Source organism: Pseudomonas sp. Irchel 3F6, from assembly GCF_900187595.1.
Taxonomy (GTDB): Bacteria; Pseudomonadota; Gammaproteobacteria; order Pseudomonadales; family Pseudomonadaceae; genus Aquipseudomonas; species Aquipseudomonas siliginis.
Window position 1 is genome coordinate 1 of sequence record NZ_FYDP01000006.1, and the last position, 112,745, is coordinate 112,745.

The 112,745-nt window shown below is 60.3% G+C and carries 106 protein-coding genes, 2 tRNA genes, 1 other RNA gene, 3 pseudogenes and 1 riboswitch (1 of these 113 running past the window's edge); of the genes and pseudogenes, 57 read left to right on the forward strand and 55 right to left on the reverse strand.

Annotated elements, in window-relative coordinates; translation table 11 throughout:
- The first annotated feature begins 229 nt into the window (after positions 1–229).
- The 3 genes from CKW30_RS19355 to CKW30_RS19365 are packed head-to-tail and all read left to right on the forward strand — an operon-like array spanning position 230 to position 3,795.
- Entirely contained in the window at positions 230–889 is a 660-nt protein-coding gene (locus CKW30_RS19355) for a paraquat-inducible protein A (RefSeq protein ID WP_024014315.1), read from the forward strand.
- A complete protein-coding gene (locus CKW30_RS19360) occupies positions 876–1,499 on the forward strand; it encodes a paraquat-inducible protein A (protein ID WP_095181639.1) in 624 nt (207 codons plus the stop codon). The genes CKW30_RS19355 and CKW30_RS19360 overlap by 14 nt, the downstream gene beginning before the upstream one ends.
- Positions 1,492–3,795, forward strand: a complete 2,304-nt coding sequence (locus tag CKW30_RS19365; protein ID WP_095181640.1) for an intermembrane transport protein PqiB — start codon at positions 1,492–1,494, stop codon at positions 3,793–3,795. Before CKW30_RS19360 ends, CKW30_RS19365 begins: the two co-directional genes overlap by 8 nt.
- 176 nt (positions 3,796–3,971) lie before the next feature.
- On the opposite strand, the gene mksF is transcribed toward CKW30_RS19365, so the two are convergent.
- Genes mksF through mksB form a run of 3 tightly spaced genes read right to left on the reverse strand, consistent with a single transcriptional unit; the run spans position 3,972 to position 8,780 of the window.
- Positions 3,972–6,812, reverse strand: coding sequence for an Mks condensin complex protein MksF (mksF, locus tag CKW30_RS19370; protein WP_041480021.1), 2,841 nt, complete (start codon positions 6,810–6,812; stop codon positions 3,972–3,974).
- The gene (mksE, locus tag CKW30_RS19375) at positions 6,809–7,510 is read right to left on the reverse strand and encodes an Mks condensin complex protein MksE (RefSeq protein ID WP_016773189.1); all 702 of its coding nucleotides are present in this window, start codon (positions 7,508–7,510) and stop codon (positions 6,809–6,811) included. The genes mksF and mksE overlap by 4 nt, the downstream gene beginning before the upstream one ends.
- Positions 7,500–8,780 (reverse strand): Mks condensin complex protein MksB, encoded by a 1,281-nt coding sequence (gene mksB / locus CKW30_RS19380; RefSeq protein ID WP_177434226.1) that lies wholly within the window; start codon positions 8,778–8,780, stop codon positions 7,500–7,502. Before mksB ends, mksE begins: the two co-directional genes overlap by 11 nt.
- 242 nt (positions 8,781–9,022) lie before the next feature.
- On the opposite strand from mksB, the gene CKW30_RS19385 reads away from it, so the two are divergent.
- A complete protein-coding gene (locus CKW30_RS19385; RefSeq protein WP_095181642.1) occupies positions 9,023–9,769 on the forward strand; it encodes an energy transducer TonB in 747 nt (248 codons plus the stop codon).
- Positions 9,762–10,214, forward strand: coding sequence for a ribosomal protein S18-alanine N-acetyltransferase (gene rimI, locus CKW30_RS19390; RefSeq protein ID WP_039761243.1), 453 nt, complete (start codon positions 9,762–9,764; stop codon positions 10,212–10,214). The genes CKW30_RS19385 and rimI overlap by 8 nt, the downstream gene beginning before the upstream one ends.
- 121 nt (positions 10,215–10,335) lie before the next feature.
- Here the strand turns inward: rimI and CKW30_RS19395 are convergent, their stop codons facing one another.
- Positions 10,336–10,740: a serine kinase/phosphatase gene (locus tag CKW30_RS19395; protein WP_095181643.1), complete on the reverse strand. Its 405-nt coding sequence runs from the start codon at positions 10,738–10,740 to the stop codon at positions 10,336–10,338.
- Between the two features lie 140 nt (positions 10,741–10,880).
- Here CKW30_RS19395 and can point away from each other — a divergent pair, with 140 nt between their 5' ends.
- A complete protein-coding gene (can, locus tag CKW30_RS19400) occupies positions 10,881–11,525 on the forward strand; it encodes a carbonate dehydratase (protein WP_039761245.1) in 645 nt (214 codons plus the stop codon).
- A gap of 9 nt (positions 11,526–11,534) precedes the next feature.
- On the opposite strand, the gene CKW30_RS19405 is transcribed toward can, so the two are convergent.
- Together CKW30_RS19405 and CKW30_RS19410 are read right to left on the reverse strand one after the other, a co-directional pair.
- The gene (locus CKW30_RS19405; protein ID WP_095181644.1) at positions 11,535–12,059 is read right to left on the reverse strand and encodes an SET domain-containing protein-lysine N-methyltransferase; all 525 of its coding nucleotides are present in this window, start codon (positions 12,057–12,059) and stop codon (positions 11,535–11,537) included.
- Between the two features lie 174 nt (positions 12,060–12,233).
- Positions 12,234–13,406 carry a hypothetical protein gene (locus CKW30_RS19410; RefSeq protein WP_095181645.1) on the reverse strand — a complete coding sequence of 391 codons (1,173 nt, stop codon included), beginning with the start codon at positions 13,404–13,406 and terminating at the stop codon, positions 12,234–12,236.
- Between the two features lie 217 nt (positions 13,407–13,623).
- On the opposite strand from CKW30_RS19410, the gene CKW30_RS19415 reads away from it, so the two are divergent.
- Positions 13,624–13,914 (forward strand): nucleotidyltransferase family protein, encoded by a 291-nt coding sequence (locus CKW30_RS19415; protein WP_042609686.1) that lies wholly within the window; start codon positions 13,624–13,626, stop codon positions 13,912–13,914.
- A gap of 60 nt (positions 13,915–13,974) precedes the next feature.
- Here the strand turns inward: CKW30_RS19415 and CKW30_RS19420 are convergent, their stop codons facing one another.
- A complete protein-coding gene (locus CKW30_RS19420; protein WP_016773194.1) occupies positions 13,975–15,393 on the reverse strand; it encodes a short-chain fatty acid transporter in 1,419 nt (472 codons plus the stop codon).
- Positions 15,394–15,735: 342 nt separating this feature from the next.
- Here CKW30_RS19420 and CKW30_RS19425 point away from each other — a divergent pair, with 342 nt between their 5' ends.
- The 4 genes and pseudogenes from CKW30_RS19425 to CKW30_RS19435 all read left to right on the forward strand — a co-directional run bounded on the left by CKW30_RS19425 (position 15,736) and on the right by CKW30_RS19435 (position 19,297).
- A complete protein-coding gene (locus tag CKW30_RS19425) occupies positions 15,736–17,049 on the forward strand; it encodes an MFS transporter (protein WP_056790330.1) in 1,314 nt (437 codons plus the stop codon).
- Positions 17,050–17,253: 204 nt separating this feature from the next.
- A pseudogene (locus CKW30_RS27955) lies at positions 17,254–17,940 on the forward strand (PAS domain-containing protein); the annotation flags it as partial.
- Between the two features lie 102 nt (positions 17,941–18,042).
- A pseudogene (locus tag CKW30_RS27960) lies at positions 18,043–18,480 on the forward strand (methyl-accepting chemotaxis protein); the annotation flags it as partial.
- A 217-nt stretch (positions 18,481–18,697) separates the two neighbouring features.
- Positions 18,698–19,297 carry a flavin reductase family protein gene (locus CKW30_RS19435; protein WP_095181647.1) on the forward strand — a complete coding sequence of 200 codons (600 nt, stop codon included), beginning with the start codon at positions 18,698–18,700 and terminating at the stop codon, positions 19,295–19,297.
- 53 nt (positions 19,298–19,350) lie between these two features.
- Here CKW30_RS19435 and ggt read toward each other — a convergent pair whose 3' ends face one another.
- The 6 genes from ggt to CKW30_RS19465 form a co-directional block, all read right to left on the reverse strand.
- Positions 19,351–21,183 carry a gamma-glutamyltransferase gene (ggt, locus tag CKW30_RS19440; protein WP_095181648.1) on the reverse strand — a complete coding sequence of 611 codons (1,833 nt, stop codon included), beginning with the start codon at positions 21,181–21,183 and terminating at the stop codon, positions 19,351–19,353.
- Positions 21,184–21,399: 216 nt separating this feature from the next.
- Complete coding sequence (locus CKW30_RS19445) at positions 21,400–21,648, reverse strand: bacteriocin immunity protein (protein ID WP_056790321.1); 249 nt, start codon at positions 21,646–21,648, stop codon at positions 21,400–21,402.
- A 50-nt stretch (positions 21,649–21,698) separates the two neighbouring features.
- Positions 21,699–21,968 (reverse strand): bacteriocin immunity protein, encoded by a 270-nt coding sequence (locus CKW30_RS19450; RefSeq protein ID WP_095181649.1) that lies wholly within the window; start codon positions 21,966–21,968, stop codon positions 21,699–21,701.
- Positions 21,969–21,977: 9 nt separating this feature from the next.
- A complete protein-coding gene (locus CKW30_RS19455) occupies positions 21,978–23,225 on the reverse strand; it encodes an S-type pyocin domain-containing protein (protein ID WP_095181650.1) in 1,248 nt (415 codons plus the stop codon).
- Positions 23,226–23,451: 226 nt separating this feature from the next.
- Positions 23,452–23,528 (reverse strand) — tRNA-Met (locus CKW30_RS19460).
- Between the two features lie 115 nt (positions 23,529–23,643).
- On the reverse strand, positions 23,644–25,701 hold the full coding sequence (locus CKW30_RS19465; protein WP_095181651.1) for a methyl-accepting chemotaxis protein: 2,058 nt from the start codon (positions 25,699–25,701) through the stop codon (positions 23,644–23,646).
- A 432-nt stretch (positions 25,702–26,133) separates the two neighbouring features.
- Between CKW30_RS19465 and CKW30_RS19470 the strand changes: the two genes are divergently transcribed.
- Positions 26,134–27,351, forward strand: coding sequence for an MFS transporter (locus CKW30_RS19470; RefSeq protein ID WP_056790311.1), 1,218 nt, complete (start codon positions 26,134–26,136; stop codon positions 27,349–27,351).
- A gap of 144 nt (positions 27,352–27,495) precedes the next feature.
- On the opposite strand, the gene ychF is transcribed toward CKW30_RS19470, so the two are convergent.
- The 8 genes from ychF to CKW30_RS19510 form a co-directional block, all read right to left on the reverse strand.
- A complete protein-coding gene (gene ychF / locus CKW30_RS19475; protein WP_016773202.1) occupies positions 27,496–28,596 on the reverse strand; it encodes a redox-regulated ATPase YchF in 1,101 nt (366 codons plus the stop codon).
- Positions 28,597–28,618: 22 nt separating this feature from the next.
- Positions 28,619–29,203 (reverse strand): aminoacyl-tRNA hydrolase, encoded by a 585-nt coding sequence (pth, locus tag CKW30_RS19480; protein ID WP_016773203.1) that lies wholly within the window; start codon positions 29,201–29,203, stop codon positions 28,619–28,621.
- 171 nt (positions 29,204–29,374) lie between these two features.
- Complete coding sequence (locus tag CKW30_RS19485; RefSeq protein WP_056790308.1) at positions 29,375–29,977, reverse strand: 50S ribosomal protein L25/general stress protein Ctc; 603 nt, start codon at positions 29,975–29,977, stop codon at positions 29,375–29,377.
- Positions 29,978–30,118: 141 nt separating this feature from the next.
- On the reverse strand, positions 30,119–31,060 hold the full coding sequence (locus CKW30_RS19490) for a ribose-phosphate pyrophosphokinase (protein ID WP_003171603.1): 942 nt from the start codon (positions 31,058–31,060) through the stop codon (positions 30,119–30,121).
- A gap of 45 nt (positions 31,061–31,105) precedes the next feature.
- Positions 31,106–31,180 (reverse strand) — tRNA-Gln (locus CKW30_RS19495).
- Between the two features lie 37 nt (positions 31,181–31,217).
- Positions 31,218–32,069, reverse strand: a complete 852-nt coding sequence (gene ispE, locus CKW30_RS19500; protein WP_041480006.1) for a 4-(cytidine 5'-diphospho)-2-C-methyl-D-erythritol kinase — start codon at positions 32,067–32,069, stop codon at positions 31,218–31,220.
- Between the two features lie 3 nt (positions 32,070–32,072).
- Entirely contained in the window at positions 32,073–32,690 is a 618-nt protein-coding gene (gene lolB, locus CKW30_RS19505; protein ID WP_016773207.1) for a lipoprotein insertase outer membrane protein LolB, read from the reverse strand.
- Between the two features lie 3 nt (positions 32,691–32,693).
- Positions 32,694–34,418 (reverse strand): tetratricopeptide repeat protein, encoded by a 1,725-nt coding sequence (locus CKW30_RS19510; protein ID WP_056790302.1) that lies wholly within the window; start codon positions 34,416–34,418, stop codon positions 32,694–32,696.
- Between the two features lie 182 nt (positions 34,419–34,600).
- Here CKW30_RS19510 and hemA point away from each other — a divergent pair, with 182 nt between their 5' ends.
- The 6 genes from hemA (at position 34,601) to CKW30_RS19540 (ending at position 39,960) form a co-directional block, all read left to right on the forward strand.
- On the forward strand, positions 34,601–35,887 hold the full coding sequence (gene hemA / locus CKW30_RS19515) for a glutamyl-tRNA reductase (protein ID WP_016773209.1): 1,287 nt from the start codon (positions 34,601–34,603) through the stop codon (positions 35,885–35,887).
- Entirely contained in the window at positions 35,884–36,966 is a 1,083-nt protein-coding gene (gene prfA, locus CKW30_RS19520) for a peptide chain release factor 1 (RefSeq protein ID WP_016773210.1), read from the forward strand. The genes hemA and prfA overlap by 4 nt, the downstream gene beginning before the upstream one ends.
- Positions 36,967–37,797 carry a peptide chain release factor N(5)-glutamine methyltransferase gene (prmC, locus tag CKW30_RS19525; protein ID WP_095181652.1) on the forward strand — a complete coding sequence of 277 codons (831 nt, stop codon included), beginning with the start codon at positions 36,967–36,969 and terminating at the stop codon, positions 37,795–37,797.
- Positions 37,791–38,546 carry a molybdopterin-synthase adenylyltransferase MoeB gene (locus tag CKW30_RS19530; RefSeq protein ID WP_095181653.1) on the forward strand — a complete coding sequence of 252 codons (756 nt, stop codon included), beginning with the start codon at positions 37,791–37,793 and terminating at the stop codon, positions 38,544–38,546. Before prmC ends, CKW30_RS19530 begins: the two co-directional genes overlap by 7 nt.
- A complete protein-coding gene (gene murI / locus CKW30_RS19535) occupies positions 38,539–39,330 on the forward strand; it encodes a glutamate racemase (RefSeq protein WP_095181654.1) in 792 nt (263 codons plus the stop codon). The genes CKW30_RS19530 and murI overlap by 8 nt, the downstream gene beginning before the upstream one ends.
- 111 nt (positions 39,331–39,441) lie before the next feature.
- Positions 39,442–39,960 carry an acyloxyacyl hydrolase gene (locus CKW30_RS19540; protein ID WP_041480001.1) on the forward strand — a complete coding sequence of 173 codons (519 nt, stop codon included), beginning with the start codon at positions 39,442–39,444 and terminating at the stop codon, positions 39,958–39,960.
- A 133-nt stretch (positions 39,961–40,093) separates the two neighbouring features.
- Here CKW30_RS19540 and CKW30_RS19545 read toward each other — a convergent pair whose 3' ends face one another.
- The 12 genes from CKW30_RS19545 to CKW30_RS19600 all read right to left on the reverse strand — a co-directional run bounded on the left by CKW30_RS19545 (position 40,094) and on the right by CKW30_RS19600 (position 50,216).
- A complete protein-coding gene (locus tag CKW30_RS19545) occupies positions 40,094–40,399 on the reverse strand; it encodes a YkgJ family cysteine cluster protein (protein ID WP_024014290.1) in 306 nt (101 codons plus the stop codon).
- A gap of 52 nt (positions 40,400–40,451) precedes the next feature.
- On the reverse strand, positions 40,452–40,943 hold the full coding sequence (locus tag CKW30_RS19550) for a DUF2878 domain-containing protein (RefSeq protein ID WP_095181655.1): 492 nt from the start codon (positions 40,941–40,943) through the stop codon (positions 40,452–40,454).
- A complete protein-coding gene (locus CKW30_RS19555) occupies positions 40,936–42,201 on the reverse strand; it encodes a cyclopropane-fatty-acyl-phospholipid synthase family protein (protein WP_095181656.1) in 1,266 nt (421 codons plus the stop codon). The genes CKW30_RS19550 and CKW30_RS19555 overlap by 8 nt, the downstream gene beginning before the upstream one ends.
- A complete protein-coding gene (locus tag CKW30_RS19560) occupies positions 42,188–43,003 on the reverse strand; it encodes a DUF1365 domain-containing protein (RefSeq protein WP_095181657.1) in 816 nt (271 codons plus the stop codon). Before CKW30_RS19560 ends, CKW30_RS19555 begins: the two co-directional genes overlap by 14 nt.
- On the reverse strand, positions 43,000–44,247 hold the full coding sequence (locus tag CKW30_RS19565; protein ID WP_095181658.1) for an NAD(P)/FAD-dependent oxidoreductase: 1,248 nt from the start codon (positions 44,245–44,247) through the stop codon (positions 43,000–43,002). Before CKW30_RS19565 ends, CKW30_RS19560 begins: the two co-directional genes overlap by 4 nt.
- Positions 44,244–45,026: an SDR family oxidoreductase gene (locus CKW30_RS19570; protein ID WP_041479996.1), complete on the reverse strand. Its 783-nt coding sequence runs from the start codon at positions 45,024–45,026 to the stop codon at positions 44,244–44,246. The genes CKW30_RS19565 and CKW30_RS19570 overlap by 4 nt, the downstream gene beginning before the upstream one ends.
- Positions 45,023–45,445, reverse strand: a complete 423-nt coding sequence (locus tag CKW30_RS19575) for a nuclear transport factor 2 family protein (protein WP_071173575.1) — start codon at positions 45,443–45,445, stop codon at positions 45,023–45,025. Before CKW30_RS19575 ends, CKW30_RS19570 begins: the two co-directional genes overlap by 4 nt.
- Positions 45,438–46,883 (reverse strand): deoxyribodipyrimidine photo-lyase, encoded by a 1,446-nt coding sequence (gene phrB / locus CKW30_RS19580; protein ID WP_095181659.1) that lies wholly within the window; start codon positions 46,881–46,883, stop codon positions 45,438–45,440. The genes CKW30_RS19575 and phrB overlap by 8 nt, the downstream gene beginning before the upstream one ends.
- Positions 46,884–46,899: 16 nt before the next feature.
- On the reverse strand, positions 46,900–47,841 hold the full coding sequence (locus CKW30_RS19585; protein WP_056790272.1) for a MerR family transcriptional regulator: 942 nt from the start codon (positions 47,839–47,841) through the stop codon (positions 46,900–46,902).
- The gene (locus tag CKW30_RS19590) at positions 47,841–48,803 is read right to left on the reverse strand and encodes a DUF523 and DUF1722 domain-containing protein (RefSeq protein ID WP_095181660.1); all 963 of its coding nucleotides are present in this window, start codon (positions 48,801–48,803) and stop codon (positions 47,841–47,843) included. The genes CKW30_RS19585 and CKW30_RS19590 overlap by 1 nt, the downstream gene beginning before the upstream one ends.
- A 214-nt stretch (positions 48,804–49,017) precedes the next feature.
- A complete protein-coding gene (locus CKW30_RS19595) occupies positions 49,018–49,233 on the reverse strand; it encodes a TIGR02450 family Trp-rich protein (RefSeq protein WP_076564097.1) in 216 nt (71 codons plus the stop codon).
- Positions 49,230–50,216, reverse strand: coding sequence for an NAD(P)/FAD-dependent oxidoreductase (locus CKW30_RS19600; RefSeq protein WP_095181661.1), 987 nt, complete (start codon positions 50,214–50,216; stop codon positions 49,230–49,232). The genes CKW30_RS19595 and CKW30_RS19600 overlap by 4 nt, the downstream gene beginning before the upstream one ends.
- A gap of 197 nt (positions 50,217–50,413) precedes the next feature.
- Between CKW30_RS19600 and CKW30_RS19605 the strand changes: the two genes are divergently transcribed.
- A complete protein-coding gene (locus CKW30_RS19605) occupies positions 50,414–51,316 on the forward strand; it encodes a TIGR01777 family oxidoreductase (protein WP_056790263.1) in 903 nt (300 codons plus the stop codon).
- 13 nt (positions 51,317–51,329) lie between these two features.
- Positions 51,330–52,355 (forward strand): ferrochelatase, encoded by a 1,026-nt coding sequence (gene hemH, locus CKW30_RS19610; protein WP_095181662.1) that lies wholly within the window; start codon positions 51,330–51,332, stop codon positions 52,353–52,355.
- Positions 52,356–52,461: 106 nt separating this feature from the next.
- Here the strand turns inward: hemH and CKW30_RS19615 are convergent, their stop codons facing one another.
- Entirely contained in the window at positions 52,462–53,736 is a 1,275-nt protein-coding gene (locus CKW30_RS19615) for a uracil-xanthine permease family protein (protein WP_071173568.1), read from the reverse strand.
- Positions 53,737–53,738: 2 nt separating this feature from the next.
- A complete protein-coding gene (gene upp, locus CKW30_RS19620) occupies positions 53,739–54,377 on the reverse strand; it encodes a uracil phosphoribosyltransferase (protein WP_024014279.1) in 639 nt (212 codons plus the stop codon).
- Positions 54,378–54,541: 164 nt separating this feature from the next.
- On the opposite strand from upp, the gene CKW30_RS19625 reads away from it, so the two are divergent.
- The 3 genes from CKW30_RS19625 to CKW30_RS19635 all read left to right on the forward strand — a co-directional run bounded on the left by CKW30_RS19625 (position 54,542) and on the right by CKW30_RS19635 (position 56,110).
- Positions 54,542–55,099 carry a hypoxanthine-guanine phosphoribosyltransferase gene (locus CKW30_RS19625; RefSeq protein WP_016773231.1) on the forward strand — a complete coding sequence of 186 codons (558 nt, stop codon included), beginning with the start codon at positions 54,542–54,544 and terminating at the stop codon, positions 55,097–55,099.
- A 180-nt stretch (positions 55,100–55,279) separates the two neighbouring features.
- On the forward strand, positions 55,280–55,759 hold the full coding sequence (locus tag CKW30_RS19630) for a hypothetical protein (protein WP_056790257.1): 480 nt from the start codon (positions 55,280–55,282) through the stop codon (positions 55,757–55,759).
- A gap of 63 nt (positions 55,760–55,822) precedes the next feature.
- On the forward strand, positions 55,823–56,110 hold the full coding sequence (locus tag CKW30_RS19635) for a PA4642 family protein (RefSeq protein WP_041479985.1): 288 nt from the start codon (positions 55,823–55,825) through the stop codon (positions 56,108–56,110).
- A gap of 139 nt (positions 56,111–56,249) precedes the next feature.
- On the opposite strand, the gene mqo is transcribed toward CKW30_RS19635, so the two are convergent.
- On the reverse strand, positions 56,250–57,758 hold the full coding sequence (gene mqo, locus CKW30_RS19640; protein WP_095181663.1) for a malate dehydrogenase (quinone): 1,509 nt from the start codon (positions 57,756–57,758) through the stop codon (positions 56,250–56,252).
- 703 nt (positions 57,759–58,461) lie between these two features.
- A complete protein-coding gene (locus CKW30_RS19645) occupies positions 58,462–58,695 on the reverse strand; it encodes a hypothetical protein (RefSeq protein ID WP_095181664.1) in 234 nt (77 codons plus the stop codon).
- Between the two features lie 205 nt (positions 58,696–58,900).
- Here CKW30_RS19645 and CKW30_RS19650 point away from each other — a divergent pair, with 205 nt between their 5' ends.
- Positions 58,901–59,485 carry a YajG family lipoprotein gene (locus tag CKW30_RS19650; RefSeq protein WP_039761315.1) on the forward strand — a complete coding sequence of 195 codons (585 nt, stop codon included), beginning with the start codon at positions 58,901–58,903 and terminating at the stop codon, positions 59,483–59,485.
- A 348-nt stretch (positions 59,486–59,833) separates the two neighbouring features.
- Here the strand turns inward: CKW30_RS19650 and CKW30_RS19655 are convergent, their stop codons facing one another.
- Positions 59,834–60,040, reverse strand: a complete 207-nt coding sequence (locus CKW30_RS19655) for a hypothetical protein (RefSeq protein ID WP_095181665.1) — start codon at positions 60,038–60,040, stop codon at positions 59,834–59,836.
- 193 nt (positions 60,041–60,233) lie between these two features.
- On the opposite strand from CKW30_RS19655, the gene CKW30_RS19660 reads away from it, so the two are divergent.
- Positions 60,234–60,512: a hypothetical protein gene (locus CKW30_RS19660; RefSeq protein ID WP_016770663.1), complete on the forward strand. Its 279-nt coding sequence runs from the start codon at positions 60,234–60,236 to the stop codon at positions 60,510–60,512.
- A 132-nt stretch (positions 60,513–60,644) separates the two neighbouring features.
- Here CKW30_RS19660 and CKW30_RS19665 read toward each other — a convergent pair whose 3' ends face one another.
- The gene (locus tag CKW30_RS19665) at positions 60,645–61,811 is read right to left on the reverse strand and encodes a 1-acyl-sn-glycerol-3-phosphate acyltransferase (protein ID WP_041479984.1); all 1,167 of its coding nucleotides are present in this window, start codon (positions 61,809–61,811) and stop codon (positions 60,645–60,647) included.
- Positions 61,812–61,949: 138 nt separating this feature from the next.
- On the opposite strand from CKW30_RS19665, the gene CKW30_RS19670 reads away from it, so the two are divergent.
- Genes CKW30_RS19670 through CKW30_RS19680 form a run of 3 tightly spaced genes read left to right on the forward strand, consistent with a single transcriptional unit; the run spans position 61,950 to position 63,061 of the window.
- The gene (locus tag CKW30_RS19670; protein WP_041479983.1) at positions 61,950–62,132 is read left to right on the forward strand and encodes a CPXCG motif-containing cysteine-rich protein; all 183 of its coding nucleotides are present in this window, start codon (positions 61,950–61,952) and stop codon (positions 62,130–62,132) included.
- A 9-nt stretch (positions 62,133–62,141) separates the two neighbouring features.
- Complete coding sequence (locus CKW30_RS19675) at positions 62,142–62,402, forward strand: putative signal transducing protein (RefSeq protein WP_041479982.1); 261 nt, start codon at positions 62,142–62,144, stop codon at positions 62,400–62,402.
- A 35-nt stretch (positions 62,403–62,437) separates the two neighbouring features.
- A complete protein-coding gene (locus tag CKW30_RS19680) occupies positions 62,438–63,061 on the forward strand; it encodes an SOS response-associated peptidase (RefSeq protein ID WP_095181666.1) in 624 nt (207 codons plus the stop codon).
- Positions 63,062–63,266: 205 nt separating this feature from the next.
- Here the strand turns inward: CKW30_RS19680 and CKW30_RS27965 are convergent, their stop codons facing one another.
- Both CKW30_RS27965 and CKW30_RS27970 read right to left on the reverse strand, forming a co-directional pair.
- Entirely contained in the window at positions 63,267–64,109 is an 843-nt protein-coding gene (locus CKW30_RS27965; RefSeq protein ID WP_370593580.1) for a methyl-accepting chemotaxis protein, read from the reverse strand.
- Between the two features lie 12 nt (positions 64,110–64,121).
- Positions 64,122–65,408 (reverse strand): annotated as a pseudogene (locus CKW30_RS27970) (HAMP domain-containing protein); the annotation flags it as partial.
- A 251-nt stretch (positions 65,409–65,659) separates the two neighbouring features.
- Between CKW30_RS27970 and CKW30_RS19690 the strand changes: the two are divergent.
- Entirely contained in the window at positions 65,660–66,478 is an 819-nt protein-coding gene (locus tag CKW30_RS19690) for a M48 family metallopeptidase (protein ID WP_016773242.1), read from the forward strand.
- A gap of 157 nt (positions 66,479–66,635) precedes the next feature.
- Here CKW30_RS19690 and CKW30_RS19695 read toward each other — a convergent pair whose 3' ends face one another.
- From CKW30_RS19695 to CKW30_RS19705, 3 genes are all read right to left on the reverse strand, one after another.
- A complete protein-coding gene (locus CKW30_RS19695) occupies positions 66,636–67,220 on the reverse strand; it encodes a TMEM165/GDT1 family protein (protein WP_016773243.1) in 585 nt (194 codons plus the stop codon).
- A gap of 89 nt (positions 67,221–67,309) precedes the next feature.
- A riboswitch (yybP-ykoY riboswitch) is annotated at positions 67,310–67,432 on the reverse strand.
- Between the two features lie 40 nt (positions 67,433–67,472).
- The gene (locus CKW30_RS19700; protein ID WP_056790248.1) at positions 67,473–68,471 is read right to left on the reverse strand and encodes a class I SAM-dependent methyltransferase; all 999 of its coding nucleotides are present in this window, start codon (positions 68,469–68,471) and stop codon (positions 67,473–67,475) included.
- A 32-nt stretch (positions 68,472–68,503) separates the two neighbouring features.
- Positions 68,504–69,469, reverse strand: a complete 966-nt coding sequence (locus CKW30_RS19705) for a 2-hydroxyacid dehydrogenase (protein ID WP_095181668.1) — start codon at positions 69,467–69,469, stop codon at positions 68,504–68,506.
- Positions 69,470–69,709: 240 nt separating this feature from the next.
- On the opposite strand from CKW30_RS19705, the gene CKW30_RS19710 reads away from it, so the two are divergent.
- From CKW30_RS19710 to CKW30_RS19740, 7 genes are all read left to right on the forward strand, one after another.
- Positions 69,710–70,339 (forward strand): LysE family translocator, encoded by a 630-nt coding sequence (locus CKW30_RS19710; protein WP_095181669.1) that lies wholly within the window; start codon positions 69,710–69,712, stop codon positions 70,337–70,339.
- Between the two features lie 268 nt (positions 70,340–70,607).
- Positions 70,608–72,290 carry a fatty acid--CoA ligase gene (locus CKW30_RS19715; protein ID WP_095181670.1) on the forward strand — a complete coding sequence of 561 codons (1,683 nt, stop codon included), beginning with the start codon at positions 70,608–70,610 and terminating at the stop codon, positions 72,288–72,290.
- Between the two features lie 337 nt (positions 72,291–72,627).
- Positions 72,628–74,517, forward strand: a complete 1,890-nt coding sequence (locus CKW30_RS19720) for a DUF1302 domain-containing protein (protein ID WP_056790239.1) — start codon at positions 72,628–72,630, stop codon at positions 74,515–74,517.
- A 27-nt stretch (positions 74,518–74,544) separates the two neighbouring features.
- Entirely contained in the window at positions 74,545–75,909 is a 1,365-nt protein-coding gene (locus tag CKW30_RS19725) for a DUF1329 domain-containing protein (RefSeq protein WP_024014265.1), read from the forward strand.
- A gap of 344 nt (positions 75,910–76,253) precedes the next feature.
- Entirely contained in the window at positions 76,254–78,989 is a 2,736-nt protein-coding gene (locus CKW30_RS19730; protein WP_095181671.1) for a LuxR C-terminal-related transcriptional regulator, read from the forward strand.
- A gap of 60 nt (positions 78,990–79,049) precedes the next feature.
- Complete coding sequence (locus CKW30_RS19735; protein WP_095181672.1) at positions 79,050–79,694, forward strand: MBL fold metallo-hydrolase; 645 nt, start codon at positions 79,050–79,052, stop codon at positions 79,692–79,694.
- 120 nt (positions 79,695–79,814) lie between these two features.
- Positions 79,815–80,549, forward strand: a complete 735-nt coding sequence (locus CKW30_RS19740; RefSeq protein WP_041479972.1) for an OmpA family protein — start codon at positions 79,815–79,817, stop codon at positions 80,547–80,549.
- Positions 80,550–80,775: 226 nt separating this feature from the next.
- On the opposite strand, the gene CKW30_RS19745 is transcribed toward CKW30_RS19740, so the two are convergent.
- Positions 80,776–81,210 carry a YhcB family protein gene (locus CKW30_RS19745; protein ID WP_016773251.1) on the reverse strand — a complete coding sequence of 145 codons (435 nt, stop codon included), beginning with the start codon at positions 81,208–81,210 and terminating at the stop codon, positions 80,776–80,778.
- Between the two features lie 144 nt (positions 81,211–81,354).
- On the opposite strand from CKW30_RS19745, the gene CKW30_RS19750 reads away from it, so the two are divergent.
- The 3 genes from CKW30_RS19750 to zapE all read left to right on the forward strand — a co-directional run bounded on the left by CKW30_RS19750 (position 81,355) and on the right by zapE (position 84,549).
- Entirely contained in the window at positions 81,355–81,984 is a 630-nt protein-coding gene (locus CKW30_RS19750; RefSeq protein ID WP_095181804.1) for an alpha/beta hydrolase, read from the forward strand.
- Positions 81,985–82,008: 24 nt separating this feature from the next.
- Positions 82,009–83,364, forward strand: a complete 1,356-nt coding sequence (locus CKW30_RS19755) for a tryptophan--tRNA ligase (RefSeq protein ID WP_095181673.1) — start codon at positions 82,009–82,011, stop codon at positions 83,362–83,364.
- A 90-nt stretch (positions 83,365–83,454) separates the two neighbouring features.
- Positions 83,455–84,549, forward strand: coding sequence for a cell division protein ZapE (gene zapE, locus CKW30_RS19760; RefSeq protein WP_016773254.1), 1,095 nt, complete (start codon positions 83,455–83,457; stop codon positions 84,547–84,549).
- 47 nt (positions 84,550–84,596) lie between these two features.
- Here the strand turns inward: zapE and CKW30_RS19765 are convergent, their stop codons facing one another.
- The 5 genes from CKW30_RS19765 to CKW30_RS19785 all read right to left on the reverse strand — a co-directional run bounded on the left by CKW30_RS19765 (position 84,597) and on the right by CKW30_RS19785 (position 90,966).
- On the reverse strand, positions 84,597–85,583 hold the full coding sequence (locus CKW30_RS19765) for an asparaginase (protein ID WP_095181674.1): 987 nt from the start codon (positions 85,581–85,583) through the stop codon (positions 84,597–84,599).
- Positions 85,584–85,652: 69 nt separating this feature from the next.
- On the reverse strand, positions 85,653–86,810 hold the full coding sequence (locus CKW30_RS19770; RefSeq protein WP_256584374.1) for a hypothetical protein: 1,158 nt from the start codon (positions 86,808–86,810) through the stop codon (positions 85,653–85,655).
- Between the two features lie 62 nt (positions 86,811–86,872).
- Positions 86,873–87,760 carry a nitrilase family protein gene (locus tag CKW30_RS19775; RefSeq protein ID WP_095181676.1) on the reverse strand — a complete coding sequence of 296 codons (888 nt, stop codon included), beginning with the start codon at positions 87,758–87,760 and terminating at the stop codon, positions 86,873–86,875.
- Between the two features lie 176 nt (positions 87,761–87,936).
- Positions 87,937–89,886, reverse strand: a complete 1,950-nt coding sequence (locus CKW30_RS19780) for an FAD-dependent oxidoreductase (protein ID WP_095181677.1) — start codon at positions 89,884–89,886, stop codon at positions 87,937–87,939.
- Between the two features lie 183 nt (positions 89,887–90,069).
- On the reverse strand, positions 90,070–90,966 hold the full coding sequence (locus tag CKW30_RS19785) for a GlxA family transcriptional regulator (RefSeq protein WP_163012735.1): 897 nt from the start codon (positions 90,964–90,966) through the stop codon (positions 90,070–90,072).
- 250 nt (positions 90,967–91,216) lie between these two features.
- Between CKW30_RS19785 and CKW30_RS19790 the strand changes: the two genes are divergently transcribed.
- Positions 91,217–92,353: an acyl-CoA dehydrogenase family protein gene (locus CKW30_RS19790; protein ID WP_095181678.1), complete on the forward strand. Its 1,137-nt coding sequence runs from the start codon at positions 91,217–91,219 to the stop codon at positions 92,351–92,353.
- 156 nt (positions 92,354–92,509) lie between these two features.
- Here the strand turns inward: CKW30_RS19790 and CKW30_RS19795 are convergent, their stop codons facing one another.
- On the reverse strand, positions 92,510–93,550 hold the full coding sequence (locus CKW30_RS19795) for an NADP(H)-dependent aldo-keto reductase (RefSeq protein WP_056790225.1): 1,041 nt from the start codon (positions 93,548–93,550) through the stop codon (positions 92,510–92,512).
- Positions 93,551–93,794: 244 nt separating this feature from the next.
- Between CKW30_RS19795 and rplM the strand changes: the two genes are divergently transcribed.
- The 7 genes from rplM (at position 93,795) to CKW30_RS19830 (ending at position 98,684) form a co-directional block, all read left to right on the forward strand.
- Positions 93,795–94,223 (forward strand): 50S ribosomal protein L13, encoded by a 429-nt coding sequence (gene rplM, locus CKW30_RS19800; RefSeq protein ID WP_003228062.1) that lies wholly within the window; start codon positions 93,795–93,797, stop codon positions 94,221–94,223.
- A 14-nt stretch (positions 94,224–94,237) separates the two neighbouring features.
- Positions 94,238–94,630, forward strand: coding sequence for a 30S ribosomal protein S9 (gene rpsI, locus CKW30_RS19805; RefSeq protein WP_003228056.1), 393 nt, complete (start codon positions 94,238–94,240; stop codon positions 94,628–94,630).
- A gap of 273 nt (positions 94,631–94,903) precedes the next feature.
- Entirely contained in the window at positions 94,904–95,497 is a 594-nt protein-coding gene (gene petA / locus CKW30_RS19810; protein WP_007917031.1) for a ubiquinol-cytochrome c reductase iron-sulfur subunit, read from the forward strand.
- Positions 95,497–96,708 carry a cytochrome bc complex cytochrome b subunit gene (locus CKW30_RS19815; protein WP_095181679.1) on the forward strand — a complete coding sequence of 404 codons (1,212 nt, stop codon included), beginning with the start codon at positions 95,497–95,499 and terminating at the stop codon, positions 96,706–96,708. Before petA ends, CKW30_RS19815 begins: the two co-directional genes overlap by 1 nt.
- On the forward strand, positions 96,708–97,490 hold the full coding sequence (locus tag CKW30_RS19820; RefSeq protein WP_016773262.1) for a cytochrome c1: 783 nt from the start codon (positions 96,708–96,710) through the stop codon (positions 97,488–97,490). Before CKW30_RS19815 ends, CKW30_RS19820 begins: the two co-directional genes overlap by 1 nt.
- A gap of 146 nt (positions 97,491–97,636) precedes the next feature.
- The gene (locus tag CKW30_RS19825) at positions 97,637–98,254 is read left to right on the forward strand and encodes a glutathione S-transferase N-terminal domain-containing protein (RefSeq protein WP_007961620.1); all 618 of its coding nucleotides are present in this window, start codon (positions 97,637–97,639) and stop codon (positions 98,252–98,254) included.
- Between the two features lie 16 nt (positions 98,255–98,270).
- Positions 98,271–98,684 (forward strand): ClpXP protease specificity-enhancing factor, encoded by a 414-nt coding sequence (locus CKW30_RS19830; protein WP_016773263.1) that lies wholly within the window; start codon positions 98,271–98,273, stop codon positions 98,682–98,684.
- Between the two features lie 153 nt (positions 98,685–98,837).
- Here the strand turns inward: CKW30_RS19830 and CKW30_RS19835 are convergent, their stop codons facing one another.
- From CKW30_RS19835 to CKW30_RS19850, 4 genes are all read right to left on the reverse strand, one after another.
- On the reverse strand, positions 98,838–99,416 hold the full coding sequence (locus CKW30_RS19835; protein ID WP_095181680.1) for a BON domain-containing protein: 579 nt from the start codon (positions 99,414–99,416) through the stop codon (positions 98,838–98,840).
- Positions 99,413–100,006 carry a phosphoheptose isomerase gene (locus CKW30_RS19840; protein WP_008082788.1) on the reverse strand — a complete coding sequence of 198 codons (594 nt, stop codon included), beginning with the start codon at positions 100,004–100,006 and terminating at the stop codon, positions 99,413–99,415. Before CKW30_RS19840 ends, CKW30_RS19835 begins: the two co-directional genes overlap by 4 nt.
- 101 nt (positions 100,007–100,107) lie before the next feature.
- Positions 100,108–100,470 carry a YraN family protein gene (locus CKW30_RS19845; protein ID WP_016773265.1) on the reverse strand — a complete coding sequence of 121 codons (363 nt, stop codon included), beginning with the start codon at positions 100,468–100,470 and terminating at the stop codon, positions 100,108–100,110.
- Positions 100,470–102,281 (reverse strand): penicillin-binding protein activator, encoded by a 1,812-nt coding sequence (locus CKW30_RS19850; RefSeq protein WP_095181681.1) that lies wholly within the window; start codon positions 102,279–102,281, stop codon positions 100,470–100,472. The genes CKW30_RS19845 and CKW30_RS19850 overlap by 1 nt, the downstream gene beginning before the upstream one ends.
- A 177-nt stretch (positions 102,282–102,458) precedes the next feature.
- Between CKW30_RS19850 and rsmI the strand changes: the two genes are divergently transcribed.
- From rsmI to murD, 10 genes are all read left to right on the forward strand, one after another.
- On the forward strand, positions 102,459–103,364 hold the full coding sequence (gene rsmI / locus CKW30_RS19855; RefSeq protein WP_016773267.1) for a 16S rRNA (cytidine(1402)-2'-O)-methyltransferase: 906 nt from the start codon (positions 102,459–102,461) through the stop codon (positions 103,362–103,364).
- 73 nt (positions 103,365–103,437) lie between these two features.
- Positions 103,438–103,791, forward strand: an RNA gene (gene rnpB / locus CKW30_RS19860) — RNase P RNA component class A.
- 402 nt (positions 103,792–104,193) lie between these two features.
- Positions 104,194–104,649 (forward strand): division/cell wall cluster transcriptional repressor MraZ, encoded by a 456-nt coding sequence (mraZ, locus tag CKW30_RS19865; protein WP_007917012.1) that lies wholly within the window; start codon positions 104,194–104,196, stop codon positions 104,647–104,649.
- A complete protein-coding gene (gene rsmH / locus CKW30_RS19870) occupies positions 104,646–105,593 on the forward strand; it encodes a 16S rRNA (cytosine(1402)-N(4))-methyltransferase RsmH (protein ID WP_371857557.1) in 948 nt (315 codons plus the stop codon). Before mraZ ends, rsmH begins: the two co-directional genes overlap by 4 nt.
- Positions 105,590–105,883, forward strand: coding sequence for a cell division protein FtsL (gene ftsL / locus CKW30_RS19875; protein WP_016773269.1), 294 nt, complete (start codon positions 105,590–105,592; stop codon positions 105,881–105,883). The genes rsmH and ftsL overlap by 4 nt, the downstream gene beginning before the upstream one ends.
- The gene (locus CKW30_RS19880) at positions 105,883–107,622 is read left to right on the forward strand and encodes a penicillin-binding protein 2 (RefSeq protein WP_174823877.1); all 1,740 of its coding nucleotides are present in this window, start codon (positions 105,883–105,885) and stop codon (positions 107,620–107,622) included. The genes ftsL and CKW30_RS19880 overlap by 1 nt, the downstream gene beginning before the upstream one ends.
- The gene (locus CKW30_RS19885; RefSeq protein ID WP_016773271.1) at positions 107,622–109,085 is read left to right on the forward strand and encodes a UDP-N-acetylmuramoyl-L-alanyl-D-glutamate--2,6-diaminopimelate ligase; all 1,464 of its coding nucleotides are present in this window, start codon (positions 107,622–107,624) and stop codon (positions 109,083–109,085) included. The genes CKW30_RS19880 and CKW30_RS19885 overlap by 1 nt, the downstream gene beginning before the upstream one ends.
- Positions 109,078–110,445, forward strand: a complete 1,368-nt coding sequence (gene murF / locus CKW30_RS19890) for a UDP-N-acetylmuramoyl-tripeptide--D-alanyl-D-alanine ligase (protein WP_095181682.1) — start codon at positions 109,078–109,080, stop codon at positions 110,443–110,445. The genes CKW30_RS19885 and murF overlap by 8 nt, the downstream gene beginning before the upstream one ends.
- Positions 110,445–111,527, forward strand: coding sequence for a phospho-N-acetylmuramoyl-pentapeptide-transferase (gene mraY, locus CKW30_RS19895; protein WP_016773275.1), 1,083 nt, complete (start codon positions 110,445–110,447; stop codon positions 111,525–111,527). The genes murF and mraY overlap by 1 nt, the downstream gene beginning before the upstream one ends.
- A gap of 5 nt (positions 111,528–111,532) precedes the next feature.
- Positions 111,533–112,745, forward strand: partial view of a UDP-N-acetylmuramoyl-L-alanine--D-glutamate ligase gene (gene murD / locus CKW30_RS19900; RefSeq protein ID WP_095181683.1) — the 5' portion only. Its footprint extends 134 nt past the window's final position; 1,213 of the gene's 1,347 nt are visible here — the first part of the coding sequence; its start codon is at positions 111,533–111,535; the stop codon falls past the right edge of the window.

Genomic DNA, 112,745 nt, shown 5'->3' on the forward strand with positions numbered 1-112,745 from the left:
CATCCCGAACTCAGCAGTGAAACGATGCATCGCCGATGGTAGTGTGGGGTTTCCCCATGTGAGAGTAGGTCATCGTCAAGATTAAATTCCGAAACCCCAATTGCGAAAGCAGTTGGGGTTTTGTTTTGCCTGCGAGAAAGTTTTTCAGAGCTATGGCGAACAAAATTGCACAGTTATTTTCGAAGCAGAACACTAGAATAGCCCCATCTTTATCGGAGCCAGAGCCTGTATGTCAGAATCGGTTGACGCCCCCGGGCTGTCAGATTTACCGCTGGAAGACTTGATAGCCTGCCACGAGTGCGACCTGCTGATGCGCAAGCCGACACTTGCCCATGGTGAGAAAGCGCTCTGCCCGCGCTGCGGTTACGAACTGTATGCCCATCGCCATAACGTGGTGCAGCGTAGCCTCGCCCTGGTAATTGCCGCGTTATTACTTTACGTGCCGGCAAACTTTTTACCCATCATGCAACTCAATATCCTCGGGCAATCCTCGCAGGATACGGTCTGGAGTGGCGTAGTCGGCCTGTTCAGCACCGACATGCAAGGTGTGTCGATCGTCGTCTTCCTTTGCAGCATGGCCATACCGTTACTGAAGTTGTTGTGCCAGCTGTTTGTCCTACTGACGATCCGCTTCAATGTCGGCCGCAGTTATGGCTTGTTGCTCTATCGTATTTACCACCACCTCAGAGACTGGGGCATGCTCGAGGTCTACCTCATGGGCGTGCTTGTCGCGATCGTGAAGCTGGCGGATATGGCAGCAATCACCGTCGGCCTCGGGCTGGCATGTTTCATTGGCTTGTTATTGGTGCAAGTCTGGCTGGAGGTGGTGATGTCACCGCATCAGATCTGGCAGGCATTATCAGGAGAGGATGCCCATGCGGGCGATTGATGCGGGCATTCTGGTGTGCACCGAATGCCACGAACTGAACAAGCAGGAAGCTGACGTCGATGAGCAGAGCTGTACCCGCTGCGGCGCGCAGGTTCACGCTCGCCGCCCCAACAGCCTGACCCGCACCTGGGCGCTGTTGATCACGGCAGCCATTATCTATGTTCCGGCGAATGTCTTGCCGATCATGACGGTCAGTTCTCTGGGCCAGGGTGAACCGAGCACCATCATGTCCGGCGTGATTGAACTGGTTCAGCACGGCATGATCCCGATCGCCACCGTGGTGTTCATCGCCAGCATTCTGGTGCCCACGTTCAAGCTGGTCGGCATCGCGCTGCTGCTGTTTTCCGTGCAGCGTCGGCAGCCATTGTCGGCCCGTCAGCGTATCTGGATGTACCGTTTCATCGAGTTCATCGGCCGCTGGTCGATGCTCGATATTTTTGTGATCGCCATTCTCGTGGCGGTCGTCAACTTCGGCCGGATAGCCAGTGTCGAAGCAAATCTGGGCGCCGTCGCCTTCGCCACCGTGGTGATTCTGACGATGCTCGCCGCAGTAACTTTCGATCCCCGACTGATTTGGGATAACACGGAGTCGGACGACGACCATGACTGATTTGCCTGTAGCGAAAACCCGACCGGCTTCGAACTGGTCGGCCATTTGGGTGCTGCCTCTGATCGCGCTGATCATCGGCGGCTGGCTCGGCTGGCGTGCTTATTCCGAGACCGGTATCGAGATTCAGGTGCGCTTTGAAAGCGGCGAAGGCATCCAGGCCAACAAGACTGAAGTGGTCTACAAAGGCATGCCGGTCGGCAAGGTCAAGACGCTCAAGCTCGACGATGAGGGCAACTCGAAAGGGGTGATCGCCACCATCGAGATGAACAAGGATGTTGAGCAGTACCTGAAGACCAGCACGCGGTTCTGGCTGGTCAAACCGAGCGTGACCCTGGCCGGTATCACCGGTCTGGAAACATTGGTCTCGGGTAACTATGTCGCCATCAGTCCCGGTGAAGGCGAGCCGGTTCGCAAGTTTAAGGCTTTGGCCGAAGAGCCGCCGCTGTCCGACGCCAAGCCCGGTCTGCACCTGACCATCAAGGCCGATCGCCTCGGCTCGTTGAATCGCGGCAGCCCGGTGTTCTACAAGCAGATCAAGGTCGGTCAGGTCAAAAGCTACGTGCTGTCCGAGGATCAGAGCACCGTTGAACTGAAAGTGTTCATCGAGCCGACCTATGCCAAACTGGTGCGCAAACATACTCGTTTCTGGAACGCCAGCGGCATCAGCATCGACGCTAACCTGTCCGGCGTGAAAGTGCGCAGCGAATCCCTGGCTAGTATCGTCGCCGGTGGTATCGCGTTCGCGACGCCGGAGAATCGCAAGGACAGTCCGGCGACCGATCCGAGCCTGCCATTCCGTCTCTATGAAGACTTCGACGCTGCCGCTGCCGGGATTCGCGTGAAGGTCAAACTCAGCGATTTCGAGGGCCTGCAGGCCGGTCGCACGCCGGTGATGTACAAAGGTATTCAGGTCGGCAACCTGAAAGCGCTCAAAGTCGATCCGGACCTGAACAGCGCCACAGCCGAGCTGACCCTCGATCCGTTGGCCGAAGACTATCTGGTTGAGGGCACGCAGTTCTGGGTGGTCAAACCGTCGATATCCCTTGCCGGTATTACCGGCCTGGAAGCGCTGGTGAAAGGTAACTACATCGCCGTGCGTCCGGGCGACAAAGGCGCTGCGCCGAAACGCGAGTTCGAAGCGCGACCGAAAGCTCCGCCGCTGGATCTGCGTTCGCCGGGCCTGCATCTGGTGTTGTTTACCGATTCGCTGGGTTCGATCGATGTCGGCAGTCCGATTCTGTACAAGCAGGTCAAGGTCGGTTCGGTGCAGAGCTACCAGTTCTCCAGAACCAAGAAGCAGCTGGTCATCGGCGTGCACATCGAGAAGGAATATGAAAACCTGGTCAACGCTTCGACGCGCTTCTGGAATGTCAGCGGCATTACCCTCACGGGTGGCTTGACCGGCGGCATTCAGGTCAAAAGTGAATCTTTGCAAACCCTGATGGCCGGTGGTATTGCCTTCGAAACCCCACAAGCCAATGCGCCGTTGAAGAAACGTATCCCGCGCTTCCGTCTGTTCGCCGATCACGATGAGGCGAACAAGAAAGGTGCAGTCGTTACCATCAAAGTCGATCGCGCCGACGGTTTGAGCAGCGGTACGCCAGTGCGTTTCAAGGGGTTGGACGTAGGCAAGATTGAAAGCGTCGATCTGACCGACGACATGCAGTCGGTGATCCTCACCGCTCGCATCACCGAAGTGCCGGAGAAGATTGCGCGAGTCGGCAGTCAATTCTGGGTGGTCGAGCCGGAACTGGGTCTGATCAAGACGCAGAATCTGGAAACGCTGGTCACCGGCAAATACATCGAAGTCCAGCCGGCGGCGAAGAATCTCGGCCCGCAGAAGAACTTCGTTGCCTTGGCCGAAGCGCCGGAAGTCACCAGGCAGGAAGCGGGTCTGAGTCTGGTGTTGAGCGCCGCACGTCGCGGTTCCTTGAAGCCCGGCGTTCCAGTGACTTACCGTGAGATCACCGTCGGAAAGGTGACCGGTTATGAATTGGGCCAGACAGCTGACCGTGTGTTGGTGCACATCCTGATCGAGCCGAAGTACGCGCCACTGGTGCGTAGTGGCAGCCGCTTCTGGAACACCAGCGGCGTGGGCTTCGATTATGGGTTGTTCAAGGGCGTGACGGTGCGCACCGAGTCGCTGGAGACACTGATTCAGGGCGGGATTGCCTTCGCCACGCCGGATGGCGAGCGCATGGGCAATCCGGCGCGAGCCGAGCAGACGTTCCCGTTGTTCGACAAGTTCGAGGATGAATGGCTGACCTGGGCGCCGAAGATTCAGCTGGGTAAGTAGTGGCGCCTATTGAATAGCCTTCGCGAGCAGGCTCGCTCCCACAGGGGAACGCATTCCAATTGTGGGAGCGAGCCTGCTCGCGAAGGGGCCAGCCACATCAACACAAAATCCAGACCATAAAAAAGGGCCGCGATCTCATCAGATCGCGGCCCTTTTTTTGCTTCAGCTACCGCCGATCAAACCGCATCCAGCTCCGGCTCATCCGCCTGCACATTCAGCGTGGCCTTGACCACATCATGGCGGCGGATGTACTTCCAGTCCGCTTCATCGATGTAGATCCCGGCCGGGCCGCTGCCGCCTTCCAGGTCGATTGCGACACTGGCGCAGACCTGCGGCTTCACACTTGCGAGAATCGGCACGAAGCCCAGTTGCAGACTGGTTTCCAGCAGCGCCGCCTGGTTCTTCTCATCGATGTCCGCCGCCTCGTCGAGGTAGTACGGCAGACGCACGCGGCCGGCCAGATCGCGATCCATCAAGTGCAGCAACAAGTACATGTTGGTCAGCGCCTTGATGGTCATGGTCGTACCGTTGGAGGCCGCGCCGTCGATGTCGGTGTGGATGACTGGTTGACCGTTGACCTTGGTGATCTCGAAGGCCAGTTCGAACAAGTCCTTGAGGCCGAGCTGGTTGTGGTTCGCTGCCACCAGCCGCGCCAGATATTCCTTGGCCTCTTCGTTCTTGTTGTCCTGCTCGGCGCTCTGGCTGAGGTCGAACACCGACAGGGTTTCGCCTTCCTCATATTGCCCGGCGCTGTGGATGATCTGGTCGATGTGCTTGAGCGCTTCCTTGTTCGGTGCGAGGACGATGCGGAAGCTCTGCAGGTTGGAAACCTGCCGCTTGTTGATCTCGCGGTTGAACAGCGCCAGTTGATGCTCGAGGCTGTCGTAATCGCTGCGGATGTTGCGCAGAGTGCGGGCGATGTCGGTGACCGCCGCGCGCCGCGCCTTGCCGAGGGTCAGGGCTTCATCGGTGCGGTGCGCGTAAGCGTTGATCAGCAGCGATAGACGCCGCTCCATATCATCTTCGCTGTCGAACTTGGCCACACCTTTCAGACGCACCTGCGCATACAGCGCTTCGATCTGGCCATCGGCACGCAGGAGGCCCTGCCAGCTGTCCTGATAATCGTTGAGCAGCGGCAGCAGGTTGTCCATCGAATCATCGACCGGATCCATGAACGGCGTGCCGAACGGCAGATCCGCTGGCAGCAACTGACGACGACGTAGCGCGTCGTCGAGGGTGCGTTGCTTGGCCTCCATATCGGCGATCTGCCGGCCGACCAGTTGCAGCTTGGCCGACAGTTGCTGGACGCGCTCGGTGAACGCATCGCTGGAGCGCTTGAGTTCGTCCTGCGCGGCTTCCATCTGCGCCAGTTGCTCAAGCTTGTCGCTTTCTTCGGCGCTCAGCGTCTGGGTGCGACGGAAATCTTCCAGCGCCTTCTGTGCGTCCAGCACCTGCTGGTACAGCGCTTCGGTCTGGGTCTTGCTCGCGGCGCGGTCGGCGGCCACGGCCTGCTGGGTTTTCAGTTGCTTGAGCTCTTTTTCCAGACGCTCTTTCTGATCGCGCAACGCGGCGCGGTCAGCCAGAGCCTGCAAGGCAGGCGGCTCAATGTGCGAGATGTCGATCGACAGGCCCGGCACTTCGAAGCGCTCGCCCTTGAAGCCATCAAGAATCAGCTCGACCGATTTGACCCACTCACCGTTCTCGTCGAGGGTGATGCCGTGTTCACCCAGCGGCAGGCTGAAGAGCGCGCTGTTGAACAGGCGCATCAGGCGCTCGACGTCCTGCTGCGAGAACTCTTCGCGCAGGCGGGCGTAGCTGTTGTTGTCGGCGTGATCGAGTTGTTGCTTCACCGACTTCAGGCGTTTTTCCAGATCGCGCAGACGCTCTTCGAGATCTTCGGCGCTGAACTGACGCGACTGCGCCAAGGCACCGGCCAGTTCGTCGTGTGCATCCTTGGCCGCGAGCAATTGTTGCTCGAGCACTTTGACGTCATCGACCAGGGCGAAGCGGTTCTTCAGCACCGACAACTCGCCGAGCCAGCGCTGAATACCGGAAATTTCCCGTTCCAGACGCATCAGTTCCTGAGTACCACCGCGTTGATCGTTCTGCAGGTCGTCCTGCTCGCGACGGTAGTGCTCGGCCTGGATGGTCAGCTCTTCCTTGCGCGCCGTGGCGTAGTCCGACCAGGTGCCGAGCAAGGAGTCGAGCAGCGGCGACAGGCGATGCAGTTTGCCGCGCAGCACATCGCGCTGTTTCACGCCGTTGGCCAGCGCTTCAACCAACGGGCCGGCAGCGACCAGCGAGTTGTAGTCCTGCTCCATGCGCCGCACATCGCGGAAGGCTTCTTCGCAGGCAGCAATGTAGTCGACGCTGCCGGAACGCAAGCTGTGTTCGAAAGCATCGAGGAACAGTTGCTTGAGCTTGGCCGCGGTGATTTCGCGCATGTGCAGCAGGTTGATGAACAGCGCGCGGAAGGTCTTCAGGCTCTGCTCGCTGGTGGAGCGCAGCGGGATCAGCGTTAGGTCGAGCGGGATCGACGTATGGCCGCCAACCAGCAAGCGGCGCAGTTCATCCGGCTTGAGTTCGTAGGCTTTCAGGCCTTCTTTTTCGAGATTGCTGAACAGTTCTTTCTGGCGCAGGCAGGTGTCGTTTTTCTGGTAATGCGCCAGATCGAGCTTGCCGGCGTAAGCGAAGAACTGGTGACCGAAACCGCCGCCCGGGCCGCGACCGACCACGCCGATCACGTGCGGGCCGTGGGGCAGGTTGACTTCGACGAGGATGTAACTGGTGTCGGAGGCGAAGTAGAAGCGCCGCGATTGTTCGAGGCTGTACTTGCCGAAACTCATGTCCGACATGCGCGCCAGAATCGGGAACTGCAAGGCGTTGATCGACGCTGATTTACCGAGGTTGTTCGCGCCGTAAACCGACAACGGTTCTTCCAGCGGGAACAGACCGAGGCTGTAACCGGCGGTGTTCAAAAGGGCAAAGCGGCGGATGCCGTAGCGTTCCTGGCTCATGCATCGGACTCCTGTTCTTCGGCAATGGCGCGGGCCAGTGCGTCTTCTTCGCTTTCTTCTTCAAATTCGGAAAGATCGAGCGGATCGTCGGTTTCGAGGAATTTCGCTTCGGCTTCTTCGTCGATCAGCACCGGCGCCGGCAGCGGCAGAACGCTGTGGACGCTGGCTGCCAGGTCGCGGTCCTGCTGCACCGACAGGCACACGTCGAGGAAACGGTGCATCGGCGGCAGGAAGCGGTAGACGCCGTTTTCTTCGCCGGCAAAACCAAGCTGGGTCATGCGGCGCATGATTTTTTCTTCGAGTTCTTCAACAGTCTGCACTTCGGCCTGAATGAACAGGTCGCGGTACTTGTCGAGCAGCGACGGCAATTCTTCGCGGCCGAGGCTGCCGCCGTCGAGCACGGCAATCGGGTCGCGGCCCTGATCGGCCAGGTGCTCGACGAGGATGAAGGTGAACAGCGCCAGACGCTGGGCGGTCTTGTTCACCGCTGCGGCGGCCATGTCCGGCACGAAATAGTAGAAGCCACGGGTGTCGCAGACCAGTTCAAAGCCCAGCGCCTTGAACAGCGTGCGGTACTGATCCTGGAAGTTTGACAGTTGTGCGTACAGCTCAGGATCACGGCGGCTGACGTGGTAACCCTTGAACAACTCGCGGAAGATCGGCGCCAGTTGCGACAGTTCGGAAAGATCAAGATGCATTTGGGATGCTCGCAGAATCCTCGGCGGCGGTATCGCTGGCCGAGAGCAGGGCGAAGGAGCGCAGGCTGACCTGGTGCTCGTGAGTATGGTATTCGCGGCGTTCCAGACGCTCGCGCTTGAAACGTTTTTCCCGCGACAGGCGCGAGAACCAGTAAAGCAATTCGTCGGTGGCGCCGTCCGGTTCCTGCTCCAGCAGCCAGGTCATCAGGTCCGGCATCGGCAGGGACTCTTCGCAACGATCGACCATCTCGCGCACGGTGCGCGGCGCTCGTGGAGCGTCGTCCGCCTTCTGGGTTTTGTGCGCCTTGGGGAAGCGCGCCGGTTTCGGCTCGAAACGCGCCAGGGCATACACGTAGGCTTCGACCTGACTGGCGCTGCCGAGGAAGGTGCTCTGTGGGCGGGTGAACAGCGGCATCGCCGCTTGCGGCACGGCGTCGATGCCTTTACGCCGGATCGCCGCCAGCGCCAGTGCGGCGCCACGGGTCACGGCGTTATGCCGACGCGCTTCTTCACGCAATGGCAGCAGCAGTTCGCGGGCATGGCGCAGGGTCAGTTGCGCGCTGGTCTGCATTTCGAGGATGCGCGCGTGGGTGCGCAGGAGCATGTCGTCATCGACCAGATGGCCGAGGCGCTGCTGTTCGCTGAGCATCTTCAGCAGCACGGTTTCGACCTTGCGCACGCCTTGCTCGAAGGCACCATCGGCGTTGACCAGATCGATCATCGGCTCGACGTATTCGTCCCACGTCGCCAGGACTTCGGCGTAACGCTGACGCAGCGGAATCTGCCGGTCGCTGGTCTTCGCGCGCTCGGCCACGGCCACCAGCGCCTGTTCGTCGTTGTCGAGTTTCTTCAGTACGTCGCGCACGCGCATGTCGAGCAAGCGCAGCTGGCGCGCCAGATCGTTGCCGTCACGAACGTCGAAAGCGTCCTGGATATAACCGGCCAGACGCTCAAGGTGACGCAAATAGGCTTCGATTTCCAGGCACAGACCGAGGCGGTGTTCGCGGCGCAGGTAGGCGAGGAAGTCGTGGATCTGCGCGTTGAGCTCGAAACGGTTCGGGCTTTTCGCCACCGGAACCAGAATATCGAGGCGAATCCACACATCGAGCAGGCTGGTGATGTCCTGCGGCGTGCTGTCGAGTTGTTGGGCGGCCAGTTGCGTGCGCAGTTCGTTGAGGCTCAGGGTGCCTTGGTCGAAGTGCTCGCACAGTGGCTCCAGAAGTGCCCAGTGTTCAGCGAGGGCGCGCAAGACGCGCTTGGGTTCGATCATCGGAATGGCCGGCTGGTTGGCGATTAAAAGCGGCGATTGTACTGCATCACAGGCGCGGCGATTCACTCTCGGGACGGGCTGTCGCATTCTTTGCCCAAAGGGCAGCGGCGCAGCGCAGCGCGGGGTATCGATCAACAGCGAGCGATCTTGTGCGAAGGGCGGTAGAATCAGCGCACTTTCCGTTATCCACAAGTGGCCGACCTTTGCTTATCGAGTCCCGCCGCCGCGCCTATTTGAACGCCATGCAGGTGGTCAACTGGCTGCCGCGCACCGAACTGCCTTTCGCCGCACCGTCGCGGCCCGAGCTGCTGGAGATGCCCGAGCCTGAGCTTGAGGTGCCGGTTGCACCGGCGCCTCAGGCCGAAGCACCGGCGCAGCCTGCCGCGCGTCAGGTCGAGCGACCGAAAATCGAGGTGCCGCGTCCGTCGCTGGCCAGTACCCGCAACGGCGCCAAACCGGTGGAGGAAGTCGATGACACGCCGGTGGTGGTCAAGCCTGCGCCAGTGCCGCCGCCTCGGTTCGCCCTGCAACTGCTGCGCGCCGGGCGCTGCCTGCTGCTGGTCGAGTTACCCACAGGCGAAGCGTTTCAAAGTCGCGATCCGGCCTACCTGCTGCTCAAGGACATGCTGCGCGCCGCCGGTCTGCCGGATGCGCCGCAGATCGTCGGCGAGCCGGTGCGCTGGCCGTGGCTCAATCGCGGCACGCTGGATCAAGGCCCGGAAGCGGCGCGCGACTTCGTGCAAGGCTTCCTCTCAGTGCAGATGGAAGCAGCACCCTGCGCCTGTCTGTGGCTGATCGGCCTGCCGGCGCTGAAGTTTGCCGGGGAAGCGGACGCCGAAGCGTTCAATAGTGAATTGCAGATCGAAGGTCTGGGCCTGGCCTGGGCGATTCCCGGTCTGGAACTGTTAATGGAAGAGCCACAGCGCAAGGCCGCTGTGTGGCAAGCCATGCGTCGGCTGATGGCGCGCTGGAAACAATCCGATGAGTGAGGCTGTAACCTTTCGCCCGATGACCGAGGCGGACCTGGACGCTGTGTTGAAGATCGAATACGCCGCGTACAGCCATCCGTGGACCCGGGGGATTTTTCTCGATGGCCTGGGCAAATACCAGATCTGGCTGATGTTCGAAGGCCAGCAACAGGTTGGCCATGGCGTGGTGCAGATCATTCTTGATGAGGCGCACCTGCTCAATATCACCGTCAAGCCGGAAAATCAGGGGCGGGGGTTGGGCCTGACGTTGCTCGAGCATCTGATGTCGCGAGCGTACGCGGCTGAGGCTCGCGAGTGTTTTCTCGAAGTGCGCGACAGCAATACTGCTGCTTTCAAGTTGTATGAGCGGTATGGCTTCAACGAGATCGGCCGGCGTCGCGATTATTATCCGGCGGTGGGTGGGCGTGAAGATGCGGTGGTGATGGCCTGTACCTTGGTGGATTAGGCTCTGTAGGAGCTGCCGAAGGCTGCGATCTTTTGATCCTGTTTTTGTAAGATCCAAAGCAAAATCAAAAGATCGCAGCCTTCGGCAGCTCCTACAGGGGGCAAAATTTCAAGTCAGCGGGTCAGCGCTTGCCATCCAGCGGATCCAGATCCGCCAGTTCCGCTTCATCCAGCCCGTCACCGCCGCCGATGTCGGTTTCACTGACCTCGCTCAAATCCCAATCCGCCGGATTGCCCTCGCCGAGTTCATCGGCATCGCGCGCGCCATCCTCGCGAATCAACGTTTCCGGGCTCAGGTCATCGTCGGTCGGCTGATGATCATCCACCGAAGCCCCGGTCATACCCGCCTCACGCACTCGCTCAGCCGGCATCAATTTTTCGCGTTCACGCTCGGGCAGCTCATCTCCGATTTTCGCGCTGGGCTCTTCGTCGTCGAAATCCAGCTCGTGCACCGAGCCCATGCGGTCTTCGTTATCGTCGATGGGTTCCGGTTGCACCGCATCATAAGGGCGTCGTGAATCAGTCATGGCAATTCCTCATACTGTGGGCCTTACTGAGTGGACTCACCGGGCGCGCGAGAATTCCAACGAAAACACTTTGCGCTGGCGGCGTGACTTCGACGGGTGGTCGTCTATCAAACCTGCGCATCTTTCTTGAGGCCTTATCCATGCACGATCTACAAGACCTGATTGATAACAACGAGCGTTGGGCTGACGCGATCACCAAGGAAGACCCGGACTTCTTCGCCAAACTGGCGCGTCAGCAGACCCCGGAATATCTATGGATCGGCTGCTCCGACGCGCGCGTGCCGGCCAACGAAATCGTCGGCATGCTGCCGGGCGATCTGTTCGTACACCGCAACGTCGCCAACGTCGTGCTGCACACCGACCTCAACTGCCTCTCGGTGATCCAGTACGCGGTGGATGTGCTCAAGGTCAAACACATCCTCGTCACCGGCCACTACGGCTGCGGCGGCGTGCGCGCGTCGATGCAGGATCGCCAGTTCGGCCTGATCGATGGCTGGCTGCGGTCGATCCGCGATCTTTATTACGAAAAGCGCGAAGAGCTGGCCAAGCTGGCGACCGAAGAAGAGCAGGTCGATCGCATGTGCGAACTCAACGTGATCCAGCAAGTGGCCAACGTCGCGCATACCAGCATCATCCAGAACGCTTGGCATCGCGGACAGCCGCTGTCGATCCACGGCTGCATCTACGGGATCAAGGACGGCCGCTGGAAAAGTCTCAATACCACCATAAGCGGTTTCGAACAGTTGCCGCCGCAATACCGCTTACGTCCGGTCGGCGCCCCGTAACCACGGCGTTCAGTTACGGCCTGGATGCCGCCAGCGCTGTAAAAAGCGCTGGCCTTCAGGCGTGGGTGGATCGTCGTAACCGGTGATCCACCCACGGCAGCGCGACGAGCCGCAATCGCAGGCGAACTGGCGTAGCAGTTTGTCTTCGGTCGATGCGTAATCGATGCTCAGATGTTCGCCGCTATGGATATCTTTCAAGGCCCACAGCCACAACTCGCTCATGTCGAGAAATACATTCGGATCGCAGGCGTGCTCGAGCACACCGCAAAAGCGCGGATCGTAAACGTGGATGCCGGTTTGCAACTGACGGGTCTGTCGACAGCGATAGGGCAGCAATTGCCCGGAAACCCGGCACATTCGGCTAATGCGCAGAAACTCGCGGCGCGCGACCACCGCCGTGGCCATGCCACGTTCGTCGTGGATAATCTGAAAGTCCTGGCAGGATGGAAAGCCCAGTCGCACCGGAAGTCCGGCGAACGGATAGATGCCTTCTGTATCGCGTGGAAGGTGCCGGCCCATGGCTTGATTGTTCATAACGATCCTTGTTGTTGAGTGTTGCCTCCGGGTTGTGCCCATGCCCCGCCAGGCGAGGCATGATTGGATCCAAGCGTCGCGCAATTGAAGGTAGCGGTCTACTGTCAAACCTGACAGGCGCGATCACCGCTGGCCCGCGTCAGCATTGGCTGACACGGGGGACTCCAGTAGCGATTACAGAGTTGGTGCGGGCACGGCGGCCGCAGGCAGTGGCGCTTTCAGCTGTTGCAGCTGTGTCTTGATGCGTGGCGTGGCGCACTTGGCAGCCGCTTGTTCAGCGCTGAGGTTGCGGATCGAGGTATAGAACAACTCGCAGGTTTTGACCTTTTGCGTCACCTGCCATGTTTGCGTGCAACTGTTCAGCGTGGCCTGCGCATCGCTGCCCGGTTTGCTGCCCATTGCCGCCTGCCAGCAGGCAGCACTCAAATCCTGGCCCATGACTTTCAAGCCCGCCGCGTCTGCCTTCGCCTGGGCATCGTCGCCGGTATAGCTTTTCGGATCGGCGGCGTACCAGATATAGCTCGGATGATTCGAGCCGAGCACCGGCACATTCACTCCTTCGGCCGGACTGATGCTCGCCAGCCCCAGCACCCCCAAGGTCGGCCCGTATTGTTCCTTGATCCAGTTGCGCACCGGCGCCCCGAACGCAACCATCGGCAGCGTCGTGCCGCTGGCGGTCTGGCTGAACTGCTTGACCAGCGTGGTCTGGTAATCCTTGAAGTAGTCGTAGACGTCCTCCAGATCCCCGCCGGCATTGGACGGCGCGGCGATCGGCGCGATGTCGATGATGGTCTGGTAAGCCGGCGTCTGCCCGGCGGGGATGCCGTTATCGGTCAGCAACGTCGCCCAGCGATCGGTGGTGTTCGAGCGCAGATAGTCCTGCGCCTGGGTCAGCGAGTAGTCAGGCGGGAAGTGCAGCAACTCGACGCTTTTGTGATTTTCCAGGGCCATGCCCAGCGGCAGGAACAGATACCAGCTGTAGGCCCACTTGCCATCGGCATTGAGCTTGCTGGCGCCGGCATAAGCCAGGTCGCCGGCGTCGAGCAACGCCGACAGCGGCTTGTCATAGCCGTCCGGCACTCCGGTGATCTCGGCGTAAAGCTGATCGTTGTCGGTTTTCACCAGCACCTTGGCATCGGCGTAACCATCGCGCTGTACGCTCTGGCTCAAGTAATGAGCGACGGTCTGCTCCAGCGTCCAATTGCGAAAGCAGATCACGCTGCAATTGTTGGGGTAGGCGAAGAGGCGGGTGACGCGCTCGGTGCTGCCCAGTTTTACGTCGACATCGGCGTGGACGGCGGCGCTTAGCGTCAGTGCAACGAGGGTAAGTCCTGCGAGTTTGAACATGCTCAGATCCTTTTCAGCGTGGGTTCCCCTCGATTTGGGGGCGCTTCATAGTGGATCAGTGGTGTTTGACAGAAAAGCGGTTGAGTGTGGATTCTTGCCCGAATGCGGTATTACCCAAGCAGCGCACGTATTGTTACGGCTGTGCCAACAAGCACGCTGCCTGGTGCGCGTCCGCACTGCTAGACTGCAGCGACATCGAATTTTCCAAGGGTGAGTCATGAAGCCTTCTACTGCTCTCGACATGCAAAGGTCCGCCGTCCGCGAAGTGATCGGGCGCTTTCGCGTGGCCAACCCGCGTGTATTTGGTTCAGCATTGCTGGGGACGGATCTGGACGGCAGCGATCTCGATCTGCTGGTTGACCCACTGCCCGGCACGACGCTTTTTGATCTGGGCGGACTTCAGGTTGAGCTTGAAGACCTGCTGGGTGTTGCGGTCGAGGTGCTGACCCCCGGCGACCTGCCAGTGAAATTTCGTCAGCAGGTGCTTGATCAGGCGCGACCCGTCTAAAGCAGCGATCAAACCAAGTTTTGAGAGCACCTGCCCTTGAGCAGGTGCGTTTTTATCGACTTACGGCATCACCGGCGGCGTATACGCCAATGTCGTCCCCAGCGCCCACAACAACAGCAGCACCAGCGGCGTGTGCACCAGCAGTTGCACAAACGAGAAGCCTATCAAATCCCGCGCCTTCAACCCGAGCACGCCCAGCAGCGGCAGCATATAGAACGGATTGATCAGGTTCGGCAGGGCTTCGGCGGCGTTGTAGATCTGCACCGCCCAGCCGAGGTGGTACTGCAGGTCATTGGCGACTTGCATCACGTAGGGCGCTTCGATGATCCATTTGCCGCCGCCGGACGGGATGAAGAAACCGAGAATCGCCGAATACACGCCCATCAGCAGCGCATAGGTGTCGTGGGAGGCGATGCTGACAAAGAAAGTCGAGATGTGATGCGCGAGGGTTTGCGCGTCGGCGCCTTTGACCGTGGTCATCAGCGCGGCGATCGAGCCGTACAGCGGAAACTGGATCAACACGCCAGTGGTGGTCGGCACCGCACGGGCCACCGCATCGAGGAAGCTGCGCGGGCGCCAGTGCAGCAGCGCGCCGAGCATGATGAACAGGAAGTTATAGGTGTTCAGGCCGGAAATCGCAGTGATCGCCGGTTTGGTCGAAAACTCGTGGAATAGCCAGCCCGCCGCCAGAAGCACCAGCACAATGATCAGCAACGGGCTGTGTTCCAGCCATTCACCGGGGCGAGTGCGCGGTTGCAGCGGCGGCAGGTTGAACGCCGGGTCGATGCCGCAGGCCTTGGCGTCGCGTGCCGAGTTCGGCCCGGGCGCGGTGGCGTAGGCGATGATGATCGAGATCACGATCAGCGCCAGCAGCATGACCCCGGATTGCCAGAGAAAAATGGTTTCGGTGAACGGGATTACGCCAGTGATCGACAGGATCGACGGCGGCAGGCTGCCCGGGTTGGCCTGCAACTGTGCGGCCGACGATGACAAGCCCAGCGCCCACACCGCGCCGAGGCCCAGGTAAGCAGCGGCACCGGCGGCGCGGTAATCCATCTTCAGATCGGTGCGGCGGGCGAGGGCGCGTACCAGCAGCCCGCCAAATACCAGCGACAGACCCCAATTGAGCAGGGAGGCGACCATCGAGATCAATGCCACCCAGGCCACGGCGGAGCGGCCGTTTTTCGGGATGCGTGCCAGTTTGTCGATCAGTTTGACTGCGGGCGGAGAGCTGGCGACGACGTAGCCGCCGATCACCACGAAGGCCATCTGCATGGTGAACGGGATCAGGCTCCAGAAGCCGTCGCCGAAGGCCATCGCTGCAGCGGTGGGTTTGGCGCCCATGGCCAGGGTGGCCAGCGCAACGATGATCACGGCCAACGCGGCGAATACCCAGGAGTCGGGAAACCAGCGTTCGGCAAAACTGGAACAGCGCAGGGCAAAGCGCGCGGAGCGGCTATCTTCGATATCAACGGCCACGGGAAGTACCTCGGATTTTTTATGGTTATTTTGATCCGTGGGAGCAGTCGCCCGGCTCGACAGCCACAGAGACCCCTGTGGGAGCGAGCCTGCTCGCGAAGACGTCGGCACATTCAGCATCAGGTTGTCTGAACTGACGCTTTCGCGAGCAGGCTCGCTCCCATATGGGCGGCTGGTCGGTGTTGGCGTGGTCCCTTGGACAGGCGCTAACAGTAAATCAAGCGCCGCCCTTTTGTTGAGCAGGTTTTCGCAAACCGAGACTATGGTCTGACGGGTTGTCGATCCGCGCATTTGCGTAGACCATGAGCGCCTTGGTTTTTGCCGATGCCTGAGTTCTTTGTCATGACTGCCAACTCCCCAGCCCGACCGGCGCCGTTCAGCCGTGCCGACTACAAGACCCTCGGCCTTGCGGCGCTTGGCGGGGCGCTTGAAATCTACGATTTCATTATCTTCGTATTCTTCGCGCTGACCCTGAGTCAGTTGTTCTTCCCGCCGGAAATGCCGGAGTGGCTGCGTCTGCTGCAAAGCTTCGGCATCTTCGTCACCGGTTATCTGGCGCGGCCGTTGGGCGGGATTCTGATGGCGCATTTCGCCGATCGTCTGGGCCGCAAAAAGGTGTTCAGCCTGAGCATCCTGATGATGGCGCTGCCGTGTCTGCTGATCGGGATCATGCCGACCTACGCACAGATCGGCTATTTCGCGCCCTTGCTGTTGCTGGCGCTGCGCATCCTGCAAGGCGCTGCGGTGGGGGGGGAGGTGCCGAGTGCCTGGGTGTTCGTCGCCGAGCATGCGCCGACCGGCCATCGCGGTTACGCCTTGGGCTTTCTGCAGGCCGGCCTGACGTTCGGTTACTTGATCGGCGCACTCACTGCGACCTTCCTGGCACAGGTTTTCACGCCTGCCGAAATTCTCGATTACGCCTGGCGCTATCCGTTTCTGCTCGGCGGAGTGTTCGGCGTGGTGGGCGTTTACCTGCGCCGCTGGCTCAGCGAAACCCCGGTGTTCATGGCCATGGAAGCGCAGCGCGAGGCGCGGGTCGAACTGCCGTTGCGCACGGTGCTGCGTGAACATCGTCTGGCCATGCTGCCGGCCATGTTGCTCACGTGTGTGCTGACCTCGGCGGTGGTGGTGTTCGTGGTCATCACCCCGACGATGATGCAGAAAACCTTCGGCATGACCGCCAGCCACACCTTCGGCCTCAGTGCCTTGGGCATCGTTTTTCTGAATATCGGCTGCGTGATCGCCGGACTGCTGGTCGACCGCATCGGCGCCTGGCGCACGGTCATGCTCTACAGCTTGTTACTGCCGCTGGGCATTGGCGTGTTGTATGGCTGTCTGATCATGGGCGGGCATTGGATCGGCATGGCCTATGCGGTCGCCGGCCTGGCTTGTGGGGTAGTAGGTGCGGTGCCTTCGGTGATGGTCGGGTTGTTCCCGGCGCGGATTCGCGTGTCGGGCATTTCTTTCACCTACAACATTGCCTACGCCGCCTGGGCAAGTATCACACCGCTGTTGCTGATTGGTCTGATGCCGTGGAGTCCATGGATCTGCGTGATCTTTTGTGCCGTGATGGGCGCTGTGGGGATTGTGACGGCGGCGTATTTCGGTGCGCGCATGCCACGTACCGGACCGTGTCAGGCGGCCGGCGCTGCCTGATCCGCAAGCGCCGGATTATTTTCGACTGACGGGTCTGGAGCTGGCTTAAGAAAAGCTGCGCAAGGCCGATGGCTAGGTTGTATCCGCTAACTACCCTGCCATCGGTGCTTTCCCATGTTCAATAAACGCTTGAAGCAAGAGCTGGCCGCTCTGCGCGAAGAACTCTCCAGCCTTGTACAAGTGAAGGAAAGCCTGGAAAGCGAAATGCTCGCGCTGACCCTTGAGCCCGACGGGCGGATTCGTTCGGTCAACCAGAATTTTCTCGATGAAATGTTCTACAAGAGCCAGGACCTGATCGGCCGGGCAATCGAAGACATCGTCCCGGCCCACGTCAAAACCGACGAATTCCATCAGCGCTTCAAGAACTCGATGAGCCGTGGCGAGCATTTTGCCGGCGCCGTGCGCCTGTTGCGCGGCAATGGCGACGAGGCGTGGCTGCGTTCCATCGTGCAACCGGTACGCTCGTCCGATGGCCGGATCAGACACATGTCCTTCTACGCCAGCGACCTGACCCGCACCATCGAGGCCTCCCGCGAGCATGAGAACCTGATCGGTGCGCTGGTGCGTTCCACCGCCGTGATTGAATTCGACCTCAACGGCAATGTGCTCAGCGCCAATGATCGCTTCCTCAACGGCATGGGTTACAGCCTGGCGCAGATCAAGGGTAAACATCACCGCACGTTTTGCGCCCCGGAAGAGTACAACAGCGCCGAGTACCAGAACTTCTGGCGGCGCTTGAACAGTGGCGAATTCGTCGCAGGCCGCTTCAAGCGTATCGACAGCCATGGTCGTACGGTGTGGCTGGAAGCGTCCTACAACCCAGTGGTCGATGCCAACGACAGACTGTACAAAGTGGTGAAGTTCGCCACGGTGATCACCGATCAGGTCAACCGCGAGCAGGCGGTTGCCGACGCGGCCAGCATCGCTTACAGCACCTCGCAACAAACCGACAGCACCGCGCAACGGGGCACCACGGTCGTCACCGAAGCGGTGAACGTGATGCGTGATTTGTCGCGTCACATGCAAGCCGCCGGCGAAGGTATCGAGGCGCTGAACGAGCAGTCGCTGGTGATCGGCACGATCGTCAAAACCATCAGCGGCATTGCCGAACAGACCAACCTGCTGGCGCTCAACGCTGCCATCGAAGCCGCCCGGGCCGGCGAGCAGGGCCGTGGTTTTGCCGTGGTCGCGGACGAGGTCCGGCAACTGGCCTCGCGCACCAGCCAGGCGACGGACGAAATCGTCGGCGTGGTACGGCAGAACCAGGAAATGGCCCGCAATGCCGTGGCGCTGATGACCGACGGCAAGCTTCAGGCCGAACAGGGCCTGGCGCTGGCGGCGGAGGCGGGCACGGTGATCGTCGAGATTCAGGACGGTGCGCAGAAAGTGGTGGATGCGGTGGGGCAGTTTGCCAATCAGCTCTCTCACTGACACCGCACTGATCCCTCCCACGCTCTGCGTGGGAATGCCGCCCGGGACGCTCCGCGTTCCTTCGCTGGCGTGACGCAGAGCGTCACAGGATGCATTCCCGCGCAGAGCGTGGGAACGATCACCGAGGGGCAGCGCCGCATCTGCTCACTCCCACAGGTTCTGTGATTCTCCAGTGACAGCGCTACAATCGGCTCCTTTTCCCCCGGAGCAGATCCCCATGAGCGACTCCCAACGCCGTCCGGTACCCCTGAACAAAGCCTATCGCCTGCTCAATCACGGGCCGACCGTTCTCGTCAGTGCCGCTCACGACGGCCAGCGCAACATCATGGCCGCCGCCTGGGCCATGCCGCTGGATTTCGAACCGCCGAAAGTCGCCGTCGTCCTCGACAAATCCACCTGGACCCGCCAGTTGCTCGAAGCCTCCGGCACCTTTGTGCTGAACGTGCCTTGCGTCAATCAGGCCGATATCGTGCAAACCGTCGGCAATACGTCCGGCCTGGAAATCACACGCAACCAGGGGCACGACAAATTTCAGTCGTACGGCCTGCACACCTTTGTCGGCGAACAGGTTGAAGCGCCGCTGCTCGAGGGTTGTGTTGCCTGGCTCGAATGCCGCCTGCTGCCGGAGCCGCGTAATCACGAGCAATACGACCTGTTCCTCGCCGAAGTCATCGCCGCCCAGGCCGACGAGCGTGTGTTCAGCGATGGGCGCTGGCATTTCGAAGGGCAGGATGGATTGCGTACCTTGCACCACGTGGCGGGGGGGCATTTCCTGAAGATTGGGGACGGGGTGGATGGCAAGACGTTGGCGGTCTGATTTACTCCCGGGAGAAGGCCTGCTGCTCGGCAGGCCTTTTTCAATGCGGTGTTTCAGTCCCCCAACGCTTCTCCCTCACGCCGAGGATCGGCACCCCCCGTCAAGGTCGCTTTGCCCTGCGCATCCTTCACCCGCACGATCGCTTGGGTGCCGCTGGTCATGTCGATTTCACTGACCGTGTGGCCTTTGTCTTTCAACGCCTGAATCAGCACCGGGCTGAACTGTCCCTGTTCCAGTTCGGTGGGACCGTTGCGGCTGCCGAAGTTGGGCAGGTTGATTGCACTTTGTGCATCGAGGTTCCAGTCGAGCAGGCCGATGGTGGTTTTCGCCACGTATTCGATGATTTGCGAGCCGCCGGGCGAGCCGACCGTGGCGACAAATTCACCAGTGTTGCGATCAAAGATCAGCGTCGGCGCCATCGACGAACGTGGGCGTTTTCCGGGTTCGACGCGGTTGGCGACTTTCTGCCCGTTCTCTTCGGGGATGAACGAGAAGTCGGTCATCTGGTTGTTCAGCAGAAAACCCTGAACCATCAGGTGCGAGCCGAACGCGGCTTCGATGGTGGTGGTCATCGATACTGCGCCGCCGAGATCATCCACCGCCACCACTTGCGAGGTCGAGATGCGCAACGGCGAGCGGTCCGGTGCGTAGGCAACCTGCACGCCCGGCGGTGTGCCCGGTTTGGCGCTGCCCATGCTGCGCTCGCCGATCAGGCTGGCGCGGCTGGCCAGGTAGGCCGGATCGAGCAGACCTTTGACCGGTACCGGGACGAAGTCGGTGTCGGCCACGTATTGCGCACGATCGGCATAGGCCAGACGTTCAGCCTCGGCGATCAGGTGCACTGCTTGCGGCACCGGTTCGATGCCGGCCGGCTTATCGGTTTTCGTTGGTTTGAGCGGGGTCAGCGACAGGCGTGGGTCGCGAGTCTCCAGCGCCTGCAACGTGCCGAGAATCTGCGCCACGGCGATCCCGCCCGACGACGGTGGCGGCATGCCGCAGACCTGCCAACGCTTGTAGTCGGTACACAGCGGCGCGCGCTCCTTGGCCTGATAACGCTGCAAATCGTTCAGCGACAGGCTGCCGGGGTTGGCGTGCTGTTGAACCCTGGCGACGATCTCTTCGGCGATCGGACCTTTGTACAGCGCATCGGCACCTTCGCTGGCGATACGTTTGAACACGGCAGCCAATTTCGGGTTTTGCAGGCGTGTGCCGACAGCTTTGACGCTGCCATCGTCATTGAGGAAGTACGCGGCCATGTCTGGCGACTGGCGTATCAGTGGATCGGCAGTCAGCAGCGAATGCAGGCGCGGGGAAATCGCAAAGCCTTGCTCGGCCAGTTTGATCGCTGGCTCAAACAGCTTCGCCCAAGGCAAGCGACCGTGTTGTCGATGCGCCAGCTCCAGCGCCCGCAATACCCCGGGCGTACCGACCGAGCGCCCGCCGATCTGCGCTTGCGTAAAGGCCATCGGTTTACCGTCAGCCTTCAGGAACAGCTTCTCGGTGGCCCCGGCCGGCGCCGTTTCGCGGCCGTCATAGGTGCGCACCTGCTTGCCATCCCACAACACAATCATCGCCCCGCCACCGATCCCGGAAGACTGCGGCTCAACCAGCGTCAACACCGCCTGCATCGCAATCGCCGCATCAATCGCCGAACCACCCTGACGCAACATCTCCCGCCCGGCTTCGGCCGCGAGTGGATTGGCAGCAGCGGCCATGTGTTTATTGGCGTGACGGGTTTGCAGATCAGTGCGGTAACCGGAAGCGGCTTCCGGTGCCAGCGGCAACGAAGAAGAGGGCGGGGCGTTGCATGCGGTGAGGGTCAGAGCGCTGACAAACAGTGTCAGGGCTGGCAGGCGAAAGCGCTTCAAGGGCTGGGCTGGAAACACGCGGGCTCTCCGTCCGTGGGGTAAAAGTCTTCGGGGACTTTATCGAGCGGGCCGGCGGGGTGCAAACTGCGTGGGGATTACAGCCCTTCCGATCAGCGGCCGCGCCAATCGATTGGCCGAAAACGATGCCCTTGTGGGAGCGAGCCTGCTCGCGAAAGCGGTAGCTCGGGTGGTGCGATCTTCTTGAGAGTGATGCAGGGTTAGTGAGTCAGAAACTCATTGCTTGAAGCCCGGCAGACCATGGGTAGAGCGCCACTTTTTCACGATTTCGGTAATGCTCTCGGCTGTTTGTTGTTTCATATCCTCGGGCCAATAGATAAGGTCAGTGCCCGCTGGGTGCTCACACAGACGTACAAATTCAAACAACAGCGGATCGAGAATCTCGTCTGGGCTTGTGTTGGCTGCAAGAACAGATTGCACAAATTTCAAGAATTCTGCTTCGGTGTAGTCGGATATCTTAGTCATAACGTTCTCAAGTTGAAGTTCCACAGTTCAAATGAAACGGGCGGCAGGATTCATGTCTTGAACCCAGGTAGTCGATTCGCTTCGCGCCATGCCATGACTGTACGAGCTATTCCGGCAGATGTTGTATCTGCTCCGGGCTCGGGGTAGTAGATCAGATCCATCCCGCTCGGATGTCCTACTATCTTGTTGAAGTGCATAATCAATGCATCTGCACGGAGATCTGTCGGCGCTATATCCTCCTTTCTTATTTCATCTATGAGATCAATGAAATCCTGCTCGGTATAGTCGGAAAAGCTGCTTTTGATGAATGGGTCGCTCATGCTATGCCCTTATTTACGGTGTACGTCGACATGGTTTTTGGGTGTGTAGACCCTTAGGTTATCTACGTTGTAGATATCACCACCTTCGGATATCGGTTCCACATGATGAATCTCATGAGAGATCCTTTTCCCTGCTGCATCACCTAAGCGGGCGCGGGGCGCATTTCCGTTGCGCATACGTCGTAGATTATCTTCGCTGACCTGTTGTGCCACTGCGCTGTCTTTTGAGGCAACGGCCCAAAAAGCCCGCCTAAACGAATCAAAACTAGAATATTCGCTCCCTCTGAGTTTATCCGCGATGCTGGTCGGAATAGGGGCGCCACCCTGAGCTTGAGCATGGTCAAGCCAAATACCGCCCACATCCTCACCCACCCCCGTAACGATCCCAGGCGTCTGCCTCGCCGGCCTTGAATAAACCACATACAACGACTTCAGCCCGGTGTCCGCCGGGAACACCAGAATACAATCCTCGGCCGTTACATCCTCGCCCGGCAGTCCCTCAATCTGGCTATCGGTGTTGTCCGGGATCGGGTGGACGAGGATCGGGTCGAGTGCCTCACCGTGGTCGGGATAAACCAGCGGAGGCATCGATCCCAACGGCCCGCGTTGCGGCGTCCAGAGAATGGTGATGCCGTTGAGCTTGGCCTCCATGGCGGTCTTGTCGGCGTTCCACTTGACGTTCACCGTGCGTACGGCGTCGTCGCCAGAGGCGCCGGAGTGGATGCCGTAGACCCGCAGAACACCTTCGGCATCACGACGAAACTGGAAACGCACGCGCGTGGTGGCGCGGCTCATGCGGCGTAGTTCTTCGTCGGTGTGAAGCGTGCCGTCGGCCATTTTGCTCGGCAGCATTCCCAGCACAAACACGCTGGCCGGCCCGCCGGCGCCACGGATGGCCCAGTTCAGGCGCTGTTGCAAAATCCCGCCGCCGGCCAGACGCCCCAAAGCCAGGTCGGCACCTATCGCCGTCGCTACAGCGGTACTGGCGGAGGGCATGAGCATGGCGCCGGCGACCATGATCTTGCCGAAGTTGCTGGCTGGCTCCTTGGCAGTGCCAGCGTCCGTGCGACACCAGTTGTCCGGCGTGCAGGACTTGGCAAAGACCCTGTCTTCGCGTGGCTTGGGCGCAGGCCACTCATCCTTCTCGATGTACACCGGCTCCGGTGCTTTCGGTGGAAGCAAAGTAAACCAGGCCCTGCCACCGCTATACGGATTTAATAACCAGTCATCGTCGAGAAGGTATTTGTATTGAGGCATGCCAACTCCCTGTATGGCGCTGAGTCGAGCCAGGGGAGCTTGTCGGTATAGGAGCGATTCGGGGAGAGAGCGACAGGTGGCTGATGCTACGAAAGATCCGTTTCGTACCAGAGATCTACTTTTTTCTTACGGAGGCATCTGAATTGCATGCAGGGAGCGGGAGGAAAAGGACTTTTCTCGAGGCATAAAAAAACGGCCTACCTTTCGGTAAGCCGTTTTTAGTACTTGGTGGCTACACAGGGACTTGAACCCCGGACCCCAGCATTATGAATGCTATGCTCTAACCAACTGAGCTATGTAGCCAAGTGGCGCGCATTATTCCCCTGAAATGGCAAAGCGTCAAGCGTAAATCGAAAATATTTCTTCCTGTTTTCAACTGCTTATCCTCCAGCCCCGAAAATCGGGGCCGGGGAGGGCGTCAGCGCAGTTGGAATCTGGCGGTATTGGCGCTCAGGGCCTCGCTACCCTGGCTCAAGGTGTCCGCCGCTAGGTTTACGGCGCGTGCGCCTTCGAGCAAACGCACCGCCGCTTGATCGACCTGCTGGATATTGCCGCTGACTTCGTCGGCAGTGCTGGCCTGTTCTTCAACCGCTGTGGCGATTTGCGCCAGGGTGTCGGTGACACTCTGTACGGCGCTGGCGATTTCTCCCAGGCGTTCGCCGAGTCCGGTGACCGCTTCGGCATCCGATTGCGCCTGACCACAGGCGGCTTCCATCAGGCTCACCGCTTCGTTGACCGTGGCGCGCAGGCTGTCGACGGTGCCGGCGATCTGCGCGGTGGACGATTGCGTGCGTTGCGAGAGGCTGCGCACCTCGTCGGCGACCACGGCAAAGCCGCGACCCTGTTCGCCGGCGCGGGCGGCCTCGATGGCGGCGTTGAGCGCGAGCAGGTTGGTCTGCTCGGCGACGCCGCGAATGGTGTCCACGACCAGTTGAATCTGCTGGCCTTGCTCGCTGACCCGGCCGAGCGCGGCGGCGGTGTCGTTCAGGCGCTGATTGAGCTGCTGAATGCTCGCCGTGGTGCGCTGGCTGTCGCGGCTGCTGTCGGCGGCGATGCGCCGGGTTTGCTGGGCGCTGCCGGAGGCCTGTTCGCAACTCTGCGCGACGCCTTGCGAGGTGGCGGCCAATTGCGTGGCGGCAGCGGCGATCTGGCTGATCTGCAATTGCTGCGCTTCGACTTCGCTCAGGGCGCCGCTGGAGTGTTGGTTGAGGCTGCGCACCGCGTTGCTCAACTGCGAGGTCTCGTGGTCGACGCCGAGCATGCTGCTGCGCAATTGCACCACAGCGACGTTGAGCGCGGTGCTGATCGCTGCCAGCTCATCGCGCCCCACCACCGGCACTTGCAGGCTCAGGTTACCGTCGCGCAAGGCTTCGGCTAGCAAGGTGATGCCGCTGGCGCTACGGCGGATCGAGGCTTGCAGGCAAACGAACAGGTATAACGCGGCCAACAGCAGGCAACCGAAGATTGCGGCGACAACAATGAACTGGCGGATCGCCGAGCTGTAATACGCATCGAGCCGCTGATCCAGCGCGACCAGGGATTGCTGGCGCAGGGAAGCGAGGTCGGTGAGCAGCGCGTCGAGGCTGCGTTCGAAGTCCTCTGGCTTTAGGTTGATGCTGCCGCCAAACACACCGTCGTCGAGGACTTTCAGGCCGCTGTCGAGGTGTTTCAGGCTGTCGTGATACTGGCCGGCCCAGGCTTGCAGCTCGGCTGGCAGACGCGCCTCCAGCAGGCCGGCGGTTTTCACCAGTTGCTCGCGGGCGTCACCAATGCGGCTGCGCAGGTCGCGCAACTGCAGGCGGCTCTGCAGGGTGAACTGCCCGGAGACCACCGAAGCCTGGCCGACCGCGGCGAGACGGCCGACACGCTCGATCAGGTCCGGCGCGTGCTGCGTGGAAATCTGCGTCAGCAGGTAGGTTTCCAGCCACGGCGCGAGGGTCAGGCGATTGTCCATGACGATCTGCTCGCGCAAGGCTTGCAGCGCGCCCAGGGCATTGGTGAAGCGGTCATAACCGTCCGGCCACCAGCCGACACTGCTCAGGCTTTTCGAATCAAGGCCATTGAGTGCGGTTTGCAGCGCCTGAAAGCGTTCGAGGATTGCGCCGTCGGCGCCTTGCTGGTTCAGGGCATTGCCCAGCTCTGTGGTGGCTTGCAGCACTGCCGGTTGCACGCCGTCGAAGGCGGCCATGGCGGCGAGGGTGGCCGGTGTAGGCTGACGATTGGTCTCGGTGGCGCGCCAGCGGGCGGCGCGGTCGCGTTGAGCGGCGAGCAGGTTGTCCAGCGCATCCAGCGCGAGCAGCTGACGCACGCCGGCACGTTCGCCCGAGATCAGATTGAGCTTCTCGCGATAGTCATGGCCGATCATCAACAGGCTGCCGGCCAGCGGCAGAATGAACAGCAGAAACAACAATTGGAATTTACCTGCGAAGCCAAACCGCCCCAGCAATTTGATCCCCGGTGAAAGGAAAGCCTGCATGCCTCATGACTCCTCTGGACACCACGCACCATTGGCGTGCATCGCGAGCTGTTGGCTCACGACCCGTGCCCTCTAAAAGGCCTCGAAAGTTCACCCTCGCCCGCTCTGTAGGCCGGCTCTGTAGCGAAACTTCCCATTGTCGAGCGCCTTTGTAAGGCGATCGTGTTCAAGGGCAGAAGCAAGGCAAGATTCAGACCATGGCGTTGAGCTATCACCTTCGCCACCAGCGATCCCCTGTAGGAGCTGCCGAAGGCTGCGATCTTTTGACTTTGATGCTTAGAAGCAAGATCAAAAGATCGCAGCCTTCGGCAGCTCCTACGCGAGATAGGAATGTTGGTTAGTTAGCTGGCTAAGGGGATAGCGCTGGCGCACCGAAAAATGGCACATTGACGCACCTGCCTGCGGGCACCCATCTGCTGTCCGGAATTTTCCATGGCTATCAGCAACGTCCAGACCGCCGCTGCCTCGGCGACCGCTGCTCCGCAAAGCAGCCCCTTGGTGATGCGCATCATCGGCGCGGTGGCGCTGGCGCATCTGATCAATGACCTGATCCAGTCGGTGCTGCCGTCGATCTACCCGATGCTCAAGGCCAGCTATGGCCTGACGTTTACCCAGGTCGGCCTGATCACCTTGACCTTTCAGTTGACCGCGTCGCTGTTGCAGCCGTGGGTCGGGTATCACACTGATCGCCACCCCAAACCGTGGCTGTTACCGGCGGGCACGGTGTGTACCTTGATCGGCATTCTGATGATGTCGGTGGTCGGCAGCTTCCCATTGATTCTGCTGGCGGCGGCGCTGATTGGTATCGGCTCGTCGACCTTTCACCCGGAAGCCTCGCGTGTTGCGCGGCTGGCCTCGGGCGGCCGGTTTGGTCTGGCGCAATCGACCTTTCAGGTCGGCGGCAATGCCGGCTCCGCGTTCGGCCCATTGCTGGCGGCGGCGATCATCATTCCCTTCGGCCAGGGCAATGTGGCGTGGTTCGGTCTGTTCGCGGTGTTTGCGCTGTTCGTGCTGTACCGCATCAGCCGCTGGTACGCCAATCACCTGAACCTGTTCAAGCTCAAGGCCGGCCAAGCCGCGACGCACGGCTTATCGAAGGGCAGGGTGACCAGTGCGCTGGTGGTGCTCGGGCTGCTGGTGTTCTCCAAGTATTTTTACATGGCCAGTTTCACCAGTTATTTCACCTTCTACCTGATCGAGAAGTTCGACCTGTCGGTGGCGAGTTCACAATTGCACTTGTTCCTGTTTTTGGGCGCAGTGGCGGCGGGGACGTTCTTCGGCGGGCCTATCGGCGACAAGATCGGGCGCAAGGCAGTGATCTGGTTTTCCATCCTGGGGGTGGCGCCATTCACCCTGATCCTGCCGCATGTCGATCTGTTCTGGACCAGCATTCTCAGCGTGGTGATCGGTTTCATTCTGGCGTCGGCATTCTCGGCGATCGTGGTGTACGCGCAGGAACTGGTGCCAGGCAATGTCGGGATGATTGCCGGGATCTTCTTCGGACTGATGTTTGGTTTCGGCGGGATTGGCGCAGCGCTGCTCGGGCATCTGGCGGATGTGCACGGGATTGAGTACGTGTATTTCCTTTGCTCATTCCTGCCGTTGTTTGGTGTGTTGGCGATCTTTCTCCCGCGTACTAAAAAAGCTTGAGATCAAAAGATCGCAGCCTTCGGCAGCTCCTACAGGGGATAGATGTACATCTGTAGGAGCTGCCGAAGGCTGCGATCTTTTAACAATCTTTCGGGCACAAAAAAGCCGCGTATCAAACGCGGCTTTTTCTTGTGCGGCTGTTGCTTAGACGTTGAAGCGGAAGTGCATCACGTCGCCGTCCTTGACGATGTAATCCTTGCCTTCCAGGCGCCACTTGCCGGCTTCTTTGGCGCCGGCTTCGCCCTTGTACTGGATGAAGTCGTTGTAGGCGATGACTTCGGCACGGATGAAGCCTTTTTCGAAGTCGGTGTGGATCACGCCGGCGGCCTGTGGTGCGGTGGCACCGACCTTGACGGTCCAGGCGCGGACTTCTTCGACACCGGCGGTGAAGTAGGTCTGCAGGTGCAGCATTTCGTAACCGGCGCGGATCACGCGGTTCAGGCCAGGCTCTTCCAGGCCCAGCGCTTCGAGGAACATGTCCTTCTCTTCGCCGTCGTCGAGCTCGGCGATTTCCGCTTCGATCTTGTTGCACACCGGAACCACCATGGCGCCTTCTTCTTCGGCAATGGCCTTGACCACGTCCAGGTGCGGGTTGTTCTCGAAACCGTCTTCGGCAACGTTGGCGATGTACATGACCGGCTTGGTGGTCAGCAGGTGGAAGCCCTTGATCACGGCTTTCTCGTCCGCGCTCATGTTCTTCATCAGGCTGCGTGCCGGTTTGGCTTCGGTGAAGTGCGCGATCAGTTGCTCGAGCAGAGCCTTCTGAACCACGGCGTCCTTGTCACCGCCCTTGGCGTTGCGCGCGACTTTCTGCAGTTGTTTCTCGCAGCTGTCGAGGTCGGCGAAGATCAGTTCAAGGTCGATGATTTCGATGTCGCGTTTCGGGTCGACGCTGTTGGACACGTGGATCACGTTGTCGTCTTCGAAGCAGCGCACCACGTGAGCGATAGCGTCGGTTTCACGGATGTTGGCCAGGAACTTGTTGCCCAGGCCTTCACCTTTCGAGGCACCGGCGACGAGGCCGGCGATGTCGACGAATTCCATGGTGGTCGGCAGGATGCGCTTGGGATTGACGATGGCCGCCAGCGCTTCCAGGCGTGGATCAGGCATCGGCACGATGCCGCTGTTCGGCTCGATGGTGCAGAAGGGGAAGTTCTCGGCCGCGATACCGGATTTGGTCAGGGCGTTGAACAGGGTGGACTTGCCGACGTTAGGCAGGCCGACGATGCCGCAATTGAATCCCATGGTGTTTCCCCTCGGGTAAAAGTCAGGCCTTCTGGCTGTGCAGGTTTTTCATCGCGCGGTTCCATTCCCCGGCGAGGATATCCGGCAGCACGCCGAGGGCAAAGTCGATGCTGGCATCGAGTTTTTCCTGTTCGGCGCGTGGCGCACGACCCAGGACGAAATTTGAAACCATACTGGCAACGCCCGGGTGGCCGATGCCAAGCCGCAGGCGGTAGAACGTATTCTGATTGCCCAGTTGCGCAATGATGTCGCGCAACCCGTTGTGACCGCCATGGCCGCCGCCCTGCTTGAGCTTGGCAACGCCCGGAGGCAAGTCGAGTTCGTCATGCGCCACGAGGATTTCTTCAGGCTTGATGCGGAAGAAACCGGCGAGTGCCGCCACGGCCTGGCCGCTGCGGTTCATGTAGGTGGTGGGAATCAGCAGACGAACATCCTGACCCTGATGCGAGTAGCGCCCGGTCAGGCCGAAATATTTGCGATCGGCCACGAGATTCACATTCTGTGCGTGGGCGATGCGCTCAACAAAAAGGGCCCCTGCGTTATGCCGGGTCTGTTCGTATTCAGCGCCTGGATTTCCCAGGCCAACGATCAGTTTGATGGCAGTCACGATAGGGGCCCTTCCTTGGAGTGGTGGATAACATCGCCGCGATCGGGGAAAGCGGCGAAAGTGGACGAAAAATGCTCATTTACCATGGATGTAAACTCCGCGTTCTCGCCCGCTTTCTCGCTACGTTCCAGTCCGCGATGTTACTTGCTCACTCCGGCATGACAGAGTGAATTACTCTGCTTCGCCTTCTTCGGCAGGTTCTGCAGCAACACGTGGAGCGTGGACGTTGGCAACAGCCTTGTCATCGCCGTGTGCCAGAGCAACGAACTCAACACCTTTAGGAGCTTTGAGGTCCGACAGGTGAATGATGGTGCCGATTTCTGCTTTCGAAAGATCGACTTCGATGAACTCAGGCAGATCTTTTGGCAGGCAGGTCACTTCGATTTCAGCAACAACGTGCGAAACTTCGCCGCCTTTCTTCACTGGAGCTTCTTCGCCAACAAAGTGTACAGGCACGATGGCGGTCAGTTTCTGGCCGGCAACAACGCGTACGAAGTCAGCGTGCATCACGTGGCCTTTGGCCGGGTGACGCTGCAGAGCCTTGATGATGACGTTCTGCTTGGTGCCACCAACGTTCAGCTCGATGATGTGGCTGTAAGCCGCTTCGTTTTCGAGCAGTTTGGCAACTTCTTTGGCCAGCATGCTGATGGATTCAGGGGCTTTGTCGCCACCGTAAACAACAGCTGGAACCAGAGCGGCGAGACGACGCAGGCGGCGGCTCGCACCTTTCCCCAGGTCGGAACGCACTTCAGCATTCAGAGTAAAATCGTTCATTTTGTATCTCCAAAATAGCCATGACCGAGTGGCGTTTGCGACCAGCGCCGAACACGGTATGGGCAAAAAAGCCCCGCCCCGACAGGAATGCCGGGGCGGGGCGCTTTTCGTCAACGAGACATTTCGCGAAGGGCAGGGCCCTTAACGGAACATCGCGCTGATCGATTCTTCATTGCTGATGCGGCGAACCGCTTCGGCAACAACCGGTGCGATATCCAGTTGACGGATACGTGCACAGGCTTGTGCTGCAGCGGACAGCGGGATGGTGTTAGTGACCACCAGCTCGTCCAGCACGGAATTTTCGATATTCTCGATGGCCCGGCCCGACAGCACAGGGTGTGTGCAGTAGGCAAAGACCTTGGCTGCGCCATGCTCTTTCAGGGCCTTGGCCGCGTGGCACAGGGTGCCGGCGGTATCGACCATGTCATCGACCAGAATACAGGTACGCCCTTCGACATCACCGATGATATGCATCACTTCAGAGTGATTGGCTTTCTCACGGCGTTTGTCGATGATCCCGAGATCGACGCCCAGCGACTTGGCAACAGCCCGTGCACGCACGACGCCACCAATGTCCGGGGACACGATCATCAGGTTTTCGAAGCGCTGATCTTCGATGTCATCCACCAGAACCGGGGAGCCGTAGATGTTATCTACCGGAATATCGAAGAAGCCCTGAATCTGGTCAGCATGCAGATCAACCGTGAGAACACGGTCGATGCCGACTACGGTAAGCATGTCAGCAACGACTTTCGCGCTGATAGCCACACGTGCGGAACGCGGACGGCGATCCTGACGGGCATAACCAAAATAAGGAATAACAGCAGTGATACGAGTAGCTGAGGAGCGGCGGAAGGCATCAGCCATCACTACCAGTTCCATCAGGTTATCGTTGGTCGGAGCGCAGGTCGGCTGAATAATGAAGACGTCTTTACCGCGAACGTTTTCATTGATCTCGGCTGTGATTTCGCCGTCGGAAAACTTGCCGACAGAGATGTCACCGAGAGGGATATGCAGCTGACGTACGACACGCCGAGCCAGATCGGGGTTGGCATTCCCCGTAAAGACCATCATCTTGGACACGCGCAGTACCTAGAGGCTGAGGGTAACCTGGATGAGTAGAGAAAATGGCAGGGGCGGCTGGATTCGAACCAACGCATGGCAGGATCAAAACCTGCTGCCTTACCGCTTGGCGACGCCCCTGTATCTGTTGCTTTCAAGTGCCGGGCACTTGATTCCTTTAGAGCAGACTTTGCAGCTTGCGATGCAACATCGAAACGTTGCTTCCTTTCGCTACAAACCCTGTAAGGGTCTCTGTCAGAAGGGCCGAGACTTTATCAGCTTCAGCTTTGCTTGGGAAGCCCCCAAACACACAACTTCCAGTTCCGGTGAGCTTTGCTTCGGTAAATTTACCTAACAAATCCAATGCGTTACGTACCTCTGGATAACGCCTTGCTACCACCGGCAAGCAGTCATTTCGACTGTTTCCCTCGGGAACGGGGCGCACTTTAATGGGCGGTGTGTTACGTGTCAACAAAGGATCGGAAAAAATTTCTGCCGTACTAACAGCGACTTGCGGCACGAGCACCAGATACCACGGTTCTTCGGGGTCGACCGGGGTCAGTTTCTCGCCAACACCCTCGGCAAATGCCGCATGGCCACGGACGAACACTGGTACGTCGGCACCGAGTGACAGGCCCAGTTCCGCCAGGCGATCTTCATCCCAGCCCAGTTGCCACAAATGGTTGAGTCCGAGCAACGTTGTCGCCGCATTTGAACTGCCGCCACCGATGCCGCCGCCCATGGGCAGGACTTTGTCGATCCAGATGTCGATACCGAGCGCGCAGCCGGATTGTTGTTGCAACATCTTCGCCGCGCGCACGATCAGGTTGCTGTCGTGGGGCACGCCGGCGAACTCGGTGTGCAGCTGAATCACGCCGTCATCGCGCACGGCGAAAGTGATTTCATCGCCATAATCGAGGAACTGAAACAGCGTCTGCAATTCGTGATAACCGTCTTCACGGCGACCGAGAATGTGCAGCATCAAGTTGAGTTTGGCCGGCGAGGGCAGGGTCAGGCGTGCAGCGGTCATGCTTTATTGCCCCAACTTGCGCGGTTGCCAGGTCTTGATCACCAGCGTCACGTCAAGGTCGGTGCCGTGCAGCTTGATGCGCTCGGGCAGCCAATAACCATTCTGTTCGGTGTAGGCGGTGTATTCGACTTTCCAGCCGTCCTGCTCAAGGCTGGCCAGGCGACTGTCGGCGTCCAGGTTCAAGCGACTCTTGCTTTCCGGAGCGGGCAGGCCGCGAACCCACCAGGCCAGATTCGACACCGGCAATTTCCAGCCCAGTTGCTCTTCGAGCAAGGCTTCAGGAGATTGCGATTCGTAGCGGCCCTGGTTGGCGACTTCCAGCGACACCTTGCCCGGACGCCCGGTCAGGCGCGCCGCGCCACGACCCAGCGGGCCGGACAGGCGAATGTCGTAGTAGTCCTGACGCTGCAGCCAGAACAGCGTGCCGCTGCCGGAATCTTTCGGCGCGCGGATGCCGATCTTGCCGTCGATCTGCCAGCCATCAAGGCCGGTCAGTTGCTGTTTATTCGCCGCCCACTGGGCCGGGCTGCCGTGGCCCTCGACCGATTCGCGAGTGCCGAAACCCGAGCAGCCGGCGAGGAGGGCGATGAAGCTGAAAACAATAACGTGGCGCAAAAGCATGGTTTAAAGATTCTCGGATCCGGTCAGGCGCTTGATGGTGCTGCGCAGAATGGTGCTGTCGGGCTGATCCTTGAGGAACTTGCCCCACACTTGTTTGGCTTCGCGCTGATTGCCCTTGGCCCAGAGGACTTCGCCCAGGTGCGCGGCGACTTCGTGGTCAGGGAAACGCTCGAGCGCCTGGCGCAGGTATTTCTCCGCGTCGTCCAGATTGCCCAGGCGATAGTTCACCCAGCCGAGGCTGTCGAGAACTGCCGGGTCTTCCGGGTTGATCTGGTGCGCCTGCTCGATCAGCGTTTTCGCTTCAGCGTAGCGGGTGGTGCGATCGGACAAGGTGTAGCCCAGCGCATTGAGCGCCATGGCGTTGTCCGGGTCGCGCTTGATGATCAGGCGCAGGTCTTTCTCCATTTGCGCCAGATCATTGCGTTTTTCCGCGAGCATGGCGCGGGTGTAAAGCAGATTGAGATCGTCCGGGTATTTCTGCAGCGCTTGTTGCAGAACTTTCCAGGCCTTGTCGTCCTGTTTATTGGCCGACAGGGTTTCCGATTCGATCAGATACAACTGGATCGCGTAGTCGGGTTGCTCGTCACGCTCGGCCGCCAGCTTGCTCTGCGCTTCGGCGGTTTTGCCGTTGCTCATCAGGATATCGGCCTGACGCAGCTGTGCCGGCAGATAGTCATTGCCCGGGCCGACCTGGGCGTATTCGATGAGCGCGCCTTGTGGGTCGTTGCGCTCTTCGGCAATCCGGCCGAGATTCAGATGCGCTGAATCGACGTGGCTTTCGCGAGCGATCAGGTCTTCCAGATAGCCCTTGGCTTCATCCCACGCCTTGGCTTCCAGGCACACCAGTGCCAGCGAGTAACGCAGTTCATCGTCTTCCGGGTATTGCTGAACGAGCGTGGAGAATTCGGCCTTGGCGTCGTCCATGCGGTCCTGTTCGACCAGCATGCGCGCGTAAGTCAGGCGCAGGCGTTTGTCTTCCGGGTATTTCCTGATGCTTTTCTGCAACAGCGGCAGCGCTTCGTCGCCACGGTTGAGCAATTGAAGCAGGCGCGCGCGCAGCAGGATCGGTGCGATCTCGCCGTCTTCCGGTGGGTTGTCTTCGAGCAGAGTCAGCGCGCCTTGATTGTCGCCGTCCTGCTGCAACAGCAGAGCCTTGCCGAAAATCAGCTGATTATTGTTCGGGTGGCGCTGGAGCAAACGGTCGAAGCTTTTCATCAGGCCGTTGCGGGTTTCCTGATCGGTGTCGGCGGCCGACAGCGCGAGGAAATCGAAATGGGTGTCGCCCTTGCCCTGCAGGACTTTCTCCATGTAGACCATGGAGTCGTCGTAACGCCCGGCGCGGGCCAGTTGCACGGCAGCGGCGCGTTGCGCTTCGAGATCGTCCGGGGCATTGCGGGCCCAGATCAGCGCGGTGTCGAGGGCCGGTTGATCGGCGCCCAGATATTCGGCGATGCGGAACGCACGCTCGGAAACGCCCGGATCCTGGGTGTTGATGGCCTGGGTCACGTAATTGTCCAGGGCAATGTCGAAACGATTGCGCTGGCCAGCGAGTTCGGCGCTCAGCAGGCTGAACACGGTTTCCTCGCTGAACGAGCCGTAAACCTTGGGCTTTTCAGGTGCGGGCGTGGTGTCTTCGACCGGCGGGGTGCCATCCGGCGCAACGGGCGCCATGGCCTGGCAGCCGCTGAGGAAGACAAAAGCGAGGAGCAACGCGGAAGATCTATTCATATAGGAAGAGGACGACTAACCTGCGGTCGGATCATCATGACACAAGCCTTCGGCCAAACATAACCGAGACTCAATTGTGGCCATTATAGGGGCTGACGATTGGGACAATAGTCAGCGGTAGTTGTTCTGAATCTTTCGAAGTAGGACAATTGCCGGCTTCACGTCACCATCAGCGACCTTGAATGGCCTTCCTTGCACTCGGTATTAACCACAAGACTGCTTCAGTAGACGTCCGCGAGCGCGTGGCCTTTACCCCTGAGCAGCTGGTGGAGGCCTTGCAGCAGCTCTGCCGACTGACCGACAGCCGCGAAGCCGCGATCCTCTCCACCTGCAATCGCAGTGAGCTTTATATAGAACAGGATCAGCTGTCGGCCGATGTCGTGCTGCGCTGGCTGGCCGATTATCACCATCTGAGTCTCGACGAGCTGCGCGCCAGTGCTTACGTGCATGAAGACGATGCGGCTGTTCGTCACATGATGCGCGTCGCCTCCGGGCTCGACTCGCTGGTGCTGGGCGAACCGCAGATTCTCGGTCAGATGAAATCGGCCTACGCCGTGGCCCGCGAGGCCGGCACCATCGGTCCGCTGCTGGGGCGGTTGTTTCAGGCGACGTTCAATGCCGCCAAGCAGGTGCGTACCGATACTGCGATTGGCGAGAACCCGGTGTCGGTGGCGTTTGCTGCGGTGAGCCTGGCGAAACAGATTTTCAGCGATCTGCAACGCAGCCAGGCGCTGCTGATCGGTGCCGGCGAGACGATTACGCTGGTCGCGCGCCATTTGCATGAGCTGGGGGTCAAGCGCATCGTCGTCGCCAACCGCACGCTCGAGCGCGCCAGTCAGTTGGCCGAGCAGTTCGGCGCTCACGCGGTGCTGCTCTCGGACATCCCGGCGGAGCTGGTGCGCAGCGACATCGTCATCAGTTCGACCGCCAGCCAGTTGCCGATCCTCGGCAAGGGTGCGGTGGAAAGTGCGCTGAAGCTGCGCAAGCACAAGCCGATCTTCATGGTCGACATCGCGGTACCACGAGATATCGAGCCAGAAGTCGGCGAGTTGGACGACGTTTACCTGTACAGCGTCGACGATCTCCACGAAGTGGTCGCCGAGAACCTCAAGAGCCGTCAGGGCGCTGCGCAAGCGGCGGAGGAGATGGTCTCGGTCGGCGCCGACGATTTCATGGTGCGCCTGCGCGAACTGGCGGCAGTCGATGTGCTCAAGGCCTATCGTCAACAGAGCGAGCGCTTGCGTGACGAGGAATTGCAAAAAGCCCTGCGTCTGCTGGCCAACGGCGGCAACGCCGAAGACGTGCTCGGGCAACTGGCCCGTGGCCTGACCAACAAACTCTTGCATGCGCCCAGCGTGCAATTGAAAAAGCTGTCTGCCGAAGGCCGCCTCGATGCGCTGGCCATGGCCCAGGAACTCTTTGCCCTTGAGGGCTCACCGGATAGTTTTTCGGATAAAAAACCGCAATGAAAGCGTCACTGCTCAACAAGCTGGACATTCTCCAGGACCGTTTCGAGGAACTGACCGCGCTGCTCGGCGACGGTGAAGTCATTGCCGATCAGGCCAAATTCCGCGCCTATTCCAAGGAGTACGCCGAACTCGAGCCGGTAGTGGCCGCCTATAAAAAGCTGCTCGGCGTACAAAGCGATCTTGAAGGCGCGCAGGCGCTGCTCAAGGACAACGACCCGGACATGCGCGAAATGGCCGTGGAAGAAGTTCGCGAAGCCAAGGAGTTGCTGGTCACGCTGGAATCCGATCTGCAGCGCATGTTGCTGCCTAAAGATCCGAATGACGGGCGCAACGTCTTCCTCGAAATCCGCGCCGGCACCGGTGGCGACGAGGCGGCGATCTTCTCCGGCGACCTGTTCCGCATGTACTCGCGTTATGCCGAGCGGCGTGGCTGGCGCGTCGAGATCCTCTCGGAAAACGAAGGCGAACACGGTGGCTATAAAGAAGTCATCGCGCGCATTGAAGGCGACAACGTTTACGGCAAGCTGAAATTCGAGTCCGGCGCGCACCGCGTTCAGCGCGTACCCGCCACCGAATCCCAGGGTCGGATCCACACCTCGGCGTGCACCGTGGCAGTGTTGCCGGAGCCGGACGAGCGCGAAGCGATCGAGATCAACCCGGCGGATCTGCGTGTCGATACTTACCGTTCCTCTGGCGCTGGTGGTCAGCACGTCAACACCACCGATTCGGCGATCCGCATCACCCACATTCCGACTGGCACCGTCGTCGAGTGTCAGGAAGAACGCTCCCAGCACAAGAACCGTGCCCGGGCGATGGCGTGGCTGTCGGCCAAGCTCAACGATCAGCAAAACGCAGCGGCAGCCAACGCGATTGCCAGTGAGCGCAAGTTGCTGGTCGGCTCCGGCGATCGATCCGAGCGTATCCGCACCTACAACTACGCCCAGGGCCGGGTCACCGACCATCGCGTCAACCTGACCCTGTATTCGCTGGATGAAATTCTCGCCGGTGGCGTCGAAGCTGTGATCGAGCCCTTGCTGGCCGAATATCAGGCTGACCAACTCGCAGCGATAGGTGAATAAATGACCATCATCGCCAGCCTGTTGCGCGCCGCCGAGTTGCCGGACTCGCCGACTGCGCGTCTGGACGCTGAATTGCTTCTCGCCGCCGCACTGGGCAAGTCGCGCAGCTTCCTGCACACCTGGCCCGAGCGCATCGTGCCGAGCGAGGCTGCGCTGACCTTTGCCGAGTATTTGCAACGGCGGCGTAGCGGTGAGCCGGTGGCTTATATTCTCGGCCAGCAGGGCTTCTGGAAGCTGGATCTGGAAGTCGCGCCGCACACGCTGATTCCGCGTCCTGACACCGAATTGCTGGTGGAGGCAGCCCTTGAGCTGCTGCCGGCAACTCCGGCCAAGGTTCTTGATCTGGGCACCGGCAGTGGCGCGATTGCTTTGGCCTTGGCCAGCGAACGGCCGGCGTGGAAAGTCACTGCCGTGGATCGTGTGCTTGAAGCCGTGGCCCTGGCCGAACGCAATCGCCAGCGTCTGCACCTGAACAACGCTACGGTGCTGAACAGCCATTGGTTCAGCGCACTTGCAGGCCAGCGCTTTCAACTGATCATCAGCAACCCGCCGTACATTGCCGCCGCCGATCCGCATCTGTTCGAGGGCGATGTACGCTTCGAACCGGCCAGTGCGCTGGTCGCCGGTGAAGATGGCCTCGATGATCTGCGCCTGATTGTTGCGCAGGCGCCGGATCATCTTGAAACCGGAGGCTGGCTGATGCTCGAACACGGCTATGATCAGGCCGAAGCCGTGCGTGATCTGCTGCTTACCCGTGGCTTTGAAGAAGTCCACAGCCGCACCGATCTGGGCGGCCATCAACGCATCAGTCTGGGGCGCCTGCCGTGCTGAATGATCAGGAATTGCTGCGCTACAGCCGGCAGATTCTGCTGCAACACATCGACATCGACGGGCAGCTGAAGCTCAAGGCCAGCCGCGTGCTGATCGTCGGCCTCGGCGGTCTCGGCGCGCCAGTGGCGCTGTATCTGGCAGCAGCGGGCGTCGGCGAATTGCATCTGGCGGATTTCGACACGGTCGATCTGACCAATCTGCAACGGCAGATCATTCACGACACCGACAGTGTCGGCATGTCCAAGGTCGACTCGGCGCTCAAGCGCCTGGGCGCGATCAATCCGGAAATTCAACTGGTCGCCCATCGCCAGGCGCTGGACGAGGATTCTCTCGGTGCAGCGGTGGCGGCGGTGGATCTGGTGCTCGATTGTTCGGACAACTTTTCCACGCGCGAGTCGGTTAACGCCGCTTGTGTTGCCGCGTGCAAGCCGCTGGTCAGTGGCGCGGCAATTCGTCTGGAAGGGCAATTGTCGGTGTTCGATCCTCGGCGTGCCGAGAGCCCTTGCTACCACTGCCTGTACGGTCACGGCAGTGAAGCCGAACTGACCTGCAGCGAGGCCGGCGTGGTCGGGCCATTGGTCGGTCTGGTTGGCAGCTTGCAGGCGCTGGAAGCGTTGAAGGTGCTGGTCGGCTTTGGTGAACCCTTGGTGGGGCGACTGTTGTTGATCGATGCCTTGGGCTCGCGATTCCGTGAGCTTCGCGTCAAGCGTGATCCGGGCTGCAGCGTCTGTGGCGCCCGCCATGCGTGAAGCGCCGATCGGCGTGTTCGATTCCGGGGTCGGCGGCTTGTCGGTCCTCGGCGAAATCCAGCGCTTGCTGCCCAACGAATCGCTGCTTTATGTCGCCGATTGCGGGAACATTCCTTACGGCGAGAAAACCCCGGAATTCATCCGCGAGCGTTGCAGCGTGATGGCCGGGTTCTTTCGCGAGCAGGGGGCCAAAGCTTTGGTGCTGGCGTGCAATACCGCGACCGTAGCGGGGGTTGCCGATCTGCGTCGCGATTTCCCCGACTGGCCGATTGTCGGCATGGAACCGGCGGTCAAACCGGCCGCAGCGGCCACACGAAGCGGCGTGGTTGGCGTCCTGGCCACGACCGGCACGTTGCAGAGCGCGAAGTTTGCCGCGTTGCTCGATCGCTTCGCGGCCGACATTAAAGTCATCACCCAGCCCTGTCCGGGACTGGTCGAACTGATCGAAACGGGTGATCTGCACAGCGCCGAATTACGCATTTTATTGCAAGGTTACGTCGCTCCATTGCTGGCGCAAAACTGCGACACGATCATTCTTGGCTGCACCCATTATCCCTTCCTCAAGCCGTTACTCAGGTCGATGATCGCCGACGATGTCAGCCTGATCGATACCGGAGCTGCCGTGGCCCGGCAGTTGCAACGCTTGCTCGCCGAGCGTGATCTGCTGGCGCGACGTCCGAGCCAGCCGGTGAAGTTCTGGACCAGCGGCGATCCGCAATCTCTCAGAAAAATCCTACCGTTGCTGGGCCAAACTGCGTCGAATGTGCAAAACTTCGACTTGTAAAAAAAATGTGAAATAACTAAAAAAACGCTGAACTTCTGACCAAGCGCGGATTTCTATAGCGACAGCAGCAACTAAAAACCAAACGATCGTTCCGGAAAAGGAAGTTTCAAAGTGAAGCGACTATTCTGCTTGGCCGCGATTGCGGCCGCACTGATGGGGCAAAGCATTACTGCACAAGCCGCTGGCGTTGAATTCGCCGTCGGCGGTACCAGCGATTCGACAATGACGTATCGCTTAGGCATGAATTTCGACTGGGACAAGAGCTGGCTGCAGAGCGACGTGGGTCGCCTGACCGGCTACTGGAGCGGTGCCTACACGTACTGGGAAGGTGACAAGACTTCCAGCAACAACAGCCTGTCGTTCTCACCTGTATTCGTTTACGAGTTTGCCGGCCAGTCGGTCAAGCCATACGTGGAAGCGGGTATCGGCGTGGCGTTCTTCTCCAACACCGAATACGAAAGCAACAACCTGGGCGGCTCCTTCCAGTTTGAAGACCGCATCGGTGTCGGCCTGCGTTTCAACGGCGGCCACGAAGTCGGCATCCGCGCCACGCACTACTCCAACGCCGGCCTGTCCAGCGACAACGATGGTGTAGAAAGCTACGCGCTGCATTACACAATGCCGCTGTAATCCGCCTACGCGGAACCAACGTGGGAACGAGCCTGCTCGCGAAAGCAGAGTGTCAGTCAATTCAAATGGTGGCTGACACACCGCCTTCGCGAGCAGGCTCGCTCCCACAGTTGTTTCTGCGCCGTGAAAGAAATCAGCGGTAGGCTGTAGCAATTCCCCGGCGCTCTTCGATGCACTCCGGCGCGCCCATTTCAAACTCGCGGCAAATCAGCGGGCGTCGTTCATAGATCGTGCACATCATGCTGTCGCGATCCAGTGCCGCGCACCAGCCGTCGTCCAGACGCAGCATCACTTCGCCGCCCCATTCATCGGTATCGATAAAGCGATCAGGCACGCCGGTGTCGGTGATCAGCATCACTTCGAGCTGGCAGCAGCACGCCGCACAGGTCGAGCAGGTGACCGCCGGTTCGGCGATTTGTGTGTGAGGGATGGTTTTCATCGTGGCAGTGTAAGGCAGTGATCGCTGTGGGTGTGAAAGCGCTGACGGACGCTCACGGCGCCAGACGCCGTGCCATCAAGTGCAACAGCGGGAACAGCCCTGCCCAGAGCAGTCCGATGACGATCAGCGTCGACACTTCGCCGTAAGGGAAATGCACGCCGGCCAAGCGTCCGCCACCGTAGTACGACAACGCCCCGCCCACCGCGCCAAGTCCGCTGGCCAGCCACCATGGCCGCGCGCTCCAGGCCAGGCAGTGGCGCAACGTGGTGGCGAGCAGTGCCCATAGCAGCATCAGCCACAGCGGAATCAGCGGCGAGGCGTCTGCAAAGCGGAACACGTCGAGGTAACGCAAGACGCTGTCCACCGCCGTGCCGACAATCACCACGCACAGAATCAAACGACCTTCTGCCGCCCAACTGCTGATCCAGCGCAGATGAATCACCAGAGCCGCCACCGCCAGCAACAGCCATAAACTGTTGCCGCCGAGCACGCAGGCCAGCCAGCCGAGCTGAAACAGCACGGCATTGGCGATTTGCTCACGCATCGAAGCGCCCGAGCAGCGGCGCGGTCATCGCCGCCGGTTTGGCCAGCAGCAATTGCGCGGTGCCGATGGTGCGTTCGAGGAACCCGCCCTCGCAATAGCACAGGTAAAACTCCCACAAACGCAGGAAATAATCGTCGTAGCCCAGCTCGCTCAGGCGACCATGGGCGAGGCGAAAGTTCTCGTGCCACAGGCGCAGTGTCCTGGCGTAATGCAAGCCGAAATCTTCCATGTGCAGCAGGTTCATGTCGGTTTCGCGCCCGACCACATCGAGCATCTTGTGCACCGAGGGCAGGGCGCCGCCGGGGAAGATGTAGCGCTGGATGAAGTCTACGCTGCGCTTGGCCTGTTCGTAGCGTTGTTCGCGAATGGTGATCGCCTGGAGCAGCATCAGGCCGTTGCTTTTGAGCAACTGCGCGCATTGTTTGAAGTAGGTCGGCAGGAACCGATGGCCGACCGCTTCGATCATCTCGATCGACACCAGTTTGTCGTACTCGCCGCTGAGGTCGCGGTAGTCCTTGAGCAGCAGGGTGACGCGATCCTGCAAGCCGAGTTGTTCGATGCGCTTGGCAGTGAACGCGAACTGCTCTTTCGACAGCGTCGTGGTGGTCACGCGGCAACCGTAATGCTGTGCTGCGTAAAGGGCCATGCTGCCCCAACCGGTGCCGATTTCCAGCAGGTGGTCGCTGGGCTTGAGCGCGAGTTTCTGGCAGATGCGTTCAAGTTTGTTCAATTGCGCCTGTTCCAGGGTGTCGCTCGGCGAAAGGAACTGGGCGGCGGAATACATCATGGTCGGGTCGAGAAACTGTTCGAACAGTTCATTGCCGAGGTCGTAGTGCGCGGCGATGTTTTTCTGCGAACCCTTGCGCGTGTTGCGATTGAGCCAGTGCAGGCCTTGCACGAAGGGCCGGCCCAGACGCGCCAGGCCACCTTCCATGGCATCGAGTACATCGAGATTGCTGACGAACACGCGCACCACAGCAGTCAGGTCCGGCGAACTCCAATAGCCGTGGATGAATGCTTCGCCGGCGCCGATCGAGCCGCTGCTGGCGACCATGCCCCACAGGGCCGGGTCGAGTACATGGACTTCGCCGAGCAGGGCGCTGCCCGGGGTGCCGAAAAGCATTTGTTCGCCATCCTCGACGACCATCAATTGTCCGTGTTTGAGCTGGGCCAATTGGCGCAACACGCCACGGCGCAGCAGCGAGCCGGTCAAACCGTTGGTGCTGAAGCGACCGAGCGGCAGGCTAGAGGATTTCATGGTGCGGCTCCTTCGGAGGCACAGTGGCGGTTTTAAAGCTGCCGTCGGCAGCCTGGTGAGGGAAGATCGGCGCGCGCTTGAGCAGCAGTCGCAGTGCTTGCCAATAAATCGCCAGAGCGGTTTTTGCGGTCATCCACGGGAAGCGCCGCAGATAGCGATGCAGGCTGCGACGATCGAGCGGTTCGCGGCGCAGATTCAGTGTGGCGTCGAACAGTTTCTCGCTGCCCTGCCAATCGGCCATGTGCACACCCAGGCTTTGCGCGGCCGGGCTGAAGCTCATGCGGTATTCGAGGTCGCGGGGCAGAAACGGTGAAACGTGAAACGCCTTGGCTACAGCAAAATGTTGGTGGAAATCCACCAGACTGGTCGGCGTCTGCGCCGGCAACACGTAATGAAAACGCTCGCGCCATGGCGTATTGGTGACTTCACAAACGATCGCCGCCAGTTGTCCGTCGGCTTCATGGCAGTAGAAGAAGCTCACCGGATTGAACGACAGCCCCCAACTGCGCGGCTGGGTCAGCAGGCATACCGCGCCTTGTGGTTCATGACCGATGGCTGCACCGACCTGCTGGCGCACCGCGTCGATCAGGCGTATGCCCTTGCCGGTGAAGGCTTTGAGGTAATCGGTTTCGCGAAACGAGAACGGCGCGAAACGACTGCGCCCCGCCAGCGGCGACAAGGCCAGCACGGCGTCCTGTTCGCTCAGGTCGAGGTAGAGCAAACCGATGCGGTAGCGGAATTCGTGGCGGCGCGGCGCAAAACGTCGGTGGCCGATGACGCCGCTGTAGAGGGCGCTGTTCACAGGGTTTCACCGAACGCGGCGGCTACGCGCAGCCCGCTGACAACGCCATCTTCATGAAAGCCGTTGGCCCAGTAGGCGCCGCAATAATGCGTGTGCTGCTCGCCGTCGAGTTCGCCCCAGCGGTTTTGCGCGGCCGCTGCGGCGAGGGTGTATTGCGGGTGAGCGTAGGTATAGCGGGCCAGCACTTTATCGGGGCTGATGCCGGCAGTCTGGTTGAGGCTGACGCAGAACGTGGTGTCGCTCTCGATGCCCTGCAGGATGTTCATGTTGTAGGTGACCGCCGCGCGGGTATGGCCGGCGCCGCCGAGGCGATAGTTCCAGCTGGCCCAGGCCAGTTTGCGCGTAGGCAGCAGGCGCGTGTCGGTGTGCAGCACGACGTCGTTGTCGGCGTAGAGCAGGGCACCGAGAATCGAACGCTCGGCGTCGCTCGGGTTGGCCAACAGCCTCAGGGCCTGATCGCTGTGACAGGCGAACACCACCTTGTCGAAATGTTCGAGGCCGGCCGGGCTGTGGATAACCACACCATGCTGATTGCGCTCGACGCGGCTGACCGGGCAGGTCAGGCGAATCCTGTCGCTGAACGAAGCGGTCAGCGGCGCGACGTAGGCACTGGAACCGCCTTCGATGACCTGCCACTGCGGCCGATCACTGACCGACAACAGGCCATGATTCTTGAAAAAACGCAGGAAGAATTGCAGCGGGAAATTGAGCATTTCCGCCATTGGCATCGACCAGATCGCCGCGCCCATCGGCACGATGTAGTGCAGGATGAAGCGCTCGCCGTAGCCGCCGGCCTTGAGGTAATCATCGAGCGTGGTATCGGCGGCGATGCGCAGTTCCACCAGGTCGCGCTGGGCTTCTTTGTTGAAGCGCAGAATGTCGCGCAGCATCCCCCAGAACCCGGGCGACAACAGATTGCTGCGCTGGGCGAACAGGCTGTTGAGGTTGTTGCCGTTGTACTCCACGCCAGTGTCCGGGTCGGTTACCGAAAAGCTCATTTCGGTCGGCTTGAACGCCACGCCGAGCTGGTTGAGCAAGCGAATGAAGTTCGGGTAGGTCCAGTCGTTAAACACGATGAAACCGGTGTCGATGGCGAACGATTGCCCAGCCACGCTGACCGGTACGGTGTGGGTGTGGCCGCCGACCCAGTCACTCGCTTCGAACACGGTGATGTCGTGGCGGCGGTTCAGCAGGTAGGCGCAGGTGAGCCCGGCGATACCGCTGCCAATTACGGCGATTTTCATATCGGGTCCCGCTGCGGAGGGTTCTTGCGCACCATGCGTTTGCCGATCGCCAGTTGCGCGCGGGCGGGCAGCTTGGACAGCGGCCACAGCGCGGCCATGAACAGCCCCGGGAAGGCAATTTCCAGCGGACGGTCCTTGAGTTTGGCGAAGATGTGCCGCGCCGCTTTATCTGCGGGCCAGCTCAGCGGCATCGGGAAATCGTTCCTCTCGGTCAGCGGCGTTTCGACAAAACCCGGGCTGATGATGGTGACTTCAATACCTTCATCCGCCAGATCGATGCGCAGCGATTCGAACAGGTAACGCAGCCCGGCCTTCGATGCGCCATAGGCTTCGGCCCGTGGCAGCGGCAGGTAAGTCACCGAGCTGGCCATGCCGACCAGATGCGGCGCGGTGCCTTTGCGCAACAGCGGCAGGGCGGCTTCGATGCAATAGCTGCTGGCGAGCAGATTGGTGCGCACCACGTGCTCGATGATCGACGAATCGAACTGGCGCGCGTCGACATATTCACAGGTGCCGGCGTTGAGAATCACGCTGTCCAGCGAACCCCAGGCCTCGGTGATCTGCTCACCGATTTCGCGCACGGTCTGACTGTTGGTCAGATCGCCGGGCACCACCAGCACCTGGCCCGGATAACGCTGGGACAAGACCTTGAGCGGCGCGGCCGAGCGCGAGCTGACCGCCAGGTGTGCGCCGCTTTTCAGAATGTCCTCACACAAGGCTGCACCGATGCCACTGCTGGCGCCGGTCAACCAATACCGCCGTGGAGGTGTACGACTCATCCCATTCTCCTTTTCAGCCAGGCAATCACCCGGCCCAATATTGGCAAGTGTTCATACAGCAGCGCCCCGGCATCGAAATAATCCCGATGGCGATAAACCTTGTCGCGCCAGAGCAGGTGCGAGCAGCCACCGACCCTGATTTCCCGACCGTTGGCCAGGCGCGGATGGCGATAACTCATGACCCAGCGCAGGTAACCCTCACCTTCGCGGATCTGGTCGAAACCATGAAAATCGAAACGCAGATCGCTGACGTTGGCGTACAGCTCACTGAAGTAATCCCGCAGTTGTGCCAGGCCCTGAACTTCGTGCAGCGGATCGGTGAAATGAATGTCGTCGCTGTACAGCTCGCCGAGGCGATGCAGGTTGTCTTTGTTCAACCCGCAAAACTCGCGGGCGAAGCTGCGCAGGAATTCACTCATCGCTGCCGCCCACAGGCTGGCGCGACGGCAGGTTCTTGAACGCCGTCAGCGCACGCTCGCGTGAAGTGCTGAGGTTGACGATCGGCGCCGGATAACCGGCCACGCCGAACAGTCCTCCGGCTGCCGCCGGATTGTGCACTTCCTTCTTGTTGAGCCCGGCCAGTTCCGGCAACCAGCGCTTGATGAACACGCCTTCGGCATCGAATTTTTCCGACTGGCTCAGCGGGTTGAAAATACGGAAGTACGGCGCTGAGTCGGTGCCGGTCGATGAGCTCCATTGCCAGCCACCGTTGTTGGCCGCCAGGTCGCCGTCGATCAGGTGGCGCATGAAAAAGCGTTCGCCCTCGCGCCAGTCGATCAGCAGGTTTTTGGTCAGGAACATCGCCACGACCATGCGCAGGCGATTGTGCATCCAGCCGGTTTCCAGCAATTGGCGCATCGCCGCGTCGATGATCGGCAGCCCGGTGCGTGCCTCTTGCCAGGCCTTGAGTTCTTCCGGCGCATCGCGCCAGGCCAGCGCTTCGGTTTCCGGGCGGAAGGCGCGATGCCGAGAGACGCGTGGGTAGCCGACCAGAATATGTTTATAGAACTCGCGCCACAGCAGCTCGTTGATCCAGGTCACTGCGCCGACCTTGCCGCTTTCGAACTCGCCCTGATTGCTTTGCAGTGCAGCGTGCAGGCACTGGCGTGGCGAGATCACGCCGGCGGCGAGATACGCCGACAATTGGCTGGTGCCAGGTTTGGCTGGGAAGTCGCGTTCGCTGCGGTAGTAGTCGATCTGCGCATCTGTGAAGGTGTCGAGGCGGCGTCGCGCCTCTTGCTCGCCGGCCGGCCACAGGGCGCGCAGGGATTCGCTCGGTGTGGCGAAACCTTTTACCGCCTCCGGAATTGCATCGCTGGCGATATCCAGCGCGGCCTGCTTGCCGGGTGCCTTGACCAGTGCCGGCATCGAGCGATGCAGGCGTTCGTAGCAGACTTTGCGAAACTGACTGAACACCTGGAAGTAGGTGCCGGTCTTGGTCAGCACTGTGCCGGGTTTTAACAGCAACTGATCCAGGTAACTGTGGAATTCGATGCCTTCGGCTTGCAACGTTTCGGCCACGGTTTCATCACGGCGGCTTTCGTGAACGCCGTATTCCTCGTTGACGTGCACCGCCTCGATCTTCAATTGCCGGCACAGCTTGAGCAGTTCTGCCGGTGCCTGATCCCAGTGCGGTGCGCTGCGAATCAACAACGGGATGTTCAGCGCGCCGAGGCTCTGGCTCAGTTCGCGCAAATTGCGCAGCCAGAAATCCACTTTGCACGGCGCATCGTCGTGCGCCAGCCATTGCTGCGGACTCAACAGATACACCGCCACGGTCGGGCCGCGAGCTGCGGCGGCCGCGAGGGCTGTGTTGTCACGTTGGCGCAAGTCGCTGCGCAGCCAGATCAGTTGCATGTGATTAAACCCATCATCAAATCAATCCGCGCTCGAGCAGCGCCTGGTGTGCGGCAAGCGGATCTTCAGCCAGGAACAGGTCGGCAGTCTGGGCGGTGCGTGCGGACAATTCGGTGTGGTGAATGTGCACCGTGGGGCCAGCAATCAAGGTCGGGCAATTGACGTTCGCCAGCAGCTTGGGCAGCTGCGCCAGTTGCATGGCTTTGCTCGAATACAGCAGCACGCCACGGGCTTGCAGATGCTCGACGGTCAGCGCCAGCTCACCGGCCGGCAGTGGCCAGTCGAACACTTGCACCGGGCAATCGGCACTGCTGATCAGCCATGCGCACAGCCACAGATGCGGCTCCAGCGGCAGGTCGGAATGATTGATCAACAGCAGCGGCGCCGAATGCAGCTGACGGTTGTTATGGTAGATGCGTGCGCCGAATTTGCTGCGCAACCAGGAAAAGAAAAACGTCCGTTCCATCTGCGCACCGAACTGGCCCTGCCAGCGCTGTTCGAGCTCGGCCAGCAGCGGCATCAGCAATTGCTCGCACAACGTCCGTGGCGGATACAAGGCGATGGCCTGATTGACGCTGTCATCCAGCGCGCGCTCATTGAGCGAGGTGACCGCCGACAGCAACGTCTGATGCAGACGCTGCCAATCGTTTTCCACAGTTTCCGTGAAGGCCTGCGGCGCATCGAGCAGTGGCTTGACCTGGCTCACCGCAACGCCACGGTTGAGCCAGGTGAGGATGGCCATGATCCGCTGCACATGTTCAGCGCTATACAGTCGATGGCCCTTGGGCGTGCGCTGGGGCACCACCAACCCATAGCGACGTTCCCACGCGCGCAGGGTGATGGCGTTGACGCCGGTCTGCCGCGCGACTTCGCGAATCGGCAACCAGCCCTCGTCGAGGGCTTTCTTGAAGTCGGCGCCGAGGTCTTCCTGGGCGCTGCTGTCGGTTTTATCGTTCATTAGATCGCGTTTCGCAGACTGAGGTTTTCCGGATGCGGCTGCAGGTAAACCTGCTGCGCGATGTACGGGTCCGGATGGAGTCGAAAGTGATGTTTGAGCAGCGTCAACGGCACCACCAGCGGCACGATGCCCTGGCGGTACTGGCCGATGATCTGCTGCATTTCCTGTTTGTCTTCGGCGCTCAGCGATTGTTTCAAATAACCGCTGAGGTGCAGCAGCACGTTGCAGTGGGTGCCGCGAGTGGCGCATTTCTTCAGCGCGGCCATCAGCTCGCTGAAATAGCGCGGGCCGAGTTCGGCGGGATCGCTGTCGGCCATGTTGCCGAGCATCTTGCCGAGGTTTTTGTATTGCAGCGGGTTGTGCGCCATCAGCTGGTACTTGTAGCGCGAATGGAACTCGGTAAGGGCGCGGCGGCTCAGGCCCTCGGCGAGCACTTGCTGCCAAGCGCTGTAGGCCAGGACGCGGGTGATGAAGTTTTCCCGCAGCACCGGATCGTTGAGGCGTCCGGCTTCTTCCACCGGCAGATCCGGATGCTGTGCACAGAATGCCTGCGCATAGATCCCGCGTCCGCCACCATTCACTGGCGCGCCGTTGTCGTGATAGACCTTGACCCGTTCCAGCCCGCAGGAGGGCGACTGCTGCATGAAGATGTAGCCGGACAGGTCCTGCAACTCGGCGGCCATTTTCTCGCCGTACTCGGCCAGCGGCCTGGTCACGTTGATGGTCCGGTCAACGGTGCCGACCGCCTCGGGTTGCTCAGGGTCGCCGACCAGCCGAATCGGCTCACGGGGAATACCCATGCCGATAGCAACTTCCGGGCAAAGCGGGACGAATTCGAAATATTCGGTAAGGGTACGGCTGCACAGCCGCGATTCCTTGTGCCCACCGTTGTAGCGCACTTCTTCGCCCAACAGGCAGGCGCTGATGGCGATCTTCGGCTTGGACAGGGAAGCAGTAGACATGAGCACCTCGAATCTATACCTGTACAGAGAGTTATCTCTGTACAACTTTTCCTCAGCATAGATCGATGGATGTACAAGTCAAATGATTTGTATAAGATTTTTCTACAGCGCTGAATATGTGGGAGCGAGCCTGCTCGCGAAAGCGGTGGGTCAGTGAATGAAATTGCATTTGATACAGCGCTTTCGCGAGCAGGCTCGCTCCCACAAGGGAAATCTATTTCCAGCCCAGTAACCAGTGCTCGCTGTCTTTCAGCACCTGCCAATCCAGTCGCTCGCTACGCTGGGTCAGCACCGCCTGCAATTCAACTTCCAGCACCGTACCTTCCTCGTCGCGGATCAGTTCGGTGACCAGAAAATGTTTTTCGCGATTTTGCGGGTGGGCTGCTGTCCACTTCGACAGCAGCAATTTGCGCGGATTGATGCGATTCATTGCAGGTGTTCGTGCAAGCGACGTGCAGCCTCCTGACCGCTCAGCCAAGCGCCTTCAACGCGGCCCGACAGGCACCAGTCGCCGCAGGCGTACAAGCCCAGGTCGGCGTCGGCCAGCGTGGTCCACTCGTGGCCGGTAGCGGGGCGGGCGTAGAGCCAGCGGTGGGCGAGGCTGAAGGTCGGCGCAGGCATGGCGCTGTGCAGCAGTTCGGCGAACGCACCGTGCAGATGTTCGATTACTGCTTCCTTGGAGAGGTCGATGTGTTGCCGGCTCCAGGCGCTGGTTGCATGCAGCACCCAAGTGTCGAGAGTGCTGTCGCGCCCGGGTTTGCTGCGGTTGCGCGCCAGCCAGTCGAGCGGGCTGTCCTGCACGAAGCAGCCTTCGATTGGCGTATCCAGCGGGGTTTCGAAGGTGAGGGCGACGGCCCAGGTCGGCTCCATTTTCACCCCGGCAGCGACGCCGGCAAGTTTCGGTGCGGCGGCCAGCAGCGCGGTGGCTTGCGGTGCCGGTGTGGCGATCACCACATGGCTGAAGGGGCCGTGGGTGCATCCGTCGGCGTCCTGCAGATGCCAGTGTTCTTCGCCGCGATAGACCTCGGTGATGCGGCAGGCAAACTGCACGTCCAGGCCATCGAGCAGGCCACGGGTGATGGCGCTCATGCGCGGCGTGCCGACCCAGCGGGTCTGCTCGTCCGGCGACATGTTCAGTTGGCCGCCCTGGAAGGTGTACAGCTGCGGCGTCCACTCAGCGGCCCAGCCCCGGCTCTGCCAGCGCTGCACTTCGGTGACGAAGCGCCGGTCGCGCGCGGTGAAGTATTGAGCGCCCAAGTCCAGCGAGCCGGCGTCGCTACGCTTGCTCGACATGCGCCCGCCGCTGCCGCGGCTTTTATCGAACAGTTGGACGGTATGCCCGGTCTCTGTCAGAGCCTGAGCGGCGGAGAGCCCGGCGATGCCGGTGCCGATGATTGCGATAGGTACAGTCATAGGGGCCTCGTTTACCTTTCTGTACAGACTACGCCGTCGATGAAACCTGTACAATTCTGTTTTTTGGTATAACTTCTAGCGTTCTCGTTCTGACAGCTTGGCCTATTGTTAAACCATAGAGCCTGCCCGATCGAAAAGATCCCTGCCTATAAAAATAGACTAGTGATCCGGGTTAAACGCCACGCGAGGAAGATGTCATGCACATATTGCTGACCGGCGGTACTGGTTTGATCGGACGTCAGCTCTGCCGGCACTGGCTGGAGCAGGGCCATCGGCTGACGGTGTGGAGTCGCCGCGCGGAAAAAGTCGCGCAGATCTGCGGCGCGCAGGTGCGCGGAATTTCGCGTCTGGAGGACCTCGGCGAAGAGCCGCTGGATGCGATCGTCAATCTCGCCGGCGCGCCGATTGCCGACCGCCCCTGGACCCATCGTCGCAAGGCGTTGCTGTGGAGCAGCCGCATCACCCTGACGGAAACGCTGCTGGCGTGGCTGGAAACTCGCGCGCAGAAACCGTCGCTGCTGATTTCCGGCTCGGCGATCGGCTGGTACGGCGACGGTGGCGAACGCGAGTTGACTGAAGAATCACCGCCGGGCATCGACGACTTCGCCAGTCAGTTGTGCATCGCCTGGGAAGAAACCGCCCTGCGCGCCGAAAACCTCGGCATCCGCGTGGTACTGGTGCGAACCGGTCTGGTGCTGTCGGCTGAGGGCGGCTTTTTGTCGCGGCTGTTGCTGCCGTTCAAGCTCGGGCTGGGCGGGCCTTTGGGCAATGGTCGGCAGTGGATGCCGTGGATTCACATCGACGATCAAATCGCCCTGATTGATTTTCTTCTGCACCGGAATCAGGCCAGCGGTCCTTATAATGCCTGCGCGCCGAAACCTGTGCGCAACCGCGAATTTGCCAAGACCCTGGGCAGTGTGTTGCACCGCCCGGCGTTCATGCCGATGCCGACCCTGGCGCTGAAAGTCATGCTCGGCGAGCTGTCACTGTTATTGCTCGGCGGCCAGCGTGCGACGCCGGCACGCCTGGTGGAAGCGGGGTTCAGCTTCCGCTTTACGGATTTACGCGCGGCTCTGGATGACCTCTCCAGCCGCCTCTGAAATAGGACGTTGCATGACCGATCACGCTTTGCTTCTGGTCAACCTGGGCTCTCCGGCCTCCACCTCGGTGGCCGATGTGCGCAGCTACCTCAATCAATTTCTGATGGACCCCTACGTGATCGACCTGCCATGGCCGCTGCGGCGGCTGCTGGTGTCGCTGATCCTGATCAAGCGTCCCGAGCAATCGGCCCATGCCTATGCCTCGATCTGGTGGGAAGAGGGCTCGCCGCTGGTGGTGCTCAGCCGCCGCTTGCAAGAGCAGATGACCCGCACGTGGAAACACGGCCCGGTGGATCTGGCGATGCGCTATGGCGAGCCGTCGATCGAGACCTGTCTGCTGCGGTTGGTGAAGGCCGGGCACAGGAAAATCACTCTGGCGCCGCTGTACCCACAGTTCGCCGACAGCACCACGACCACGGTGATCGAAGAAGCCCGGCGCGTGCTGCGCGAGAAGAAGCTCGACGTGCAGTTGTCGATCCTGCAACCGTTCTACGATCAGCCGGAATACATCGAGGCGCTGGCCGCCAGCGCTCGACCACATCTGCAGCAGGACTACGATCATCTGCTGCTGAGCTTTCACGGCTTGCCTGAGCGCCATCTGAGCAAACTCGATCCGACGGGCAATCACTGTCTCAAAGGCGCCGATTGCTGCCAGACCGCCTCGCCGGCGGTATTGGCAACCTGTTATCGCGCGCAGTGTTTCCGTACCGCCGCCGCCTTCGCCAAAAGCATGGGGCTGGCGGACGGCAAATGGTCGGTGTCGTTTCAGTCGCGCCTGGGCCGGGCGAAATGGATCGAGCCGTACACGGAAGCGCGGCTGGATGAACTGGCCAAAAGCGGGACGAAAAAGATTCTGGTGATGTGCCCGGCGTTCGTCGCCGATTGCATCGAGACGCTGGAAGAGATTGGCGATCGCGGTAGGGAACAGTTCCGCGAAGCGGGGGGCGAGGAGTTGGTGCTGGTGCCGTGCCTGAACGACGACCCGCAATGGGCCAAGGCGCTGGCGACCCTCTGCGAACGAGCGCCGCTGGCCCTTTAAAAGCTTCGCGAGCAGGCTCGCTCCCACAGGTTGAAATGCATTCCAGACCTGTGGGAGCGAGCCTGCTCGCGAATGCTATCTGTCAGGCGATGAAGATCCGAAAGCCTTAGATCAGCGGCTCATCCGCCTTCTTCTGCTTCCAGCCATCATTGCCCGGCAGGATCAGGTTCAGCGCAATCGCCACCACCGCGCACAGCGCGATGCCTTTGAGGCCGAAGTCATCAGGACCGGTGCCGGTGCCAACCAGCACGCCGCCGATACCGAACACCAGCGTCACCGAAACAATCACCAGGTTGCGCGCTTCGCCCAGGTCGATCTTGTGGCGGATCAGGGTGTTCATGCCCACTGCCGCGATCGAACCGAACAGCAAGCACAGAATCCCGCCCATTACCGGCACCGGAATGCTTTGCAGCAGCGCGCCGAACTTGCCGATGAACGCTAGGGTGATGGCGAAGATCGCCGCCCAGGTCATGATTTTCGGGTTGTAGTTCTTGGTCAGCATCACCGCGCCGGTCACTTCGGCGTAAGTGGTGTTGGGCGGGCCACCGAACAGGCCGGCGGCCGTGGTGGCGATGCCGTCACCGAGCAGGGTGCGATGCAGGCCCGGCTTCTTCAGGTAATCGCGACCGGTCACGCTACCCACGGCAATCACGCCGCCGATGTGTTCGATCGCCGGGGCCAGTGCCACTGGAACGATGAACAGAATCGCCTGCCAGTTGAACTCCGGCGCGGTGAAGTGCGGCAGAGCGAACCATGGCGCTGCAGCAATTTTCGCCGTGTCGACCACGCCGAAATAGAACGACATGGCAAAACCCACCAGCACGCCGGAAATGATCGGCACCAGACGGAAGATGCCTTTGCCGAACACCGCCACGATCAGCGTGGTCAGCAGCGCCGGCATGGAAATCATCATCGCCGTCTGATAGTGGATCAGCTCGCTGCCGTCGCCGGCCTTGCCCATCGCCATGTTCGCGGCAATCGGCGCCATGGCCAGGCCGATGGAGATGATCACCGGACCGATCACTACCGGCGGCAGCAAACGGTCAATGAAGCCGGTGCCTTTGATCTTCACGGCGAGGCCGAGGAAGGTGTAGACGAAACCGGCCGCCATCACCCCGCCCATGGTCGCGGCGAGGCCGAACTGGCCCTTGGCGAGAATGATCGGCGTGATGAAAGCGAAGCTCGAGGCCAGGAACACCGGCACCTGACGTCCGGTGACGATCTGGAACAGGATCGTCCCCAGACCCGCGGTAAACAGTGCCACGTTGGGGTCCAGGCCGGTGATCAGCGGCATCAGCACCAAGGCGCCGAAGGCCACGAACAGCATCTGCGCGCCGGACAGCACCGTGCGCCAGAGCGGATCGTTGAACTCTTGCTGCATGGTCACGCGTCCTTCTGCTTGGTGCCGAAGATCTTGTCACCGGCGTCGCCAAGCCCAGGAATGATGTAGCCGTGCTCGTTCAAACGTTCATCGATGGACGCGGTGTAGATGGTCACGTCCGGGTGCGCCTGTTCGACCGCAGCAATGCCTTCCGGCGCGGCCACCAGGACCATGGCGCGGATGTCGCGGCAACCGGCCTTTTTCAGCAGGTCGATGGTGGCAACCATGGAGCTGCCGGTGGCGAGCATCGGGTCGATGATCATCGCGAGGCGCTCGTCGATTTCCGGTACCAGTTTTTCCAGATAGGTGTGCGCTTGCAGGGTCTCTTCGTTGCGGGCAACGCCCACAGCTGAGACCTTGGCGCCCGGGATCAGGCTGAGCACGCCTTCGAGCATGCCGATACCGGCACGCAGGATCGGCACGACGGTGATCTTCTTGCCGGCGATTTTCTCCACCGACACGGTGCCGCACCAACCGGCAATGTCGTAGGATTCGAGCGGCAGATCTTTTGTAGCTTCATAGGTCAACAGGGCGCCGACTTCCTGAGCGAGCTCGCGGAAATTCTTGGTGCTGATGTCTGCGCGGCGCATCAGGCCGAGTTTATGACGGATCAGCGGATGGCGGATCTCGAGGATGGGCATGGGAAAGGCTCCGGCGGCGGGCAAAAAAACCGGCCTAGATTAATCTATCCGAGGGTGATGTCCTATAGGACATTCTGTACGTTAGTCCATAAGAGCTTGATTCGACCTCGCGGGATGCGTACCTTTGCCCGCTTTTCCAATTCCGCCAACCCCTGGAGAGCGCCATGTCCGCTGATCTCGAGCATATCCGTCAAATCATGCGAGAGGCTGACTGCCTGTACACCGAGTCTGAAGTCGAGGCGGCCATCGCCCGCGTCGGTGCACAAATCAACGAACAACTGGCTGACAGCAATCCGGTGGTTTTCTGCGTGATGAACGGCGGCCTGATCTTCTCCGGCAAACTGCTGACGCATCTGCAATTCCCGCTGGAAGCGTCCTACCTGCACGCGACCCGTTATCGCAACGAAACCAGCGGCGGCGACCTGTTCTGGAAAGCCAAGCCGGAAGTCTCGTTCATCGACCGCGACGTGCTGATCATCGACGACATCCTCGATGAAGGTCATACCCTGGGCGCGATCATCGACTTCTGCAAACACGCCGGCGCACGCAAAGTGCACACCGCCGTGCTGATCGACAAGGACCACGACCGCAAGGCACGTCCTGACCTGAAAGCCGATTTCGTCGGCCTGCCGTGCATCGACCGCTACATCTTCGGTTATGGCATGGACTACAAAGGCTACTGGCGCAACGCCAACGGGATTTACGCCGTTAAAGGCATGTAAGAACCTGCATTGCCCCCTGTGGGAGCGAGCCTGCTCGCGAAGGCGTCGTGTCAGTCAGCATCATTGAAAACTGACACACCGCTTTCGCGAGCAGGCTCGCTCCCACAGTTGTTTTTGTGTGTGCTGATCCTTGCGCGACAGCCATGCTAGAGTGCTCGGCCCCGCCCCCCGGAGCCTGTCATGCGCCTCTTGATCCGCAGTCTCGCCGCCCTGTTGCTGTCCCTCAGCCTGCCGCTGTCCGCCGCGCCGATGCACAGCCAGTTCCTGCCGCCGGACGATCTGACCCTGCGCGACGCTGAACCCGAGCAGCAGCAACTGCTGCAAGTCAGCGAGTATTCGGTGGTGGTCGGTGCGCAGCGCCAGTCCAATCAGCAGCCGATTCCGGTCACCTCATCCTTGTTGATCCGCCTCAAGGGCAAGTCTCTGAACAAAGGCGCGAACATCAACCAGGTGCTGGTGAGTTTCGACGGCGAAAGCAAAAGCCTGAAAAAACCGGCCTACGACGACAAAAGCAAAACCCTGACGCTGTTCTATCCGCTCGCTCAGTACCGCGTGGTGATGGATCTGCTGCGCAACGACACGGTGTATGTGCAGTTCCTCAGTTATGCCAATGGCCATATCTGGGCCGATCTTCATACCGGGGCGATTCGTCCGCGTTGAGCCGGGCGGCCGGGCAAGGGTAAACTGCCCGCCCCGTGTCATGTCTGCGAGCTGGAGTCGGCAATGCGTAAAGATAAGAAACAAGTGATTGGTGACGAGATCGGCGATGAGCAGATCAAGCTGTTCCTCGATTTTGAGCCGGTCGACGCCACTTCGCCGTCGCTGCACAAACTGATCAAGGCCTATCGCGGTTTGCGCATCGATGATTTCGAGCGCTTTCTGGGCTTCTTCGTTGCGGCGGGTTATGACGTTGATGGCAAGGATGAGCAGGGCAAGACCTTTGTTGACCTGATCGCCGATCAGCGCAACGCCCCGGACTACATCGAGCTGATCGAAAAGTCCCGCTCTTAAGATCAAAAGATCGCAGCCTGCGGCAGCTCCTACAGGGTGTAAATCAATCCCGTGTAGGAGCTGCCGAAGGCTGCGATCTTTTTCTTTTCAAGGCCATAAAAAAACGCCCCGATCGGGGCGTTTTTTTCATGCAGCAAGATCAAGCGAAGCTTGGCGTCTCGCTGCTTTCTTCAACCAGTTCCAGGGCGATGTTGTTCTGCGTGTTGATCTTGCGATACAGCGCAGCATCGGTTTCCAGAACCTTTTCACGGGCCGGGAAGATCTCGGCCAGTTTGCTTGCCCACTCGCCGGACGCCTTGGCCGGGAAGCACTTCTCGATCAGTTCGAGCATGATCGAAACGGTCACCGACGCGCCTGGCGAAGCGCCGAGCAGGGCGGCGAGGGAGCCGTCCTTCGCCGCGACCAGTTCGGTACCGAACTGCAGGATGCCGCCCTTTTTCGGGTCCTTCTTGATGATCTGCACCCGTTGGCCGGCCACTTCCAGGCGCCAGTCTTCGGCTTTCGCCTGAGGGTAGAAACGCCGCAGGGATTCCAGACGCTGTTCCATCGATTGCATCACTTCGCTGACCAGGTACTTGGTCAGGTCCATGTTGTTTTTCGCCACCGCCAGCATCGGCCCGATGTTGCCGGCGCGCACCGACATCGGCAGGTCCATGAAGGAGCCATGCTTGAGGAACTTGGTGGTGAACCCGGCGTATGGCCCGAACAGCAGGGATTTCTTGCCGTCGACGACGCGAGTGTCGAGGTGCGGCACCGACATCGGTGGCGAACCTACGGCCGCCTGGCTGTAAACCTTGGCCTGGTGGTGCTTGACCACTTCCGGGTTATCGCAGCGCAGCCACTGGCCACTGATCGGGAAGCCGCCGAAGCCTTTGCTTTCTTCGATGCCCGAAGCCTGCAGCAACGGCAGGGCCGCGCCACCGGCACCGAGGAAGACAAACTTTGCGTCGACTTCGCGGGTGTTGCCGTTGTTGACGTCTTTGATGCTGACGGTCCAGCCGGCGCCGTTACGCTTGAGGCCGGTCACGCGCTTGCAGTATTTGACCTGGGTGTCCGGGGCACTGCTCAAATGCTTGAGCAACTGATTGGTCAGGGCGCCGAAGTTGACGTCGGTGCCGTTCATCACACGGGTGGCGGCGAGGACTTCGTTTGGCGAGCGGCCCGGCATCATCAGCGGCATCCACTCGGCCATCTTGCCTTTGTCTTCGGTGTACTCCATGTCGGCAAACGCGTGGTGCTTGCTCAGGACATTGAAGCGCTCCTTGAGGAACGACACACCGCTTTCGCCCTGAACGAAACTCAGGTGCGGAACCGGGCTGATGAAGGATTTGCACGAGCCGAACGTGCCTTTTTTGGTCAGGTACGACCAGAACTGCTTCGACACCTCGAACTGGGTGTTGATGTGCACGGCTTTCTTGATGTCGACGCTGCCATCGGCGGCCTGCGGCGTGTAGTTCAGCTCGCACAGGCCGGCGTGACCGGTACCGGCGTTGTTCCACGGATTGGAACTCTCGGCGGCGCCGGAATCCATCAGCTCGACGACTTCCAGCTTGATCGCGGGGTCGAGCTCTTTGAGCAGTACGGCCAGGGTGGCACTCATGATGCCGGCCCCTACCAGAACTACGTCGACTGCTTCGTTATGCGCCATTTAACGCGTCTCCCAAATCTGCAGCACCAAATTGTCGGCATGGCTGCCAGGCGTTCCAGGGCAGGTCAGTGGGCCCGGGCTATCCGTGGTCAGGTGGGCCATGTCCGAATCTTCGCAATTTTTCGCAACTTCGACGGATGCGTGCGGCCTGGTTTCAAGCGTTCCATGAACGCATTTTCGCGCAGGGCTGGCAATTCGACTTATGGTCGAGTCATCCGTTTTCGTGCAACCAAATCCGTAGCGGACAGGCTTCAGGCTCCGATGTTCGAGGTATACCCGGTCCTGTGTCGTTGGGCTGTTTCAGACGCTAATGGTGCATGTTCAGACGCAAAACTATTCATTTGCTCGCCACACTCTTGTGAAGTTGTGAAAACCCGTTTTTTTCACGCTCTTTTGAAGACGTGAACCTCAAAAAGGGCTGCCTTGGCCTGGCACCTGCCCGCTAGGGCAAAACAACGCGGTGGCCGAGCGAATGACAGCTCTGCAGATTCGCGAAAAGCGGGTTTTTGCCGGAAGAACAGGCAAGCGCGCCAACTTCACTCGATCTGTGTGGGCGGCTCTCTGTGGGCGATTTTGATGTCGATGCATGCGCATTGACGCTGTTGCGGGGCCCGATCAGGAGACGTCCTTATAATCGGGGGGAGATTGTAGCGAAGAAATGCGCGCAGTTGCTCGTGTTTAATGACTTTTATTAGGCATCCGGTCAGATGCTCAACTGCACCTGACCCCGTGCGCGCATTTGTCGCGGTACGACCCGGGCGCTGGCGGGCAGCGGCTGGTTCAGCCAGGTCAGGCGGATTTCTTCGATTTCCACCCAGTCGTCGCCCATCGGTTGCAGGCTGCACTTCTTGAAGGCCTGGCAATGACCGTTGCGGTCGAGCAGGGCAAAGCTGCGATGCAGCGGGCGTGGGGCGAACAGCGAGATCAGATAACGCATGGCAGAGTTCCTTGAAGGAGGACTGCTGTGAAGCTTGCCGGTGGGCCGTGACGTCGCGGTGTATGGACGGTGAAGAATGTGTGACAGGAACCGCTTTCGGCGGGGTTTGTCAGACATTTCAGTATTCACTGTGCGACGCTGGTTACGCGCAGTGGCCCACCGCTATACTGCCGGCCTGTTTGTGCCTGATTCTGGAGAGAAGAGCATGTTGCAACGCCTGTTGTTCGGTTTGATCACTGTCGCCGGTTTGACCCTCGCCGGCTGCGCCCACAGCCCGCAACAACTGAATCCGGAGCCAAAGCTGACCACGCAATTGCCAGCGGTCGGTCGCGGCCAGCCTGTCATCGTGCGTGTGGTCGACGGTCGTCCGTCGCCGACCCTCGGTACCCGTGGCGGTCTGTATCCGGAAACCAGCGCCATCACCGTGCAGCGCGAGCAGATCCTGCCGAAGCTGCAGGCCCAGGCCGAAGCTGCCGTACGTCTGCTCGGCTTCACCCCGACCACCAGCGCACCTAACGCGCCGCAGCTGACCGTGACCCTGGCCGAGCTGAAATACCAGTCGCCGAAAGAAGGCATGTACGTGACCGAAGCCACCATCGGTGCGACATTCCGCTCCGACGTGCAGAACGCCAACCGCCGTTACAGCGGCCGTTACGGTGCGTCGCTGGACCAGCGCTTCGGCATGGCGCCGAATCAGGAGACCAATACCAAACTGGTCAGCGATGTATTGAGTGACGCACTGACGCGTCTGTTCAAGGACCCGACCGTGGGTCAGGTGCTCGCTGAGTAAGCTTGCGGCGAATATGAAAAAGCCCGGGGCCAGTGATGGTTCCGGGCTTTTTTGTGGATCTGAGATTTGTGTCGTATGGGAAATCGATTCCCCTCACCCCAGCCCTCTCCCGAGGGAGAGGGAGCCGATCGCGTGTGCTTCAAAACCTGAATTCGGCGCGGTATCTCATGTCGGCGTATCTACCGCAAACACCTCGGTCAGTCCCCTCTCCCCAAGGAGAGGGAGCCGATCGCGTGTGCTTCAAAACCTGAATTCGGCGCGGTATCTCAAGTCGGCGTATCTACCGCAAACACCTCGGTCAGTCCCCTCTCCCTCTGGGAGAGGGCTAGGGTGAGGGTCTTTTGACGTTCAGGCAGCCTGAGAATAAAAATCGAGCACGCTCACGCCAGTCAACAAATCTGTCTCGGGCAGGTCCGCATGCTGATGCCCGCCCAGCGCGCAATACACCAGCCAGTGCCGATCCTGCACGTTGAAGGCAAGGCTGCCGATCAGGCTTTGCTGGTCGTCGTAAGGAGTGATGAGGTACAGGCGATCCTGGTTTTCCGCGTGCAGCATGTCGCATTCCATTCGGGTTTCGAGGCGCGCAGGGTGAAGCATCCACGTGACGATGCCATGACACAGGACAGCCATCGGTCGATTGTCAGGTTATTTGTCGCAAAGGCTGGGGCAGGGCGTCAGGGTTTGGGTAGAATCCGCGCCGCGGTCGTCGGTCTGGCGTCTGCCACACCGGTTAAGTTCGAGGTCTGTGATGTCGCTGCACTTGATGACGCTGTTTACCGCCCATCCCGCCAAGTTGATCAACCTGCTGGCCTTGCTGCTGGCCTTTCCCGGCAGCTGGCTGCTGCACGCGACCCGCCGCCGTGAGCAACGCGCCCAGGCCAGTCTCGCCGCCCAGCGCCAGGCGCAGCCCAATGCCGAGCCGATGCTCGATTGGGCGACGTTGCGCATGAACCGGTTTTTCTATCGCTTCGGATTTGCTTGCCTGGGCCTGGCCCTGATCGTCTCGTGGATCAGCACGCGCTTCTGAAAGCAAAAGCAAACCCTGTGGCGAGGGGATTTATCCCCGCTGGACTGCGTAGCAGGCCCCGTTTTTCTCAGGTAAAAACTTGGGAGCGCTGCGCACTCCAACGGGGATAAATCCCCTCGCCACAGCCGTTGCCTACAGCGGCAACCCAGCCTTGACCCGATACTGATTGCGCACCGGCGTCGCATATTGCAGCACCAGGTACGGACGATGCTCAGCGGGGCAGGCGTCCAGACGGCTTTGCCACTCATCCTGCGCCTTGGCCAGTTCGTCAGCCGGGAACACCTCGGCCGCCGTCGGCACATTCAGTTGCGGATCGGCATCCGCCCACTGCGCGTACGCCAGGTAATGCACCGGGAACAGCCGGTAGCCGCCGAGAATCTGCTTGTCCATCTCGATCGCCAATTGCTTGGTGTCCTCGAACACCTCAGTGATCGGCGCGGCAAAGTTCACGTGGACCCGGCCCTTGTAGCCGGTGATGCCCTTGGCAATGCTCACGTCATCCTCGCCCGGCGCCTTGGCGTAGGTGCCGGTGGTGGCGCGGATGTAGAGTTCGCGGGCCTTGGCCTGGTCGCAGGGGTCGTACTCATAGCTGATCGACACCGGCGTCACGTTGAGCGAGCGGATCACTTCGCCGAACGGCTCGTCCTTGCGGCTCATGTGGAACATCTTGAGGATCGCCGACTCGGTGCGGTCGTCGCCGTCCTTCGCCCGACCTTCAGCCTGAGCAATCCAGATCGAGGCGCAATCGTTGCGGATCGAGTGATTGATGTACGCCGACAGCAATTGATACGCCGCCATTTTTTCGCGACGGCCGGTGATCGAACGGTGGACGATGAAGCTCTTGTTCAAGCGCATCAGGTCACTGACAAACGGCTTCTGCAGCAGGTTGTCGCCAATCGCGATGCGCGGCGTCGGCAGGCCGGCGTGGTACACCGCGTAGTTGACGAAGGCCGGGTCCATGACGATATCCCGGTGGTTGGCGATGAACAGGTAGGCGCTGCCGGACTTGAACTGCTCGACACCGGTATAGGTCACGCCGTCGGTGGCGCGCTCGATGGTGTGGTCGACGTAGAACTCGACTTTGTCCTGTAAGGTAGCCACGGAATTCACGTCGGCAAACTCACGACGCAGCCGATGGGCTATAAGAGGTTTGAGCATCCAGCCGAAGGCACCGGCAAAACGCGGGAAGCGGAAGTGGGTGAGGATATCTAGAAACGCCTTGTCGCCGAGCAGCCTTGCCAGTACCGCAGGTACTTCGCTGTCGTCGTAAGGTCGGATGGCATCGAATTCGCCCATCATGCTCTCTTGTTGGAAACGGCTAGGGTAAGTAAAGGGTTTGATCGAAAACCCGCAGGGCACGGTCTGAAAAGTAGCCAGACAAAAATAGCCCTGCAAATAGACCGGCGATTATACGCACAAGTCACTTGGGAGACCGCGATGCTGGAAGATGCACGGTATGAATGTCCGTATTGCGGTGAGGAAGTCGAGACCACGCTGGATTTGTCCGGCGGCGATCAAACGTATATCGAAGACTGCCAGGTGTGCTGTCGTCCGATCACCTTTGTCCTGCAAGTCCATGAAGACGAGTGGCATCTGGAAGTCTTCAGCGAAAACGAGTGAGGGCCGCGTATGCAGCGCATCTACGAACCGGCGAACCTGATGGAAGGGGAGATGCTCAAGGGCATGCTCGCCAACGAAGGAATCGAGGCGCACCTGATCGGCTGTGATCTGGTGGGCGGTACGGGTGAACTGCCGATCTTCGGCCTGCTCGGGCTGTCGGTGGATAACGATCAGGCCGAATACGCCCGCGAGCTGATCAACTTGTACAATGCCGCGCTGCCGCTGCACGGCGACGAACCGGAGAGCTTCCCCGGGACGCTGGTCTGTTAGGCTGGCGCTGGTTTTATTCAGAGTTATGTTGCCCCATGTGTGGACGTTATGCCCTGTTTCGCTGGAACCGCGACTTTGCGGTCCTGCCAGGTTTTCCCGCCGATCAACAGGCGCAGTGGAACATTTCCCCCAATGATTCGGTGTTGATGCTGCGTGCCGACGAAGACGGCCAGCGCACGTTGGCCCGTGCGCGCTGGGGCCTGACACCGCCGTGGCTGACCGATCTGTCGAAGACCCCGGCCCATGCTCGCGCCGAAACCGTGGCCGAGCAGCCGATGTTTCGTGAGGCGCTGCGTCTGCGGCGTTGCCTGCTGCCGGCCAACGGTTTCTACGAATGGCGCGGCACCCAGCGCAAGCGACCGTACTGGTTGACGCCGGGGGAGGGCTCATCGTTGTTTTTCGCCGCGATCTGGGAAGCGTATCCGGTGCAGGAACAGGTCTGGCTGAGCACGGCAGTGATCACTCAATCGGCGGCGAGTCAGCGGCGACCGTTGATTCTCGATGAAGCGGGGCAGGCTGCCTGGCTTGATCCCGAAACGCCGCTCCATGTGTTGCAGGGTTTGCTCGCCAGTGAACCGGCGGCGCTGCGTGAGCGGGTGTTGGCGAATCTGGTGAATGATCCGAAGTTGAACGGGCCGGAGTGTTTGACCCCGGCTTGATTTGCGTGGATCAAAAGCCCCTCACCCCAGCCCTCTCCCGGAGGGAGAGGGAGCCGAATGGGGATACTTCAGAGGTACACCGACCTGAACGATCTGTTGTGAATCCATAATCGACTGTTTTTTTCAGGTCGATGTATAGCGCAAGACATCGCGGTCGGTCCCCTCTCCCTCCGGGAGAGGGCTAGGGTGAGGGGCTCTTGATCTTTCAGACCTTGAACTGATTGATCAACCGCCGCTGCTGTTCCGCCAGTTTGGTCAAGCCGGCGCTCGCCGAGCTCGATTCATCCGCACCGCCGGCCACTTCATTCGCCACCTGACCGATGTTGATCACGTTGCGGTTGATGTCGTCGGCCACTGCGCTTTGCTCTTCTGCCGCACTGGCGATCTGCGTGTTCATGTCGTTGATCACCGACACGGCCTGGGTGATCGTCTCCAGCGCTTCGGCCGCTTTCGCCGCGTGCTGCACGCTTTCGTCGGTGCGGTTCTGGCTGTCTTCCATCACGCGCACCACATCGCGCGTGCCCTGTTGCAACTGCTGGATCATGCTCTGGATTTCTTCGGTGGCCTTCTGGGTTTTCTGCGCCAGATTGCGCACCTCATCCGCGACCACGGCAAAACCGCGACCCTGCTCGCCGGCCCGGGCGGCCTCGATTGCCGCGTTCAGTGCCAGCAGATTGGTCTGTTCAGCGATGCCGCGAATGGCGGTGAGGATGGCGTTGATGTTTTCGCTGTCCTTGGCCAGGGTCTGCACCACCTCGACAGCCTTGCCGATTTCCACCGCCAGTACGCCAATCGAATTCGAGGTGTCACGGACGATCTGCATGCCCTGGCTGGCGGCCTGATCGGCGTGGCTTGCCGCTTGTGCGGCCTGGGTGGCGTTGCGCGCCACATCCTGGGCGGTGGCGGTCATTTCCTGCACCGCTGTGGCCACCTGATCGATTTCGGCCATTTGTTTCTGCACGCCGATGTTGGTGCGGATGGCGATGTCGGCGGTGTGTTCCGAGGAATCGCTGACGCTCTGCACCGAGGTCACCACTTGGGTGATCATCGCCTGCAACTTGCCGAGGAAGGTGTTGAAGCCTTTGGCAATCGAGCCCAGTTCATCGCTGCGGTCGCTGCTCAAGCGCCGGGTCAGATCGCCTTCGCCCTGCGCGATGTCATCGAGCATGGCGACCATTTGTTTGAGTGGCCGCGCAATGCCGTGGCCCACCAGCCAGATCACCAGCAGGCCGATGCCGGCGATGATCAGGCCGACCATCGCCATGCCGAAGGTGTCGGACTTGCGCTGGGCATCAAGATCAGCCTGCAGGGTTTGCAGATCGGCCATGACCGCGTTGAGCGGCAATTGCAGCATCAGTGTCCAGCGTGCGTCGGTCTGGCCGATGCCGAACGGCAGGTACAGTTCGATGCGGCCCTTGGCCTGATTCACCGAATAGGTGACCTCGTCGCGCTTGAGGTTGGCGAGATTGCTGGCCTGTTCGGCGTCGAGGATGTCGCTGACTTTTTCACCGAATTTGCTCGAGTCCTTGGTGTAGGCAACGATCCGCCCATTGCCGCCGACCAGGGCCATTTCACCGGCGCCGCTGTAAAGCTTATGGTTGGCGGCGAGGAGCATGTCCTGAATGAAGTTCACCGAGAGGTCGGCGCCGACGATGCCCTGGAACGCCCCGTTGACCATGATCGGTTCAATGAACGAGGCGAGCATGACGATCTTGTCGCCGACCTTGTACGGTGCCGGGTCGATCACGCAGGCTTTCTTCGTCTCTTTCGAGCACAGGTAGTACTCGCTGGCGCGCACCCCGGTGGACAAGGTTTTCTGATCGTCGACATCGGCCAGTTTGTCCACGCCCAGACTGCCGTCGGTATTGCGGAACCACCACGGCAGGAAACGTCCATTGGCTGGATCGATACCGACCACGGCGCTGCCGATGTAGGCCGCGTCATTGTGGTCCAGTGCGTTTTTTTCCCAGCCGATGTAGGTGCCGAGAACCTTCGGGTTCTTTTCTACGTTTTCCTTGATCAGGCTGATCAGTTGCTCGCGGCTGACGCTCAGGCGCGGCTGGCCGTCGGCGCCGGTTGTACCGAGCAGGGCGTTGACGCGCACCAGGCCGCCGGCAATCAGCAGCGGCGCTTCGAGTTCGCGCTGGATCTGGCTGACCTGGGTCTGCGCCAGCGAGGTCAGGCGCTGTTCGATGACTTGCTCGAACTGCGCCTGGGTGCGCTGTTGCACCATTTCTTGAGTGCGGGCGCCGGAGAACAGCGCGTACAGCACCAGCGCCGCGACCACGCTGAGGACGATGGCGCCGGCCAGGGCGGCGACGGAAAACTGGATCGACTTGAACTTCATGGGAGCTCCGCACGCAAGAGGACAATCTGCGAGGGATTTATCGGCGGGGTGTGCGGGGCCATGAGAGACGTTGGTCGGAATCGCCGCGCGATGTCGCTGATGGATCGATGCACGGCGGATTCAATGCGCGTCGAGGAATTTCCAGCCAGTCTTGCGGCCTTAGGTGGATGTACGCGCAATGCGTCCGTTGTATCTGGCGCCAATACAATTAGCCGCCTAGGATACGCCTCAGGTTTTCAGGGAGCTTTTGAATGAACAAGACATTAGTGGTAAGTGCTTTGAGCGCAGCGCTGTTGCTGGCCGGTTGTCAGTCGGTCAACACCACCAGCGGCGGCGCCGTGGGCGTGGAGCGCAAGCAGTACATGTTCAGCATGCTGTCCTCGCAAGAGGTCGACCAGATGTACGCACAGTCGTATCAGAAGACTGTCGGCGAGGCGTCGAGCAAAGGTGTGCTGGACAAGACCAGCCCGGAAGCCAAACGCGTGCAGACCATCGCCAACCGCTTGATCGCCCAGGCGCCAACCTTCCGCCCGGACGCGGCGCAGTGGCAATGGGAAGTCAATCTGATCAAGAGCGATGAGCTCAACGCCAACTGCGGTCCCGGCGGCAAGATCATTTTCTACACCGGGCTGATCGACAGCCTGAAACTCACCGACGATGAAATCGCTGCGGTCATGGGCCATGAAATCGCCCACGCCCTGCGCGAGCACGGCCGTGAGGCGATGTCCAAAGCCTATGGCATGGAAATGGCCAAGCAGGGCGCCGGCGCTTTGTTCGGTCTGGGCCAGGACAGCCTGGCGCTGGCCGACACCGTGGCCAACTACGGCATGACCTTGCCCAACAGCCGCGCCAACGAAAACGAAGCCGACCTGATCGGCCTGGAACTGGCCGCCCGCGCCGGTTACAACCCGAACGCGGCGATCACCCTGTGGGACAAGATGAGCAAGGCTTCCGAAGGCGCGCCACCGGAATTCATGAGCACTCACCCGGCATCCAGCAGCCGCATTGCTGCGTTGCAGGCAGCCATTCCGAAGGTGATGCCGTTGTACGAAAAAGCCCCGAAGTCCTGAGCCAATGATCGTTCCCACGCTCTGCGTGGGAATGCAGCCCGGGACGCTCTGCGTCCCATTGGAACGCGGAGCGTCCCTTGAGGCATTCCCACGCAGAGCGTGGGAACGATCCTTCAAATCCCCTCACCACAGGTTTTGGGTAGTTCAGTAGACGGGGTTAAACCCAGCCGCTGCTCTGCATCGCTTTATAAACCGCAACAATCGCCAGAATCATGAACGCCGAAGCCGCGAGGCGGCGGATCAGGGTCAGCGGCAGTTTCTCTGCGGCAAAGTTACCCGCCAGTACCACCGGCACGTTGGCAATCAGCATGCCCACTGTGGTGCCGATGATCACCAGCCAGAGTTCCGGATATTGCGCGGCGAGCATCACCGTGGCGATCTGGGTCTTGTCGCCGATTTCCGCCAGGAAGAATGCGATCAGTGTGGTCAGGAACGGCCCGAACTTGCGCGCCGTGCTGGCCTCGTCGTCATCCATCTTGTCCGGGACCAGTGTCCACAGTGCCGTGGCGGCGAAGCTGGCGGCGAGGATCCAGTGCAGAACGGCGTCGGAGAAGAAACTGCCGAACCAGGCGCCTACCGCACCGGCTGCTGCGTGGTTGGCCAAAGTCGCGGCGACAATCCCGGCAATGATCGGCCAGGGTTTGCGAAAGCGAGCGGCGAGAATCAGCGCGAGCAGTTGCGTCTTGTCGCCGATTTCGGCCAAGGCAACGATAGCGGTGGGAACGAGTAGCGAGTCCAGCATCAGGGATTTCCTAAGGGGCGGGTCGACACGGCTATGACACGTACAGCCTTCCCGCCCCGGGTAAGGTGTGCGTGTCATAGGTCTTGTCAAACCCTGCGATCCGTCTGGTGCGGACGCTTGGGTCGCATACGCCATGATCTGAGGATCAAGTATGTTGACGTATGCCGGACGAGCTTGGCGCTCGTGGGAGACTACTCCCCTAGGACGGAGCGGATTCTGCCTAGGCAAATCCGATTGGGCAAGAACAAATTTTCAACCGCGCTTGGCCCGGTAAATCCGGAAACCGTTGCCTTCAGCCTTGATCGCACACACGCCCAGGTGCTCCTCGATCAACGGCTGATACTTGAGAAAGCTGTTCGCCACAAGGCGCAGTTCGCCACCGTTTTTCAGATGTTTGGCCGCTTTTCGCAGCAGGTTCTCCGTAGCGAAATAATCGGTGTGCACGCCGACATGGAACGGCGGATTGCTCAGAATCGCGCTCAAACCCATCGGCGCGGCATCGATGCCGTCGCCGGTCAGCACTTCCGCCTCCAGGCCGTTGGCGGCCAGGGTCAGACGGCTGCTGGCGGCGGCGAACGCGTCGACATCCAGCAACGTCACCTGATTGTGCGGATAGCGACGTTTCACCGCAGCCCCGAGCACGCCGGCGCCGCAACCGAAATCGAGCAGATGGCCGCTCGGCAGTTTGTCCAGATGCTCCAGCAGCAGGGCGCTGCCGCGATCCAGTCGACCGTGGCTGAACACGCCCGGCAAACTGATGACTTTCAACGGCCCTTCGGCCAGGGGCAGTTCGTAGGTCTGCGCAAGACTTTCCAGGGATTTCGCTTCAGGCGCATTGGCCACGGTGACTTGCCAGAGCTGGCAGTGCCGGGCGCTGTCGAGTTTACGTGGCTTGCCAAACGGATTGAGCTGTTTGGATGCGCCTTCGATGCCGCTGCGTTTTTCCCCGACCAGAAACACCTCACGCCCGGCCAGACGCGACGCCACGGCGTTGAGGATGTAATCGGTGAGGTCCTTGGATTTGGGCAGGAACACCACAGCGCTGTCGAACTCACGCTCGGGCACGTTTACGCCGAACTGGCTGCGGCCCTCGAAACGTGCATCCAGCGCGGCTTGATCGCCAGCGTGCCAGCACCAGCCGAACGCATTCGGCAGACGCCCGAGCAAATCATCGGCGGGCAGGCCGGCCAACAGCAGCGAACCCTGGAATAACTCGGCCTGACGAAGCAGTACTTCACTGCGCGGATCCATAACTGCTCCTTGAAAAAAAGTGCCGCAGTTTATCAACTGACGACCCGCAGCGCCTCACCGCTGAAGAACGCCTGGGCGTTTTCGCTCAGTTGCCCGACGATACGCTGGCGTGCCTCGCGGCTGCCCCAGGCGTTGTGCGGGGTGACGATCAGGCGCGGGATATCGGCGGCGAGCAGCGGATTGCCCTGGGTCGGTGGCTCGACACTCAACACATCGGTGGCCGCACCGCCGAGATGACCGCTGCGCAAAGCGTCGGCCAGCGCCTGCTCATCGATCAGGCCGCCCCGGGCGGTATTGACCACAAATGCGCCAGGCTTCATCGAGGCCAGTTCGCGGGCGCCGATGAAATGCCGGGTGTGCTCGTTGAGCGGGCAGTGCAGGGTCAGGGCGTCGATCTGCGGCAGCAGTTCTTCCAGCGGCAGGCGATCCGGTCGAGCAGGGCGCCCCGGAATCTGTCCGAGCAACACACGCATGCCGAACGCTTCGGCCAATCGCGCCACGGCGCCACCGAGCTCGCCATGCCCGAGCAGGCCGAGGGTTTTGCCTTGCAGTTCGACGATCGGGTAGTCGAGCAGGCAGAACTGTTTCGCCTGCTGCCAGCGGCCTGCGCTCACAGCTTTCTGATAGTCGGCCAGGCGCGTGGCGAGGTTGAGCAGCAGCATGATCGTGTGTTGCGCCACCGACGGCGTGCCGTAAGCCTGGCAATTGCACACGGTGATGCCGTGGGTGCGGGCGGCAGTGAGGTCGACGTTGTTGGTGCCGGTGGCGCTGATCAGGATCAGTTTCAGTTGCGGGTTGGCGGCTATGGCAGCAGCGTCGATCACGACTTTGTTGGTGATCGCCACACTGGCGCCGTGCAGGCGTTCGCTGACCTGTTCCGGCAGAGTCTGGGCGAACAGCTGCAAGTCGCTGAAGCATTCGCGCAACGGACCGAGGTCCAGATCGCCGAGATCCAGCGAAGGGTGATCAAGGAATACCGCGCGGCGCGTGTTCGTCATCAACTGTACCTTTTGTGCTGTGAGCGGAGGGCGTACTCTGCCGAGCCTACCAGATGAAACAATTGGTTACTCGACACCGAGATGCCTTGAACTCTTGTGGGAGCGAGCCTGCTCGCGAAAGCTCTGGCCCAGTCAACATCTCTGTTGGCTTACCCAGCGCTTTCGCGAGCAGGCTCGCTCCCACAGGGAAAGCATTCGGCAATGAGCCCAGTGTGAACATTCGAATCCTGAGGAGCCCCCATGTACTGGACCGAGTTCTTGACCGTTGCCCTGATCCACTTGCTCGCCGTCGCCAGCCCTGGCCCGGACTTTGCAGTCGTCGTGGGCGAGAGCGTGACCCACGGGCGCCGCGCCGGCACCTGGACCGCGCTGGGCGTGGGCTCGGCGATTTTCCTGCATGTCGGCTATTCGTTGCTCGGCATCGGTCTGATCGTGTCGCAGTCGATCGTGCTGTTCAACGCGCTGAAGTGGGCGGCGGCGGCCTACCTGCTGTACATCGGCTTCAAGGCCTTGCGCGCGCAACCGGCGAAAACCGTCAGCGATGATTTGCACCGGGAAACCGGCGTACGCACCGCGCGGGGCGCGTTTACCTCGGGCTTCGTCACCAACGGCCTGAACCCGAAAGCCACGCTGTTTTTTCTCTCGCTGTTCACCGTGGTGATCAACCCGCACACACCGCTGGCGGTGCAGGCCGGTTACGGCGTTTACCTGGCGGTGGCGACGGCGATCTGGTTCTGCCTGGTGGCGATGCTGTTCAGCCAGCAACGCGTGCGCGCCGGCTTCGCCCGCATGGGCCACTGGTTCGACCGCACCATGGGCGCGGTGCTGATCGCTCTCGGCGTGAAAATCGCTTTTACCGAGATGCACTGACCGGGCCGCATTGTTCTCTTGCAGGAGCTGACGAGTGCAACGAGGCTGCGATCTTTTGATCTTGTCTTTTCATAAGCAAATCAAAAGATCGCAGCCTTCGGCAGCTCCTACAGGGGCCATATCCAATTTCCCGATACCTGGGGTGCTGGCGCAAAGCTAGCATTTGTACGGCTCTGCAAATCATTCCTTTGGCTGATTTGACTGTCATGCAGGCGCACTAGAGTACGAATCTCTCCGCCAACACCGTGCAGTCAGAAAAGGGATTCTTATGTTGCAGACTCGGGTCATTCCGCCGGCCGATGGGGCCTACCAGTATCCATTGCTGATCAAACGGTTGCTGATGTCCGGCGCCCGTTACGAGAAAACCCGCGAAATCATCTACCGCGACCAGTTGCGCTATAGCTATCCGACCCTGATCGAGCGGGTTGCGCGGCTGGCCAACGTGCTCACGGCTGCCGGGGTCAAGGCCGGTGACACCGTGGCGGTGATGGACTGGGACAGCCACCGTTATCTGGAATGCATGTTCGCCATTCCGATGATCGGCGCGGTGATCCACACCATCAACGTGCGTCTGTCGCCAGAACAGATCCTCTACACCATGAACCACGCCGAGGACCGCTTCGTGCTGGTCAACAGCGAGTTCGTCGGGCTGTATCAGGCCATAGCGCCGCAGCTGACCACGGTGGAGAAAACCCTGCTGCTGAGCGATCTGCCGGAGAAAACCGCAGCGCTGCCGAACCTCGTCGGCGAATATGAGCAACTGCTGGCCGCTGCGAGTGCGCAATACAATTTCCAGGACTTCGACGAAAACTCGGTCGCCACCACGTTCTACACCACCGGCACCACGGGCAATCCGAAAGGCGTGTATTTCACCCATCGGCAATTGGTGCTGCACACCATCGGCGTGGCGACGATCATGGGTTCGATCGACAGCGTACGGCTGCTCGGCACCAACGATGTGTACATGCCGATCACGCCGATGTTCCACGTCCACGCCTGGGGTTTGCCGTACGTGGCGACCATGCTCGGGCTCAAGCAGGTTTATCCGGGGCGCTACGATCCGGAGTATCTGGTGGAGTTGTGGCGCAAGGAGAAGGTCACCTTTTCCCATTGCGTGCCGACCATCCTGCAGATGCTGCTCAACGCCAAAGCCGCGCAGGGTGCCGACTTCGGCGGCTGGAAGATCGTCATCGGCGGCAGCGCACTCAATCGCAGTCTTTATGAAAACGCCAAGGCCCGTGGCATTCAGCTGACAGCCGCTTACGGCATGTCGGAAACCGGGCCGCTGGTGTCCTGCGCGCACCTCAACGACGAACTGATGGCCGGCAGCGAAGACGAGCGCACCACTTACCGGATCAAGGCCGGTGTACCGGGGCCGTTGGTCGAAGCGGCGATTGTCGACGGCGACGGCAACTTCCTTCCGGCCGACGGTGAAACCCAGGGCGAACTGGTGCTGCGCGCGCCGTGGCTGACCGAAGGCTATTTCAATGAACCGCAGAAGGGCGCCGAGCTCTGGGCCGGTGGCTGGTTGCACACTGGTGACGTCGCCACGCTCGACAGCATGGGCGTGATCGATATTCGTGATCGCATCAAGGACGTGATCAAGACCGGCGGCGAGTGGATCTCCTCCCTTGACCTCGAAGACCTCATCAGCCGCCATGCGGCGGTACGCGAAGTAGCAGTGGTGGGCATCGCCGATCCGCAGTGGGGCGAGCGCCCGTTTGCCTTGCTGGTGGTCCGCGAAGGGCAGGTGATCGGTGCACGGGAACTGAAGGAACACCTCAAGCCGTTCGTCGAGCTGGGACACTTGAGCAAGTGGGCGATCCCCAGTCAGATCGCCCTTGTTACCGAAATTCCCAAGACCAGTGTCGGCAAGCTCGACAAGAAGCGCATCCGCCTCGACATCACCGAATGGCAGGCCAACAACAGCACCTTCCTTTCGACACTGTAAGTGACTGCTGGCGCGCCGAAACCGGCGCGCCAGACCCACCAAGCAAGCGCTTGGCTTGTGAAATCGAAAAAATAAGCCATCCTTGCCGTGCCGACGTGTGTCGGACTGGCGAAAGGACTGTTCCAGAGTGGTTGGCGGCTGCAAATCACACTTTAGAGGGATCAAGCACTACCACCCGCTGGCTATAGTCCGCTCAAGGACTTTTTGAAAACGGAGCACACGCACTGAACGGGGCGAGCAACTCTGGAACGATTTCGGGCAGCCCTGGCGCCCGGTCCTCCACAGCGTTTTTAAAAGTACTCACTGCCATAACAATAATGCACATGGAGTAGCGTCGATGACCTCAGTAAACCAGTTCTGGCGCCGGGCGAAACTGCCTCTGGCGGTCAGTCTTGCCTCCTCGCTCGCCGGGCCTGCATTCGGCGTCAGTTTCAACGTCGGTGAAATCGAAGGCCAGTTCGACTCGTCCCTGTCGATCGGCGCCAGTTGGTCTACTCAGAGCCCGAACAAGAACCTTATCGGCGTCAACAACGGCGGCCGTGGCCTGTCGCAGACTTCCGATGACGGGCACGCCAACTTCAAGAGCGGCGAAACCTTTTCGAAGATCTTCAAGGGCATCCATGACCTTGAATTGAAATACGGCGACACCGGCGTGTTCGTCCGTGGCAAATACTGGTACGACTTCGAACTGAAGGACGAGAGCCGCGAATTCAAGGACATCAGCGACAGCAACCGCAAAGAGGGCGCCAAGTCCTCCGGCGGGCAGATCCTCGACGCCTTCGTCTACCACAACTACGCGATTGCCGATCAGCCGGGCTCCGTGCGTCTGGGCAAGCAGGTAGTGAGCTGGGGTGAAAGTACCTTCATCGGCGGCGGCATCAACTCGATCAACCCGATCGACGTCTCCGCGTTCCGTCGTCCGGGCGCCGAGATCAAGGAAGGCCTGATTCCGGTCAACATGTTCTACGTGTCGCAGAGCCTCACCGATAACCTCTCGGCCGAAGCGTTCTACCAACTGGAATGGGACCAGACCGTCGTCGACAACTGCGGCACCTTCTTCTCCCAGCCGGACATCGTTGCTGACGGTTGCGACAGCAATCTGCGCGTACTGAACAAGCGTTCGCAGATTCCGGCGATCGCTTTGGGGCCGTTGGCCGCCAACGGTGTGAACGTCGACCAAGAAGGCGTGCTGGTGCGCCGTGGGCCGGACCGTGACGCGCGCGACAGCGGGCAGTGGGGCGCGTCCCTCAAATACATGTTCGAGCCACTCGACACCGAGTTCGGCGCCTACTTCATGAACTACCACAGCCGTGCGCCGATCTTCAGTGCAACCGGCGCACCGCAGTCGGTCTACAACACTGCCGCCGCGCTGCCGGGGCCGTTCGCCGCACTCGCACCCCTGCTGGTCGCGGGCAACTCGAACTACTTCATCGAATACCCGGAAGACATTCGCCTCTACGGTCTGAGCTTCTCCACCACTCTGCCTACCGGTACGGCGTGGAGCGGTGAGATCAGCTATCGTCCGAACGCGCCGGTGCAACTGAACTCCACCGACATCCTGTTTGCCGGCGTGCGTCCACTGGGCGGCGCGCTGACCAACGCTTCGTTGCTCACTGGCGTGCCGGGTCAGGACCTGCACGGCTATGAGCGCAAGGAAATCACCCAGATCCAGACGACCTTCACGCACTTCTTCGATCAGGTCATGGGCGCCAGCCGTCTGACCCTCGTCGGTGAAGTCGGCGCCACCTACGTCGGTGGCCTGGAAAGCCGTTCCGACAAGCGTTACGGCCGTGATCCGGTCTACGGTCCGGGTGAGTTGCCGGCTACTGGCACAGTCGATACCTGCGCCAACATCCTCAACAACAGCACGATCAACGGCGCCGGTCCCGGTTCGCCGCAGAACAACCGCAGCCGCAATTGCGAAAACGACGGCTTCACCACGTCGATGTCGTGGGGCTACCGTGGTCGGGCGATCTGGGAATACAACGACGTGTTCGCTGGCGTGAACCTGAAGCCGAACGTGGCCTGGTCCCACGACGTCAGCGGTTACTCGCCAGGCCCTGGCGGCAACTTCGAGGAAGGTCGCAAAGCGGTCAGCCTGGGCGTCGACGCCGAATACCAGAACACCTACACCGCGAGCCTGGCTTACACCAATTTCTTCGACGGCAAGTACACCACCGTGGATGACCGCGACTTCGTGGCGCTCAGCTTCGGCGTGAACTTCTAAGCACTGCATTTCAGGACGAACGAATTTATGAAAATAACAAAGAGTCTGTTCCACGCCGGTGTTCTGGGCCTGTCGCTGCTGGCGACCAGTGTCATGGCGGCGGTGCCTGCTGCCGAAGCGGATAAACTGGGCAAGAGCCTGACGCCGATGGGCGCGGAAATGGCCGGTAATGCCGACGGTTCGATCCCGGCCTGGAAACCGCTGCCAAAAAATGCCGGCAGCGTCGACAGCAAGGGCTTCCTGTCCAACCCTTACGCCAGTGAGCAGCCGCTGTTCACCATCACCGCCAAGGATGTCGACAAGTACAAGGACAAGCTTGCGCCGGGCCAGTACGCGATGTTCAAGCGCTACCCGGAAACCTTCAAGATGCCGGTCTATCCGTCCCATCGCGGCGCCACCGTGCCGGATGACGTGTTCGCCGCGATCAAGAAGAACGCCACCAGCACCAACCTGGTGTCCGGCGGCAACGGTCTGGAAAACTTCGATACCGCCGTACCATTCCCGATCCCGAAAACCGGTGTGGAAGTGATCTGGAACCACATCACCCGCTATCGCGGCGGGAGCGTGACCCGTCTGGTGACCCAGGCCACGCCGCAACCGAACGGCTCGTACAGCCTGGTGTACTTCCAGGATCAGTTCGTGTTCCGCGACAAGATGAAGGATTACGATCCGGCGAACCCGGGCAACATCCTGTTCTACTTCAAGCAGAAAGTGACCGCGCCGGCGCGTCTGGCCGGTGGCGTACTGCTGGTGCACGAGACTCTCGACCAGGTCAAAGAGCCACGCTCGGCGTGGGTCTACAACGCCGGGCAGCGTCGTGTGCGCCGTGCACCGCAAGTGTCGTATGACGGCCCGGGTACTGCCGCCGACGGCCTGCGTACCTCGGACAACCTGGACATGTACAACGGCGCGCCGGATCGTTACGACTGGAAGCTCGAAGGCAAGAAAGAGATGTACATCGCCTCCGACAGCTACAAACTCGACGATCCGAAACTGAAGTACTCGGACATCATCAAGGCCGGTCACATCAACCAGGACCTGGCACGCTACGAGCTGCGCCGCGTCTGGCACGTGGTCGCGACCCTGAAGGAAGGCCAGCGCCACATCTACGCCAAGCGTGACTTCTACATCGACGAGGACACCTGGCAGGCAGCGGTCATCGACCACTACGACGGTCGTGGCCAACTGTGGCGTGTAGCCGAGGCACATGCCGAGAACTACTACGACAAGCAAGTGCCGTGGTACGCCCTCGAAACCCTCTACGACCTGCAGTCCGGCCGTTATCTGGCACTGGGCATGAAGAACGAAGAGAAGCAGGCGTATGACTTCGGCTTCACCGCCACCACCAGCGACTTCACCCCGGCCGCTCTGCGTCAGGATGGTGTTCGCTAAACCTGCGTAAACCCGAGGCCGCATCCTCGTGAAAACGCCCCGACCGGTTCGGGGCGTTTTTTTGCGTGCGGTTTCACGCCGCACCGCTCATGTAGGAGCTGCCGAAGGCTGCGATCTTTTGATCCTGTTTTTGATTCTGGAAAAAGCAAAGTCAAGAGATCGCAGCCTACGGCAGCTCCTACACGGATTCATCGTGGTCGCGATTGGTCGGTGATGCCGGATTTTGGCGGCGCTGTGTAGGCTTTTTGTAGCCATTTGTAGCAGTGACCTTCATTACCTCTTCGTTTAAGGCTAGGCTGCGGACATCTGCAACGCCGCCAATCGCCTTCGAACAAGAGCCGGCCATGACTGATCTGTCCCCACTTCCGGGTCCCGCAAGCATCACCGTCGCAGCACTGGACGGGCGTTTTTTTCGCCCGCCGCTGCCTGATGGCTATGTCTTGCGGCCGCGCCTTTGCCAGCGTCTGCAGGCCGGGCTCGGAGGTCGGTTGCTGCTGGTCAGCGCCCCGGCCGGGTTCGGCAAAAGCTCGCTGGCGGTGGAGTTCTGTCAGAGCCTGCCGGCGCATTGGCAAAGTCTCTGGCTGGGCTTGAGTCCACGTGACAGCGATCCCGGACGTTTTCTTGAGCGCTTGCTCGAAGGTCTGCAGGACTACTTCCCTGCGTTGGGCGCTGGCGCTCTTGGTCTGCTGAAAATGCGTCAGCGTCATCAGCCATTCGCTTTTGAAGAATGGCTCGACGGTCTGCTTGATGAGCTGGCGCTGCATCTCGATCCTGCTGCACCGCTGCTGCTGGTGCTCGACGACTACCACCTCGCCCAAGGGCCGGTGCTGGATCGTTGCCTGCAATTCTTCCTCAATCATCTGCCCGATGGCTTGCTGGTGATGGTCACCAGCCGTCAGCGCCCGGACTGGCATCTGGCGCGTCTGCGCCTGTCGCGGCAGTTGCTCGAGCTGCACGAACAGGATTTGCGCCTGACCCACGACGAGGCCCTGACCTTGCTCGATCGCCACAGCAGCTCACTGCGCGGCGAAGCACTGGAAAGCCTGATCCAGCGCAGCGAAGGCTGGGTCGCCGGCCTGCGCTTCTGGCTGCTGGCGGTGGCCGAGGCGGGCAACGATGCCGCGCTGCCGCAAGCACTGAACGGCGGCGAGGGGTTGATACGCGACTATCTGCTCGAAGAAGTCATCGATTGCTTGCCGGCCGAAGTGCAATCGTTTCTCTACGAAACCGCACCGCAGGAACGCTTTTGCAGCGAGCTGTGCGACGCGGTCCGCGAAGCCCATGACAGCGCCGAGATCCTGCGCTTTCTGCTCGCCCATCAGGTGTTTCTGGTGCCGCTGGACGAGCACGGTCACTGGTACCGCTATCACCATTTGTTTTCTGACTTGTTGCGCAGCCGGCCAATCGCCCAGGCGATGGTGCCCAACGCTACCCTGCATTTGCGCGCCTGCCGCTGGTTCAATGCGCAGGGCCTGCTCGACGAAGCGGTGGAGCAGGCGTTGCGTGCCGGGCATCTCGACGTCGCGGCGAATCTGGTACAGAACCTGTCCGAAGAACAGCTGCTCGCCGAGCAGAACGTCGGCATGCTGCTGCGCTGGAAAATGGACTTGCCCGACAGCCTGCTGATCAGCACGCCACGACTGATCGTGCTCTACAGCTGGGCGCTGGGGCTGGCCTGTCAGCTCGACGCCGCTGAAGAGCTGGCCAGCCATTTGAGCCGTTTCCTGCCGGCGCCTTCGGCCACCGCGCAAAAATCCATGCTGGCGCAATGGCTGGCGCTGAGCGGGATCATCGCTCGCGGGCGCGGCCATCGCGAACTGACCCTGCGTTATTGCAGCGAAGCACTGGAGAGCCTGCCGGCCAAGCGTTATGGCCAGCGGCTGATGTGCCTGTCGACCTTGTCCAATCTGGCGATCGCCGACGGCGATCTGTGGCGCGCCCGTGGCCTGAACCGTGAATCCCTCGAGCTGGCGCAACGGGTCGGCAATCCATTATTCGAAGCGTTGGCGCATTACGACAGGGCGCGGGTTCTGCAATCGCGGGGCGAGATTCTGCGTGCGCTCGATGAAGTGCATCAGGGCCTGGAGCGGCTGCGCGGTCTGTCGCCGCAACGCCTGTACGCCGTACGCGCGCGGTTGACGTTGTACGAAGGTTTCCTGCTGGCGATGCGTTTGCAGCCGCAAGCCGCACGCGTGCGTCTGCTGGCCGGCATTGGCGAGGCGCGCGCCTGTCGCGACATCAGCGTGCTGATCGGGCACTGCGTGATCGCTCGCTTGGACGGCGCCAGTGGCGAATTCGCCAAGGCCTTCGCCGAACTCGCCGAAGCCGAACGCCTGATGCACATCTGGGACGTACCGCCGATCTACTATCTGGCGATGATCACCCTGGTCAAATGCGAACTGTGGCTGGCCCAGGGCCGGATTGATCTTGCCGAGGCGTGGCTTGCACGATTGGGCCAGACCTACACCGGCGAACACGCTGCGGCACCGCCAGAGTTTCATCCGCAGCTGCCGCTGCATGTGGAACTGCAACAGGCGCTGCTTGATGTGATTCAGGGGCAACCGATGCTCGCCGAAGGGCGGCTGAACGTGTTGCATGAAAACGGCCAGCGGACCGGCCGGCAGTTGCTCAGTGTGATGGCGTTGACGCAGAAGGTGGCGCTGTTGCTGTCCAGTGGACGCGAGCCCGATGCGCGCAAGGTGTTGAGTCAGGCGCTGGAAGCTGCGGCCGGCGGCGTCTTCCAGCCCTTCGATGCGCTGCTGAAAAGTCATGCCGACTGGATGCGCGGGCAATTGCAGGCGCTTTCCTGCCACGCCGTCAGCCAGCAATTGCTCACACAGTTCCCAACAGCCGCGCCGCGACCGAGCGTAGAAAGCTCAACTACCGAACAACTCAGCAGCCGGGAATTGGCCGTGCTGCGCCTGATCGCCCAAGGCTGTTCCAATCAGGAAATCAGCGAGCAGTTGTTCATTTCCCTGCACACCGTGAAAACCCATGCCAGCCATATCAACAGCAAGCTCGGGGTTGAGCGGCGTACGCAGGCGGTGGCGCGGGCGAAGGCGTTGGGGTTATTGCTCTAGCGACGGTAAAATTCGCCATCGGCCGTTGCCAACGGCGTTGACCCTGTCCAGGATTTTTCCATGACCACGCCCAGCCCTGCGCTTATCCGCGAAACCTTCCCCGTCGGCCCGCTCCAGTGCAACTGCACGGTCATCGGCGACCCACTCACAAAAAAAGCCATCGTCGTCGATCCCGGCGGCAACCCGGACCTGATCATGGCGCGTCTCGATGCGCATGGCCTAAAAGTCGTGAGCATCATCCACACCCACGCCCATCTCGATCACTTCCTTGCTTCCGGCCAAATGAAGGAGAAAACCGGTGCGACCCTGCATCTGCACAAGGAAGACCAGTTCCTCTGGGACAACCTTGAAATGCAATGCCAGATGTTTGGCGTGCCTTACACCCCGGTGCCGTCGCCGGATCGTTGGCTGAGCGATGACGAAGAACTCGCCTGCGGTTGCGGCGTGGCCCTGCACACGCCGGGACATACACCCGGTTCCATGAGCTTCTGGTTTTCCGAGGCTAAGCTGTTGATAGCCGGCGACACGCTGTTTCGTCGCGGGGTAGGGCGCACGGATTTGTGGGGTGGCGATCAGGCGACCATCGTGCGTTCAATCAAGCAGCGGCTGTATACGCTGGACGAGGACGCAACGGTTGTCACCGGGCACGGCCCGGACACGCGTCTGGGTGATGAGATGCGCGAGAACCCGTTTGTGCGTGCCTGAATTTTTTGTCACGGGCAGCGGGCGGAATTTTTAGGCATTGTCATGATCCAACGCCCGCGCAGGTCCATTGATTGATCAGTGGCCGCTGCACCACAGAATGCAGAAAACCAGGAGCTCTCCATGTTCACCACGCGTCGTTTGATTATTGTCGCTACTGCCGTGGCCGTGCTGTCCGGCTGCGCCTCGCCTAATCCGTATGACAATCAGGGTCAGGCCGACGGTGGCTCGCAAGGCATGAGCAAAACCGCCAAATACGGTGGCCTTGGTGCACTGGCCGGCGCACTCGCCGGTGCCGCCATCGGTCACGACAACCGTGGCAAGGGCGCCTTGATCGGCGCTGCTGTCGTCGGTGCCTCCGCAGCAGGCTACGGCTACTACGCCGACCAGCAGGAAAAGAAACTGCGCGCGAGCATGGCCAACACTGGCGTTGAAGTGCAGCGGCAGGGCGATCAGATCAAGCTGATCATGCCGGGCAACATCACCTTCGCCACCGATTCGGCGAACATTGCCCCGAGTTTCTACCAGCCGTTGAACAACCTGGCCAACTCGCTGAAGGAGTTCAACCAGAACCAGATCGAAATCGTCGGTTACACCGACAGCACCGGCAGCCGCCAGCACAACATGGACCTGTCACAACGTCGTGCGCAGAGCGTGGCGACCTACCTGACCTCGCAAGGTGTCAGCGGTGCCAACCTGTCGGCCCGTGGCGCCGGCCCGGATAACCCGATTGCCAGCAACGGCGACGTCAACGGCCGCGCGCAGAACCGCCGCGTTGAAGTCAACCTGAAAGCGATTCCGGGTCAGCAGTATGGTGGTCAGCAGCAACAGCCGGGTACGGTGCAGCAGTATCCATAAGCGATTGCCTGAATGAAGAAATGCCCGATCCTGTGATCGGGCATTTTTTTGTTTCATCGGTGCCGCCCCTTTCGGGAGCAGGCTCGCTCCCGCATTTGAAATGCATTCCCCCTGTGGGAGCGAGCCTGCTCGCGAAGAGGCCGACGAGCGCAGCGAAGATTGCAGATACAAAAAAGCCCCCAGACACATCACTGTCCGGGGGCTTTTTGTTCGCAGCGAAGACTGCTTACTTCTTCAAACCATAATGTTCATCGAGCATGCCAGGGGAATTTGGCGATTTCGGTGCATAGTCACGCGGTGGCTCCTGATCGCGCGGTGGCGTCAGGCGTTCACGTGGTGCCTGCGCTGCGTCGGCGTGCAGGGCGGCGATCAGGCGCTGGCGGGTCTGCTCGTCCAGGGCCAGGCGATTGGCGCCCTCGGCGAGGTGGTCCTGCACTTCCTGATAGCTCTGGGTCAGTTTCTTGACCAGCATCGCGGTGCTGTTGAAGTGGGTGACCACTTCGTTCTGATAACTGTCGAAACGCTCCTGGATATCATCCAGTTGACGCTGCGTGCGGCTCGGTGCGGCGTTCGGCGCAACGCGCGCGATCAGGAATCCAATGGCGACACCCACAACCAGGGCAAGAGTCGGTAACAACCAAACTAAGAGCGAGTGTTCCACGAGTCCTTCCTCTATAAACGGCTTTGCTTTACGTTAACGGCTCGAACCTGCGCTGTATACCGCGATTCACTCGCAATAGATTGGCACAGACAATTTGCTAGACGAGTCGACCCGATTCGAGGTCACGGAGTTCCTCCCTTGCTGATGCGTGAAACCCCTGTATTGATTGACGGCCCGGTGGGTCAATTGGAAAGCCTTTACCTGGATAACGAGCAGCCGCGCGGCATCGCGCTGATCTGCCATCCGAACCCGGTGCAGGGCGGCACCATGCTCAACAAGGTCGTCTCGACCCTGCAGCGCACTGCGCGCGACGCAGGCCTGATCACCTTGCGTTTCAACTATCGCGGCGTCGGCGCCAGCCAGGGCACGCATGACATGGGCACCGGTGAAGTCGACGACGCCCTGGCCGCCGCCACATGGCTGCGGGAAAAACACCCGGATCTGCCGCTGACCCTGTTCGGTTTCTCCTTCGGCGGATTTGTTGCAGCAAGTCTCGGCGGCCGTCTCGAAGCCCAGGGCGTGCAGCTTGAGCACCTGTTCATGGTTGCCCCGGCGGTGATGCGTCTGGGCGAGGAGGATCAACTGCCGCAGCACGGCGGGTTGACCGTGATCCAGCCGGAAACCGATGAAGTCATCGATCCGCAACTGGTCTACCAGTGGTCGGAACAACTCCAGCGCCCCCATGAGCTGCTGAAAGTGGCAGAATGCGGACACTTTTTTCACGGCAAGCTGACCGATCTCAAGGATCTGCTGCTGCCGCGTCTCTCGAATTGATTGCAGTCTGACAAGCGATTACCCATGACCAACCGTACCCGCATTCTCACCGGCATCACCACCACTGGCACGCCGCACCTGGGCAACTACGCTGGGGCCATTCGCCCGGCAATCCTCGCCAGCCGCGACAGCCAGGCAGATTCGTTCTATTTTCTGGCCGATTACCACGCCCTGATCAAATGCGATGACCCGCTGCGCATCCAGCGCTCGCGTCTGGAAATCGCCGCGACCTGGCTGGCCGGTGGCCTCGATGTCGACCGCGTGACGTTCTACCGCCAGTCCGACATCCCGGAAATCCCCGAGCTGACCTGGCTGCTGACTTGCGTCGCTGCCAAGGGCCTGCTCAACCGCGCGCACGCCTACAAGGCCTCGGTGGACAAGAACGTTGAGACGGGTGAAGACCCGGATGCCGGCATCACCATGGGCCTCTACAGCTATCCTGTGCTGATGGCGGCGGACATCCTGATGTTCAACGCGCACAAGGTGCCGGTCGGTCGCGATCAGATTCAGCACGTGGAAATGGCCCGCGATATCGGTCAGCGTTTCAACCATCTGTTCGGCCAGGGCAAAGAGTTCTTCACCATGCCCGAAGCGCTGATCGAAGAAAGCGTGGCGACGTTGCCGGGCCTCGACGGTCGCAAGATGTCGAAGAGCTACGACAACACCATTCCGTTGTTCAGCAGCGCGAAAGAAATGAAGGACGCGATCTCGCGGATCGTCACCGACTCCAAGGCCCCGGGCGAAGCGAAAGATCCGGACAACTCGCACCTGTTCACTCTGTTCCAGGCCTTCGCCACTCCGGCGCAGGCTGACGAGTTCCGCAGCGAACTGCTCGGTGGTTTGGGCTGGGGTGAGGCGAAGAATCGCCTGTTCCAGTTGCTCGACAATGAGCTGGGCGAGGCGCGCGAGAAGTATCACCAGTTGATCGAGCGTCCTGCGGATCTGGAAGACATTCTGCAGATTGGTGCGAAGAAGGCCCGCGCCGTGGCCACGCCGTTCCTCAATGAATTGCGCGAAGCCGTTGGCCTGCGTTCTTTCGTCAATCAGGTTCAGGTCGCCGCGACCACCAAAAAGAAAGCCGCGAAAGCCGCACGTTTCGTCAGCTTCCGCGAGGACGACGGCAGCTTCCGTTTCCGTCTGCTGGCGGCCGATGGCGAGCAATTGCTGTTGTCGCGCAACTTCGCCGACGGCAAGACTGCCGGCCAGGTGACCAAACAGTTGCAGTCCGGCGAGTCGCTGGATGTGCGTACTGATGACCTGAGCTTCAGCGTCTGGCTGGCCGGTGAGTGCGTGGGCGACAGCCCGGCGTTTGCCAACATCGGTGCGCGGGACGCCGCCATCGAGGCGTTGCGCGTCGCACTGACTCCAGCTCAAGACTGATCGGCGGCACGACCCGACCAAGGGCCGATTGCCATTCCCACAGGCCGTCGCTACAGTGACGGCCCGTTTTTGTTGCCTTGCTAACGAATTATGACGCCCCTAGAACGATATCAAGCTGATCTGAAACGCCCGGACTTCTTCCATGACGCCGCGCAGGAAACTGCTGTGCGTCACTTGCAGCGTCTGTACGACGACTTGATCGCCGCTGACCAGAACAAGCCGGGTTTGCTCGGCAAGCTGTTTGGCAAAAAGGATCAGGCACCGGTCAAGGGCCTGTATTTCTGGGGCGGCGTCGGTCGCGGCAAGACTTACCTGGTCGACACCTTCTTCGAAGCGTTGCCGTTCAAGGAAAAGACCCGCACGCACTTCCACCGCTTCATGAAGCGTGTGCACGAAGAAATGAAGACCCTGGGCGGCGAGAAAAACCCGCTGACCATTATCGCCAAGCGCTTCGCGGCCGAGTCGCGGGTGATCTGCTTCGATGAATTCTTCGTCTCCGACATCACCGACGCGATGATCCTCGGCACGCTGATGGAAGAGTTGTTCAAGAACGGCGTGACCCTGGTCGCGACGTCGAACATCGTGCCGGACGGCCTGTACAAGGATGGCCTGCAACGTGCGCGCTTCCTCCCCGCCATCGCGCTGATCAAGCAGAACACCGAGATCGTCAACGTCGACAGCGGCGTCGATTATCGTCTGCGTCACCTCGAGCAAGCCGAGCTGTTCCACTATCCGCTCGACGAAGCCGCGCACGAAAGCCTGCGCAAGAGCTTCAAGGCACTGACGCCGGAGTGCACGGCAGCGGTGGAAAACGATGTGCTGATCATCGAGAACCGCGAAATCCGTGCCCTGCGCACCTGCGACGACGTGGCCTGGTTCGACTTCCGCGAACTGTGCGACGGCCCGCGCAGCCAGAACGACTACATCGAACTGGGCAAGATCTTCCACGCCGTGCTGCTCAGCGGCGTCGAGCAGATGAGCGTCACCACCGACGACATCGCCCGTCGCTTCATCAACATGGTCGACGAATTCTACGATCGCAACGTCAAACTGATCATTTCTGCTGAAGTCGAGTTGAAGGATCTGTACACCGGCGGACGCCTGACCTTCGAGTTCCAGCGCACGCTGAGCCGACTGCTGGAGATGCAATCCCACGAGTTTCTGTCGCGGGCGCACAAGCCTTAAGCGGAGTCTCGGCGACAAAAAAGGGCCTGCGATTGCAGGCCTTTTTTTTATGGGGCCAGTTCAGCGAGGCAGGTTGCCAACGTTGATTGCTGTTGGCAGCCAACCAGAAGCCAGAGCAGAATTCTTGCTTTGCGCGGGCATAGGAACCCAGCCATCACGGCACCTTTACGCGTCATATCGATTTCACTGCCGACGAAGCCATAGGTCACTTGCGCCGTCGCGCCACAACCGGTGCGGGTGGCGATGATCACCGGAATATGTCGGGCAATGCCTTCGATGACGTTGGCCCAGTCCGCTGAAACATGGCCGGCACCGAAGCCAGCGATCACTAGGCCGGCGTAACCTAGCTCCACAACCTTCTCTAGCAGCAGACTGTCTGCACCGAGCGAAGCTTCCAGCAAAGCAATATTCTGGCGGGTGTCTCGGGGCATCGGCAAAACATGGCGCGCAACCGGCGCATGGAAGTAGCGCGGAGCGCCTTCCACTATCAAGCCAGCAGGGCCGGTCAAGGGCGAGGCGAAGGCGTGCATGGCCATTGAATCGACTTTGCGCACGCTACTGGCGCGGTGAATCTCGCCGTTGATAACCACCTGTGCTCCGCGCCCATGACTGCATGCCGCCAACGCAACGCGACCAGCATCCAGCAGGTTTGCCGGGCCATCAGCCCCCGCTTGCATGGCAGAGCGCATGGCGCCAGTCAGCACCAATGGCTCGTCGTGCGCCCACAGGTAATCGAAGAAAGTGGCGGATTCCTCCAGAGTGTCCGTGCCCTGGATGATGATGACTGCGGCCACGCCTTGGCTGATCTGCGCGTTGGCCCAGTTCAATACGTCCAAGAGGTATTCGAAATCCAGCGAAGCGCTGGGTAACAGACCGAAAGTCTCGACGGTTGCTCGTGCGAGCATATTCAACTCCGGCACGGTGTTCAGCAACGCTTCGCCGGACACCGCCGGAACGACGCCTTGGCCGTTTTGCGTCGATTGCATGCTGACAGTGCCGCCGAGCGCGGCAACGGCCAGTTTTGGCAGTTCCATGTGATACCTCGCGAAGAAAGACCGACTGTACCGGGGACTATCCAGATGCCAGCCGGGGCAGGGGAAAGATCAGTGGCTGGCCAGCCATCCGACGATTGGCAGGATCAATAGCGTACTGAGAGCCATCGACAACACGTTACCGATAAAGCCATGCATGAAGCCTGGCAGCCGCTGCGCGAGGGCGCAGGCCAGTGGCGGGGCGATCAGGGCGCCGAGCAGCGCACTGGAGATGATCACTTGCCAAGCGCCGCCGAAGGTAAGGATCGCAGCCGGAACAACGGACACCAGCGGCACATAAGTCGGATACCAACCGCGCTCCATCCACTGCCTGCGCCAGATCACCACGCCCAGTGCCGAGGTCAGCGCCTGACCGGCCAGCAATTGCGGCAGCAGACCAGTGCCGTAGACCGGGCTCATCGGGTTGAGTGTAAATGCGAGCAACGCACCGACAATCAGTCCCAGACTGGCCCACTCATTGCCGAAGAAAGGTGCCTCGGAGAAATCCGCCAAGACCCGGCGCATGCTCCATACCACGCCATAATCCGGCGCCTTGCCGGACACGGTCATGCTGACTTCCTCGGCAGCCGGCTCGGGCTCCGCTGGTCTCACCAAGCTTGGCACGTAGCGACAAAGCACGAAGGCGCCGATGCTGGCGATGGCCATGCCCGAAACATTGCCAATCACCACGGGCAGACCGAGTGGGTTGCATACGTAATTGACCATCAGCAGACACAGAGGTGTCACGAACAGGGCGCCCATGATGGCTCCGTTGATCGCGACCTTCCAGCCTGCACCGAACATCAATACCATTGCGGCAGGCAACGACACGAATGCCGCGAAGGTGGGCTGCCAACTGGTCGCGGTGACGGTCCAGCCCCACAGCAAATTGCTCAGCACCAGACCCAGTAGTGAGCTTGTCACCAGCCACGGCCAGAGCCCGCTGCCGTAACAGATCGTGAAGCCTTGCCAGGCTTTTCCCGTTCGATTAGCCCAATAGCCCAGATATGCACCGGCCAGAAGGCCAATCGAGGCAAACTCGTGTTTATAAAACGCCACCTCGCTGATATCTCCAAGCACCCAACGCAGCCAGGCAGCAGCGTCGGGGAAACTCGAAACCATATGGCTGTAGTCCGGCCAGCGCGCCGACCACAACGAATGATGGGTGAGCGATAGCCAGCCAATCAAAACCGTCGCACCCAGAATCAGGCCGATAATGGTGCTGTCCATCGCGGTCCTGGCCACGATTGTTTTGCGTTGCTTTGCGTGAATGTCCATAGCCCGGCCTCCGGTCAACGCGGCAGGCACGGATGCTGGGTGTAACCGAGCATTCGATCGTAGACATCACAGCGCCGATCACGGTGCAAATCGTTCAGGTCGTTCCAGATTGGCGCACTGCGCGAGCTGGTCAGGTCGATATCGGCGTAGAGGATTTCCTGCTGGTCGGCGGACGCCACGCGGCCAATCGGCCAGCCGTTAGTGCCAGCAATCAAAGAGCATCCAAGGTAACGAGCGCCACGCTCTTCGCCGATTCGACTTGCCGCCGCGATGAACACGTTGTTGACGTGCGCTGCGGTCATGGTCAGGTACGAAGCCATGCACTTGCCGGCGTCATCGAACAAGGGCGGTGGTGTCCAGACCCAGTTGTTCAGGCTGCAGATAATGTCCGCGCCCTGCTGGCTGAGGATTCTCGGGACTTCGGGAAACCAGATGTCCCAGCAGATCAGCAGACCGATACGACCGATCGGCGTTTCGAACACCGGGAAACCGCTATCGCCGGCAGAGAACCAGAGCTTCTCCAGATTCCACAGGTGCGCCTTGCGGTATTTGCCGATGAAACCGTCAGGTCCCAACAACACGGCTGTGTTGTACAACCGTGCGCCTTCGCGCTCGGTCAGCCCTGCCACCAGATACACCTGATGCTGGCGGGCAAAATCCTCCCATCGGCTCACGCTCGGCCCATCCGGAACCGATTCGGCGTGATCGAACGCGTCCTGTCGAGTGCGAAAGAAATAACCGGTGTTTGTCAGCTCGGGCAAAACGATGAGGTTGGCACCACCATTGACCGCCTGCAGTGCCAACTCCAGGCTATTACTCAGATTCGCTGCACGATTTTGCGTACCGACCTGCGGATCACATTGCACAACCGCAACACGAACAGGGCTTGTTGACTCAATCATTTTTCATGATCCCTTATTGTTGTTTTCACGCCATCGGGGGGCGGGGAACATAAGAGTCGAGTCAGCACTGGAAGGTAAGTCGGCGCTTTCCGGTTAAGTTGTAGTACGCCTCCTAGGACGATTAAACACATATCGACGATGCACGTTCAGGACGCTGAATTGCGTGACTGAAAACTTCATGGTCCGGCCTGGTAGTGTGGATAGTCGGTTATCTGGAAGCCGCCATTGAACTGCGCCGAGGTTTTTTCGCAAATATGAATCACCGCATCGATGGCACCGCGAAAGCAGGGCTCGGTCCAGCCGGCATCCACTGAAAACGACTCGCCAGAAAGATACAGCCCGGAAACACTGGAATAGTCGCGGTTGTATTTCATCAGGCTTACAGCGTCGTAGTAGGCGCCGGGGCGGTAAAGTTTGGCGCACCCCAGTGAGTTCTTATCGGTGATCCAGCGCTGTACGACGGCCTGATTGAGGCCAATGAAAGGCGAGATGCGCTGCCCGATATTGCTGCAGTTCATCAGGATTCGATCAAGTTCTTCGGCACATTTGGCGACCAGCTCCTTGTCGCTGAAACAGCAGAGTTTGGTAGCGTCATCTTCCCAGGTGTAACTGAGAAGAATGCAGTCGTAGTTGTAGTGATCGTTATAGCGGTAGGTATAAACATCGTGGATAAAACTGTCCGTGACGATCGCTTGGGGGATGGCGGTATTGCCGGACAGGAAGGATTTCTTCAGCGGCGCGAACACTTTGCAGCTGGTTTCCCAATGTGCAGTCTTGTACGCATTGATCGTTTCGAACGGCAGCATTTGTGCAGTGAAGTTTTCAAGCCTGATTCGTGTTTCGATCAACCACGAAGGCAGCGTCATGATCACGGAGTCATAATCGCTGAAATGTTCCTGGGCCTGATGGGGGCGACTTTGCTTCCAGTTGTAGTAGACACGGGTTTTACCGCTGTCGAGCTTTTTCAGCCGAGTGACGGCGCTATCAGTCAGCAAACCTTCGCGGTATTGCAGGCTGTGTTCGTGGAAAGACATCGCTGTTTCATCAGGTTTGATGAACATAAGGCTTTCACTCAGCGCCGCGAGACCGAGGTAGCGCGGGCCTTCAAACTGCAGGCCGGTTGAATCGAAAACCGCATTGCTGCGGATATGCGGTGAGTCAGGCAGAGGATCGCCTTGTTCATCTACCCGACCCAGCACCAGTTGCAAGTGACTGCTGAACCCGAATATGGCAGTGCGCAGCGGGTACAGTGCACAGACGTCATAAAATGCGCCCCAGCTGCCGTCACCGATGCCGATGGCATAAAAAATGGCCGATTCCTCTGGCGACATTCCCATCCCGCCAAAATCGCCCGGCGCGTCTTTTTCCCAGCGTTGCAGCACCGGCATGCTCACCAGATCACGGAAGGAAATGGCGTGATACCTGGCGACAATAGCTGCCCACATGGACTCCCATTCCTCGCTCGCATAACTGTCGCAAACGTGCCGGGTCATGCGGTCGGCGAACGCTCTCCATTTTGCATACACCGCTTGCAGCTCCTCGCCGGGAGGGCGGGTCTGACCGTCGGCGTTTTTCCAGATAAGCATTTGCGGCGTAGCCTGCTCTGACAGGCTGCCCTCGCGCAGATAGATGCCGGTTGATTTGACCCATTGGCTGCCGGGATTGGCAAAGTCTGAAAGGGCCAGGTCGAATATCGTCGCGTAGTAGGCCATCAGCGAACGACCTTCCTTCGGCGATTCTCCTTCGCGATTGAACAAAGGCATACGCATCGCACCCATTTCGAACGGGGTATGGCTGGCCTTGGATTGAGGACTGCCGGGAACGGTCAGGTGCCTGCCGCCGATTCGCGAGGACTGTTCGATCAGCGTGATCTGGGTGAAGCCGCAGCGCAGCAATTCTCTCGCTGCCGTCAGGCCTGTGATGCCTGCGCCGATGATGCAGATTCGATGGCTCGAATCAGTCGCTCGGGCGATTCCGCCTGGCTGCTCCAGTAACGCGCGGTAGTCAAAACACAGGTCCGGCGGATTGGGGAAACGGGCTTTCCAGTTGTCCTGTGGCGAACGTTTTTTGCGTTTTTCAAGGCCAGGAGCCTGTGAGGGATAGTTGTAGCTGGAGCCGATGGTCACTGTTGATCTTCCCTGATGCGATGTGCTTGGGAAGTAGTCTGGTCGGCGCAGGCACGTCCGAACAGTCGTAAAACACAGCCAGACGCTGTTCTGTTTTCGTTCATTTGTGTCGGACGAATCACAACTTACAAGTCGGTCCCCGTGGAAGGACTACACCCACAGGGACGTCAGTCTGGCGGAAGTTTACGCAGCCTGCTGAAACTGTTGCCGATACTGGTTAGGCGACAGTTCGGTGTGCTGGCGGAACAGTCGCGCGAAGAAGCTCGCATCGTCGTAACCGACCTCATAACTGATGGTCTTGATGCTCTTGCGCGTGCCCGAAAGCAAGCCCTTGGCCGTCTCGATGCGCAGGCGCTGCAAGTAGTGCAGCGGTTTGTCGCCGGTGGCGGTCTGGAAGCGGCGCATGAAGTTGCGGATGCTCATGCCGTGCTCGCGGGCGACGTCTTCGAAGCGGAACTTGTCGGCGAAATGCTCTTCGAGCCACTGCTGGATCTGCAAGATGATCACGTCCTGATGCAGCTTCTGCCCACCGAAACCGATACGTCCCGGCGAATAGCTGCGCTGCACTTCGTAGAGGATGTCGCGGGCCACGGCTTGCGCCACGTTCGCGCCGCAGAAGCGTTCGATCAGATAGATATAGAGATCGCAGGCCGAGGTAGTACCGCCGGCGCAGTAGAGATTGTCGGCGTCGGTCAGGTGCTTGTCCTGATTCAGATAGACCTTGGGGAAACGTTCGGCGAAGGCATTGAAGAAGCGCCAGTAGGTGGTCGCTTCCTTGCCGTTGAGCAGCCCGGCTTCGGCGAGCCAGAACACCCCGGTAGCTTCGCCGCACAACACCGCACCGCGCGCATGCTGTTCGCGCAGCCATGGCAGGATCTGCGGGTAACGGCCGCACAGGGTATCGAAGTCGTCCCAGAACGCCGGGAGGATGATCACATCGGCGTTTTCCAGGCCACCGTCGACCGGCATGACCACGTCGCTGAAGCTTTTCACCGGTTTGCCATCCGGGCTGACCAGGCGCGTTTCAAACGCCGGTGTCAGGCCGTGGCCCAGTTGTTTGCCGTAACGCAGGCTGGCCACATGGAAAAAATCCTTGGCCTGCATGAGGGTGTAAGCGAAAACCCGGTCGATGGCCAGGATGCTGACGCGCCGCAAGGGCGGGGAGACGTGCTTAGACATAATTCAACTTTTGTTTTGTTTTTATAAGGGAAAGTGGTCACCAGACGGCTGGATCGTCTTATTTTTTGTCGGATGTGTCCAGTGTCCCGTAGCGGAAGCGGGGCTTAGTCTCTGAGAGCCGAATCCCTCCAACAACAAAGAAAGGTGCCGCATGATCCCTAGAACCCTGTTCAGCCCCGAACACGAATTGTTCCGCGACAGCGTGCGAACTTTCCTCGAAAAAGAGGCCGTGCCGTATCACGCGCAGTGGGAGAAGCAGGGGCACATCGATCGCGCACTGTGGAACAAGGCGGGGGAGGCGGGGATGCTTTGTTCGCATCTGCCGGAGGAGTACGGTGGGCTGGGCGCGGATTTCCTCTACAGCACCGTGGTGATTGAAGAAGTCGGGCGCCTGGGACTCACCGGCATCGGCTTTTCCCTGCACTCGGATATCGTCGCGCCGTACATCCTGCATTACGGCAGCGAAGCGCTGAAGCACAAGTACCTGCCGAAACTGGTCTCGGGCGAAATGGTCACGGCGATTGCCATGACCGAGCCAGGGGCGGGTTCCGACCTGCAAGGGGTGAAAACCACGGCGGTGCTCGACGGTGACGAATATGTGATCAACGGCTCGAAAACCTTTATCACCAACGGCTTTCTGGCTGATCTGGTCATCGTGGTGGCCAAGACCGACCCGAAGGCCGGGGCCAAGGGCACCAGCCTGTTTCTGGTGGAGGCGAATACGCCGGGCTTCGAGAAGGGCAAGCGCTTGGAGAAGGTCGGCATGAAGGCGCAGGACACCTCGGAACTGTTCTTCCAGGACGTGCGCGTGCCGAAGGAGAACCTTCTCGGCCAGGCGGGGGCCGGGTTTGCCTATCTGATGCAGGAGTTACCGCAAGAGCGCCTGACCGTGGCGATTGGCGGCCTGGCCTCGGCTGAAGCGGCGTTGCAATGGACGCTGGATTACACCCGTGATCGCAAGGCGTTCGGCAAGTCGATTGCCGATTTCCAGAACACCCGCTTCAAACTGGCCGAGATGGCTACCGAGATCCAGATCGGCCGGGTTTTTGTCGACCGCTGCCTGGAGTTGCATCTGCAAGGCAAACTCGATGTGCCGACGGCGGCGATGGCCAAATATTGGGGCACCGACCTGCAATGCAAAGTGCTCGACGAATGCGTGCAACTGCACGGCGGCTGCGGCTTCATGTGGGAATACCCGGTGGCCCGGGCGTGGGCGGATGCGCGGGTGCAGCGGATTTATGCCGGCACCAATGAAATCATGAAAGAGATTATTGCGCGGTCGCTTTGATGATCGTTCCTACGCTCTGCGTGGGAATGCCGCCGGGGACGCTCCGCGTTCCGCTGTTGAGGTAATCCGACTGGCCTCTTCGCGAGCAGGCTCGCTCCCACAGGTACAGTGTTCCACTGTGGGAGCGAGCCTGTTCGCGAAGCTTTTGGCGGTCAGTTACGGCGCCGGATTCGGATGATCCTTGTGAATCGCCTCGATCCCGGCCAACACTTCATCGGACAGTTTCAGATCAAAACTGGCAATGTTGCTGTCCAGTTGCTCAAGCGTCGTCGCGCCAATGATGTTGCTGGTGACGAACGGTTGCTGGGTCACGAAGGCCAGGGCCATTTGTGCCGGGTCCAGACCGTGTTCACGGGCCAGGGCTACGTAACGGCTGCACGCCGCTTCGGATTGCGGGTTGAAATAGCGGCTGAAGCGGCTGTAGAGGCTCAGGCGTCCTTTCGCTGGACGGGCGCCACCCTCGTACTTGCCGGAGAGGAAACCGAACGCCAGCGGCGAATAGGCGAGCAGGCCGCACTGTTCGCGGATGGCGATCTCGGCCAAGCCGACTTCGAAGCTGCGGTTGAGCAGGTTGTACGGGTTCTGGATCGACACTGCACGCGGCCAGCCACGGGCTTCGGCCAGAGCCAGAAAGCGCATGGTGCCCCACGGCGTCTCGTTGGACAGACCGATGTGGCGGATCTTGCCGGCCTTCACCTGCTCGTCGAGGGCTTCGAGGGTGTCTTCCAGCGGCGTCAGGTTGGCTTCGATCTTGTGCTTGTAGCCCAGCTGTCCGAAAAAGTTGGTGCTGCGTTCCGGCCAGTGCAGTTGGTACAGATCGATGTAATCGGTCTGCAGGCGCTTGAGACTGCCGTCCAGCGCCTCGGTGATGTGCTGGCGGTTGTGGCGCAGGTTCTTGTCGCGGATGTAGTCGATGGTGTTGCCGGGGCCGGCGATCTTGCTGGCGAGGATCCAGTCGGCACGGTCACCGCGACTCTTGAAGTAATTGCCGATGTAGCGCTCGGTGGTGGCGTAGGTTTCGGCTTTGGGCGGCACCGGATACATTTCGGCAGTGTCGAGGAAATTGATCCCGGCTTCCTTGGCCCTTTCGATCTGGGCGAAGGCTTCAGCTTCAGTGTTTTGCTCGCCCCAGGTCATGGTGCCGAGGCAGATTGCACTCACGTTCAGATCGGTACGGCCTAGCTGGCGATAGTCCATCGGGTGCTCCTTGGGCAAAACAATCATAAAAGCAGGTTGAAAAATTTTTCGCAATCTGCATAATTGCCGACCTCTTTCTGCAGTGGAAGTGATGCGCCGCCGCCGAAGAATCTTGCCGTTGAACGGACGCGCCGACCCGAGCCCCCGAAAGCGTCTGTATCCGGCTGCCTTTGACTTGTCAAAGTACGCACTATTCAGTAAGATCCGCCGTCTTATTTACAGGCGGCCCCTGAGGCTATAAAGAATGAAAACTTTTACTGCTAAACCGGAAACAGTAAAGCGCGACTGGTTTGTCGTCGACGCTGCTGGTCAGACCCTGGGTCGTCTGGCCACCGAAATCGCGAGCCGTCTGCGTGGCAAGCACAAGCCTGAGTACACTCCTCACGTTGACACCGGCGACTACATCGTCGTCATCAACGCCGAGCAGATCCGTGTTACCGGCGCTAAAACCACTGACAAAATGTACTACTCCCACTCCGGTTTCCCGGGCGGCATCAAGTCGATCAACTTTGAAAAGCTGATCGCCAAAGCCCCTGAGCGCGTGATCGAGACCGCGGTTAAAGGCATGCTGCCTAAAAACCCTCTGGGTCGCGACATGTACCGTAAGCTGAAAGTCTATGCGGGCGCTGCACACCCTCATACTGCTCAGCAGCCCCAAGAACTGAAGATTTAACGGAATAGTTCATTATGTCGGCGACTCAAAATTACGGCACTGGCCGTCGCAAGACCGCAACCGCACGCGTTTTCCTGCGTCCGGGTACTGGTAACATCTCCATCAACAACCGTTCGCTGGATAACTTCTTCGGCCGCGAAACTGCCCGCATGGTAGTTCGTCAGCCGCTGGAGCTGACCGAGACTGTCGAGAAGTTCGACATCTACGTCACCGTGATCGGCGGTGGTGTAAGTGGTCAGGCTGGCGCAATCCGCCACGGCATCACCCGCGCTCTGATGGACTACGACGAAACCCTGCGTAGCGCTCTGCGCAAAGCTGGCTTCGTTACCCGCGACGCCCGTGAAGTTGAACGTAAGAAAGTTGGTCTGCGTAAAGCGCGTAAGCGTCCGCAGTACTCGAAGCGTTAATTCCGCTTCCACGTTCAAAAAAGAACGCCCGCCTCCTCACGGAAGCGGGCGTTTTTTTATGCGTGCGATTTATCAAAGAATTGCGTTGTGACAACTTGCCACAGCCGTAGACCCCCTATACTCCAAGGCTTGAGGGGTTGAGCCCCAGGGAATTAACCTTGTCAGAATTGGGGGTTTTCATTACCATTCGGGCAAAATTTTTATAAGTAACATTTGATTTATTTAGTAGACGCCTGATTTAACAGGCCAAAAAAGCTGATGGGAGAGGACTGAATGAGCAATGACGGCGTGAATGCAGGCCGGCGTCGCTTCCTGGTGGCAGCCACATCCGTGGTGGGTGCTGCAGGAGCGGTGGGGGCTGCGGTCCCGTTCGTGGGGTCATGGTTTCCCAGTGCCAAGGCGAAAGCTGCCGGTGCACCGGTGAAAGTGAATGTCAGCAAAATCGAGCCAGGCCAGCAGATGATTGCTGAATGGCGCGGCCAGCCGGTGTTCATTGTCCGCCGTACCGAGGAAATCCTGGGGAATCTCAAGAAGATCGAGGGTCAGCTCTCCGATCCGACCTCCAAAAACTCCACGCAACCCACTTATGTCGACCCGGAAGTACGTTCGATCAAGCCGGAAATTCTCCTGCTGATCGGGATCTGTACGCACCTGGGTTGCTCACCGACCTTCCGTCCCGAAGTGGCACCTGCGGATCTGGGCAAGGACTGGGTAGGCGGCTATTTCTGCCCGTGCCACGGCTCCCACTACGATCTGGCTGGCCGCGTCTACAAGTCGCAACCTGCGCCTTTGAACCTGCCAGTTCCCCCGCATTCCTATGAGACCGATGACCTGATTGTCATTGGCGTCGATACGGAGAAAGCGTGATGAGCAAGTTCATGGATTGGGTTGATGCGCGCTTTCCCGCGACCAAAATGTGGGAAGACCATCTCAGCAAATATTACGCACCAAAAAACTTCAACTTCTTCTATTTCTTCGGCTCGCTGGCGCTCCTGGTGCTGGTCAACCAGATCGTTACTGGCGTCTGGCTGACGATGAGCTATACGCCGTCGGCAGAAGAGGCATTTGCTTCCGTCGAATACATCATGCGCGACGTCGAGTACGGTTCGATCCTGCGTCTGCTGCACTCGACCGGCGCTTCGGCGTTTTTCATCGTCGTCTATCTGCACATGTTCCGCGGCCTGCTCTACGGCTCGTACCAGAAACCGCGCGAGCTGGTCTGGGTGTTCGGCATGCTGATCTACCTGGCGCTGATGGCCGAAGCGTTCATGGGTTACCTGCTGCCGTGGGGCCAGATGTCGTACTGGGGCGCCCAGGTGATCATCTCGCTGTTCGGTGCGATTCCGCTGATCGGCGATGACCTGACCCAGTGGATTCGTGGTGACTATCTGATCTCAGGAATCACCCTGAACCGCTTCTTCGCCTTGCACGTTGTTGCGCTGCCGATCGTGATTCTCGGTCTGGTGGTGTTGCACATTCTGGCGCTGCACGAAGTGGGCTCGAACAACCCTGACGGCGTCGATATCAAGAAGCACAAAGACGAAAACGGCATCCCGCTGGACGGCATCGCGTTCCACCCGTACTACACGGTGAAGGACATTGTCGGCGTCGTGGTGTTCCTGTTCATCTTCTGCTTCATTGTGTTCTTCTTCCCGGAAATGGGCGGCTACTTCCTCGAAAAACCAAACTTCGAGCCGGCTAACCCGTTCAAGACGCCTGAGCATATTGCCCCGGTCTGGTACTTCACTCCGTTCTACGCAATCCTGCGCGCGGTGCCGGATAAGCTCATGGGCGTTATCGCCATGGGTGCGGCGATTGCGGTGTTGTTCGTGCTGCCATGGCTGGATCGCAGCCCGGTGAGGTCGATGCGCTACAAGGGCTGGTTGAGCAAAATCTGGCTGGTGGTGTTCTGCATTTCCTTCGTGATTCTCGGCGTTCTCGGTGTTCTTGCGCCAACGCCGGGGCGCACGTTGCTGTCGCAGGTCTGCACCTTCCTGTATTTCGCGTACTTCATTCTGATGCCGTTCTACACCCGGCTCGAGAAGACCAAACCGGTTCCGGAAAGGGTGACTGGCTGATGAAAAAGTTATTTCTTGCTCTGATTTTTACTGCGCTGCCTTCCCTGGCTTTTGCTGCCGGGGGCCATGGTCCGGAACTGGAAAGTGTCGATATCGACGTCTCCGACAAAGCCGCCCTGCAGGATGGTGCGCGGACCTTTGCCAACTATTGCATGGGTTGTCACAGTGCCAAGTTCCAGCGTTACGAGCGCGTCGCCGATGACCTTGGCATCCCGCACGAGCTGATGCTGGAGAAGCTGGTATTCACCGGTGCCAAGATTGGCGACCACATGAACATCGGCATGCAGCCGGCCGACGCCAAGACCTGGTTCGGCGCGGCGCCGCCGGACCTGACTCTGGTAGCGCGGGTACGCGGCACCGACTGGCTGTACGGTTACCTGAAGTCGTTCTACGAAGACCCGGCGCGTCCATGGGGCGTGAACAACAAGGTCTTCCCGAACGTCGGCATGCCTAACGTGCTGGTCGGCCTGCAAGGTCGGCAGGTCGTCGGCTGCAAGCAGGTGCAGATCGTCGAGGACGGCAAGAAGCAATACGATCCGCTGACCGGCACGCCGCTGACTCATGAAGCGTGTGATCAGTTGACCATCGTGCCGAAGTCCGGTGCTCTGAACGAAGAGCAGTTCGATGAGAAGGTCAAGAATCTGGTAACCTTCCTGGCTTACTCGGCTAACCCGGTTAAGCTGCAACATCAGCGCATCGGTACTTATGTCTTGCTGTACCTGGCGTTCTTCTTTGTGTTCGCCTACCTGCTCAAGCGTGAATACTGGAAAGACGTGCACTGATACGCTTCAAGCATTGCTGTTAATCGCGCGCGCCCAAGGGCGCCTCCGCTAAAGCAGGGTCTGCTCAGTCAGACCCTGCGGGAGGTGCTCTCTGGGCGCGCGCGTTTTTCCGGTTCCGACAAATTCAACAAGCGAGGAGGATCGCCATGGGCGTGACCAATCGGTTGGCCTGTTACTCCGACCCCGCCGACCACTATTCCCACCGAGTGCGCATCGTGCTTGCAGAGAAGGGTGTCAGCGCCGAAATCATCTACGTGGAAGCGGGCCGCCAGCCGCCTAAACTGATTGAGGTGAACCCTTACGGCAGTCTGCCGACGCTGGTCGATCGTGACCTGGCGTTGTGGGAGTCGACCGTGGTGATGGAGTATCTGGATGAGCGTTACCCGCACCCGCCGCTGATGCCGGTTTATCCGGTGGCGCGGGCCAACAGTCGTCTGCTGATCCACAGGATTCAGCGTGACTGGTGCGGGCTGGTGGATCTGATTCTGGATCCCAAGAGCAAAGAGGCTGCACGGGTCGTGGCGCGCAAGGAACTGCGCGAAAGCCTGACCGGCGTTTCGCCGCTGTTCGCCGACAAACCGTTCTTCCTCAGTGAGGAACAAAGTCTGGTGGATTGCTGCCTATTACCCATACTCTGGCGTTTGCCGATTCTGGGTATTGAACTGCCGCGGCCGGCCAAGCCGCTGCTTGATTATATGGAGCGTCAGTTTGCGCGTGAGGCTTTCCAGGCAAGTCTGTCTGGTGTCGAACGCGATATGCGCTAAGGCTTAAGGAGCCGCTATGAACTCCAGTCGACCTTATCTGGTCCGCGCGCTCTACGAGTGGATTGTGGATAACGATTGCACCCCGCACATGCTGGTCAACTCCGAGTACCCGGCGGTGCAGGTGCCACAGGGTTTTGCCAGTGACGGCCAGATCGTCCTGAACATCTCGCCGAGTGCCGTGCGTCATCTGCACATGGATAACGACGTGGTGACGTTCGAAGGCCGCTTCGGCGGTGTTCCGCACAGTCTCTACGTGCCGATCAGCGCGATCCTGGGCATCTACGCCCGGGAGAACGGCCAGGGCATGGTGTTTGACCTCGAGTTGCCGATGGACGACGAGGAAGACATCGATCCGGATGACGACTCGCCGCCACCGGGCAGCGAGCCGCCACGTCCGAGTGGCCGGCCAAGCTTGAAGGTTGTGAAATAAAAAAAGGCGATCCGGATGGATCGCCTTTTTTATGTCTGCCTTGGTCGTGTAGGAGCTGCCGGAGGCTGCGATCTTTTGATTTTTAAAAGCAAGATCAAAAGATCGCAGCCTCGATGCACTCGTCAGCTCCTACACAGCTCCCGCGTAATCAGGTCAGTCGATGTATTCGAACAGCTTCACGATCTTCTGCACACCGGACACACCCTGAACCAGATTGGTTGCCTGAGTGGCTTCCTGTTTGGTCAGCAGACCCAGCAGATAGACGATGCCATTCTCGGTCACGACCTTGATACGCGAGCCGGGGATGCTGGGGTCGGTGAGCATCTGGGTCTTGATTTTGGTGGTCAGCCACGCGTCATTCTGGCGCGCGAGCAGGGAGGACGGTTGCAGCACTTGCAGTTCGTTATGCACCTTCTTCACGCGCTGGACATTGGCGGCGGCCTGTTCGGCTTTGGCCTTGAGGTCTTCGCGTGGCGTCTGGCCGGCGAGCAGGACCACGCCGTTGAAACTGGTGATGACGATGTGCGAGTCGTTGTCCAGGGCCGGATCGGCCTTGGCGATGTTCACGCCTGCTTTGGTCTCGATCAGCGAGTCGTCGATCTTGCTGCCGAAGGTGCGCGTGCCACGGTCGTCTTCGATCGGCGCTTCACGGCTGGCATTTACCACCGAGGTGCAGCCGCTGATGCCGAGGCACAGGGTCAAGGCCAGAAGGCCAAGGCGATTAGGGGTCATTCTTCACTCCCGAACAGTTGGCTGTCGATCAGATCGCAAAGGCAATGGATCGCCAGCAAGTGGACTTCCTGAATACGTGCAGTGACGTTGGCCGGTACGCGAATCTCGACGTCCTCGGGCAACAGCAGCGACGCCATGCCGCCGCCATCGCGTCCGGTCAAAGCTACGACAATCATTTCGCGATCATGTGCGGCCTGGATTGCTTGAATAATGTTCGCCGAGTTGCCGCTGGTCGAAATCGCCAGCAATACATCGCCCGGCTGGCCGAGCGCGCGGATCTGCTTGGAGAACACTTCGTTGTAGCTGTAATCGTTGGCGATCGAGGTGATCGTCGAAGTGTCGGTGGTCAGCGCAATCGCCGGCAGGCTCGGACGCTCGCGCTCGAAGCGGTTGAGCAGCTCCGAAGAAAAATGCTGGGCATCGCCGGCCGAACCACCGTTGCCGCACGAGAGCATTTTGCCTTCGTTGAGCAGGGCGTTGACCATGATCTGACTGGCTTGCTCGATGTGCGGTGCAAGTACGTCCATCGCCTGTTGCTTGGTGTCGATACTGGCCTGAAAAAGCTGGCGAATTCGGGATTGCATGTCCATCTGTGTGACCTTAAGTGGCGCGGCTGTTCGGCACGTGAATGTGCAGCCGGCAAAGCAAAGAGCAAAATGTGTGGGACGAAAACGGGGCTGGGTGCAGGCAATCAACTGTCGAAAGCATTCTGCAACCAGTTCAGCTGATTCGGGTGGCTGTCGATTGCCACCACATCGAAGCGGCAGGGGGAATTGGCCCAACGCGACTCGCGCTGAAGAAAATACTGTGCTGCAAAGATCAGTTTCTGCTGCTTGCGCTCGTCGATACTGGCGAGCGCGCCACCCCATTGAGTGTTTTTTCTGTAGCGAACTTCAACGAATACTACTGTATCGCCATCAAGCATGACCAGATCAAGCTCGCCGCGTTTGCATAACCAGTTCTGCGCCAGCAGGCGCAGCCCTTGTTGTTGCAGATGTTCGAGCGCCTGGCGCTCGGCATCCTTGCCGCTTTGCGAGCGTGACCTGTCGGGCATCAGCGCGGGGTGTCCGGCAGACGCTGCACCTGACCGCTGACGAACTGTGCCCACGGCAACTGGCGCACAACGCGCTGGGTCTGGGTCATGCCGAGGCTGCCCGACTGACCTTCGATGCGGCTGTCCGGCAGGGCCTTGAGTTGACCCAGGCGCGGTGCCAGGCGATAGGCATCGGCGCCCATGGCGTACAGGCGGCCGAGGCTGCCATTGGCTTGCGGCCACTGCGCGGCCACTTGCTGGCGCAGCGGATCGCTGGTTTCCAGCAGCCATGGGGTTTCGCAGAAGCGAATGCCGTTCATATCGTTGTACTGATTGACGTCGCCGCTGGCGCTGTAGACGTGGGAGGTCGCGTAGACCGGCACGTCACCGGCGTACTGGAAGTTCAGGGTCGGCTTGATCTGCTGGGCCTGTTGCGGCGTGGCGGCCAAGAAGATGAATTCGATGTCCTGACGACGCGAAGGCTGCGCGGCGACATTGGTGCCGGCAACATTCTGCAGGCTCTTGGCGCGGGCTTCGCTCTGGCGCAGCTGGAACATGTCGGCGATCTGCTGGGCCAGTTGCACCGGCTGATCGACACGCTCGGTGGCAACGATGCTGCCGCCATTGGCTTGCCAGTCCTGGCTGAAGGCACGCAGGACGCGATCGCCCCATTCGCCCTTCGGTACCATGATAGCGGCGCGGTGCAGGCCGTCGGCACGAGCGCGACGGGAAACTTCGCGAGCTTCGTCTTCAGCCGCCAGGCCGAACTGGAACAACTGCGCCGGGCCTTGCTCGCCTTCGCTGTAGTTCAGCGCCAGGGTGGTGATTGGCAGTTGCGGGCGAGTGCTCAGTTGCTTGACCAGTGGTTTTTCCAGCGGGCCGACTACCAGTTGCACGCCGTCAGCCTGAGCCTTGCGATAGAACTCGTCCATCGAAGTCAGCTTCGAGCTGTCGTAGAACTCGATGGCAGGTGGGTTCTGGCCGGCCTGTTGCGCCTGATAATGCGCGGCCATGAAGCCTTCACGCAGCGCTTTGCCGACCGACGCCAACTGGCCGTCCTGTGGCAGCAGCAGGGCGATTTTGCTCAGTGGCTGGCTGGCCAGTTCCTTGAGCTTGGTCAGCGGCAGCGGCAGGTTGATCGCCGCCGGGTGCTTTGGATTCTGCGCACGCCAGTTGTCGATCGCGGCTTGTTGCTGTTCCAGCGTGCCTGCGGTTTTCACCGCTTGCGCCAGAGCCATCCAACCGCCGAGATCGTCGGTGTTGTTCGGTTGCAATTGATCGGTTGGCAGCGAAGCGATCAGGGTCCAGATCGCTTCGTGGTTCTTGCTCGCCGCTTCGCCTTCCAGCATCGGTGCAATGAACACACGCTCACGGGCAGCGGCCAGCGTCTGGCCATCGGCTTCAAGGGCGCGGGCGTGAACAGTGCCAGTGCGCACTTGCTGCTCTTCCGGCATTTCGCTGAGCTTCTGGAAGCTCGGATGGCTCAGGGCGGTCAGCGCAGCTTTAGGCTGATTGCGCGTCATGGCCAGTTCGGCGGACAGCGTATTGGCGAAAATCTGCTGGCCTGGCTTGAGTTGCTCCACCGGCACTTGTTGCAGGATTTGCGCGGACTGGCCGGCATTGCCTTGGCGATAAGCCTGGTCTGCTGCGCTCAGGCGCAGCAGGGCGGCTTGTTCCGGGGTTTTAGCCTGGGCAGCCTGTTCGAGCAGTTGCTCGATGCTGGCGTCCGGAGTCCGTGGAAGTTCGCCAAGGCTGGAGGAAGGGGAGCTGGCACACGCGGCCAACAAGGCAGCGAGGCAGAGGGCAGTGAACAGCCGCAGGCAAGCGATCATGTAAGTGTTCCTGATACTCGATCAAATTAGCGTGGAATTGTACCCAAGCACTGGCCGGGGCGCGATGTTACTGGCGTGAATCGGTCAATTTAGCTGGAGTAAATGTTGCGGCAGCGCACAACCGGGCGAAAAACCACACTCGGCCGGAGCGCATCGCAAGCCTCATGACGCGCTACAATGGCCGCTTTTACCGATCACGAGGTGTGCGCTTTGACTGCTCCAGGTCCTTTGAATTCCGCTGCTGGCTCGCTTTATGTGGTGGCGACGCCCATCGGCAACCTGGACGACATCAGCGCCCGGGCCTTGAAAATCCTCCGTGAAGTGGCCCTGATTGCAGCGGAAGATACCCGGCATTCGGCGCGCCTGATGCAGCACTTCGGCATAGGCACGCCCTTGGCCGCATGTCACGAACACAACGAACGGGATGAGGGTAGCCGCTTTATTACCCGGTTGTTGGCGGGCGACAACGTCGCGCTGATCTCCGATGCCGGTACGCCGCTGATTTCCGATCCGGGTTATCACCTGGTGCGTCAGGCCCGTGCGGCCGGCATCAACGTAGTGCCCGTGCCGGGTGCCTGTGCGTTGATCGCAGCGCTGTCGGCGGCGGGCTTGCCGTCCGACCGTTTTATCTTCGAAGGTTTTCTGCCGGCCAAGTCGGTCGGGCGCAAGGCGCGGCTGGAAGCAGTCAAAGAAGAGCCGCGCACCCTGATTTTCTATGAGGCGCCGCATCGCATTCTCGAATGCCTGCAGGATATGGAAGCAGTGTTTGGCGGCGAGCGTCAGGCTCTGCTGGCGCGGGAAATCACCAAAACCTTCGAAACCCTCAAAGGCCTGCCGCTCAGCGAACTGCGTGCGTTCGTCGAGTCCGACAGCAATCAGCAGCGCGGCGAGTGCGTGGTGCTGGTGGCCGGCTGGACGGCGCCGGAGTCGGAGGACGCGGTCAGCAGCGAAGCCATGCGCATCCTCGATCTGCTATTGGAGGAAATGCCGCTCAAGCGCGCCGCCGCACTGGCAGCGCAAATCACCGGCGAGCGCAAAAACGTGCTGTATCAGGTCGCGCTGGATAAACAGAAAGGCGTGTAAGCCGTCGCCCATGGCGGTCTGGAGGGTTTTAGCGCTTGTTCTTCCGGCGCTCTGCCGTTAACCTTCGCGGCGGAGAGTCGATCGGACAGTCGCTGCCCTCTATGAAAATTAGGGGGGGGAGGAAAGTCCGGGCTCCATAGGGCGAAGTGCCAGGTAATGCCTGGGAGGCGTGAGCCTACGGAAAGTGCCACAGAAAATAACCGCCTAAGCGCGCAAGCGCCGGTAAGGGTGAAAAGGTGCGGTAAGAGCGCACCGCACGTCTGGCAACAGTTCGTGGCTAGGTAAACCCCACTTGGAGCAAGACCAAATAGGGTCCCAAGGCGTGGCCCGCGCTGGGACCGGGTAGGTTGCTAAAGATGTCCAGTGATGGCCATCGTAGACGAATGACTGTTCAAGACAGAACCCGGCTTACAGATCGACTCTCCACCTTTTTCTTTCCCTGCTTGAAACAAAGAAGACGTGGCTGTGTAATATCAGCCGGCCTGGTCTGAAACTCCGGCAGCGGCAAACGCGGTAATAGCCTTTTCCCACCCTGCTTCAATCAACAGCCGAAGCGCCTTTGTAATACCGAAAAAATCTTACTCTTAACAAACTACTTTAACTTTCGAGCGCAGCTTTCAGTGCTGCATCAAGTTATTGACCAAAACTTCACGTCAGATTCTCGTTGAGCCTCCTTTTACGTCGCTAAATCTCCGTTCTGTAAGGCTTTTCCTTTAATCCGCGCCTTGACGGTGTGGTGGGCGCATTCCTATAGTGTGCGCAAGTGGCGGAAAGTGGCATGAAGTGGGTTTTTTGAGCTCAAAACGATAAAAATTGGAGAAACGCTGACGTGTTTCGCGGAGCTAACGCTATCAGTCTCGATGCAAAGGGCCGTCTCGCCATGCCGAGCCGGTACCGTGACGAGCTCGATTCGCGCAGTTCCGGCCAATTGATCGTGACCATTGATGCCGTTGATCCATGCCTCTGTGTCTATCCGCTCGACGAGTGGGAAATTATTGAAACCAAGTTGCGCGCACTCCCTTCGCTTCGCGAAGAGAACCGTCGCCTGCAACGTTTATTGATTGGTAATGCCGTCGACCTCGAACTCGATGGCAGTGGTCGTTTCCTGGTTCCGCCGCGTTTGCGCGAATACGCCAAGCTCGATAAGCGCGCGATGCTGGTCGGCCAACTGAACAAGTTCCAATTGTGGGACGAGGATGCATGGAACGCGGTGTCTGCCGCTGACCTTGCTGCTATTCAACAACCGGGCGCGATGCCTGATGAACTGCGTGATTTGATCCTGTGACTATTGATAGCGGCTTTAACCACATCACCGTACTGCTTGACGAAGCCGTCGAGGCTCTCGCCGTACGTCCTGATGGCTGCTATCTGGACGGCACGTTCGGGCGCGGCGGGCACAGTCGGCTGATCCTCAGCCAGCTCGGGCCGGACGGTCGACTCATCGGATTCGACAAGGATCCTCAAGCGATTGCCACCGGGCAAACGCTAGCGGCCGAAGACGGCCGCTTTGTCGTTGTGCAGCGCAGCTTTGCCGAGCTCGGTTCGGTGGTTGCCGAGCAAGGCCTGACCGGCAAGGTCAGCGGCATTCTGCTCGACCTCGGCGTGTCGTCGCCGCAGCTCGATGACGCCGAGCGCGGCTTCAGTTTCCTCAATGACGGGCCGCTGGACATGCGCATGGATCCGTCCCGTGGCATCAGCGCTGCCGAATTCGTCAACACCGCGCCTGTGGAAGAAATCGCCCGGGTGTTCAAGGAATACGGCGAAGAACGTTTCTCCGGGCGTATGGCCCGTGCCGTTGCCGAGCGCCGTGACATCAAGCCGTTCGAGCGCACCGCCGATCTGGCCGAAGTGCTGAAAGTCGCCAACCCGGCGTGGGAAAAGGGCAAGAACCCTGCCACCCGCGCGTTCCAGGGGTTGCGCATTCACGTCAACAACGAACTCGGCGATCTGGAAGCCGGCCTCGACGCCGCGCTGGAAGCGCTGGAAGTTGGCGGCCGTCTGGTGGTGATCAGCTTCCACTCGCTGGAAGACCGCATCGTCAAACTGTTCATGCGCAAGCTTGTGAAAGGTGAGGCCGACAATTTGCCGCGCAACCTGCCGGTTCGCCACGTCGCCTTCGAACCGAAAATCAAAATCCACGGCAAAGCGCAGACGGCCTCCGAGGCCGAACTCAAAGCCAACCCACGTTCCCGTAGCGCCGTCATGCGTGTCGCGGAGAAGTTGCGGTGAGCAAGCTTTTCGCCAAACCACTGCCCGGCGGCAGCTTTCTGATGCTGCTGCTGTTTATCGGCGTGCTGTTTTCGGCCATTGCCGTGTCGTACAGCGCGCACTGGAACCGGCAGTTGCTCAACACCCTTTATAACGAACTCAGCGTGCGCGACAAGGCGCAGGCCGAGTGGGGCCGCTTGATTCTCGAGCAGAGCACCTGGACTGCGCACAGCCGCATCGAAGTGCTGGCCACCGAACAACTGAAGATGCACATACCTGGCGCGGCTGACGTGAAGATGGTGGCGCCATGATGAAACTCGAAGGCGCGCTGTTCCCATGGCGCTTCCGCCTGATGGTGGCGCTGCTCGGTCTGATGGTCGCGGCGATCTGCTGGCGCATCATCGACCTGCAAGTGGTCGACCGTGACTTCCTCAAAGGGCAGGGCGATGCGCGCAGCCTGCGGCATATTCCGATTCCGGCGCACCGTGGCCTGATCACCGACCGTAACGGCGAGCCTCTGGCTGTCAGTACCCCAGTGACCACGCTGTGGGCCAACGCCAAGGAAATGCAGTCGGCCAAAGAGAAGTGGCCGGCACTCGCCGCCGCGCTGGGCCAGAACCCGAAAGCCCTGAGCGAGCGACTCGAAGCCCAGGCCAACAAAGAATTCATTTACCTGGTGCGCGGGCTGACCCCCGAGCAGGGTCAGGCTGTGCTCGATCTGAAAGTGCCGGGCGTCTATGGCATCGAAGAATTCCGTCGTTTCTATCCGGCCGGTGAAGTCACCGCGCACATGGTCGGCTTTACCGACATCGACGATCACGGTCGCGAAGGCGTCGAGCTGGCCTATGACGAATGGCTGGCCGGGGTGCCGGGCAAACGACAAGTCATCAAGGATCGCCGGGGCCGGTTGATCAAGGATGTTCAAGTCACCAAGAACGCCAAGGCCGGCAAGCCCTTGGCGTTGTCGATTGACCTGCGTCTGCAATACCTGGCCAACCGCGAGCTGCGCAACGCGATCATCGAAAACGGCGCCAAGGCCGGCAGTCTGGTGATCATGGACGTAAAGACCGGCGAGATCCTGGCCATGGTCAACCAGCCGACCTACAACCCGAACAACCGTCGCAACCTGCAACCGGCGATGATGCGCAACCGCGCCATGATCGACGTGTTCGAGCCGGGTTCGACCATGAAAGCGATTTCCATGAGCGCGGCGATCGAAACCGGCCGCTGGAAACCGAGCGACACCGTCGAGGTGTATCCGGGCTCGTTGCAGATCGGCAAATACACCATTAAAGACGTGTCGAAGACCGAAGGGCCAGTGCTCGATCTGACCGGCATCCTGATCAATTCCAGTAACGTCGGCATGAGTAAGGTCGCCTTCGATATCGGCGGCGAAACCATTTTCCGTCTCGCGCAGAAAGTCGGCCTCGGTCAGGACACCGGCCTGGGCTTCCCCGGCGAACGTGTCGGCAATCTGCCGAACTACCGCGAATGGCGCAAGGCTGAAACTGCAACCTTGTCTTACGGCTACGGTATTTCCGTGACCGCGATCCAGTTGGTGCACGCGTTCTCGGCGCTGGCCAACAATGGTCGCCTCGCGCCACTGACCCTGATCAAAACCGACAAGATGCCGCAGACCACCCAAGTGCTGCCGGAAGCTGTGGCAAAAACCATGCAGGGCATGTTGCAGCAGGTAATCGAAGCGCCGCGCGGCGTGTTCCGTGCGCAGGTGCCGGCTTATCACGTCGGTGGCAAGTCGGGTACCGCGCGCAAGACCTCGGTCGGCACTAAGGGCTACGCAGAAAATTCCTACCGCTCGCTGTTCGCCGGCTTCGGCCCGATGAGCGATCCGCGTTACGCCATTGTTGTGGTGATTGATGAACCGACCAAGGCCGGTTACTTCGGTGGTCTGGTGTCGGCGCCGGTGTTCAGCCGTGTGATGTCCGGCACCCTGCGCCTGATGAACGTGACCCCGGACAACCTGCCGACCACCCAACAGGCCAATGCCACCCCGGTCGTTCCGCTGAAAGCCAATGGAGGGCGCGGCTGATGTCATTAAGTCTGAACAAGATATTCCCCCACGCCGGCCACGATCTGTTGATCCGTGAACTGGCGCTGGACAGCCGCAACGTGCGCGCCGGCGATCTGTTTCTCGCCGTGCCCGGCGGCCGTTTCGATGGCCGTGCGCATATCGCGGATGCCTTGCAACGCGGCGCGGCTGCCGTGGCTTATGAAGTCGAAGGCGCCACCGTGCTGCCGATCACTGACGTGCCGCTGATTCCGGTCAAGGGTCTGGCGGCGCAGCTGTCGGACATCGCCGGGCGTTTTTACGGTGAGCCGAGTCATCACCTGAACCTGATCGGTGTCACCGGCACCAATGGCAAGACCAGCGTGACCCAACTGGTCGCGCAGGCGCTGGATCTGCTCGGCCAGCATTGCGGCATCGTCGGTACGCTGGGTTCCGGTTTCTACGGCGCGCTGGAAAGCGGCCTGCACACCACGCCGAACCCGATTGCCGTGCAAGCGACCCTGGGTGACCTGAAAAAGGCCGGTGCCAAAGCCGTGGCCATGGAAGTCTCGTCCCACGGTCTGGATCAGGGCCGGGTCACCGCGCTGGCGTTCGACGTGGCGGTGATGACCAACCTGTCCCGCGATCATCTGGATTATCACGGCACCATGCAGGCGTACGCCGAGGCCAAGGCCCGGCTGTTCGCCTGGAATGACCTGAAGTGCCGCGTGGTCAACCTCGACGACGATTTCGGCCGGCAACTGGCGGCGGAAAAACGCGAGTCGCGTTTGATCACCTACAGCCTGCTCGACAGCAGTGCCTACCTGTTCTGCCGCGAAGCGCAGTTCGACGACCATGGTGTACGCGCCACGCTGGTCACGCCGCAGGGCGAGCATCACCTGCGCAGTACGCTGCTTGGTCGTTTCAACCTGAGTAACGTGCTGGCCGCAGTCGGCGCCTTGCTCGGTCTGGATTACGCCCTCGACGAAATTCTCAAAGTGCTGCCGAAGCTCGAAGGCCCGGCCGGGCGCATGCAGCGTCTGGGCGGCGGCACGCAACCGCTGGTGGTGGTCGATTACGCCCATACCCCGGATGCGCTGGAAAAAGTTCTCACAGCACTGCGCCCGCACGTCAAAGGCCAGCTCCTGTGCCTGTTCGGTTGCGGTGGCGATCGTGATCGCGGCAAACGCCCGTTGATGGCCGAAGTGGTCGAGCGTCTGGCTGACCAAGTGTTAGTCACCGACGACAACCCGCGCACTGAAGATCCGGCAGTGATCTTCGACGACATCCGCGCCGGTTTCACCGCTGTGGATAAAGTCACTTTCGTCGCCGGTCGCGGCCAGGCCATCGCACAACTTATCGCCGGCGCGACCGCTGACGACGTGATTGTTCTCGCCGGCAAAGGTCACGAGGACTATCAGGAAATCAACGGCGTGCGCCATGCGTTTTCCGATCTGGTTGAGGCCGATCATGCCTTGACCGCTTGGGAGGTGGCCCATGCTTAAGGCTCTGACACTCAGTGAACTGACCAACGCCCTCGAAGCCCGTTTGATCGGCGCTGACGCGAGTTTCGACGGCGTCAGTATCGACAGCCGCGCCATTCAGCCCGGCCAGTTGTTCATCGCCCTGACCGGCCCGCGTTTCGACGGTCATGACTACCTTAACGATGTCGCTGGCAAAGGCGCCGTCGCTGCATTGGTCGAGCGTGAAGTCGCCGACAGCGCGTTGCCGCAATTGCTGGTCAAGGACACCCGTCAGGCGCTGGGCCAACTCGGCGCGTTGAACCGTGCTGCGTTCACCCAGCCAGTGGCGGCGGTGACCGGTTCCAGTGGCAAGACCACGGTCAAGGAAATGCTCGCGAGCATCCTGCGCACGCGCGGTCCGGTGCTGGCGACCCGTGGCAACCTGAACAACGACCTCGGCGTACCGCTGACCCTGATCGAACTGGCGCCGGAACACACCTCGGCTGTCATCGAACTGGGCGCTTCGCGTCTCGGTGAAATCGCCTACACCGTCGGCCTGACCAAGCCGCACGTAGCGATTCTGAACAACGCCGGCACCGCTCACGTCGGTGAGTTCGGCGGTCCGGAAAAAATCGTCGAAGCCAAAGGCGAAATCATCGAGGGTCTGGCCGCCGATGGCATCGCCGTGCTCAACCTCGATGACAAGGCTTTTGGTATCTGGAAGACCCGCGCGGCCGGCCGTCAGGTGCTGACCTTCGCCCTGAGCAACAGCGAGGCGAATTTCCACGCCAGCGATCTGGCCACCGATGCCCGTGGTTGCCCGGCGTTCAATGTGCACACGCCTGAAGGTAGCGAGCGCGTGCAACTGAACCTGCTCGGTACTCATAACGTCGCCAATGCCCTGGCTGCCGCCGCTGCTGCTCACGCCTTGGGCGTGTCGCTGTTCGGCATCGCCACCGGGCTGGGCGCGGTGCAACCGGTCAAGGGGCGCACCGTCGCGCAACTGGCAAAAAACGGCATGCGCGTGATCGATGACACCTACAACGCAAACCCCACCTCGATGTGCGCGGCCGTTGATATACTCGCCGGCTTTTCCGGCCGCACCGTCCTGGTGCTCGGCGATATCGGCGAGTTGGGCGACTGGGCGGAGCAGGGGCACCGCGACGTGGGCGAGTACGCCCGAGGCAAGGTTTCTGCGCTTTACGCGGTCGGGCCGAACATGGTCCACGCGGTAAACGCTTTCGGTGAGCAGGCGCAGCATTTCGGCACCCAGGCCGAGCTGATCCAGGCCCTCGCCGCGGAGCAGGACACAAACACCACCATTTTGATCAAGGGTTCGCGCAGCGCAGCGATGGAAAACATCGTTGCGGCTCTGTGCGGGTCCAGTCTGGAGAAACATTAATGCTGCTGCTGCTAGCGGAGTATCTGCAACAGTTCTACAAAGGCTTCGCGGTCTTCCAGTACCTGACCCTGCGCGGGATTCTCGGTGTGCTGACCGCGCTGGTCTTGTCGCTGTGCTATGGCCCGTGGATGATCCGTACTCTGCAGAACCGTCAGATCGGCCAATCGGTACGTAACGACGGCCCGCAATCGCACCTGTCCAAATCCGGTACGCCGACCATGGGTGGCGCGCTGATTCTGTCTTCGATCGGCGTCAGCACCTTGCTCTGGGCTGACCTGAGCAACCGCTACGTCTGGGTGGTGCTGCTGGTGACCCTGCTGTTCGGCGCCATCGGCTGGGTCGACGATTACCGCAAAGTCATCGAGAAGAACTCCCGTGGCCTGCCGAGCCGCTGGAAGTATTTCTGGCAGTCGGTGTTCGGCCTCGGCGCTGCGATCTTCCTTTATATGACTGCCGCGACGCCGGTGGAAACCACGCTGATTCTGCCGATGCTCAAGGACTACAGCATCCCGCTGGGCGCCGGTTTCATCGTGCTGACCTACTTCGTCATTGTCGGTTCGAGCAACGCGGTCAACCTGACTGACGGCCTCGACGGCCTGGCGATCATGCCGACGGTGATGGTCGGCGGCGGCCTGGGGATTTTCTGCTACCTGTCGGGTAACGTGAAATTCGCCGAATACCTGCTGATTCCTTACGTGCCGGGCGCAGGCGAATTGATCGTCTTCTGCGGCGCGCTGATCGGCGCGGGTCTGGGCTTCCTGTGGTTCAACACTTATCCGGCGCAAGTGTTCATGGGCGATGTCGGTGCACTGGCACTCGGCGCGGCACTGGGCACCATCGCGGTGATCGTTCGTCAGGAAATCGTCCTGTTCATCATGGGCGGCGTGTTCGTGATGGAAACCCTGTCAGTGGTCATTCAGGTTGCCTCCTTTAAGCTGACCGGTCGCCGCGTGTTCCGCATGGCGCCGATTCACCACCACTTTGAACTCAAGGGCTGGCCCGAGCCGCGCGTGATCGTCCGTTTCTGGATCATCACCGTGATTCTTGTCCTGGTCGGCCTTGCCACCCTGAAGCTGAGGTAGAACGAGTGTCTCTGATCGCTTCTGACCACTTCCGCATCGTTGTCGGCCTCGGCAAGAGCGGCATGTCCCTGGTTCGCTTCCTGGCGAACCGGGGCACGTCGTTTGCTGTGGCCGACACGCGGGAAAATCCACCGGAACTGGCCACGCTCAAGCGTGACTATCCGCACGTGGAAGTGCGTTGTGGCGAGCTGGACGTCGAATTCCTCTGCCGTGCCGACGAGCTTTACGTGAGCCCCGGCCTGGCGCTGGCGACCCCGGCCCTGCAAGCCGCCGCTGCCCGTGGCGTGAAAATGTCCGGCGACATCGAACTGTTCGCGCGTAACGCGCGGGCGCCGATCGTCGCGATCACCGGCTCCAACGCGAAAAGCACCGTGACCACGCTGGTCGGCGAGATGGCGGCTGCGGCGGGCAAACGCGTCGCCGTTGGCGGCAACCTCGGCACCCCGGCGCTGGACCTGCTCAGCGATGACGTCGAGCTGTACGTCATGGAGTTGTCGAGTTTCCAGCTGGAAACCACCGACCAGCTCAACGCCGAAGTCGCCACCGTGCTGAACATCAGCGAAGACCACATGGATCGCTACAGCGGTCTGCCGGCCTATCACCTGGCCAAGCACCGGATCTTCCGGGGCGCGAAGCAATTTGTGGTCAACCGTCAGGATGCCCTGAGCCGTCCATTGATCGGTGAAGGTCAGCCATGCTGGACCTTTGGCCTGAGCAAACCGGATTTCAAGGCGTTCGGCATTCGCGAAGAAGACGGCGAGAAGTACCTGGCCTTCGAATTCCAGAACCTGATGCCGGTGCGTGAACTGAAGATTCGCGGTGCGCATAACCAGTCCAACGCTCTCGCCGCATTGGCACTGGGGCACGCTGTGGGTCTGCCGTTCGACGCCATGCTCGCGGCGCTGCGCACGTTTGCCGGGCTCGAACACCGCTGCCAGTGGGTCCGTGATCTCGACGGCGTGGCTTATTACAACGACTCCAAAGCCACCAACGTTGGCGCCGCTCTGGCCGCGATCGAAGGCCTCGGTGCGGACATCGACGGCAAGGTCATTCTGATCGCCGGCGGTGACGGCAAAGGCGCCGAATTCAACGATCTGCGCGATCCGGTGGCGGCCAACTGCCGCGCTGTGGTCCTGATGGGCCGCGACTCCGACAAGATCGGCGCAGCCATTGGCGATGCCGTGCCGCTGATCCGCGCGACCTCGCTGGTCGACGCCG

Bases quoted from the DNA above. Each gene is read 5' to 3' on its own strand.
- CKW30_RS19355 (WP_024014315.1), top strand. From the start codon at position 230: ATGTCAGAATCGGTTGACGCCCCCGGGCTGTCAGATTTACCGCTGGAA.
- CKW30_RS19360 (WP_095181639.1), top strand. From the start codon at position 876: ATGCGGGCGATTGATGCGGGCATTCTGGTGTGCACCGAATGCCACGAA.
- CKW30_RS19365 (WP_095181640.1), top strand. From the start codon at position 1,492: ATGACTGATTTGCCTGTAGCGAAAACCCGACCGGCTTCGAACTGGTCG.
- mksF (WP_041480021.1), bottom strand. From the start codon at position 6,812: ATGAGCCAGGAACGCTACGGCATCCGCCGCTTTGCCCTTTTGAACACC.
- mksE (WP_016773189.1), bottom strand. From the start codon at position 7,510: ATGCATCTTGATCTTTCCGAACTGTCGCAACTGGCGCCGATCTTCCGC.
- mksB (WP_177434226.1), bottom strand. From the start codon at position 8,780: ATGATCGAACCCAAGCGCGTCTTGCGCGCCCTCGCTGAACACTGGGCA.
- CKW30_RS19385 (WP_095181642.1), top strand. From the start codon at position 9,023: ATGCAGGTGGTCAACTGGCTGCCGCGCACCGAACTGCCTTTCGCCGCA.
- rimI (WP_039761243.1), top strand. From the start codon at position 9,762: ATGAGTGAGGCTGTAACCTTTCGCCCGATGACCGAGGCGGACCTGGAC.
- CKW30_RS19395 (WP_095181643.1), bottom strand. From the start codon at position 10,740: ATGACTGATTCACGACGCCCTTATGATGCGGTGCAACCGGAACCCATC.
- can (WP_039761245.1), top strand. From the start codon at position 10,881: ATGCACGATCTACAAGACCTGATTGATAACAACGAGCGTTGGGCTGAC.
- CKW30_RS19405 (WP_095181644.1), bottom strand. From the start codon at position 12,059: ATGAACAATCAAGCCATGGGCCGGCACCTTCCACGCGATACAGAAGGC.
- CKW30_RS19410 (WP_095181645.1), bottom strand. From the start codon at position 13,406: ATGTTCAAACTCGCAGGACTTACCCTCGTTGCACTGACGCTAAGCGCC.
- CKW30_RS19415 (WP_042609686.1), top strand. From the start codon at position 13,624: ATGAAGCCTTCTACTGCTCTCGACATGCAAAGGTCCGCCGTCCGCGAA.
- CKW30_RS19425 (WP_056790330.1), top strand. From the start codon at position 15,736: ATGACTGCCAACTCCCCAGCCCGACCGGCGCCGTTCAGCCGTGCCGAC.
- CKW30_RS19435 (WP_095181647.1), top strand. From the start codon at position 18,698: ATGAGCGACTCCCAACGCCGTCCGGTACCCCTGAACAAAGCCTATCGC.
- CKW30_RS19445 (WP_056790321.1), bottom strand. From the start codon at position 21,648: ATGACTAAGATATCCGACTACACCGAAGCAGAATTCTTGAAATTTGTG.
- CKW30_RS19450 (WP_095181649.1), bottom strand. From the start codon at position 21,968: ATGAGCGACCCATTCATCAAAAGCAGCTTTTCCGACTATACCGAGCAG.
- CKW30_RS19455 (WP_095181650.1), bottom strand. From the start codon at position 23,225: ATGCCTCAATACAAATACCTTCTCGACGATGACTGGTTATTAAATCCG.
- CKW30_RS19465 (WP_095181651.1), bottom strand. From the start codon at position 25,701: ATGCAGGCTTTCCTTTCACCGGGGATCAAATTGCTGGGGCGGTTTGGC.
- CKW30_RS19470 (WP_056790311.1), top strand. From the start codon at position 26,134: ATGGCTATCAGCAACGTCCAGACCGCCGCTGCCTCGGCGACCGCTGCT.
- ychF (WP_016773202.1), bottom strand. From the start codon at position 28,596: ATGGGATTCAATTGCGGCATCGTCGGCCTGCCTAACGTCGGCAAGTCC.
- CKW30_RS19485 (WP_056790308.1), bottom strand. From the start codon at position 29,977: ATGAACGATTTTACTCTGAATGCTGAAGTGCGTTCCGACCTGGGGAAA.
- ispE (WP_041480006.1), bottom strand. From the start codon at position 32,069: ATGACCGCTGCACGCCTGACCCTGCCCTCGCCGGCCAAACTCAACTTG.
- lolB (WP_016773207.1), bottom strand. From the start codon at position 32,690: ATGCTTTTGCGCCACGTTATTGTTTTCAGCTTCATCGCCCTCCTCGCC.
- CKW30_RS19510 (WP_056790302.1), bottom strand. From the start codon at position 34,418: ATGAATAGATCTTCCGCGTTGCTCCTCGCTTTTGTCTTCCTCAGCGGC.
- hemA (WP_016773209.1), top strand. From the start codon at position 34,601: ATGGCCTTCCTTGCACTCGGTATTAACCACAAGACTGCTTCAGTAGAC.
- prfA (WP_016773210.1), top strand. From the start codon at position 35,884: ATGAAAGCGTCACTGCTCAACAAGCTGGACATTCTCCAGGACCGTTTC.
- prmC (WP_095181652.1), top strand. From the start codon at position 36,967: ATGACCATCATCGCCAGCCTGTTGCGCGCCGCCGAGTTGCCGGACTCG.
- murI (WP_095181654.1), top strand. From the start codon at position 38,539: ATGCGTGAAGCGCCGATCGGCGTGTTCGATTCCGGGGTCGGCGGCTTG.
- CKW30_RS19545 (WP_024014290.1), bottom strand. From the start codon at position 40,399: ATGAAAACCATCCCTCACACACAAATCGCCGAACCGGCGGTCACCTGC.
- CKW30_RS19550 (WP_095181655.1), bottom strand. From the start codon at position 40,943: ATGCGTGAGCAAATCGCCAATGCCGTGCTGTTTCAGCTCGGCTGGCTG.
- CKW30_RS19555 (WP_095181656.1), bottom strand. From the start codon at position 42,201: ATGAAATCCTCTAGCCTGCCGCTCGGTCGCTTCAGCACCAACGGTTTG.
- CKW30_RS19565 (WP_095181658.1), bottom strand. From the start codon at position 44,247: ATGAAAATCGCCGTAATTGGCAGCGGTATCGCCGGGCTCACCTGCGCC.
- CKW30_RS19570 (WP_041479996.1), bottom strand. From the start codon at position 45,026: ATGAGTCGTACACCTCCACGGCGGTATTGGTTGACCGGCGCCAGCAGT.
- CKW30_RS19575 (WP_071173575.1), bottom strand. From the start codon at position 45,445: ATGAGTGAATTCCTGCGCAGCTTCGCCCGCGAGTTTTGCGGGTTGAAC.
- phrB (WP_095181659.1), bottom strand. From the start codon at position 46,883: ATGCAACTGATCTGGCTGCGCAGCGACTTGCGCCAACGTGACAACACA.
- CKW30_RS19585 (WP_056790272.1), bottom strand. From the start codon at position 47,841: ATGAACGATAAAACCGACAGCAGCGCCCAGGAAGACCTCGGCGCCGAC.
- CKW30_RS19590 (WP_095181660.1), bottom strand. From the start codon at position 48,803: ATGTCTACTGCTTCCCTGTCCAAGCCGAAGATCGCCATCAGCGCCTGC.
- CKW30_RS19595 (WP_076564097.1), bottom strand. From the start codon at position 49,233: ATGAATCGCATCAATCCGCGCAAATTGCTGCTGTCGAAGTGGACAGCA.
- CKW30_RS19600 (WP_095181661.1), bottom strand. From the start codon at position 50,216: ATGACTGTACCTATCGCAATCATCGGCACCGGCATCGCCGGGCTCTCC.
- CKW30_RS19605 (WP_056790263.1), top strand. From the start codon at position 50,414: ATGCACATATTGCTGACCGGCGGTACTGGTTTGATCGGACGTCAGCTC.
- hemH (WP_095181662.1), top strand. From the start codon at position 51,330: ATGACCGATCACGCTTTGCTTCTGGTCAACCTGGGCTCTCCGGCCTCC.
- CKW30_RS19615 (WP_071173568.1), bottom strand. From the start codon at position 53,736: ATGCAGCAAGAGTTCAACGATCCGCTCTGGCGCACGGTGCTGTCCGGC.
- upp (WP_024014279.1), bottom strand. From the start codon at position 54,377: ATGCCCATCCTCGAGATCCGCCATCCGCTGATCCGTCATAAACTCGGC.
- CKW30_RS19625 (WP_016773231.1), top strand. From the start codon at position 54,542: ATGTCCGCTGATCTCGAGCATATCCGTCAAATCATGCGAGAGGCTGAC.
- CKW30_RS19630 (WP_056790257.1), top strand. From the start codon at position 55,280: ATGCGCCTCTTGATCCGCAGTCTCGCCGCCCTGTTGCTGTCCCTCAGC.
- CKW30_RS19635 (WP_041479985.1), top strand. From the start codon at position 55,823: ATGCGTAAAGATAAGAAACAAGTGATTGGTGACGAGATCGGCGATGAG.
- mqo (WP_095181663.1), bottom strand. From the start codon at position 57,758: ATGGCGCATAACGAAGCAGTCGACGTAGTTCTGGTAGGGGCCGGCATC.
- CKW30_RS19645 (WP_095181664.1), bottom strand. From the start codon at position 58,695: ATGCGTTATCTGATCTCGCTGTTCGCCCCACGCCCGCTGCATCGCAGC.
- CKW30_RS19650 (WP_039761315.1), top strand. From the start codon at position 58,901: ATGTTGCAACGCCTGTTGTTCGGTTTGATCACTGTCGCCGGTTTGACC.
- CKW30_RS19655 (WP_095181665.1), bottom strand. From the start codon at position 60,040: ATGCTGCACGCGGAAAACCAGGATCGCCTGTACCTCATCACTCCTTAC.
- CKW30_RS19660 (WP_016770663.1), top strand. From the start codon at position 60,234: ATGTCGCTGCACTTGATGACGCTGTTTACCGCCCATCCCGCCAAGTTG.
- CKW30_RS19665 (WP_041479984.1), bottom strand. From the start codon at position 61,811: ATGATGGGCGAATTCGATGCCATCCGACCTTACGACGACAGCGAAGTA.
- CKW30_RS19670 (WP_041479983.1), top strand. From the start codon at position 61,950: ATGCTGGAAGATGCACGGTATGAATGTCCGTATTGCGGTGAGGAAGTC.
- CKW30_RS19675 (WP_041479982.1), top strand. From the start codon at position 62,142: ATGCAGCGCATCTACGAACCGGCGAACCTGATGGAAGGGGAGATGCTC.
- CKW30_RS19680 (WP_095181666.1), top strand. From the start codon at position 62,438: ATGTGTGGACGTTATGCCCTGTTTCGCTGGAACCGCGACTTTGCGGTC.
- CKW30_RS27965 (WP_370593580.1), bottom strand. From the start codon at position 64,109: ATGATCACCCAAGTGGTGACCTCGGTGCAGAGCGTCAGCGATTCCTCG.
- CKW30_RS19690 (WP_016773242.1), top strand. From the start codon at position 65,660: ATGAACAAGACATTAGTGGTAAGTGCTTTGAGCGCAGCGCTGTTGCTG.
- CKW30_RS19695 (WP_016773243.1), bottom strand. From the start codon at position 67,220: ATGCTGGACTCGCTACTCGTTCCCACCGCTATCGTTGCCTTGGCCGAA.
- CKW30_RS19700 (WP_056790248.1), bottom strand. From the start codon at position 68,471: ATGGATCCGCGCAGTGAAGTACTGCTTCGTCAGGCCGAGTTATTCCAG.
- CKW30_RS19705 (WP_095181668.1), bottom strand. From the start codon at position 69,469: ATGACGAACACGCGCCGCGCGGTATTCCTTGATCACCCTTCGCTGGAT.
- CKW30_RS19710 (WP_095181669.1), top strand. From the start codon at position 69,710: ATGTACTGGACCGAGTTCTTGACCGTTGCCCTGATCCACTTGCTCGCC.
- CKW30_RS19715 (WP_095181670.1), top strand. From the start codon at position 70,608: ATGTTGCAGACTCGGGTCATTCCGCCGGCCGATGGGGCCTACCAGTAT.
- CKW30_RS19720 (WP_056790239.1), top strand. From the start codon at position 72,628: ATGACCTCAGTAAACCAGTTCTGGCGCCGGGCGAAACTGCCTCTGGCG.
- CKW30_RS19725 (WP_024014265.1), top strand. From the start codon at position 74,545: ATGAAAATAACAAAGAGTCTGTTCCACGCCGGTGTTCTGGGCCTGTCG.
- CKW30_RS19730 (WP_095181671.1), top strand. From the start codon at position 76,254: ATGACTGATCTGTCCCCACTTCCGGGTCCCGCAAGCATCACCGTCGCA.
- CKW30_RS19735 (WP_095181672.1), top strand. From the start codon at position 79,050: ATGACCACGCCCAGCCCTGCGCTTATCCGCGAAACCTTCCCCGTCGGC.
- CKW30_RS19740 (WP_041479972.1), top strand. From the start codon at position 79,815: ATGTTCACCACGCGTCGTTTGATTATTGTCGCTACTGCCGTGGCCGTG.
- CKW30_RS19750 (WP_095181804.1), top strand. From the start codon at position 81,355: ATGCGTGAAACCCCTGTATTGATTGACGGCCCGGTGGGTCAATTGGAA.
- CKW30_RS19755 (WP_095181673.1), top strand. From the start codon at position 82,009: ATGACCAACCGTACCCGCATTCTCACCGGCATCACCACCACTGGCACG.
- zapE (WP_016773254.1), top strand. From the start codon at position 83,455: ATGACGCCCCTAGAACGATATCAAGCTGATCTGAAACGCCCGGACTTC.
- CKW30_RS19765 (WP_095181674.1), bottom strand. From the start codon at position 85,583: ATGGAACTGCCAAAACTGGCCGTTGCCGCGCTCGGCGGCACTGTCAGC.
- CKW30_RS19770 (WP_256584374.1), bottom strand. From the start codon at position 86,810: ATGGACAGCACCATTATCGGCCTGATTCTGGGTGCGACGGTTTTGATT.
- CKW30_RS19775 (WP_095181676.1), bottom strand. From the start codon at position 87,760: ATGATTGAGTCAACAAGCCCTGTTCGTGTTGCGGTTGTGCAATGTGAT.
- CKW30_RS19790 (WP_095181678.1), top strand. From the start codon at position 91,217: ATGATCCCTAGAACCCTGTTCAGCCCCGAACACGAATTGTTCCGCGAC.
- CKW30_RS19795 (WP_056790225.1), bottom strand. From the start codon at position 93,550: ATGGACTATCGCCAGCTAGGCCGTACCGATCTGAACGTGAGTGCAATC.
- rplM (WP_003228062.1), top strand. From the start codon at position 93,795: ATGAAAACTTTTACTGCTAAACCGGAAACAGTAAAGCGCGACTGGTTT.
- rpsI (WP_003228056.1), top strand. From the start codon at position 94,238: ATGTCGGCGACTCAAAATTACGGCACTGGCCGTCGCAAGACCGCAACC.
- petA (WP_007917031.1), top strand. From the start codon at position 94,904: ATGAGCAATGACGGCGTGAATGCAGGCCGGCGTCGCTTCCTGGTGGCA.
- CKW30_RS19815 (WP_095181679.1), top strand. From the start codon at position 95,497: ATGAGCAAGTTCATGGATTGGGTTGATGCGCGCTTTCCCGCGACCAAA.
- CKW30_RS19820 (WP_016773262.1), top strand. From the start codon at position 96,708: ATGAAAAAGTTATTTCTTGCTCTGATTTTTACTGCGCTGCCTTCCCTG.
- CKW30_RS19825 (WP_007961620.1), top strand. From the start codon at position 97,637: ATGGGCGTGACCAATCGGTTGGCCTGTTACTCCGACCCCGCCGACCAC.
- CKW30_RS19830 (WP_016773263.1), top strand. From the start codon at position 98,271: ATGAACTCCAGTCGACCTTATCTGGTCCGCGCGCTCTACGAGTGGATT.
- CKW30_RS19835 (WP_095181680.1), bottom strand. From the start codon at position 99,416: ATGACCCCTAATCGCCTTGGCCTTCTGGCCTTGACCCTGTGCCTCGGC.
- CKW30_RS19840 (WP_008082788.1), bottom strand. From the start codon at position 100,006: ATGGACATGCAATCCCGAATTCGCCAGCTTTTTCAGGCCAGTATCGAC.
- CKW30_RS19845 (WP_016773265.1), bottom strand. From the start codon at position 100,470: ATGCCCGACAGGTCACGCTCGCAAAGCGGCAAGGATGCCGAGCGCCAG.
- CKW30_RS19850 (WP_095181681.1), bottom strand. From the start codon at position 102,281: ATGATCGCTTGCCTGCGGCTGTTCACTGCCCTCTGCCTCGCTGCCTTG.
- rsmI (WP_016773267.1), top strand. From the start codon at position 102,459: ATGGCCGCTTTTACCGATCACGAGGTGTGCGCTTTGACTGCTCCAGGT.
- CKW30_RS19880 (WP_174823877.1), top strand. From the start codon at position 105,883: ATGAAACTCGAAGGCGCGCTGTTCCCATGGCGCTTCCGCCTGATGGTG.
- CKW30_RS19885 (WP_016773271.1), top strand. From the start codon at position 107,622: ATGTCATTAAGTCTGAACAAGATATTCCCCCACGCCGGCCACGATCTG.
- murF (WP_095181682.1), top strand. From the start codon at position 109,078: ATGCTTAAGGCTCTGACACTCAGTGAACTGACCAACGCCCTCGAAGCC.
- mraY (WP_016773275.1), top strand. From the start codon at position 110,445: ATGCTGCTGCTGCTAGCGGAGTATCTGCAACAGTTCTACAAAGGCTTC.